Origin of the sequence: Leptolyngbya boryana PCC 6306, assembly GCF_000353285.1 — a bacterium.
In the GTDB taxonomy this organism is placed as follows: Bacteria; Cyanobacteriota; Cyanobacteriia; order Leptolyngbyales; family Leptolyngbyaceae; genus Leptolyngbya; species Leptolyngbya boryana.
Map to the genome: position 1 here is coordinate 4,249,763 of NZ_KB731324.1, position 115,343 is coordinate 4,365,105.

A 115,343-nucleotide genomic window follows, 5' to 3' on the forward strand; every position below is an offset into this window, starting at 1 on the left:
GCAATGCTAATAGGTGTGATCGTGTAAATTCAGAATTTTCCCTGACCGATGACGATCATGTGCGGTTATTAGAAATTAGGATCGAATTGTCTTCAGGTGGGGCAAGTCGAAACCAGTCAGGTTGACGGAGGGTGTCGAGTGAATCAGGAGTTCTACATTTCTGTTACGCCAGTTCGGGGCGATGAATATTTGGTGAGAACAGAGCGCGTCTCACCGGGCGTTCCTTTGGCGGAGGAACTCGTCACTTGGCAAGTCGAAGAGTGGCTCGAACAGGCACGTCAATTGATGCACGATCCGCTGTTGGGAATTCTGCGGGGCAGAATGGGATCGCTCAGTCCATCGGCAACGGGCAGTGATGCCCTTTCTCCAAATTTAGTGGAATTGGGGCAAAAACTCTACAATGCCCTATTTCAAGGAACGATTCGAGATAGCTGGGTAACGGCGCAGGGGATTGCACAAAATCGCCGCGAAGGCTTGAGATTGAGATTAGGACTGAAAGGCGATCGCTTGCCGCGTTTGCCCTGGGAAGTACTGCACGCGGGAGCACGTCCTTTAGCCACGGGAACCGATGTCGTGTTTTCACGCTATCAGGCGGCATTTGCGCCGATGGGGACGATTTTGCAGCCACATCGATCTGCGACGGTAATCGATGCCAATCAGCCGCTGAGAATTCTCATGGTTTTGGCGGCTCCGACGGATCAAGAAGTCTTGGAACTCCGCCGAGAAGCGAATCATTTGCGCGATGAATTGAAAGAAGAGGCAAATGGCAAAATTGACCTGACGATTTTGGATCAGCCTGGACGTGAGCAATTGACGCAAGCGTTGGAGCAAGGGCATTATCAGGTCTTGCATTATGCGGGTCACAGCAATTTAGGCTTGGCAGGCGGAGATTTATATCTCGTCAGCGATCGTACTGGACTGACTGAGGTTCTCAGCGGCGATGATCTGGCTGGATTGCTTGTGAATAATGGCATTCGTATGGCAGTGTTTAATTCTTGCCGAGGGGTTTATACGGCGACCGCTGATCCGACGAATGAAACGGAGTCGAGCAATTTAACCGATGCCTTGCTGAAGCGGGGAATTCCGGCGGTTTTGGCAATGGCAGAACGCATTCCAGACGATGTGGCATTGACGCTTAGCCGCTTGTTTTATCGCAATTTGAAACAGCGCTATCCGATCGATTTAAGTCTCAGCCGAGCGCGTCAAGGATTGCTGTCCTCTTATGGCTCGAATCAGTTGTATTGGGCATTGCCGATCCTTTATCTGCATCCTGATTTTGATGGCTATCTGCAACCGACTGCGCTGCCTTCAATGACGAATGCAGGACAAGAGCCGCAACCCGCAAATTTTGCATTTGATCCCCTCGCGATCGCAAATGATCCCGCTGATTTAGACGAGGCGGAAATGTTGTTTGACGATTTAGAATTTGCTGATCCTGAAGATAGCGATCGTCAAGCGGTGCTCGAATTACTGCAAGAGCTGCATGAGCCAACCGAGAATCCTTTTTCTCAAGCTAGAGCCGCAGAACCATTCTTTGAACCACTCTCAGTGACGACTGACGAATCAACGCTGCAAAATCCCGAGGATTGCCTCGCAGTCGGTCGAATGCGTGCCCAAGCTGAGAATTTGACGGGGGCGATCATTGCGTATGGTCGCGCGATCGAGCTTGATCCGCACTGTGCCGAAGCCTTCAGTGAAATGGGCGTCGTCTTAGAAAAATTAGGCAGTCCAACAGAAGCGATCGTGGCTTACAAGATGGCACTTCAGCATGAGCCGAGTTTGAGCGATGCCCGTCGCAACCTGCAACGACTGGAAACCGCGCACAATTTGGGCAGTGGGAGCAATGGCGGCGCAGTACAACCGTCACCTAATCCCGTTGTGCCTGAACTGCATGTCGAGGATGTGACCTTCGAGGAGCCAATGCCGAATCGGATTTTCGGGGAGATGAAAGCGCCCTCTGCTCCGCGTCCTCGTCGTCCTTGGATTGTGGCTGGTATTTTAGGAACGGCTGTGGCGGCTGTTTTGGGAGTTTGGGGCTTTTCGACTTGGCGCGCTTCGACGACCCCTTCTCCAAGTGAGTTGATTGACAATATCAGCCAGATCAACCAATCTCCAGGCGCAAATGTCAGTCGATCGAACAATCTGGTTGCGACTGCGACGACTGCACTGGCTCAGGGAAATCTGCGTCAGGGACAAGATGCGATCGAAGAGTTGCTGAATAATGGTGAATTAGTGGCTGCGGAGACGGCGATTCAAAATGTTCCTGCCGACAAACGACGCGATAATCCAACCGCGAATTTCCTATTGGGACGAATTGCTTGGCAATCGGTGCAGGCGAGGAAGAGCAATTACAAATTAGATGATGCTCAGCGATTTTTTGAAACCTCGCTGGCAGGGAATCGTACACCTCAGACGCTCAATGCTTTGGGGTTTGTTTACTACGCTCAAGGTAATTTTGGTCGTGCCGGAAGAACTTGGCTCAATGCTGAGAAGCTGGCAGCACAGGCAGGAGATGCAGGCAAACTGGATCGACGTACGGCGTTGGCTGGGTTAGCATTAGTTGCCAATAAAACAGCGCAGTCTCAGACGGGAAATCAGCGCAATCAGCTGAGACAGCAAGCAGTAGCAACCCGCGATCGTTTACTGCGAGAAGCAGGGCAGGACTTTCAAATCAGTGGCTTGAGTAAGAACTGGCTCTGGAGTGAAGCTGCGATCGCCGACTGGAAAGCATTGATTGCTGTGAAATAAAACAGCAAAACTCTCTGTTGTTCGGTTTTCTCAATCCAAACCGCATTACGCTTGCCGACGGATATCCAACATTTCTGCCAAGCTGGGATCTTGCATTTCCAATGCATTCTCTTGTTCAGAAAGATGGATAGGTGGAGGAGTCGATCGCTTGAACGTTGCTTTCGCAGTTGCTGCGGCTTGTCGAGTTGGAGGCGTTGGGAGATTCGCTTGCGGAATCGGCATTCGAGGTCGGCGTGAACTGGTCATTTCGCGCAATTTTACAGGTTTCGGTTGAATGACGACAGACCTTGCCGGGGTTTTAGGGCTTGATTTCACAGGTCGCAACTGCTTCGCCAGCACGACGGAAGTCAAGGCGCAACTGCCCGCGACGATCGCTAATAGTCCAAATGAGCTGGCAGGAGTCGGGATGTGCGAATTGGCTTGTGGAGCTTTGGCAGTGGCTTGAGGTTTGGGTGTTTCAAGCGGAGCGGAATTGGTGTAGGTCAGTCCCCGAGCAGCAAGCCAGCCAAAGTACAGAATTGCACCCCAAGTTGCAAATAAGCAGATGAAGGGATGGCGTTGGGCAAAGTGCAGCAAGAAGCGAGAAGTCGATCGTTTTGCAGTAGATGGCGGCTTCACAGCTTTTTGACGTGCAGATTGTCTCACAGGGTGTGGGCGGGTGACAGATTTCAGGGTGTTGGATGGATTGCCCATATTGAGTATCTTGCGTTCAACGTCAACAGTCGGTTTGAAATTGTACTACAGAAAATTTCTTTATTTGGCTAATAATGCCCGATTCAGCGATCTCGCGCAACCCATCTAAAGACATAAACTGTATAGTCTTATTCGATCAGAGATGATCCCGTCAGAATGATCTAGGAAACAATAATTAACTTCCACAATCCCGAACCAAGAATCACCAGTGCAAAATGTTGAGGCAGTAAGTTTTGAATGGGTTGTCGCGCAATCTTTTGGGTTAAAAATACGCTGCACCAAAATGATCCAATGAGTGTTACTGCTTGTAAAAATTCAATCACAGCAGGATGAGCAACTGCGATCGGTAATGTTGCAATCAGTTCTGCGTTTCCTCCAAAAGTTGCTGCGGTGACGGGTAAAATTTGTCCCGCTTCGGTTAAACCTAGATGTAAGTAATGCGCTAGACTCACGCCCAGAACCAGTGGCAGATAGCCATAAGCAAGTTCGAGAAAGGGACGAGATCGCCGATTTAACAATCGCAGAATTTGGTGAAAGAGCAGTGAAATTGCTGCGGGAAACATCAGAGCAAGCATTGAAACGATCGTATGAATCCCAAAGTGGTCTAAGTGTAGATTGATGCCGAAAAGTTGTTCAACTTGAGGCAGGCGATGTAAAAAAACGGCTCCAAAGAGAAGAAATAGTAAGCACACTTCCGAATAAGACGGATGATGTGTTGTCCATAGCTCGATTCCAGGTGGACGAAGGTTAAGTTCGACAGATCGATGCGGACAGGCTTTGAGGCAAGTCATACACAATACACAGTCTTTGTTGTCTTGCAGTTGGGCGGGGTGTGAATAGATCGGACAGCCTCCAGTTTCCATGCCTTCGCCTTTTTGAGGACCGCCTTTGTAGCATTGGTAAGTTGTGCAAGTTGCGGAACAGATGCCTTGTTGCGCTCTGAGTTCAATCATAGAAAGCTTTGCAAATAGACCATTCATGCCACCGATCGGGCAAAGATATCGACACCAAAATCGCCGCTCAAATAGCACTGAAAAGATCACGGCTCCGGCTGTGATCAAAAGTAATAGACATCCAGATAAGTAAGCTGTGTTTTCTAAGTTCCAGAGTTCTTCCCATAGCAAAATCAGGGTGAACAGTCCGAACAAAAACCATCCCCCCCACTTTTCGGCAGATTGTCTTGCCCAAGGTTGAAGCTTACGGGGAAAGAGCCAGAGCGAGATTTTTTGTGCGAGTTCTCCATAAATCATAAATGGACAGATTGCGCACCAAAGCCTGCCGACAAAGGGGAAGGAGATGAGAATCAGCATCCACCACCATGCCCAAAACAGATTTAAAGCAAAGTTGCGATCGCGCGTTTGCGGAGCAGCAAATAGCACAACAACTACGACTGCAAACAATCCCAAAGTAAACCCATAGTTAATCCGATCTGGCCACCAAGAACTTCTGAGAAACTGGCGGAGCTTTGGATAAGCGTTGAGTAGGTTGACTCGAAAGCGTCGATTTTTATCTCCGGCTGACCAGAAGACTTCTTCGGTAAGTTCTCTGCCTTCGGCTTGGGTAATGGCTCGGTTGAGTAAGTTTTCTAACTCTACATAATTGCCTGGAAAGTCATAACCTTGAAGTCGGCGCAATGCTTCTGGAGTAATTTTGGGTTTTGCAATGCCTCGCGATTTTGTTAGTAAACTCAGGTAGTAATCTGCTTGCAGTGCAATGTCTGATTTTCTGACGCGCAAGGGTGGGACTTTGATCACATGCGTAATCAGTTTGCATTTCTCAAGTTGCGGCAGGACTTTTTCTGAAGTCATGATCAACCGCGCTTCATACGATCGCGGTTCCGGTTCGGGTTCTCCTTCGCGCGCGATCGGGGTAAATTGCCCGGTTTTGAGCAGTTGTACGAGCTTTTCTTCAAATTCGGGTGAGATGTCTTCGAGATTGTTCAGCATGAGTGTGCCGCGCCCAATCCAATCGAGCAATCCAGGTTTGCCCACTCGTCCAAAAAGCTCAGCCCCATTCGGTTGCATGGTGTTGCAATTGATTTTGATCAAAGGTTCTTTACGATCGCTCGAACCAAAATGAATCAATGCGGCTGAATTATCTTTTTCCAGTCCCGGCTCTCCGAAAATCAGCACCGAACCGCGATCGCTGGATGCCTTTTTAATTTCCTGTCGCAGTCGGGTTGCATATCGGCTTGTGCCAACAATGCCGCGTTTTACTTTCGGCACAAGGTAAGGTCGCAATGCGATCTGTTTTTCTCGCTCGTATGCGAGTTCTGCTTCGGCTTGTTCGAGTTGGGTTGCCAATTGCCGCGAAATGGCTTGCCCTAGTTCGGGAAATTGTTGAGCGATCGCGATAAATTCCTCGCGTGGAATTGTCCAAATCGTGCAATCGTCCAGTGTAATGACGGTTTCTTCTGCGACTTCATCTAAGAGTAATTCTTTGAGATAGACGATCGCGCCTGGAAGCAGGCTAGTTGCTTTGGCAGCACTGGTTTTACTAGTGCGATAGCTCTCTAGATGCCCGTTGTAAAGAATGTAAAGGGCGGCGGGCTGAGTGTCTTCAAGTCCGATGCGGCGATTTTCTTGGATTTCTTGTTCTTGGATCGATTGTGCGATCGCTAAAAGTGCTTTTTCACTCAATCTTCCCAATTCCGTGCTGAGTTTTAGCCAGTTCACTCGCTCTGAAACGTCCATCTTTGCCTCTAGCGTGTGTTGATAGAGGATTGATCATAGAACGATCGCATTTCTTCTCACCCGGAGTATGTCTGTTCAGCCCGAAAATGAGAAATTTGTTTACAGCGGGTACAAGATTGAGTGTTGATCATAGAACGCTCTGTGTTTGAGATGGAAATTTGAATCTTTAGGATAAAACGTTCTATCTTTTACGCTCAATGTTGGGACTTTCTACAGAAACATTGATAATTTCTGGAACAACTTTCATTCTTGGAGTAGAAAAGATACAGCCCCTACACAGAATCATGAGCATGGAACCGATGACGTTTACAGCAGCAGCGATCGCGACTCTAGTTTTTAGCGAAACGTTCAAAGAAGTGGGTAAAACTTTGGGAAAAGGAACGTTAGATGCGGGAGGAAAATTGGCAAAATTGCTGTGGGAGAAGCGACCAGGGGCAGCGAAAGCATTGGCGGCAGGCGAGGAAGCGCCAGAATATAAAGACGCGATCGTTGAAGTGGAGACATTAGCGCAACAGGATACGGAAATTGCAGCAGCGATTCGTGCAGTGATTGAGGTAATGCAGGCTCAACCGCAATCGCAGCAGATTGTGAATTCGTTTGTGCAGAAAGCGGCGAATGTAGTTCACGGAACACAGATAATTGCGAAGCAAGAAAATATTTTTTGACTCCATTCGTCGGCTTCCGGCTCCGACAAAGTAACGCCGTTAGAAATTGACTGGTTTGAAATTACCCGAACCCAATTAGCAACGCAATTTAAGCTGACGACTAATTTTTTGATCAGAAATGAGGGGGTCGCTCATGATTTACGAGAAGTTTACATTCCTTTATCTTTAGTAGAGTATAAAAAGCCCTTCAGACGGCAACCGTCTACTGATGTACCAGAAAAAACAATCCAACCTCAAGCTTTTCAATATGAGCAGTTTTTAGAGCAAGTATTGCGAAAAAAACACAGTCCAGCCAGTAATGGTCGGCGAATTGCACTTATTGGAGAACCAGGCGCAGGCAAGACAACGTTGCTGCAACAGATCGCACAGTGGATCATTCAAGAAGTTCAGCAACCTGCCATCTGGGTTTCGCTTTCCGCACTAGAGGGACAAACTCTAGAAACATTTCTGTTGAAGAAATGGCTCAAGAACGGGTTACAGGTTGCAAACACTTCCTTAGAGCAAGAAAACGCCTTCGTCGAATGGGTTAAAAGCTCTAAACCCTGGTTGATGTTAGATGGCGTAGATGAAATGGCAGTTGGCTCGAATTCTCCGTTACAGGTGATCGCAGATCAAATTGGAGGTTGGATCGCTGAAACTCGAATTGTCTTAACTTGTCGGGTAAATGTTTGGGAAAGTTTGGTTCGCCGTTTGGATAGCTTCGATGTCTATAGTCCCCTAGAACTTTCTTACCCGCATCAAGTTGAAGACTTCATAGGTAAATGGTTTACAACCGTCGCTAACACAGATAAGATACGGAGCGAGCGCTTATGCAGTGCATTACGCGAACCAGGGCGGGAAAGAATTCAGGAATTAGTGCAAAATCCCTTGCTTCTTACGCTCTTGTGTATGGATTGGTATATTCGGGAGGGTGAACTTCCAGAAACGAGGGCTGATTTGTACGCACAACTTGTCGAAGACTTTTATACCTGGAAGCAGAGTGAGCTTCAAATACCTCTAGAAAAGTATCAACAACTCACTACCAAATTGAGTGATCTGGCGCTAGAAGCGATCACGACGAAATCGAGTAAATTCTGGTTATCCTATGACCTTGCCAATCAGCTTTTAGGCGATCCATCAGATAGTGAGTCATTATTTTATTTGGCATTAAAGCTAGGTTGGCTGAATAAAGCGGGTGTCGATGCCACTAATCCGAGAAAGCCTGTTCATGCTTTCTTACATCGCACGTTTGAGGAATATTTTGCAGCTTTGGGGATTGCAAAACAATTCAATCAAGGAACCTTATCGCTTGAACAGCTACAAAATGAGATATTTCAGCAACATTGGCAAGACGAAGCTTGGTATGAGGTTTTGTTGTTGATTTGCAGCTTGATTGATTCAAAGGCTGTAGGAGAATTTGTCAAGTATCTAACAGATTTGGCGGAAGCCCAAAGAGGCTCTTGTGATGAGCTTTGGGAGAAGGATGAAGAATACTGGGATGAAAACTTCACTGATATTGATGACTATTTGGTAAGAGTTGTTGGAATCGATAAATTATTGTTTGCAGCAGATTGTATTAGCGAGATGCGGAATCGTCATGAACTTCCTTCTGTTTTGGGTAATCTTCTCGATAGCCTTGACAGTATTACTAATGTTGTAGAACGTTTCGGGTCTGAGTCACTTCATGGACTTGTTCACACGGGTATCTCTTTGATCGACAGGATCGCTTACACATCGCGAGGAAACTTAGTGGGTTATGAATGGCTTAAAAGAGAAGCAATGTACGGCGATAGATTACAAGAGTACTGTGTAGCGGCAATTCTTGGACTGGAAAAATATTGGTTATATGCACCTACGTTTGTCGATGACCTTATTCAGATTGTCTATAGAAACGAATTTGATTCAATGACCGATCCAGATGACTTTTCAGACGAATCAATTGATTACACAGATAGCCCTCGTCAAGCTGCAATGAAAGTGTTGTCAAACCACTTTTCTGATCACCCTGAAGTAGTTGCTCTTCTTCGAGATCGGGCTACTAATGATACAGATGAGCAGATGCAACGGTGGGCAGCGAATCAACTTAACAAACAGCGGAAGATGAACGATAGAGAGGTATAGCAACGATTATAGTGAGAGAGCAGAGCGTACAAGAGATACTCTATCGTTTTGGCAAAAAGCGCCGTTCATCGTGCGAGGGCTGCGGAAAATTAGAGCCATAATTCGGAAAATTTTGAGGGCGTTGCCTGATCGTTAAAAGCTGAATTGATCGATTTCATGGTCGATCGTAGAAAGAATGGGAAAGGCTTGTACGATCGCTGAACTGTAAAATCTTTTCAATCGATAGCGCCAACTCCTTTCATCCAGAAAGTGATTCAAAGAATGCAATTGAGATTGCTGATCTATGATGAGCAAGAGGAGATTTGCCAATGGATAAACTAACCCAATATCGAGAAATCGTCCAAACAATTCTGACTGAATACAGCGATCGACGTTCCGATGCAGAAGTTGATTCTCAATGTATCTTTGACACTCAACGGGATCACTATCAAGTTGTGAATGTAGGTTGGTCAAATCGCGGCCGGATCTACGGGTGTGTGATGCATCTTGATCTCAAAGATGAAAAAGTTTGGATTCAATACAATGGAACTGAGATCGACCTTGGGCAAGAACTCGTTGATCGAGGTGTGCCGAAAACGGATATTGTTCTCGGGTTTCAATCGCCTTTTCGCCGTCAATTTACCGACTACGCTGTCAGCTAATCATCGCTTCAAAGTGTTGCTATGGATTCAGAGTTAAGCGATCGCTTAACGATGTGTTGGAGTCGTCGATTTGATTAAATGATCGAGATCCTTTTGCATTTGCAGACGCACCTGCTGATAACACGCTTCCACATAAGCGTGATCGTTTGCAGCATCTCGTCCATATCGTTCAAATCGAATCGGAGCGCAAACTTGAGTATGAATCTGTATTGGAAAAGGAATGTTCGGCAGTGGGCCGATCGCTAAACCCCAAGGCAATCCCAGATAAATCGGAAACACGATCGGATCAATCCCAAACAGCCAAGGCATTCCCCAACGATGCAGTTGTTTCACAAGCGCATAGTAATCTTCGAGAACAATTAGCGTATCGTGAGCACCCCAAGAAATCGCAGGAACGATCGCCACCTTCTCCCGCAAAGCAAGCTTAATAAATGCTCGGTTCTCCTCTAAACAAATACGATCGCGTAATCGATGTGGACGAAAAACATCATACGGGCCACCCGGATAGACCAGCACATTCGCACCACTCCGCAAAGCCGCGATCGCCATCTTAGGATGAGCCTGAACCGCACCCACTTCAGCCGCTAATTTTGTCAAAGGTGGCGGTAATACGTTCCACATCTGCGGGTGCATCAATCCATAAATTCGGCGATCGTAGCCAAATCGTTGAAACCAGTCATACATCATCATGATCATGTCTGGTGCTGCCATGCCGCCATTGTGCGAACCGACAATCAAAACAGGCTCTTCAGTGGGAATCAGTTCCCAACCGCTCGTCTGAACCCGAAAGTAATGCTCGTAAAACCATCCAAATATCGGGACGAGCGATTGAATGACTTGTGGATTACGGAGATCTAATGACCATCCGGGTTCCCTAGACGAATGGGACTGTAAAACCATGTTGCTGATTACGACGAGTTGAGAAGCAAATATAATCCTAGAGAGCAGGATAAACCATTAGGTCGCTTGTAAGAAATTGAAACCTCAATTGAGATGAAACTACTTTTGATTCATGGGCTGTCTCGCAGCCCGTTTTCTCTATTCACTTTAGAACGGCGGTTACAACAAGCGGGATGGACAACAGAACAGTTTGCTTACGCTGCTGTTCTAGAATCCTATGATCAAATCGTGGAACGTCTGCGATCGCGGTTAGAGACGATCGCAGATCGAGAACCTTACGGAATTGTCGCGCACTCGCTCGGTGGATTGTTAACGCGATCGGCATTGGGAAAAATCCGCTCAGCGTTGCCCAAACAGATTGTGATGCTCGGAACTCCCAATCGTCAGCCTCGGCTCGCAACCTTCGCGAATCAGATTCCTCTGTTTCAATGGTGGACAGGTCAGTGTGGCGCAAATCTCGCAGATCCAGCCTTTTTTGACAAATTGCCTCCGCTCACGTCGTCCTATACCATCATTGCCGGAACCAGCGGTCTTAGAGGAGCATGGAGTCCCTTTGGAACAGATGTGAACGATGGCATTGTGGCATTGAATGAAACTTATCTGTCGAGCCGCGATCGCGTGATTACTTTCCCGGTGTATCACACGTTTATGATGAACGATCAACGCATTCAAGAAACCGTGGTTCAAGCATTCGATGGGCGTGTATAACGATGCTTCACACCGGGAGGAAAATACTCTGGATCACCTGTTGTTTTTAGGGTGATTTGAGGAAGTTGATAGGCTTGAGGAACATAGTTCGCAAATTCACTATTCAGCCGTTGTAACTGCTGCAAAATTGCGATCGCGATCGCTTGCTGCTTCTCTTCACTTGCACTAACGTTGGGTGCTAGCTCTACGACGATCGAGAAAATAGAATTACGATCGTCATCCTCTTTTACTTGCATGACAAACTTACCAGTGACCCAGTCACAAATCGGAGATTGTTCGAGTCCGACACTGACATTTTCCGGATAGACATTTGCTCCAAAGTAAGACACAGTAAATGCCGATCGACCAAAGACATAGACAAATGGGAGAGGGTGCACGCCTCGATCGCCTTGAAGTTCCTGAATCGGATCAAATCCTTGTGCTGCGAGAAACTCGATCATTTGCTCGTATGTGAGCACTCCTCCATTATCTGCAATGTGGTAGCGAATCAGCGGCAGTCCACTATCGCCAGAAAACAACAATGTTCCATCTTGGACTTCAAAAAATCGGCTCAACGGATCATACTGAGCTAAAGTCGGTAAACGAGATTCCCCAAACAATTCGCGAGCAGCATCGGGATGGTCTGCTAGCCAGCGACGAATACAAATACTCAAAGGCGTTTCATTTCCTAGCACACCTGCATCCGCAGTTCCATACAAGCTCGCAGAATCATAGTTAATATTCGTCGAGCCAATCCGTTGCCCAACCAGCGATCGCCAAGCTTCACTAAACACTTCCCCCGCCGATACCCATTTGATGTGATAGTTCTGCCAAGGAATCCCCTGAGCAATACCACTATCAATCACATCTTTGAGAAAGGGCGGGTATCCGAGTAAAACAACTTGCTCAAATTCTGGTGCTAATGCTTCTAGCACTCGAAAAATCTCAGCCTTTTGATTGCCAGGAGTAATCACGGTGATTGGATAGCCTTTACTTGCAACATGCCGACAGCAGCTTGCAGTAAACATTCCTCCGACCCAAGTTCCTAGCGCAAAACATACGATCGCGAGTGTACGTTTCTGATCGGCTTGAAAGCTATCGTGAAAAATCTGTTCAAATCGAGTAGCAATTTGAAATTCATCTGAGAGCGATCGAGGAAAAAAGCTCGGCTGTCCAGTTGAGCCAGAAGAGATTGCAATCATATCACAAGCTTCTAACTTGCCATTGCGGCAAAGTTGAGCCAGTGAATAACGTTTGAGGTAAGAAGATTTAGTTGTGAGTGGAAGGGTCTGAAAATCAGCAAAAGTTTGAATCGATGCTGAATCGATGTTGTGTTCTTGCAAAAACGATCGATAAGCCGGGACATGAGCTGCAACCGTCTGAAACAGCCGAACAACCTCTGTTTCTGCTTCGCCTGGAGTCGAGCGAAGCCGATCGCTCAGCGGAGTTGTGAGAAAGGATTGAAGCGAGGAAAGCATTGATTGTGATGGTGAAGAGTCCATAGGTAAGATTGAATCGCTACTGTTGCTCAACATTGGAATGGGTCGATGAAAATAGACGCTCTGCCAAAAGATGAGCAATGAATTGGTGGAATGCAGCCGCTAGCTGAGGATGATTTTTCTGCATCGCTTGTAAGTTTTGTTTGGAAAGACAATATAGACTGCTTCCTTTATCTGCGATCGCGCTCACCAAGCGAACACTATCTTGATAAAACTCAACTTCTCCTAGCACCGTACCAGAACTCAAAGTCCGCACCCGTTTAGGTTCTCCAGAGGTAGACTGGCTCAAGAGGCTCATCTGACCATTCTCTAAAAAATACAGCGTGTCTGCTGCTGCTCCTGGGGTAAATAAGATGTGATTTTCTGGGATCTGAAGTGGCTCAAGATAGCTCATAAATTGCCGAGTCTCTTCCTTTGAAAGCATCAAAAGCTCTGGGATTTGCAGAGTCAGAGGCAGAAATCGCCTTCTTCTCAATTGAATTGCTTTGAGAATCTGTTCTTCGCACCACTCAATTCCTCGATCGAGGTCAGGAAATCGACGACAGATCGGATCATCTTCGACTTTCAAACAATCATTCTGAATGAATTGCCGCTCAAGTTCAGGCGGAAGATGCGTAAAGACTAAATGTAAATCTTGTTGCTGGGCAAAGCGGCGGAGTTTGACAAAGCTAGAAACAGCAGATGAATCCAATCCATTAATCAGGTGAAAATCAAAGACGAGATAACGAATGGGCGTTTTCGCGCGTGCCAAGACATCTCGCACATGGTTGAGGAATGTATTCGATGTGCCAAAAAAGATATATCCGCGAAGACATAAGATATAAATTTGCTGCCCTTGCTGACGCAGAATTCGCTGTTGTTGAAACGATCTCTCAAAATTACTAGGGCGATTGTTGCCAAACATCTCAGAATGGATTAAAGGCGTACGGCTATAGTTCACAGCAAAGATGAGACAGGCAATCACAAGTCCAGCCCCGACTCCTTGCAGAAAACCTGATCCAGCAATAATCACCAAAATCAAGATAATCAGCGTGTACTCGATCGTCGGTAATCTCTTCCGAGCGTTGTAGAGCCATTCAATCAAGGAGTTGAGACCAATATAGAACAGGAGTCCTCCCAACAGTGGCTTCGGAACAAAGGCAATCACCTCAGTTCCTAAAAACAGAAATGCAGCGCAAAACAGGCTAGCAACGATGCCTGATAATCGACCAGTCGCCCCGGCAGAACGATTCAAAACACTGCGATTAAAAGACAGAAAGCCGACCATTCCGCCTCCAATTCCGGCTGCTAAGTTCGCAACGCCACAGGTTTTCAGTTCTCGATTGATATCAATGTCTTGTTGGCTGATGAGTTCTAATCCTGTAGCATTCAGCAGTGTTGAAAGTGCCAGGACGCACATCATTGCGAGTAGGCTGGGAATCTCCTTCCACAAAACCCGCCAATCAATCTGCAACACACTCGGCAATCCAGTAAAAGACTCCTGCTGGTTGATGCTGGACGCTGAAAATAACCAATCTTCAGCTCTTGCTTGTTCTAAAGAAATTCCCATACTTCCCAGCACGAGATAGGTCAGCACAAATCCTGCAAGCAAAAATGCAGGAACGACAAGATAGTGGTTATACCGACTAAGAACGAGTTTGAGCAGCAGCGCAAATCCCGCAGCAGATAGCCAATGAAGCAAATGGCTCAAGTGAAATAAGGCGCTAAAATTTTCAAATTCTAAAGCTATCCCAGTCGTGACAACAAATCCACCGCGAATGATCAGCCAACCCGCTCCAGCGAGGAATCCGCCAATCACAGGGTAAGGAATAAAGCGAACAAATTGTCCTAGCTGTAAATAGTTCAGTCCGATTAAGAAAATACCAGACACAATAGAACTGATCACCAGCATTGTCCAGACAGTTGGTAAAAGACTGGGTGCATTGCTTAACTGAGATGCAATTGCGCTTGCCATCAGGGCGAGAATGGCAGAGGTATTAGAATCTGGCCCTGCGATCGCGCAGGTAAAAGAACTCTTCAGCGCAACCGCAATCCCAACGATCGTGGCACTAATCAGAGCACTATAAATGCCAGCAGACAGATGAGTGCTCAGACTACCAGAGAAAATCAGCGCTGCGAAGGATAGACTATACGTAACACACACTAACCCAGAAATTAGCCCTGCCAGAATGTTCGGAAAAACAGGCGACTGGACGGAGCGGTTAAAGTATTTAGAAATCATCAGAGAAGCTTTGTCTTGAAAGTTCACGACAAACTGAGAGAAGGATCTGAACTTGATAGGCTCGTCAAGCCTTCCTGACGAATAGACTGTTGAGCGTCACAATCTATAAGGGTTTGAGCCATGAATACTAGTCTTCAACTGCTCTCTACTCTACAATTTGGTTGTCGTGGAAGGATCATAACATCATTATTTCCTCCAATTTACTACGGAATCGATCGGCTAACTTGAACTTAGTCAGTTGTCAACTGCTCGATTTCTAGCCCAATGCGAAAGAGGTCAAACAATGCTTTCGTCTTCAAAACAGGAAGCCAAGGGTACACCTGTGATTGCAAGTCTCACTGCTGGGCTGATTCTCGGGATCATCAAACAGCAATGCTTTCGTACTATCTGTTGAATGAAGCCGGATTGCTGGTTCTGGAATTGCCGAAAGTGATCTGGCAAAAAGTCTAAGAGAATAGGCAAAACTCAATCACTACGCACGAAAGCCTGGCGACTAATGGATAAAGTCGAGCTTAGGAACTTAGTACAAGTATATTTTCCTTGAATATAAACCCTACTAAAGTAAATCTGCTTTTAAAGGGTTTAATTGTATCTCAGGGAACAATTTGAATTTGTTCGCTGATGTTGTGTTTTCGACTTCAAACGCTCCTGATGTCGTTATGATCAGGGTTTGCAACACTGAATCTTGAGAGAACCTGTGTTTGCATTGGTTAAAAAATGTAGTGAGGGCTTTGAACTCGTGAACTTATTTGATCAGCGTGATTCCGCCGCACCGCTTGCTGCAAGAATGCGTCCAAGAACGATCGATGAATTTGTTGGACAAACTGCGATCGTGGGTCAAGGACGCTTACTCCGTCGTGCAATTCAAGCTGATCAATTGTCATCGCTGATTTTTTACGGACCTCCTGGAACTGGAAAAACAACGCTTGCTCAAATTATTGCGAACACAACGCAAGCTCACTTTATTGCGATTAATGCTGTTCTTGCCGGGATTAAAGATATTCGCGATGCCATTGCAACTGCGCAAGAACGGCGCAAAACCTTCAATCAACGCACAATCTTATTCGTTGATGAAGTTCATCGATTCAACAAAGCTCAGCAAGATGCATTGCTGCCTTGGGTTGAAAATGGAACAGTTATCCTCATCGGTGCAACAACCGAAAATCCCTATTTTGAGGTGAATAAAGCTTTAGTTAGTCGATCGCGTCTTTTTCAACTAAAACCGTTGAATTCAGAAGATTTAAAGCAAGTCGTTGAACAGACCCTTCACGATTCGGAGCGAGGATATGGAAGCCTGAAGATTCAGATAGATGCCGATGCGATCGCTCATCTGGTTAACATTGCGAATGGCGATGCTCGATCATTGCTCAATGCTTTAGAGCTTGCAGTTGAAACTACCCCACCGAATCAGCAAGGTATCATTCACATCACGGTTGCCATTGCTGAAGAATCCATTCAGCAACGAGCCGTGCTTTACGACAAAGAAGGCGATGCCCATTTCGATACGATTAGTGCTTTCATTAAAAGCTTGCGCGGTTCTGATCCGGATGCTGCGCTGTATTGGTTAGCTCGAATGATTTATGCCGGAGAAGATCCGCGATTTATCTTGCGCCGTATGTTGATTTTAGCGAGTGAAGATGTGGGCTTAGCAGATCCGAATGCAGTTGTCACAGTCAATGCTTGTGCAGAGGCATTCGATCGAGTGGGAATGCCCGAAGGACGTTATCCCCTAGCTCAAGCAGCGCTCTATCTAGCAAACGCGCCAAAATCGAATAGCGTCATGGGTTTCTTTGATGCACTGTCAGCAGTAGAACGAGAACGCGAATCAGATGTCCCTCTGCATTTGAGAGATCCGAATCGAGATAAAGAAGGCTTTGGACATGGTGCGAACTATCTCTATCCACACTCATATCGCGAACATTGGGTCGCACAGCAATACTTACCCAGTAGCTTGCAAGGGCAAGTCTTTTATCAACCTTCAGATCAAGGCTTTGAAGCAACGATTCGAGATAAAGTCCAGCGCGATCGCGAAGCGCAACTCGCAGCTTTAGTTGAAGGAATCGGGGAAAGACTGACGACGAGTCCGAAGAATTCGAGCTTAGATCGATGGCTAGCTCGATCGCTGAGCCAAGTTGGAGAAAGATTGGGAACTGTACGCGATCGCATTTTTGCACTAGCACATCTTCAACGTCATCATCTCGTTCTCGATTTGAATGCAGGCAGTGGATTATTACTTTGGGAGGCAGTTCGCCAAGTTCCTGAAGGAGGAGTATATGGCCATGTAGGAACCGAAAAAGAGTTCGCAGCTCTTAATGAACAAATACAATCCTTACCCGAACTCTCTCGCCCGATTCTCGTTCAAGCGTTACCTCAACCTCTGAAGTTCGATCGCATCATCGGGCGCAATGCACTCTATGCGGAATCGGATAAAGTTAGCGCGATTGCAGCTTTGTCTGCATTACTTGAATCTCATGGTCAAATTGTTTTAGCAGAATCGATGCCAAGGGCTGCCCAACGGTTGTATCAACTTGCTGATCCACTCTGGTTGAAGCCGAAACTATACGATCGCTGGCAACAAGCCGAAGAAGCAATTTATCTGAATCCAGACGATCCAAAACTGAATTGGTCAATTGAAACGTTGCAAGCTAATTTTGAGCAAGCAGGGTTTGAGGTTGAAGTGCAGACTGAGCAGACCCAAACTGAAGTGTATTTATCGCGATCGCTTTTCGATCGCTGGTTCACATCCGGTTCTGATCAACTCACCTATGCTGAACACTTAGCGCAATCCTTGAAGCCTGCGGAAGTAGCGCAGATTCAACAGCTTTTCTCAACTCGCTTGCTCAATCAAACGGTGAAGTGGAAAAGCAGCACTTTATGGCTGCAAGCGAAAAAGCGCCCTTAATGTGAGTTTGATAGAATCAGAGCGAAAGTAAAAGCAATGGAATTCGCTATGCTCTCTACTCCTCAACCTTCCACCGTTTCACTAGCGGGCTGTCTGCGTGAAGTTCATCATCTCGCGTTGAACGTCAAAGATTTACAAGTCGCGCGGCATTTTTATGGCACGGTTTTAGGACTGCACGAACTGACCGGGGCAGAAGTGCCTGAGACGTTAAAGGCGGAAGTGGAAGCAGGAAAAATTGCCAATTTCAAAACCCCCGACGGAACGATTATCGATTTATTTTGGGAGCCAGAACTATCGCCACCCGATTCTGACCCGAAACAGCAATTTACTCGAATGAATCATTTTGCATTTGATATTGCGCCCGAATTATTCGATCGAGCCGTTGAAGTGCTCCATCATTACAACGTGCTCATCGATCACGGACCTGTTTCTCGCCCAACCGGACGCGGAATTTATTTTTACGATCCCGATGGATTTATGTTAGAAATTCGCTGCAATCGCCAACCGTAACTCGCTCAACTCAAATCCCCAACATTCTCTGGTAACTTCACCGTTACCCCGAACTTATCTGCTAAAAATCGTGCATCCTCAACAAAGGCATCAGCCCTTCCTGTTTGCTGAATCGCAGGCAATGCCGTCCCCAACAACGCTAAAAAATACGCCTTAATCCGCTGTGGCTTTCGACGGTATGCCACTTTCATCTCATTCTGCAAATCTTCTAGATACACACAAGCAATCTCGGCTCGATCGCTCGGCAACGCCTCCACAATCGGCTGAACTCGGTCTAACGCCTGAATAATCAACTCCATCTCATTCGATGCGGTCGGAGCTACGGTCTGCTCGATCGTCTGCACTACTGCATCTGGAGCCACCTTGACCAGTGCCGCCTTGCCTTTATCAGTCAAATACGCGCGTACCACCTGAAACTCGCGTGTCGCATTATCGTAAACCTTCGCCACCTTGAGATAGCCATCTTCAGCCAGCGTATCCAAGTAATAGCGAATCATCTGCATCGAAGACCCGATCTCATCTGCAATCCCCTCGCCTGTTGTATGTCCGGCATCAATAATCGACAAGATTCGCTGCTGCTTCTCGTTCAATAACATAGAGGGGTCTATTCTAAGAAAGGTTTACACTTTAGCAAATTTTAAGTCGCTCTCCTCCTTGTGTTTGCAAACTTTTAGAAGCTCGCGAAAAAGTGCGGAGATTCACTAAACTTAAATAGATTTGTCATCGACAGAGTTCAGGAGGACTTGTGCGCTTGTTCACGACCGTTGCGGGATTGCGGTGCTATCTAAAATCGGTACAGAAAAAACAGCCCGTGGCGACGGATTCAGCAGAATCGACGATCGGGTTCGTCCCCACAATGGGTGCACTCCACACCGGGCATCTGAGCTTAATTGAGCGCGCACGTCAAGAAAATCAAATCGTTGTTGTCAGCATTTTCGTCAATCCATTGCAGTTTGGCGTGAACGAAGACTTTGGACGGTATCCTCGAACTCTGGAGCGCGATCGCGCTTTGTGCGAACAAGCTGGAGTCGATGTCATCTTTGCTCCTACTGTCGCTGAAATGGCGACAGTTCCCCCGATTCAAACTCGGGTTCAACCCCCGGCTGAAATGATGTCCGGTTTATGTGGGGTCGTGCGTCCTGGGCACTTTGAAGGGGTGGCGACAATTGTGACAAAATTCTTTAATTTAGTTCAGCCCGATCGCGCTTATTTTGGTCAGAAAGATGCCCAACAGCTTGCCATTCTTCAACAAGTCGTTCGAGATTTGAATCTGCCCGTTACGATCGTGCCTTGCCCGATTGTCCGTGAACCAAGCGGTTTAGCGCTGAGTTCCCGGAACCAATATCTTAGTGATGAAGAAAGAATAAAGGCAAGTGCGCTTTATCGAGGATTGTCACAAGCTGAAAAACTATTTCGATCTGGGGAGCGTGTAAGTGCTACCTTAGTGCAGGCAGTTAAACAGGAACTCGAAAAAGTCCCGTCACTGCAACCGGAGTATATCGAACTTGTAGATCCGATGACGCTGAAATCTTTAGACACCGTAACTGATGAGGGCTTGCTTGCATTGGCGGCGCGCCTGGGTTCGACCCGCCTGATCGACAACACAATCTTGCGCGATCGTCGTCCTATTATTGCGATCGATGGACCAGCAGGTGCAGGCAAATCGACCGTAGCACGCAGCGTAGCGAAACAATTGGGACTGTTTTATCTCGATACAGGCGCAATGTATCGGGCGTTAACCTGGTTTGTACTCGAAGCTGGAGTCGATTTGCGCGATGAGCCAGCCGTTGCTGAGTTGGCGCATCAGTGTGAGATCGATTTTCAAACCGATACGGCAATTCCAGTTGTATTGGTGAATGGACAGGATGTAACCCAAGCAATTCGGACTCCGGAAGTGACGGCGCATGTTTCGACGATCGCGGCGCAGGCAGCCGTGCGTGAGGCATTGGTCAAACAGCAGCAAAGTTATGGTCGGCGCGGCGGCATCGTAGTAGATGGGCGTGACATCGGAACGCATGTTTTTCCAGATGCAGAAGTCAAAATTTATCTGACAGCTTCAATTCAGGAACGGGCGCGACGCAGACAGCTTGATCTCAAAAGTATGGGTCAACCTGCGGCGAATCTCGCAGATTTAGAGCAGGCGATTTTTGAGCGCGATCGCAAAGATAGCACTCGCACAATTTCACCTTTGAGAAAGGCATCAGATGCGATCGAGATTCAATCCGATGCAATGAGTGTAGCGGATGTGCTGAATACGATCGTCAGCCTGTATCAAGAGAAAACTGCTTCTCTCAGCTTAGACTCCTTAGAAATCTAATGTTAGAAATCTAATGGCATTCCCTCTACTTTCTCTGCCGCAGAATTTGCCAGACAAAGTAGAGGGAATTTTTTGCAGAATGATTCTGAATCTTCTATGCTCGAACAAACTACGGGCGCAAACCTGTTTTACACTTAGCGTCTCTTCGTCTCGTTAACTTTCAGCAATTTCGGGAACTTTCAGCGATTTCGGGATTCCCATCCTCCGGTGACTGCATTATTCCTCGTCTCACGCGCTACCATGAATAAACCGCCACTTTAGGCAATTGTTTCAGGCAAGCTGCTATGGAATCACCGATTAAGGCTGTTCAGTCCTCGACTTACTATGGCGATGCGTCTTATCGCACGCCCCCTCCAGACCTCGCATCTTTGATGCTGAAAGAGCGCATTGTATATCTCGGTGGACCTCTGCACTCGATCGATGAATATCGCAGAAACCCCAACCAAGACTACACTCGTCTGATCATCGCACAACTCTTATATCTGCAATTCGACGATCCCGAAAAACCGATCTTCTTCTATATCAATTCCACCGGAACCTCGTGGCAAGGAGAAACGATTGGGTTTGAAACCGAAGCGTTTGCAGTCTGTGACACGATTAATTACATCAAACCTCCCGTTCACACGATCTGCATCGGTCAAGCAGTCGGAACGGCGGCAATGATTCTCTCTGCCGGAACCAAAGGCTTCCGAGCTAGTCTTCCTCATGCCACGATCGTGCTCAATCAACCCAAATCGGGCACACGCGGACAAGCGACAGATATTCAAATTCGAGCAAAAGAAGTCCTCGACAACCGCGCGGCAATCCTGGACATTCTTTCTAAGAACACCGGACAGTCGATCGAGAAAATCATCAAAGACACCGATCGCACCTTCTATCTAACTCCGCAAGAAGCAAAAGAATATGGGCTAATCGATCGGGTTCTCGAAAGCACCAAGGAATTACCCAAACCTGTTGCTGCCTTGACATAATTCGAGGAATAGGGGAATGGGGAGAATTTAAACGGATTCCCCACTCCCCCCACTCCCCACTCCCACCTTCTACTTCTTTTGCCCTATGCAAGTTCCTTACCGCCTCCCCGGCAGTCAAATGGTGCAGTGGGTGGACATTTACACCCGCATGGCATTCGAGCGAATCATTTTCCTCGATGACGAAATCGACGACAACAACGCTAATGGGATCGTTGCACTCTTGCTGTATCTCAATTCAGAAGACGCAACCAAACCCATTTATCTCTACATCAACTCTCCTGGTGAAGCCTTTGGAGGAGTCTCGTCGCTCGCGGCGAGTATGGCAATTTACGACACGATGCAATACATCAAAGCACCCGTTCATACGATTTGTATGGGAATGGCAGCGAGTAGCGCCGTCTTGTTATTGTCGTCCGGTACAAAAGGCTCAAGGCTGAGTTTGCCGAACGCTGAAATTGTGCTGTCTCCGCAATACGGGCGATCGCGCGGTCAAGCCACAGACATTCAAGTGGATGCGAAAAAGGTACTTGCCGATCGCGCAACGTTCCTCGAAATTCTCTCGATGAATACGGGGCAATCAGTTGAGAAACTGACCAAAGATCTCGATCGCAGATTCTACCTCACTGCTCAAGAAGCAAAAGACTACGGACTCATCGATCGAGTCCTAGAAAGCCCCAAAGAGTTACCCAAGCAAATTCCCGCTTTAGTTTAATTAACAAAAGAGACTGTCCTATGCCAATTGGAACTCCCAAAGTCCCGTATCGTTTGCCAGGTAGCTCCTATGAGCAATGGATCGATATCTATCAGCGCTTAAGCTTAGAGCGCATCATTTTCTTGAGCCAAGACGTAGATGACAATATCGCTAACCAAATCGTGGCGATCATGCTCTACCTCGACTCTGAAGATCCGACGAAACCGATTCAGTTGTATATCAATTCCCCCGGTGGCTCTGTCACAGCAGGGATGGCGATCTACGACACCATGCAGCACATCAAATCTGAAGTGATCACCATTTGTGTGGGTCTAGCAGCCTCAATGGGTGCATTCTTACTTGCCGCTGGCAGCAAAGGCAAACGGGTTGCACTACCGCACACCCGGATCATGATTCACCAGCCGTTAGGGGGAACCGGTCGTCAGCAGGCAACCGACATCGAAATCGAAGCGAGAGAAATCATTCGGATGCGTCGGCAACTGAATGAAATGCTGGCTGAGCGTACAGGTCAACCGCTGGAGAAGATTGAGCGGGATACCGATCGCGATTATTTCATGTCTGCTGCTGAAGCAAAAGAATATGGATTAATCGATCGCGTGATCGAAACCGTTTAATGATGATTTGCAGTGTGCTCTAGCAAATTTTGTTCGCTAGAGTGAATGATTCAGCACGATTCGTCAAATCTGCGATACACCAAATACAAAAACAAGTGGCAGAATGCAAATAGTTCTGCCCTTTTTTGTATTCATGAACATTGCTGATTCTTATCGACTCTTAGGATTGAGGGCAGGAGCGACCTACGAAGACATCAAAACTGCTTATCGTCGGCTCGCCCGTCAACTGCATCCTGATCTGAATCCAAATGACGATCGCGCAAAAGAACGCTTCATCCGCATCACTGAGGCATATCAATTTTTGCTGAGCATTCTGCCTGCTGAAGTGTCACCCCAAGATCCCCCTGTTGCAGCAGAACCCGCAGAAATCAAAGTCAAAGTTCATAAAGTCGCACAGAATCCCGATGCGCCAGAACTCTCATTGGTCGATCGCCATCTTCTACAGTCATCCTATGAGCAACTGCAAGACTTATTCAAACAAAAGAAATTCCCGCGCGCAATTGCTTTAGCAGAAGGATTAGCGCAACGCTTTCCTGATCACCCCGATGTTCGACAATGGCAAGCGATCACTTATCACCGTTGGGGACAACATCTGATTCAAGATCGCGATTATGAAAAAGCCCGGAATTATTTGAAAAAGGCGCTCCGTACTGATCCCCACAATCGCAGACTTTGGGCAGAAATCGAACAAGACTTTCGTCGTCTTGAAGAAAAAATTTATCGACAGCGCTAGCTGCAATTCAGCCAAAAAACGTACTCCGAGGCGCGTATTTTGGTATAGGATGAATGTAGAAGGCTACATTGAGCAAGCTTGCTCTGCGTAGTTTCATATAAATTTTCGACTTTATATAACTCGTTGCCAAGACTTTCACATTTAACAGATTGGCAGTAAAGGTAGATAAAAACTTCACGGTTCTTCAATCATTTCTGACTCGGTTTTTAGAAGTAACCAAACGTTCCCAGGTGCGATTGCTGAATGATCGGTATGTTGATCCATTTGAAAGCAACGGGGTTTTCTGAGTGATTGCGATGTCTCCTCGTCCGGTTGGGCGCAATTGGAACACAGTCAGCTTCCCATCGACGCTGTATCTGATTCCGATTTTGGATCTTCTCCTCTCAAAAGTTCCTAGCCGCTGGCGGGCTGAGGTGCGGTTAGGACTCCAAGAAGCTCTTGTCAATGCCGCAAAACACGGGAATTGCCTTGATCCTGGCAAAAAAGTTCTAATTCAGTTTTCAATGGTCGCTGATGAGTATTGGTGGATCATTTCAGATCAGGGATGCGGTTTTGATGCTCCGGTCTGCTGTTGTGAAGAAGAAGTTGAAGGTCAACTCCCTTGCTACGAAGGTGAATCAGGGCGGGGATTGTATATCTTATATCAGGTTTTTGACCAAGTTGAATGGAACGAAGAAGGAACGGAATTGCGACTCTGTAAGCAAATTCGGAATTCTGCTCGCTTGCCTTTAGTAGTTTAGTACTAATGTTCTTTTACGTCAATTGAATTCTGTCAGAAATAACTCTTTAGGCCTTTTGATCTGGGTTCTTTAGCATTCCTAGAATTGTCTGTACGTTTCGACTTCTGCAATGTAGACGAGTCATTGCGGTATTTTTTTGCTATCTTGGCAGAGCAGATTGCCCGATCGCGGATTATTTAAGTGCAATGAAAACGAAACGGTTAGAGCTATTTTTGTTGGCAGGTTGTTCGTGTCTGATTACATTGTTGACCCAACCGATTGCGAGTGCGATCGCATCTCCTCCAACGTTGCCCCATCTTCAAGCACCGAGACCTGTAGCAGGAGCATTCTGCGGGATCAAGGAAAAAAAACTTCAGGCACAGACAACACTCAACTAGACGCTAAGTTTAGAGGCTAAGTTGATAGGATCCTAAAGGATGTAGGCATTTGCATCAATCTTAAGTAAGATCTTATCAAGGATGCCTACCCGATCATCCTTGCCTGAAAATTGATTGAGTGAGGTTTGAGATGTTAGAGAAGCTTCTCCAGGCGATCGCCATCACAGTACTCTTAGCACTGCTCGCTGGGATTGGTATGCCTAAACCTAAAGAAACATCTAGCCCACTCTTTCATGCTCTCTTCTCATTTCCGATGCGAGAATGGGGATCGATCAATTGATTTTGCACATTACGACTCGCGATCGCGCCGAAATTGCACAGCGAACCGGAGTTTATCGCGCTGATTCTTTGGATACGGAAGGGTTTATTCACTGTTCAACTCAGGATCAGGTGATTTGGGTTGCCAATCAGTTTTACGCAGGACAGCGTGACCTCGTTTTACTCTGCATTGATCCTCAAAAGGTGAATTCAGAGATTCGATATGAAGCAGTTGAAGGCGTTGGAACTTTTCCGCATATCTATGGTGAATTGAATGCAGATGCGATCGTCAAAATTCTCGACTTTCCACCCCATGCAGATGGGACATTTTTGCTTCCAAATAATCTGTAACTAAAAATCCGAAGTGGTTAGGTTTTGTTAAGATTTTAAAACTTGCCTAACCCTGGAGTTTTTTATGTTGCGCCTCGAACACGTTAGTAAGATCTATCCCACTGGCGAAGTCCTAAAAGACATTAACTGGGAAGTCAAACCGGGCGATCGCATTGGGCTAGTCGGTGTGAATGGCGCAGGCAAATCGACGCAGCTCAAAATCATTGCAGGCGAAATTGAACCCACCGATGGTGAAGTGATTCGTCCTGCGAGTCTGCATATAGCCTACTTGACGCAAGAATTTGAAGTCGATCCCACGCGCACTGTCCGGGAAGAATTTTGGCGTGCCTTCAAAGAGGCAAACGAGGTGCATGAAGCGCTATCTAAAGTGCATGTGGCGATGGAATCCGCAACGCCAGAAGAGTTAGACAAGTTGCTGAACAAAATGGATCGGCTGCAGCGGCAATTCGAGGCGATGGATGGGTATGGGCTAGAAACTCGGATTGAGAAAATTCTGCCTGAAATGGGATTTGATTCTGATGATGGCGATCGTTTGGTCAGCGCTTTCAGTGGCGGCTGGCAGATGCGGATGAGTTTGGGCAAGATTCTCCTTCAATCGCCTGATCTCTTACTCCTTGACGAGCCGACGAACCATTTGGACTTAGAAACGATCGAATGGTTAGAAAACTATCTCAAAGACCTTTCTACTCCAATGGTGATTGTGTCTCACGACCGAGAATTTCTTGATCGACTCTGCACCCAAATTGTGGAAACTGAGCGCGGTGTATCGACCACGTATCTCGGCAATTACTCCGCTTACTTGCAGCAGAAGCAGGAACAGCGAGACGCACAAATGAGCGCATTTGAGCGGCAGCAGAAAGAATTGGAGAAACAACAGGCATTTGTCGATCGCTTCCGTGCCAGTGCGACTCGAAGCACGCAGGCAAAGAGCCGCGAAAAACAACTCGATAAAATTGAGCGGATCGAAGCGCCCGATTCTGATGTGAGAACGCTGCATTTTCGATTCCCGCCCGCACCCCGAAGCGGACGCGAAGTGGTGATCATTGAAGATCTCACGCATATGTATGGCGACAAAATTCTGTTCTTAGGCGCAGAGTTGCTGATTGAACGTGGGGATCATATTGCCATTCTCGGACCCAACGGAGCTGGAAAATCAACCCTGCTGCACCTCATGACCGGAAGTGAACAGGCAGTCGAAGGCACCATTAAGTTAGGGGATCACAACGTGATTCCCAGTTATTTTGAGCAAAATCAGGCGGAAGCGCTGGATTTGAATAAAACCGTCGCCGATACAATTCACGATGAAGTCCCAGATTGGAAAAATGAGGAAGTTCGCACACATTTAGGGCGATTTCTGTTTAGTGGTGATACCGTTTTCAAGAAGGTAGAATCACTCAGCGGAGGAGAAAAAGCGCGGTTGGCATTAGCAAAAATGCTGCTTCAACCCGCTAATTTGCTGATTCTGGATGAGCCAACGAATCATTTAGATATTCCTGCCAAAGAAATGTTAGAAGAAGCGATTCAAAATTACGATGGCAGTGTCGTCATCGTGTCGCACGATCGCTACTTTATCTCTCGAACTGCCAACAAAATCGTCGAGATTCGAGACGGCGAACTCCGCTTGTACCGGGGAGATTACCACTACTACCTGGATAAAATCGCTGAGGAGAAAGAGAAAGCCAGATTAACCGCGATCGAGGCTGAAAAAGAAGCGAAAGCTGCCGAAAAACGCGCGAAGCAGAAAGAAAAAGAAAAAACGAAAAAAGCTCAAAGAAGCGCGTAATTTCCAGAAAAAACCGCTAAGATTCAAAGCATTAGAATTCGAGAAAACGATTTGTGAGCAATCTTTGACTTGATCGCAAATCGTTGATTCTTCTGAGTAGTTTTCCTAGCAAGATTTAAGAAGTAAATCAACTTGTTAAGAAATTGTTAACAAAAGAGCGAAGTTGATTTTTATATGCAGGGAAAACGCGAAGGATTACTGAGCAATGCTATGATTTGCGGAGAATATTTCAGTGAAAGGGCAGAAAAATATGGGGCAAGCGCCTGTTTCTCCTGTGGTGCTTATTATTCTGGATGGCTGGGGCTACCGCGATAGTCGCGATGGCAACGCGATCGCGCAGGCGAAGACTCCGGTGATGGATAGTCTGTGGGCAGCGTATCCGCACACGTTAATTCGGACTTCTGGTCGAGATGTCGGATTACCCGATGGGCAAATGGGCAATTCAGAAGTCGGACACCTGAACATCGGGGCAGGGCGCGTCGTCCCTCAAGAATTGGTGCGGATTTCTGATGCAGTCGAGACTGGAACGCTGTCACAGAATCCAAAGTTAGTCGAAGTTTGTCAAACTGTGCAGCATCGGAAGACGAAGTTGCATCTAGTTGGGTTATGTTCGACGGGTGGCGTTCATTCTCACATTTCTCACTTGGTTGGATTGCTCAACTTAGCGAAGTCACAAGGGCTGGAAGAAGTTTATATTCATGCGATCACGGACGGTCGCGATACGCCTCCAAAGGCTGCAATTCAAGAAATCCAGCACTTGCAAGCTGAAATCGACCGCGTCGGGATTGGCAAGATTGTCACCATTAGCGGTCGCTATTACGCGATGGATCGCGATCGCCGTTGGGATCGCGTTGAAAAGGCTTATCGGACGATGACCCAACCCGGAGAGGGCACGGGACAAAGTGCGATCGACGTGCTGAAACAGTCTTACGAAGCTGGCGTGACCGATGAGTTTGTTGAGCCGACTCGACTGGTTGCGGGAGCGATTGAACCTGGCGACGGCATTATTTTCTTTAACTTCCGTCCGGATCGCGCCCGGCAATTGACGCAGGTGTTTGTTGATCCTGCGTTTAACGGATTTGAGAGAACCCTGATCTCTCCGCTGGCATTTGTGACGTTTACCCAATACGATCCCTCGCTTTCGGTCAAGGTCGCCTTTGAGGCGCAAAACTTCAACAACATCTTAGGCGAGGTGATCTCTCGTCACGGATTGCGGCAACTGCGCACGGCTGAAACTGAGAAATATGCTCACGTGACTTACTTTTTCAACGGGGGGCTAGAGGAGCCTTTCCCAGGAGAAGATCGCGAGTTAGTTCCGAGTCCAATGGTACTGACTTACGACAAAAAGCCTGCGATGTCGGCGGAAAAAGTCACAGCAGGCGCGATCGCGGCTGTGGAAAAGCGCATCTATTCCATGATTGTGATTAACTATGCCAACCCGGATATGGTGGGGCATACGGGACAAATGGATGCGACGGTAGAAGCGCTAGAAACCGTCGATCGATGTTTAGGGCAATTGCTGGAATCGATTAATCGAGCAGGTGGAACAGCCCTAATCACAGCCGATCACGGCAATGCAGAGGTAATGTGGGATGAAAACCACAATCCTTGGACAGCGCATACGACGAATCCGGTTCCTTTCATTTTGGTGGAAGGAGAGGGCTTAAAGATTCCGGGGCATGGAACTGAAGTTTCTTTGCGAGATGACGGAAGGTTGGCGGATATTGCGCCGACAATTTTGGATATCTTGAAGTTACCGATCCCGGAAGAGATGACAGGTCGATCGCTGATCGAGAAGGCGGAGTTTGATGTGAGAGCAAATCGCACACCTGTTAAGATTGCGCGCTAGGTAATTTTCGAGAGTCATGTTTGAACTGTCCCCTAGGTGAAAATTTGCCTGGGGGATTTTTTGTGCAAGGGAAAAGAGTGTGGGTCGGTTTGTTGTGCAGCACAATCAATCTGATAGAGGAAGTGGGGAGTGGGGAGTGGGGAGAATCCAGACTCAGAGGACTGACTTTAAAAGAAAAAGATAGAAGCTGGTAAGGCTTCTATCTCCTCTCAAATCTGATGATCTCAATCAAACTGATATTTCTGCTGCAACTCCTCCAATTGACGTTAAGAAGGCTAAGAGTTTTGAGGTTGTGCCAGCGGCGAGCAAAGCTAACTTCACTTGAGCTTTTGCTAGTTCTGCACTTGCAAATAAAGTCGAGCCACCTTGATCAAACAAGCCCGCGACCCAGATAAACGAATCTGGTAACTGCCGTTCGCGAACATCATGATTGCTCGATCGACGTGCATCATCGATCACAATACTGTACGCGACCGTTTGCAAGAGGAAATGACTTGGATAGAGGACAGTTTCTAATCCAGCATTTGCCTTTTTGACTGTGCCTACGTCCCTTGCCCCTTTGACTTTTGCTAGAATTGCCGCTGAGGCTCCTTTCATTGCAATCCAACCTGAAATCGCAATCATTGACCACTGTAATGCTTCGACTGCTGTTCGCAACGCTGCTGGCAAGCTAGACACGTCCCGACGACCCATGATTTCTGCTGCAAGCCCAATTCCGCCAAAAGCAGAAGCGAGTCCAAGTGCGACTTCGGGTGGAAAAGCAGGTTCTTCTTCTGAAGCTGCTGAGGCACTTTGATAAAGCGAGATCGCTGATTTCGCAAATGCACCGACGAGTGTGCCAATCCAAGCATATCGCTTGATGTCTGCAACACCAGACTGTACGGTCATAGGAGTGTTAAAAGGCAGAATCAACTTCTCTCCTTTTTTGAGTGGAGCTTCTCGGAAAAACACTTTGTAGCTGAGTGTGCCGGGGATCGCGAATAGTAACATCAAGGCATCAATTAACCGGAATGAAGTATCGACTTTTACACCCGGAAGCACCAGATTGACCAACTTCTCAATGAAGGGAAATCGCACTTTGAGGAACAAAGTATCTCGAAGTACTCCGATGATGTCTTTCATCAATTCGAGCGATCGCATTAACAGATCTCGTAAGGTCTGTAGCAAGCCAGACAATGCTTCTGCACCGACTGCAATTAAGACATTCCGAATCAATTGAAAATTCAAGTCTTTGCCTGTTGGGATCTGATGGTTAAACAGTGCAGACAAGTCAGCTTCAATCTGCTGCCAGCACGCGAATAGATTGTCCGCTGTATCTGAAAATAGTCCTTTGATAAAAGATTCCGCAGCTTCGGTTGCTTCAGTTATAGGATTTGGACTTTCGATACTGATAATTTGCGAGCCAATATCTTTGATACGCTCATTGATCCAAGCAACTACACTGTTGCCAGTCGCTCGATCAATCAATGTTTGAATCGGAGCTGTGATCGATTGCAAGTCATCCAAAATACTTGCACCAGGAGCGATAGGTGCTAGCTTTTTCGGAGGCACTCCTGATTCTGTCCGCCAATCTTCGAGTTGATTCAATGCTACATCAAACCCTTTATCGACATGAGTTTTGAGAGTAGAAATCGAAGCTTGAAAATAGCGGAGGGCTTCATCTGTTGCCTCGACCATCGCATCGCGCACGTACAGAATATCATTCCAGTCAAAGAGAAGCTTCAGGTGTTCCCAAACCCACTCAGCTTTGATTTTCACTTGTTCCCAGAGCCATTTGAAGAAAGATCCGACTTCTTCGAGGGTCTTGATAGCAAATCGCTTAATTTTGTCTCCCAGTTGGCAAATAAACTCATAGGCTTCTCCAGCTTTTTGAATCACAAACACTGCGCCTTTGTAAATGAGGTCGCCCACTCCCTCAAAGAAATCTGCGATCGTATCTCCTAAGTTCGTAAAAAACTCGCCTGCACTCTTGGATTTGACAAGCCGATCGACATCACTCTGCAACGCTGCCTTTAAGCCTTTAGCTGTAGCGATGATCCCCCACTGATACCCTTGTGGTACGGTGTCCGATCGTAATTCAGAACTGTAAGCTGCATTGGGTTCGACGAGCCGCACTCCTGGAGCAACGGTGGTGGTTGAATCAGTGAGTTTTGCGACTTGATTTAATGCAGCCGAGATCGCATCGACTTGAGTCCGATTCGCTCCAGTACGGAAGCTTTCGGATAACAGTGAAAACGTGCCTTCTGGAGTTGTAAAGGTTGCCGATCGCAGATCATCCGCAGTCATCGTTTTGAATCGTTGATGCACACTTGCAGCAGGATTAACTTCGATCGCTTTATCAATCGATTCGACTGAGAAACGATAAATCGCAGGAGTCAGCGATCGCACTGCATCAAATATGCTCACAGCGCCATTGGCATCCGTTTCCGTCTCGATTGACACATTAGGACTGAGAAAGACGGTTTCATTGTTCATCACTACGCTACACAGTACGGATGCTGAAACAGTTACTTTGCGATTCGGTTGGGGTGTTCCTACTGCATCAAGCACTCGAAGTGAAGTGCCATAGCAGGGAATCCGAGTTAGCTCACCCGCATCTACAACGAGAATCGGAGTTTCTTGCCAAACGCCCGTTCCTGCATCTTGCCAAAGATAGCTAGCACGACTATTCGTGTAAACAATCAATAGCGAAGTTGTTGCATAGTCATCTCCTTGGATCGGTGCAATCTCTTGTACATCCGTGCGCAGGCGTAACGGCGCACTCCAGCCATTCGTCGATCGCTTTACAATGTTCAAGTCACCATTTTGTAGCAATGTCCAAACTGCGATCGTTCCGTCTGCATTATCTCCGATGACTAAATCTTCAACATTTGGTGCTAATTCTACGGGCACAATTGCTTCAACTTTTGCTTTCGCGGCTTGATCCTGCTCATCGGCTGAGATGAACTGAGTGCCTTGTCCTGCAATGTAGAGATCGCTAGCACCGTCGCGAGTCACAGTTGATTCGAGAACCGTTGCTCCTGCTGGACAAGGTAAAACAACTACAGGTGGAGTCGATACAATCTGTCCTGTCTTGTCATAGGTTGGGAATGGACGGAAAGAAAGCACACGCTTCCCTCCACTTGTTCCGAGGACATGCAAGCCACCTCCAAAGACAGGATGTACTCCAACTTCAAAGTCAAAGATTTCTTGCAAAGTCACGGCTGGATTGAAGACAAAAGCTTGATTAAACTTCTGTCCTGGTCTTAACAAGTAAACGGCTTCATTTGCACCTTGATTTCCTGCTAGGACAATTGTCCAGTGATTGCCATCATCCAAGACGCGAATTGCAGCGAGTCGCATCATGGCGCGAGTTCCACAATCAATCCAAGGAATGTTATCCCAATCGGTATGTTGGCTGCTGAGATCATAAGCAACAAAGACGCGGCTGAGCGAAGGTTGAACGGGATCGCTGACTGCAACGGAGATCGTAATGCGATCGTCATCTGTCCAGGCAGCACCCAAAGCATGAACTTGAGAATTTCCGAAAGCACGATTGAGATCAAATCGTTTCCAGCCTGAGCTATCTTGGCGAACGAGCGAGAGTTGGTTGCGATTGCCGATCGTTAGCACCATTGGCGTAAGGACAGTAGAACGTCGATCGGGAATCGCAATGACTCGACGTTGGAAGCGTCCTTGTTGTTGTGGATCAGCGAGATCTTCTCGTCCAAAGGTGCGAGCAGATGCCATGTAATCGATGATATCGGTTGAAACTGTGAAGCGGGTGGATTGTCCTTGCTGGTCGAGAGTGGAAAAGCTAGTAACGTTTGGAGTGTTCATGATTTTATGTTGAAGAGTTGAAGTGGTTTAGGGATCTGAGATCCAACAGATCCCGAATTGCAAGTAGAACTAAGGAGCTTGATAGATTACATCCATGAGCAGATCGCCCGTTTGATCGGAGAAGTGGAGATTCTGAAACGTAAATACACCGCCGCCCGGAGGAATGAATTGATGCTTCGAGAGATCAATATCAATTCGAGACAGCACGCCCTGGAGAACTTGGCTGATTTGATTGACTCGATCTTGTGCAGCATTCCCTAGTTCTGTTTCCATATCTTTGATCCCGAAAAGCTTTTGGAAAGCTTTCGTTACTTCTGCAAAACCATCGGTATCACCGGAAATCTGAATGGGTGAAAATTGAGGATCGTTGAGATCGGGATGAATACTAAACTCAGTTCCAATTCCTTCAGCAGTTAGTGTAATAGAAGCACTGAAAGTTCGAGTTCCTGAACCATTCACAGATAGGCTCGGCAATCCATCTTTATTAACTAGGGTAGGGAGAGTGCGCTCTCGATATGTCCGAGAGCTAGAAATTTGACCAGAGATACTCAGAGTATTCGTGCCTGGTACGAGCGTAATACTCACGGCATAACTATCACTGGAATCGAGAATCCGTTGGACGATGTCTTTGCGTCGATCGCTTCTAGAATCCGACTTGGAGTAAGTCCGAGTATTCCCGTTGACCATTGGAGAAAAGCCAAACTGTTGAGTAAACAGAGGAATTAAATATTCATCAAAAAACTTCTCTTTGCGAATCGCCATCACGCCGGAAATCGTCGAGGTTTGACCATTGATTTGATCAGGGCGAATCCAATCATCTTTGAGATTAATGCGTGCTCCATTACGATCGCTCGGCAGAGCACGATCCGAGAACATCCCTAAATAGCTCAAAGTACTTGCTTCCGGAGCGATCTCATTCGGATCGACATGGAAGATAAAGTCGGTCATCGCAAACGTTGGCGTTGCTTGTTCACGGTTTCGTCGCACCACGGTTCCGAGCATAAATTCGCCCATCTCGCCTTGCAGCAATAGATTCAGAGATTCAAGTGCTTTCGTTTTTGCAGCTTGTGGAACTTCCGCAGGGATCTGAATCTGTTGTCCGCCAGAAAGTAGGAGATCAACAGTTGTAAACTTCAGGAATAAATATTCGATCGAGAAAACGGATTCGGGTAGACCCGACTTTGAGATTGTTTCACTTGCAAGATTTTTAGCATCGGGATCAATCGCTGCTAAGGTTTTGAGATCGACAGGTTTCTTGTCGAGATCGACTACAACTCCAATGCTCCAATCTTCGATCGGATAGGTAGCTTTATCTTCCGCTTCTTCATCGTAGTAAGTTACTACTCCTGACTGTAGATGCAGAGTAACATTGACTTGCCCCAGTTTGCCGTTCGGAACATTAAAATCAATGGTAATGGGTGCCAGTTTTGTACGAATGCCGTAAGTTGCAGGAACTTGTTGACCATTTTTATTCAGTTTAAATTTAGGAAGAACAATTTCACTTTCAATGTTTTTGCGGCGTACCCATGCTTTCCAAGCGTATTGAAGCTGAGTGTTGATTGCTTGTTGCGTCAAGGCTAATGCCATATCAAAATCAGTGAGGGCATTTTTACTATCACCCCGTTTTGCTACGCTCCGAACTTCATTTGCGCGTAGAATAGCTCTGTTTTTTAGAAACATGTTGCGGTTCCTCGGATAGGTTTGTGGTGTCTTGTTGAAGACTCTTTTACGATATGGGAACTGCTTAGGTCAGTCGATAATGGAAAGTTATGGAAAGTTATGGAGTTGAAAATAGAGTGCTGAATGGTGGTTTTTAATAGGATGAGAGTGGTTTCAGAGAGGTGCTTATGCAATCATCGAATCTCATCAGTGTGGCTGTGATCGATACGGGTGCTGATCCTGAGCGAGTGAATGCTGCTCACTTGCTGCCCGGATTAAATTTGAGTGATGAAGGCGATCGCAATGAAACCATCGACTATGGAACGCACGGAACCGCAATTGCTCAAACGATTCTACAGATCGCGCCAGAAGTACGGATTGTTCCGATTAAAATCGTGAATCGGCAAGGGATTCTTCGCAATCTAGAAGCAATGTCGATCGCATTTGAATGGATTCTCGAACATCACGATCGACTGAATATCCGAGTCGTGTGTGCTGCGATCGCAGATATAACCTGTTCTGAATCCGATGAGTACTATGCTGAGCATCCTTTGCGTCCTTTGATTTCTCAGCTCCGAAATTCACAAGTTGCAACGGTTGCAGCAGCCGGAAATGGGTATGCACATCATCATCGGCAAGGCATGGCATTTCCAGCAATTTTGCGAGAAGTGATCAGTGTTGGAGCGATCGCACAAACGCCAGCCGGATTGCAACTCGCAAACCATTCACAACGGCTACATCCTAGTACTGGAACAGGTTGCCATACCACATTTTTTGTAGAACCGGGTGCGCCCGGAGACACGAGCGGAGCCGCCGCAACTGTTGCGGGTCGTCTGGCAAAATTAGCTCAGTCTCAAACAACGATCAATGAATGGATTGATCAGTTAGAACAGTCTTGTCAAATCGTGCGCGATGAGGATGGATTAGAGTGGGAAATCATTTAGCTTGCTGCAAACAATGCTGATGCAATGAGTGCTGCAATTGTCCGAATATGGTTCCAGAATGTCCAATTCGTCAAATATCTTGCCCAGAGATTCGCACCTTCCGTACTCTCTGGTTTGACAACTGCTAATGCATCATTTAGCGGAACATTGAATACGATTGTTACTCCAACTGCGCCAATGAGATAAAGTAATCCGCCTGCTAGAAGAAATGCCGTGCGCGATTGATTCCAGTTCAGCAATGCAGCGATCGCGAGCAGTAGACAAACTGCTGCTGTACCGAAGATCGCAAACATAAAGAACGGATTAATCGCTTTGATGTTGATGGATTGCATGGCTGCAATACCTTGAGCAGGTTGCAGGCTCTCCAGAGCAGGCATCACAAAGGTTGAAAACGCAAAGAAAACACCCCCAACTAATCCACAGCCAAGGGCAGCAAAAAGCTTGAATGAAAACAGCGACGAATTGAGCAATGTCATCATGTGCCTATGACAGCAGTTTTAGTATCGGGGAACTGAGCGATCGACTACGATCGAGTAAGCATCAATTCCACCTGAGATATTTTTTACATTGGTAAATCCTTGCTGGGTGAGCCAGTGGCACATCTGCGCTGATCTCACGCCATGATGACAAAGCACTAATGTTTCCGTTTCAGGATCAAGCTGGCTGTAGATTTGCTCAGCCCATTCCGAAAATTGGCTGAGTGGAAGATTTTGAAACGGCTTTAGAGAAGCCATTTCAACTTCCCAGGGTTCGCGCACATCGACAAATTGGATATTTGGATTGTCGAGGCATTGAGCCAAGTCTTCAACAGTGATTTGAGAAAAGGACATAGCGATCAAAAATCAGGGTTAGAGCTAGTTTACGCGATCGCTTCTGATCAATCACCCCCACTCTCTCCGGTTGTCGCCTTCTGCGCTGCATACCGTTCCTTAAAAACTCGTTGCTGCACCGCGTGATCAATGATCGGCTTTGGATATCCGGCTCGATCGCGCTCTGCTGCCGAAATCTTGCCCGAAATCAAATCTTGCGTCTCTACACTTCGCAATTCTGGCAACCATTCGCGAATATATTCGGCATCTGCGTCAAACTTCTTCGCCTGACTCGCTGGATTAAAAATTCGCAACGGCTTTGGATCCATTCCGCTCGAAGTACTCCACTGCCAGCCACCATTGTTTGCCGACAAATCGCCATCATACAATCGCTGCATAAAGTACTTCTCACCGAGCCGATAATCGACCAGCAAATCTTTCGTCAAAAAGCTTGCCACAATCATGCGACAGCGATTGTGCATCCAAGCGGTTGAATTCATCTGTCGCATCGCTGCATCAATGATCGGATAGCCCGTTTTGCCTTCGCACCAAGCCTGAAAATACTTCTCGTTATTCTCCCAAGGAAAATCCTTGAGAACTTTGCGGTAAGCGCCGTCTGCTAATTCAGGAAAATGATACATCGCATGTTGATAAAACTCGCGCCAAGCAAGCTCCTGCCGCCAAACTCGAATATCATCACTTTCTCCGCGATTCTCGGCTATCTCAACGGTCGCTGCCCAAACCTTCCGAACTCCAATCACGCCAAATTTCAATGCAGCACTGAGTAAAGACGTTCCAGACTGAGCCGGAAAATTCCGTTGTTCTTGATACGAGTAAATTGCACTAGCGCAAAATTCTTCGAGTCTTTCCTGGGCTGCTTTTTCACCCGGATCAAGTAGGAGAGGCTGATCCCAAACGTACCCAAGTTCCTTTTCGGTTGGTAGCTCGATCGTGCCTTCTGCTTGCTCTCGCTCTGAATCAGTCAATCCTTCTACACCTGCGAGATCCGGTGCGGGGTCTTTTTTCTTCTGGAGGCTCCAATTTTTCCAAAATGGAGAATACACCGTGTAAGGTGTGCCTGATCCTGATTTGATTTCTTCAGGTGAATGCAGCAATTGATCCCAGAATGTCTGTACTTCAATACCCAGATGATTCAGAGCAGCAACTACAGATTGATCGCGATCGCGTCCATACGGTTCCACATCTTGATTGAAAAACACAGCCGCAGCATTCAACGATCGTGCTAATTTCGGAATTCCCTCTTTCGGATCGGCTTGAATGATCAGCAATTCGCTGCCTGCCTCTGCATATCTTTTCTGCAAAGACTGCAAGCTTCCGATCAAATACTTCACTCGTGCAGGAGCCACATCATCGCGATCGAGAATCAAGGGGTCAAGACAAAATACACCAACAATTTTGCGCGATCGTGCCCGCGCCGCAGCCAAACCAAGATTGTCAGAAATCCGCAGATCCCGACGATGCCAAAACAAAATCAAATCAGACATAACTTAGGAATCGGACAACAAAGATCGGGCTAAAAAGAAGCTAGAAATCGACTTAGAATCTGCAAGATCTCCGGCGTGGATTGCCGCTTCTACCTCTTGCGCAGACATTAACACAGTTTCAATATCCTCATCGTCATCTTGAGGAGGAGGTTGATCCACAATCGTCACGTCTGTTGCGAGAAACGCATAAATCACCTCATCCGAATAGCCCGGAGCTAAGAAAAACTCTCCCAACTTCTTCCAATTCTCTGAGGTATATCCTGTCTCTTCCTGAATCTCACGTTGCACAGTTTCGAGCGGATCTTCTCCTTTCTCGACTGTCCCCGCTGGAAACTCATACAATCGACGCTGCACGGCAAATCGATATTGCTTCACCAGCACCAACTTTCCATCGGGCGTAACTGGAATCACTAAAGCACCGCCCGGATGCCGAATACATTCCCAGTCGCCCTCTGCCCGATTCGGCAGCCGCAAATGATTGACTTCAAAGTTAAACTTCCGCCCTTTGTACAAAAGGCGTTGTTTGAGGAGTTGAGGAGGTTCTGATCCCAGAGACATGACTCTTACAGGGTGAAGGTGAATTGAAGCTCAGAGCTTTCTGACACCAGAGCCATCGACGAATTGAGCCAGTTCAGCGATCGAACGATTCAATTGGGGATGTCTCCAATCGGGGGCGATTTCGGCTAATGGCACCAGCACAAAAGCGCGATCGCTCATCCGAGGATGTGGAATGCAGAGCGTCTTGGTTTGGAATACTACATCATCAAACAGCAAAATGTCCAAGTCAAGCGTGCGAGCATCCCATTTTTGGTGTCGAATTCGTCCAAACTCCGCTTCAATTTGCTGAAGTTTTGCCAAGAGGTCAAGGGGTTCTAATGAAGTTTCGAGAATGGCGCACCCGTTGAGATAGTCAGGCTGAGGGGGGCTATCGGGTAAGGTGACGGCTTTGGTCTGATACCAAGACGATCGCGCAATCACAGTTTCTAATCGACCGAGCGCAGATTCTAGAATGGCTTGAGAATCTCCTAAGTTACTGCCAAGTGCGATCGCGTATTTCATCAGATGAGGTTTATGGTTGGGCGATCAATTATAGTCAACGGAATCGGCGCACATTCAATCGACTTGAATGACGAGAGTTTGATCATCGTGAGAGATGTTTGAACGATCGAGCACGATACAAATTGATTCACGCGAGATGTTCTAGGGATTTGCATGAGATGCTCTGAGTGTCGTGCGTGAATGTTTGAGCATGGCGGGCGAATGTTGGATGAGCGATCGCGATGCTCTGATCTTGACGCTCGAAGTTTAAAGTCTGGTGAGCGGTGAGCGATCGTGCAATTTCAGACTCCATCAGATTAAGATTTATCCTATAGCTGTAGAGTGGCTCTTTCTGCCCTGTGTCGAATCTCACGCCGGAACCAATTGAGGTGTTCGTCTCGTATTCACATCGAGACGAGTTGTTGCGGGATGAATTGGCAAAGCATCTGAGTATTCTGAAGCGTCAGGGCGTGATTAAAGAGTGGCACGATCGAGAAATTAGCCCAGGATCAGAATGGAAAGGCGAGATCGATTCTCATCTGAATTCGGCGCAGATTATTTTGTTGCTGATTAGCGCAGATTTTTTGGCTTCAGATTATTGTTATGACATTGAATTGACAAAAGCGTTGGAGAGGCACGACCGCAAAGAAGCCTGCGTCATCCCGATTATTTTGCGCCCTGTCGATTGGAATGACGCTCCGTTTGGAAAACTCCAAGCGCTACCTGAGAATGCTGTACCTGTGACCAAATGGGAAAATCTTGACGATGCTTTTCTCAGCGTGACGCGGGGGATTCGTCAGACGATAGAACGATTGAAACAAGCACATCACGATAAGCTAGAACAACCAGAGAGAGAACGACAAAACTCACCAAAACTAGGTCAAATTAAAGAACATCAGGAAAGACAGCAGCAAGCTGTGCAACAGCCATCTGAGCAAGACACCCCTCAGCAAAATAATAAACAAGTCAGAAAGCATGATTGTCTAGTCAAAAGACTACCTTGGAGTCCGCTAATCTGCCTTGTATTAGGGTATGGTCTGTTAGGCTTTTTACTATCCGTATCTGCTGCTGAGATTCGAGTGTGGGCTTTGACTTTGGCTGGGGTTTTGATTGAGGCTGGAGCTTGGGTTTCGGTGAAGGCTTGGGCTTGGGCTTGGGTTCTCGTTGGAGCGTGGGCTTTGTCTGGAGCTTTATATGGAGCTTTAGGTAAGGTGTTAAATGGATCTGGTGCTAGTGTTGCAGTTGGAATATGGACTTTGGTTTTTGCTGGGGTTTGGGCTGGGAAACAGCTTTTGGAGTCGTTCAGTAGAATTGATACATGTTTTATTTTGGCTTTCACTTCAACGATCGGTTTAGCACTTGGAGCTTTAACCTACTGGATCACTCATCGCTGACCTCTCAACTCTAAGATTCAACCGATAGCTTCAGAAATCATTTGGGTTTTCGTCGATCGAGTTCCTAAATTTTTCCTGTTATAGTCGATAGTCGAACAATATCGCCGCATTCTAGACAAGCTAATGGTACATCCTGCGTTCACCGAGATTACCGATGAAGAACTAATGCAGATGAGTTCTAAGAATCCTGAACTGCGATTCGAGCGGAATGCAGACGGGAGTTTAGTCACCATGCCACCAGTTGGTGGCATTTCGAGCAATCGAGAAATTAAAGCAGGGGCTTATCTTCTGATTCATGTCGAACAAAATGATTTAGGCGAAGTCTTCAGCTCAAGTGGTGGCTTTCGATTGCCAAATACTGCTGTGCGATCGCCTGATGCAGCGTTTGTTGCGAAGGGTCGATTGTTTGAAGATTGGGATCAACAAGAAGATAAATTTATTTCGGTTGTGCCTGATTTCGTTATTGAAATTCGCTCCAAGTCTGATTCGCTTGAAGGCTTGTAAGAAAAGATGCAGGAATATATTGAAAATGGGGTGAAGTTGGGATGGTTAATCGATCGTCAAAATAAAACTGCTTACGTCTATCGTGCTGATGGATCAATTACTCAATATCCTGAATCAGCGACTTTAAGTGGAGAAGATGTCGTTCCAGGGTTTACTCTAGCGCTCAAAGTTCTGCTGTAGGGGGAATACGATCGATAAATCCAGCTCCAAATCCGATAACTGGGGCAGCTTCACTACCTCGTTTGGTAAAGCAATCCGCTTCACTCGATAACCAAATTCTGAATCTGACTTACCATACGGTTCGCTATACATTTCTAAAACGCGATCGAGGAGATTGAAAATCCAATAATTTTGAATTTTATCCTCCGCATACATCTCTAATTTCGTCTCTTGATCGTAGGTGAGAGACAAATCTGAAATTTCAATTACGAGTAAAATATCTTCCGGTCTAGGATGTCCTGAAAGATAATCATCCGGGCGATTCTGAACAATTGCAAGATCAGGTTCTGGTTCACTATTGTTCGCTAAAGTGATTGGAGATTGATTTTGTATCGTTGCTTGATCTTCTAACAGATCTATCAATTGCCGAGTCAGACGAGTATTACACGCTGAGTGCGCAGTGCTTTTCTGTATCTTGTGAATTAACTGCCCCCGAATCAATTCAATACGATCGTCTTCCTGGAAAAATCCCAACTTGATTAAGCGGTGATATTCCTCGATCGTGAACCGTTTTAGCGTTGGCACATTCATTGCACGACTGGATGTAATTGAGTTTGGTTGAGATATTCTAGCAACAGTAATCTTAGATAATCTTGCGCTTCTACATAGCGTTTGAGTTGCGTGTAGTCATTGTTTTCAGCGAAATACCAATCTGAAAAATAATCAATCTCAAACAGTTTGATTGATTTGAGATGTTGAATCGTTTCCTCGATCGTCGATCGCATGTTTTGGCTCAAAATCTGATGAGCATAGCCTTGAATTTGAGTTGTGAACATTTCAATTTCGCCCAAGATACTGAAGGTTTGATCCTCTTCCCATTCTGCGAGTTGATGCCGCTCGGATTTGAGCGCTTGGTAATCTATGTTGAGTTGTTCAATCCGTTTGCGAATGTGAACGAGTTCAAGGTCAGACGAACGAGATAGAAGTTGCTCACTCATAATTCGTTAATTCTCTCCATATGAGATGATTTCCCCGATCGCTCAATCAAAAATTCAAATCCTTTGTTCCATCTTATTGCGCCATCCGCTAAAGTCTTCTGTTTCGCGCTCTTCTTGTTGAAATTCTTAGCCTTGCGGAGATAGCGCAAATAATTGCCAGAATATCCATGTCGTTCAGCGTGGTCAACGATACTATGAGCAAGAGTCTCATAAGTCGCCTGATCCCAATCTGCTAGGAGTGCTTCAATCTCTAAAGCCTCCGCTTCTGTGTAGTTTGCAAATAAAATTTGTTCATACGGATCAAGCGGATTTACCATTTACCCCCTCATTCGCTCATGCGTCCCATTTATCTCGATAATCATTCAACCACACGAGTAGACGATCGCGTTTTAGCCGCAATGCTTCCCTACTTCACTGAGCATTACGGCAATCCTGCGAGTGTGACTCATGCGTACGGATGGGAAGCAGAAGCCGCTGTCAAACAAGCACGAGAAATCATCGCCGATAAGATAGGCGCAACTCCAGAAGAAATTATTTTTACTAGCGGTGCAACTGAAGCAAATAATTTAGCCATCAAAGGCGTTGCAGAAGCTTACTTTAGCCAAGGACGACATATTATCACGGTTCAAACTGAGCACAATGCAGTATTAGATCCTTGCCGGTATTTAGAATCGCTTGGATTTGAAGTGACTTACTTAGGAGTCGATCGCTTTGGCTTAATTGATCTAGAAGAACTCGAAAAAGCCATGCGAGAAGATACAATTCTAGTCTCGATTATGGCTGCAAATAATGAAATCGGAGTCATTCAACCGATTGATCAGATTGGCGAACTTTGTCATAGTCGCAATGTCCTGTTTCACACCGATGCAGCACAGGCCATTGGTAAAATTCCCCTGACTGTGAAAAATATTGATCTCATGTCGATTACAGGGCACAAGCTCTATGCACCTAAAGGCATTGGAGCTTTGTATGTTCGGCGCAAAAATCCGCGAGTTCAACTCTCTGCCCAGTTACATGGAGGCGGACATGAGCGAGGAATGCGATCGGGAACACTGTACACGCCTCAAATTGTCGGACTCGGTAAAGCGATCGAGCTTGCTGAACCAGAAGAAAAAATTCGAGTCCTGCGCGATCGCTTATGGCAGCAGTTGAACATTGAAGGCATCCATCTCAACGGACATCCCACTCAACGTCTTCCCGGAAACCTAAATATCAGCATTGAGAATGTCGATGGACAAGCTCTCATCCTCGGAGTGCAATCCACGATCGCGGTTTCATCCGGTTCTGCTTGTACCTCTGCAAAAATTGAACCTTCCCATGTTTTAACCGCGATCGGTGTCCCTGATGAATTAGCCTTTGCTTCGATCCGATTTGGCATTGGCAGATTCAATACAGAGGCAGACATTGATCAAGCAGCACAATGTGTTTTGCAGACTGTCAAAGCGTTACGAAGCTAGCACTCCTTCAAATTGATAATTGGCTCAAGCTGTAATCGAGTTTTTCCGCGATCGCACTCACCCAATTTTCATCTTGCTTGGTAAAGCTTCGAGGTGCATTCGCTCCTAAAATCAAAACGCCTTCTTTACCGATGGGCTGACAAATCACACCCTGCGTATTTTCGGGCAGATAGTCAAACTCAATCTTGCCAGGATAAACATTGAGTGCGACGAGATAAATCGGTTTTTGCTTCTCGAGAACTCGCGCTAAGATTGCGCCCGGTTTTACCTCTTTCACAGGGCTAAGAATGCCACGACGCAGCAGCACTTTGCCGCGATAGAAAACAATCAGCGATCGCGTTACCGTATTCGTCAGCAGAATATGAGAAGCCCATGCTAACTCAGTCTTTACAGCTTCCGGTAAGTCTGGATCGAGATCAAACCCTTCTTCACCGATTAATTCGACACTATCAGGTGTACGAGGCTGGATTTGCTGCCAGATTAAGCCCGTCAAAATCAGAATCGCGCTCAAAATCACACCCAAGGCATCCGATCGCGCTTGAGAATCAGTGAGAGCAGGGGTGAGAATTCGATTCGTAAACAACAAACTTCCACCCAAAACGCCAACTGCGATCGGTAAAAGGCGTAAAATTCGATTCGGATCAGACTTTGCCATAGGACTTAGTTGAGCAATATTCTTTAACCGTACAGGAGGATGTGATTTGCTGGATCTGTTGAGTGCAGGATTACTGTCAGGGTGGCTGAAAATGGCGGGATTACCCACCTCATTTGATCCGAGCGAAATGCTCGATCGCGTCACGGTTCAGACTCCATTCTGGCAGGCGAGCGATCCAGATGCAGAAAAAGTGGTCAAAGATTATCTGAAATTCCTCAACAGCCAAGGATTAAAGGCGAATGAGCAAGGAATTTGGCTGCAATCTGGCGCGAATCTGCTGCTTAGCAATCAAGGTACAACTCCTGTGCCAGCAGCTTCTCTGACCAAAGTTGCAACTTCGCTGGCAGCCTTACAGACTTGGGGAGTCGATCACCAATTTGAGACGCTGATCGGTACAACTGGAGCCATTGAAAATGGTGTGTTACAGGGGGATTTAGTCATTCAAGGTGGTGGTGATCCTCTGTTTGTCTGGGAAGATGCGATCGCGCTTGGCAATGCCTTAAATCAACTTGGAATTACTCGTGTGACAGGAGATTTAGTTATCACAGGTAGCTTTATGCTCAACTTTCGAGAGAGCACTCTGCAGTCCGGTGAACTGCTCAAACAAGCACTCAACTCAAAAACGTGGGATTCTGACATTCGTGATGAATTTGGGGAAGTTTCAGGAAAACGTCCAACCATTGAAATCAAAGGAAAAGTCAGAACTGGAGCGGCTAACCAACCGACTATTTTGTTAAAACATCGATCGCTACCTTTAGTGCATGTGCTCAAACATCTCAATGTTCATAGCCAAAATGAGATGGCGCAGATGCTAGCAAATAACTTAGGAGGCGTGAAGACTGTGATTGAAAAAGCATCTTCAGCCGCAAACGTTTCACCCAATGAACTCTTGCTAGCAAATGGGTCTGGACTCGGAGTTGAAAATCGCATCTCTCCTCATGCAGCTTGTGCCATGTTTGCAGCCCTCGATCGTACTCTGTATCCATTAAACTTGTCGATCGCTGATTTCTTCCCGGCTTCCGGTATCGATCGCAACGGAACCCTAGAAGATCGCTCAGTGCCAGAACACGCCGTCATTAAAACCGGAACTCTCAGAGAAGTGAGCGCTCTAGCAGGAGTGTTACCAACTCGCGATCGCGGTTTGATCTATTTCGCGGTGATCAATCGCGGCACTGACATTCTGGAACTGCGATATCAACAAGATTTACTCCTGCAAGCTTTGCAGAAAGTATGGGGTGCAAACATCGATGCAACTGTGGTTCAGCCGAGTCCGTGGTTAAAGAAAACGCCATCAGCACAACGCATTGAGGTCGTTCAGCGAGGGTAAACCCAACCGCTTCGACGGTTCACCGTACCTGTGAATTTTATCCGTGGCGGCAACCCCAACCTTTGGCTTCCGGTTTGCCCCAATGCGCCTAACCTTGATTCCTCCTAAATTAGAAACATCGAAACACAGAACGCTACTCTCTCTAAACAAGGTAACCGCCATGATGACTTCTACTCGTTTGCAAGAAATGGAAATGGCACGTCGTCAGTTTAATCAACTCTTCAGCGAACTGATGCCGACTCGCGAAACCACTTGGTCGCCTGCGATCGAATTCACTGCGACAGAAGCCGAATTCATCCTTCGTGCTCAACTTCCTGGTATCGCTGCCAAAGACGTTGATGTCCAAATCGGACAAGACACCGTTTCGATCTCAGGCGAGCACAAATTAGAAGCGACAGAAGCCAAAGGACTCCGTTCTGAATTCCGTTATGGCAAATTCCGCCGCGTGATTTCGCTGCCTGCACCTGTGCAAAACGATCAAGCCAAGGCTGAATTGAAAGACGGTATCTTGACCCTCACCCTACCTCGTCTACAAGCCGTGAAACCCACGATCGTCAAACTCAATCTCGTCGAATCAGAAGCGCAAGCTGAAGAAACGGCAGACGTTTGGAACTCCTAAAGGTGGGCTTGGGAGACAGGGAGATAGGGAGCAAGAAGCGCAATTTTGATTCTCCCCATCTCCCCACCCCCCACTCCCTACTCCCCCTCAACCGTCCCCGAAATGGTTCGGTAGGTACGGTAAATACCCCTTCATGGAACGCCAGAACCCGAACAGTATATTAGGTAGGGGATGGAATGCTTTGGTGGCACTGAACTGAAAATTACCCGTTTGAGTCCCGCCGCCCCGATATAAATTCTGGCACTTGCGCCAGTCCCCTACCCCGAACCGCATTGATTAAGTGATGGAGCCGAAGCACCCATATGGCAAAAGTTGTTGGAATTGACTTAGGAACGACAAACTCGTGTGTCGCTGTGATGGAAGGTGGTAAACCCACTGTAATCGCAAACGCGGAAGGATTTCGCACGACCCCCTCAGTCGTCGGTTACGCAAAAAATGGCGATCGCTTAGTTGGTCAAATTGCCAAGCGCCAAGCCGTCATGAACCCAGAGAATACGTTCTACTCGGTCAAACGGTTTATCGGTCGCAGATTTGACGAAGTGACCCATGAAGCAACAGAAGTTGCTTATAAAGTCCTGAACGTTGGCGGAAACGTTAAACTCGATTGCACCGCCCAAGGCAAGCAATTTGCACCGGAAGAAATCTCTGCTCAAGTCCTCCGGAAGCTGAAAGAAGACGCAAGTAAGTACCTCGGCGAAGATGTGACCCAAGCGGTGATCACAGTTCCCGCTTACTTTAACGACTCTCAGCGACAGGCAACCAAAGACGCAGGGAAAATTGCAGGTCTAGAAGTGCTCCGAATTATTAACGAGCCGACTGCTGCATCTCTCGCATACGGTCTTGACAAGAAGAGCAACGAAACAATCCTCGTGTTTGACTTAGGTGGTGGTACGTTTGACGTATCGATCCTCGAAGTGGGCGACGGTGTATTTGAAGTACTCGCAACTTCTGGAGACACTCACTTAGGTGGAGACGACTTCGATAAAAAGATCGTAGATTTCTTAGCTGATGGTTTTGCCCGTGCAGAAGGCATTGACCTCCGCAAAGATAAGCAAGCACTTCAGCGTTTGACTGAAGCGGCTGAGAAAGCAAAAATCGAACTGTCGAGCGTGACTCAAGCGGATATTAACCTCCCGTTTATCACTGCAACTCAAGATGGGCCGAAGCACCTCGATACCACGTTGACTCGTGCGAAGTTTGAGGAATTGTGTGCGGATCTCATCGATCGCTGCCGCATCCCGGTTGAAACTGCACTCCGCGACTCGAAGCTCGACAAGAGCAAGATCGATGAAGTCGTCCTCGTCGGAGGTTCGACCCGGATTCCCGCAGTCCAGGAAGTTGTAAAACGCGTCTTGGGCAAAGATCCGAACCAAACCGTGAACCCAGATGAAGTGGTTGCAATTGGTGCAGCAATTCAAGCAGGTGTCTTGGCAGGTGAAGTTAAAGACATTCTCTTGCTCGACGTATCGCCGTTGTCCTTGGGTGTTGAAACCTTGGGCGGTGTGATGACCAAAATCATTCCTCGCAACACCACGATTCCGACCAAGAAATCGGAAGTATTCTCAACCGCAGTCGATGGACAAAGCAATGTAGAAATCCATGTGCTGCAAGGTGAGCGCGAAATGTCGAACGACAACAAGAGCCTTGGAACCTTCCGTCTGGATGGAATTCCTCCCGCTCCCCGTGGCGTTCCTCAAATCGAAGTCACCTTCGACATTGATGCGAACGGTATCTTGACTGTCTCTGCGAAAGATAAGGGCACAGGTAAAGAACAATCGATCAGCATTACCGGAGCTTCAACCTTACCGAAAGATGATGTTGAACGGATGGTACGCGATGCTGAGCAAAATGCTTCGACCGATAAAGAACGTCGTGAGCGGATTGATCTCAAGAACCAAGCAGATTCCTTGGCATACCAAGCTGAGAAGCAAATCAGCGAGCTAGGCGATAAAGTCCCTGCCGATGATAAGACTAAAGTTGAAGGATTGGTCAAGGATCTCAGAGATGCGATCGCTGCTGAAGACTTCGACAGAATTAAGTCTCTCCAGACCGACCTGCAACAGTCCTTATACGGCATTAGCCAAAACCTCTATCAGCAAGCAGGCGGCGAAGCTCCTGGCGCTGATCCAGGTGCAAGTGCTGGCGGTGGTTCGACCTCGGGTGGCGATGATGTCATCGATGCTGACTTCACCGAGTCGAAGTAAGTTCTCGAGTTGATTGAGAAATGAGGCTGGTAGTTCCCTTTGCTGGAGCTACCAGCTTTTTTATAGCTTGAGCTGACCTCTTGTATAATGCAGATAACATTGACATAAGCTTATGCAAGATTCTCCTCGTCGATCAATGCCAGTTGTAAAGACAAGCATGAGAGCGCCAAACCAAGATATTGCTTATTGGCAAACTCAATCTTTTCAGGCGAGAATCAATGCATTAGAAGAGATTCGTCGAGAGTACCATCTCTGGAAATACGGTGATGCTGAACCAAGACTTCAGAGAGTTTATACAATCATTAAACGATAATCAGGTTCGATATCTAGTTGTGGGCGGCTATGCAGTTGCAATTTACGGGCATCCTCGCTACACAAAGGATTTGGATGTCTGGATTGAGATGACCCAGGAGAATGCAACTAATATCATGCAGGCATTGCAACAGTTCGGTTTTGGTTCCCTGAATTTAACCGTTGAAGATTTTCTAACTTCGGATCAAGTGATTCAACTCGGATATCCACCCAATCGGATTGATATGATTACAACGCCAGATGGTGTGGATTTTGCGACTTGTTTTCGTACAAGGTCTGAAATCGAAGTTGATGGAGTCATAGTCAATTTTATCGACTTGGAGAATCTGAAGCGGAATAAGAAAGCATCAGGACGGTTACAGGATTTAGCTGATTTGGAAAAGCTTGAAAGTGGAGACTGATTGAAGAACATTTATGATTTCTACGAATCAGGCAAGCCTTCAGAAAATTCTTACTAGGGCATCGCTGCTGAAGACTTCGATAGAATCAAGTCTCTCCAGACCGACCTGCAACAGTCCTTATACGGCATTAGCCAAAACCTCTATCAGCAAGCAGGCGGCGAAGCTCCTGGCGCTGATCCAGGTGCAAGTGCTGGTGGCGGTGGTTCGACCTCGGGTGACGATGATGTCATCGATGCTGACTTCACCGAGTCGAAGTAAGTTCTCTAGTTGATTGAGAAATGAAGCTGGTAGCTCCACTCATAGGAGACTACCAGCTTTTTTAAGCATCTAAAGAATATGTTCAGTTAGCAACATCTAAGCCTGTCAAATCTCTGAATGTATAACGTACCTTCGTGCTCGTCGCTCCTAAAGTGACTCTGGTTTAAGATAGACCTTCGCCCATTTGTAGCGGTCTGGATCTTTATTGAGAAGATACTCGACAACTTCTCGGCGTTTTTCCTTCTGTTTCGTCATCCTGACAATTTTTTCAATTTCATTGTCTGTATCAGTCGCTCCACGCTCTACTGCCATTTCAAACCAATCATCGCCCTGAGTATAGTTACCTCGATCGTAGGACAAAGCGCCCATTAAGGTGAAAGGCTGATGACTCTCCGGTTGGTATTCCATAGCTTTTGTTGCACACTGTTCTGCCTCATCTAGCTGTTCCAAATCGCGGAAAGCTGCTCCTCTTGTAACGAGCAAAGCTGCTTTCAAGTCTAGTTCTTTTACTTTGTCCCAATTCAGAGTTTCTGTCACCTGTAACGCTTTTTCAGGTTTACCTGCTTTGCGCCAATTACTACTTGCACTTGCTAGATTCCATCGATTTCCAGTACGTCGGTATTCTTTCTCATAGAAAATAGCTTCTAATCGATAGTGAGCGATCGCAATGTTGCCAGTTCGAGAAAGACGACCTTCTTCAATAAGTTGCACAACTTGTTTTGGGTCAAGTCGTTCTCCTCGCTCCAATCTGAGCATGATTTCGTAGAATGGCTCGATCGCTAATGCTCCGAAAATTCGATATTTTGTTTTTAACATCCTGAAATGCGTCTGTATCAGTATCTGTGCTGTTCCAGCCAATCCTTGATCTGATAGCCATTGAATGTCTCCTGCAATAACTTGGGAATCCCAGTTCCGCATAGAGGTTTCTGAATTGAGTGCCTCAAGACGTTTCAAAATCAGGAACAAAGGATTAGTAGGCTCTGAACTCTCGCACTGAGTTGCTTGATACTTCGATTTCAGTGATGCAAAAAGAATTTTATCTTTATGATGCTGTGCAAGAGTGACGAGCGTGTTCAGATTTTGCTTGCTTAGCCATTTGCATTCCCGATTGACTAGCGCCTCTTCTGCGTCCAACTTCTTGAGAATGGTATAGAGCGGACTAGAAATAGAAGTATCCGGATGCGCCTCAACTTGGTATTTTGCCTTAAGCACTGAAAACTCGCGTTCAGCTTTTCTCTCGTTTTCCTGCTGCCAATAAATGTCTAATGTTTCATAGAAATCATGAGCTAAAAGCCAATCTGCTTCAGCATCAGTTAACTGTTCACGAACATCCAGTTTTTTCAGAATTGAGAAGAGAGGCTCCTCTGGGAGACGATCAAGATATTTTGCCGCTTTGTAGGTCACTTTGAGTTGCGAAAACTGCAAAACTTCCTGAATCACTTTCTTTGTATCTACAAGAGCATCATGATTGAGAAGTTCTAACTCCGAAGCTGAAATGACACCTCCGGATTCTACTTTCCAAAGCAGTGAACTGATGGGATTTGCGATCGTAAGCTCTGCATCTTCTGGAATACAATAGCGAACTCGGAGCCGCAAAAGTTCAGCTTCTAGTCTTTGTAGCTCTTCGGTTTTGTATTGCTGCAAATCAATGATGCCAGCGGTTTTAGTGAAGCGATTCTCAATGAGCCATTGAAACTCTATCTCTGTAATCTGAATCCCTAACTCAGCTTTCCTAAGAATGAAATATAGAAAAATGTCCGGTTCAGCAGATTGGTTATGCTCAACTTGATACTTCTCCTTGAGAGCAGTAAAGTGCTGATTCTGAAGCTTACGATGATCCATATGGCGTGAAATACTCGTTAACGATCGCTCGTCTAGATTACCCACGCTAGAAAATCTTACAAACGAGGCAGCGAGATTGAACTTACATTCGTCCAATCTCGCTGCTCGCAAGTTTTAGACAGACTTCAGAGCGTTTATCAGCAGACTATTCCTCATCTTTTGCAGCCGTGCGTTCGATCTTGTGGCTGAACGTAATTAACGCCTTGCCCAAGGTGTGCAGAGGCCCTTTCACACCGCGAGCCGCTTCATCTCCGATCGCATTCGTTTGCTCGCCAAGCGTCTCTAGCACCTCCGCAATTTCACTTCCATCAGACTTTTTGCCCCTCAAGAGTTTTTTCAGTTCCTTCAAAGATGCAGACAACTCTTTGATATTGTCCTCCTTGTGACCTTTGAGAAAATCCACCCATTCATCGATCGAATCGATCGCTTCATTGGATTCGATCTCCGTAGGATCTCCGTGTAGAATCTCTGTCAAAGATTCGACATCGGGAGCATTATCGAGATCTGATCCTCCGCTTGTTTGTTGAGCCGAATTTTGCTCTTTTTCTAACTTAGAAGAATCCATTTCTTTTTGTGATTTTTTGTCTTTTTGGGTTGCCATAATTGTTATTCCTGCTATGTTTCAGCCGAGTTATGACATTCAAAATAAAGTTATTAAAAATGTATTTCCTCATCTAAAAGAAGAGATATAAATCACACTTTTGGATGAGTACAATCACATCCGAAATATGACACAGATCACAGCCCTAAATTAGTCGAAATGCCCTCTATACAAAGGATTGAGATCTTGCGTATTTCTGCCGAATTCATACCAGAAGAAACTCGATCAGTACCGTATATCGACGATGGCTTGAAACCATTTCTATACAGAAAATAAGCTCAACGCTGATGTGAACTTTGACCTTGTGGTAGATGATGGCAACTCAATCTTCTTTACGCTCCCGTGGAATGGAACTGTTAGTTTCGTATCACCAAAACCCCTCGGTAAGACTGCGAAACCAGTTGGTGCAGATGAATGCAGGTTTAGTGCGGAAAATCGCTCATCGGGTGAGTCATCAATGTGCAGAACCCTATGAAGACCTCGAACAGATTGGATATTTAGGGCTGATTCGAGCGATCGAACGGTTTAATCCCAATCAAGGATGCGCGTTCAGTTCGTTCGCCGTACCGTATATTCGAGGCGAAATGCTTCACTTCTTACGCGATCGTGCTGGAACCGTCAAAATTCCCCGTCGCTGGCAGCAATTGAATAAAGAAGGGCAACGAGTCCGCGAACAATTAATGGAAGCCTTCGGACGGCAACCCAGTGACGAAGAGATTGCAGATGTATTAAAAGTGTCGGTGAACGAATGGCGCGAGAGCAAACTGGCTGCAAAGAACCGATTACCGCTGAGTTTAGACGCAACCGTGTGTCAGCAGTTAGATTCTCCGATGACATTGGGCGACACCTTACCCGATGTCAGATATCAAGCCCTCCAAGTGCTCGAAGAAGACCGCCAGCAATTACAACGCGCCTTAAATCAGCTTGAAGATAAGACCCGCCAAGCGATCGAATATGTGTTCTTACATGATTTATCGCGTAAAGAAGTCGCAGAACAGATTGGAGTCAGCCCGATGACGGTGACTCGCCGGATTCATCGCGGAATTCAACAAATGGTCGGATTGCTGCATCCTCAAGTGATGCAGAGCGATCCCTAAGAAATTGACAGCCAAATTTTTCATCTATCGAGTCGCCGGATTGAATCAATCCGGCGTTTCTTGTCTTGCAAGATTTCAATAAAAGTAAGCTCTCTGATTTTCAATAAATCAGAGAGCTTAGACGATCGCTCAATTAAAAAATCTAGCCAACCTTGAGCAATTCCACATCAAAAAATAGCGTCGAATTTGGTGGAATCGGGCCAATGCCTCGACTTCCATACCCCAAATCGGGTGGAATTTCTAAAGTGCGACGACCGCCCACTTTCATTGAGCCAACGCCTTCATCCCAGCCTTTGATCACCTGCCCTACGCCAATTTTGAATTTGAAAGGCTGACCGCGATCGCGAGAACTATCAAACTTCGTGCCGTCTTTTAACGTTCCCGTGTAATGAACCGTCACGAGTTGACCCACTTCAGGAGTCTCGCCTGTTCCTTCAACCACATCAACATATTTCAGACCAGACGCAGTTTCGGTCGGTTCTTTCGATTCAGCAGGATTCGGAGTTGTCATCGGTTTTAAATCAGCAGCTTGTGCTACTTGAACTACAGGAGCAGCTTCGGTCTTAGGCATTTCAGCAGCGATCGCGCTATCACGAGAACCTCCCGTAATCTGTGCCACGACCAGCACCGCAATACAAGCCACCATGACGCCGAAGCTGATCAAAATCTCTCTCATGATCAGTTTTCTTGAATGTGCTTTTCAATTTTCACACTGATTCTCATTTCCAGAGCTTATTTTCTAAATCTCGCACCTGTCGCTCTAAGCGATCGAGTCTGCCGCGCAATTCATCCATTTCGTTCTGGCGAGGCACACCCAAATCCATCAGCATGTTGCGAAGCTGCCGCTGAAACTGGGCTTCAAATCCGCCCTGCTCGGTTTTCAGTTGATTCATCAGATCATCGACGAAGCCTTTTGCCTGATCGGGATTGAGTTTGCCCTCTTTCACCCACTGATCCCCAACTTCTTTGAGTTTTTCAGCGACCAAAGACGTTGTGCCCACACCGAGCATCAGCAGTTGCGTGATCCAATTGTTGTTATCCATATTTTTAGTCGTTCGTCGATCGTGGCTGCATTCATTCTGGCAAATCCTTGTTAATCCGCAACAGGACGGTTTCCCGTCTGCGTCCATCCAGTGCGACACTAGAAATACACGCTTGCTGTGATTTTCGCGAATTTTATGTCAGATTCTCAAACCATTAGTGCTGCAGTTGCCGCACTTTATAACACCTACCCTTTTCCACCAGAGCCTTTATTAGATGAGCCACCACCCGGCTACAACTGGCGCTGGAATTGGCTGGCTGCGTATAGTTTTTGTACCGGACAGAAACCGAAACGCCAAGATGTCCGGATTTTAGATGCGGGATGTGGAACAGGCGTTGGCACAGAATATCTTGTGCATTTGAATCCTCACGCTCAGGTGACGGGGATTGATTTGAGTGCAGGGGCGTTAACCGTTGCGCGAGAGCGCTGTCAGAGATCGGGAGCCGATCGTGTTGAGTTTCATCACCTCAGTCTCTACGATGCCAATCAACTTTCCGGTCAGTTCGATTTAATTAATTGCGTGGGCGTATTGCACCATTTACCCGATCCAAACCGAGGGATTCAATCCTTGGCAACCAAACTTGCGCCGGGTGGATTGATGCACATTTTTGTGTATTCAGAATTGGGACGATATGAAATTCAACTGATGCAAGAAGCGATTAAGCTTTTGCAATCGGATCGATCCGACTATCGCGAAGGCGTAGCGATCGGGCGGCAGATTTTTGCGTCCTTGCCTCCAAACAATCGTCTGGTGCGCCGAGAACAAGAGCGCTGGTCGATGGAGAATACGCGCGATGAGTGTTTTGCCGACATGTATGTCCATCCGCGTGAAGTCGATTACAACATTCACACGCTGTTTGAGTTGATTGATGCGTCTGGATTGAATTTTTTAGGCTTCTCAAATCCGCGTCAGTGGGAGGCATCGCGACTGTTCAATCAGCCGGACTTGCTGGAACGGGCGGATCAGTTGAGCGATCAAGAAAGATATCGCTTAATTGAACTCCTTGATCCAGAGTCGGTGACGCATTACGAATTCTTCTTGAGTCGAGGGGAATTACCAAAATCAGATTGGAGTTCGGATGAAGCCCTTTTACAGGCGATTCCTGAACGCAGTCCTTGTATGGACGGATGGGAAAGCCGCTGCTTGTTTAATTACGATTACCAAATCATCAATCTGGCTGAAGATGAGTTTGAATTTTTGAAGGCTTGCGATGGTAATCAGACACAATCGGTGCAAGAGATTCTCTCGACGGTTTCGATTTCGATCGATAAAGTGCGATCGCTGCAAGAACAGCAGCTTATCTTACTGACTCCGTAGGATTTGTTGCCGTTTGTGAAGGAATTCATGGCTGCCGATTCAAGCAAGCGGTCATGAATCCCTTCAACCGGAATGCGATTTTCTCGGCTGATGTCCGTTCTCACAGCATCACTCAGGCGCTTTTGACAACCCTCAGAGTAGAAATTCTTTGATCGGCAATTGACAAAATCCCCGTGTCAAAAGTCATTAAGTATTATTACCTCCACATGATATGATTGCTTCTGGTTCAGATTGTTGGGGATCGCTCGGACATCAATGATATTCGATCGTTATCATGACAATGTGAATCTAACTTTGGAGCCGCGCCTGCTATGGAAGAAACGATCCAAACTGGTACAGAAAAACCAGAGTCAAGTCAGTCCATGGATGACTTTTATCGACTCCAAAATGAGTTGCTAATCGTAACCGTGATCTTGACTGGGCTAATATTCTTCCCTGTCTGGTATTTCTATTCGCTCAACACTGCTCTGAATTATTTAATTGGAGCGTGTACAGGTGTGGTTTACTTAAAGTTATTGGCGCGAAATGTAGAGCGACTCGGTACGGAAAAGCAAAAAATCAGCAAAACACATTTAGCTGTTTTTATTGGGGTAATGGTTCTCGTTACTCAAGTGAAAGATCTTCATGTGCTGCCTGTATTTCTAGGCTTTTTAACGTATAAAGGAACCCTACTCGTCCATACCTTGCGGATTCTGTTTAAGCCTGAACAAACTCAGACCTAACTTAATAGAAATTCGCGAAAAAAATATTGCTCCTTGAATCTGGGGAAAGCCGCCTGAACTGAAATGCTTAATTTCCTCGACGCTCCCAACGTTTTACCGATCGCCAGCTTAGAAGTGGGTCATCACCTCTACTGGCAAATTGGCAATCTGAAGATTCATGGGCAGGTATTTATTGTCTCTTGGATCGTCATCGGGCTATTGGTTGGAGCTTCATTGCTCGCAACCCGTAACGCTCAACGCGTTCCAAAAGGCATTCAGAACCTGATGGAGTACGCGCTGGAGTTTGTGCGTGAGTTGGCAAAAAACCAGCTAGGCGAGAAAGAGTACCGTCCTTGGGTTCCGTTTATTGGCACTCTGTTTCTGTTCATCTTTGTCTCTAACTGGTCGGGCGCACTCGTTCCCTGGAAGCTGATTAAGCTACCAGAAGGCGAACTCGCTGCCCCCACGAATGACATCAACACCACAGTTGCTTTAGCACTCTTGGTGTCGCTGGCATATTTTTACGCAGGCTTCAGTAAGAAAGGATTGGGCTACTTTGCGAAGTACGTTCAACCTACTCCGGTTCTTCTGCCCATCGCGATTCTAGAAGACTTCACGAAGCCGCTTTCACTCAGCTTCCGACTTTTTGGTAACATCTTGGCGGATGAATTGGTGGTCGGTGTATTGGTGCTTCTAGTGCCGCTGTTCGTCCCACTTCCTGTGATGCTGCTGGGTTTATTTACCAGTGCAATTCAGGCTTTGGTGTTTGCGACTCTGGCAGGTGCTTACATTCACGAAGCACTTGAAGGTCACGGCGACGAACATCACGATTAGCCGCATTTTCTTGTCCGAATCTGTTCACCGTATTCAATCGAAGGAAAATCACTATGAATCCTACCGTTGCTGCTGCTTCTGTCATCGCTGCTGCACTCGCGATCGGTCTTGCTGCAATTGGACCTGGTATTGGTCAAGGTAATGCTTCTGGAGAAGCTGTTGCAGGAATTGCACGTCAGCCTGAAGCAGAAGGCAAAATTCGCGGTACGTTGCTGTTGACCCTCGCGTTTATGGAATCTCTGACCATCTACGGTCTGGTAATCGCGTTGGTTCTCTTGTTTGCGAACCCATTTGCATAAGTTCGAGTTCAAAACTCGGAATACAGAATCGACTCTGTGTTCCGAGTTTTGAGTGTGTCCTTCTAGCTCTTACTTCCTACAATGTTTGATTTTGATGCAACGCTGCCGTTGATGGCGGTGCAATTTTTACTGTTGGTTGCAGTGTTGAACATTGTGTTCTTCAAGCCTTTGACCAAGGTTGTTGAAGATCGTAATGATTTTATTCGCGGCACTGAAGCTGATGCGAAGGAGCGGTTGGCAAAAGCAGAAGCATTAGCGAAACAGTACGAAACTGAACTCGCTGAATCGCGTCGGGCTTATCAAAGCGCGATCGCAAAAGCTCAAGCTGACGCAAACCAAATCGCGGCACAGAAAATTGCAGCGGCACAGCAAGAAGCACAACAACAGCGGGAACAAACTCAGAAGGAGTTAGACCAGCAAAAAGCAGCTGCGATGCAAACGCTAGAGCAGCAAGTGGAAGCCTTAAGTCGTGAAATTCTAGACAAATTATTAGTTGGAATTTAACGAGGCTGCTGGTTGATCAAGGCTCCCGATGAGAACAATTCCCCGTCCGGTTTGGGATAGACAACGCGCAGTTTTGGAAAAGTGTCATGGAAATGTATTTGCGACTTGCCAGCGGAGTGATTCATCCGATTTTGGCAGAAGCAGAGGGGGGCGGTTTCGGATTAAACTTCGATATCCTCGAAACCAACCTGATTAACCTCAGCATCGTTATTGCGATAGTGGTATATTTTGGACGCGGTTTTCTCAGTAAAGCACTGGGCGAACGGCGTGCCGCGATCGAGCAGGCAATCTCTGAAGCGGAAAGCCGGAAAAAGACTGCTGCTGCAGCATTGGCAGAGCAGCAACAGAAATTGGCTCAAGCTCAACAAGAGGCAGCAAAGATTCGATCCGATGCTGAAGTTGCCGCGAAGAAGTCGGCAGACGAAATTCTTGCAAAGGCTGAACAAGACATCGTTCGGATGCGGGAAACGGCTGCGGCGGATATTTCTTCCGAGCAAGAACGCATCATCAACGAATTGCGTCAACGAGTGGCAGCGATGGCACTGGAACGCGCATCTGGCGAATTGCCAAATCGGTTGAATGATGAATCGCAGCAGAGATTAGTCGATCGCAGTATTGCGTTATTGAGCGAGGGTTAATCAATGGCAGAAAGTATTTTGACCTCTGAGGTTTTAGAACCTTACGCTCAGGCGTTGATGTCTTTAGGACAGTCGAATGATTTAGTCGATCGCTTTGGCGAAGATGTGACGAACATTCTCGACACGCTGAATGCTTCTGAAGACTTAAAAGCTTTTATCACGAATCCTTTGGCAAAAGGTGATCTCAAGAAAGCAGTGCTCGCCCAGGTTTTTGGGGAAGCTGTGCATCCGTTTACTCGGAACTTCTTGATGTTACTGGTCGATCGACGACGAGTGATGTTCCTCGAAGGCATCTGTCAGCAATATCAGAAACTCTTGCGGAAATTGAAGCAAGCAGTTTTGGCAGAAGTCACTTCGACGGTTGAACTGAACGACGATCAGAAGAATGCGGTTCGCGACAAAGTGAAAGCTCTGACCAACGCGAGTTCAGTGGATATCGAAACCAAAATCGATCCTGATCTTATTGGTGGCGTAATTATCAAGGTTGGTTCACAGGTGATTGATGCGAGTCTACGTGGTCAACTGCGTCGGATTACGCTACGCCTGACCAGTGCGACCTAAGGAGATCGGGGAATAGGGACTGTGAATTTGGTTTCCCTACTCCCCACTCCCTACCCTCCTCCTATTCCCCTTTTTTCATTTCTCATCCTTTAACAGAGGTTTCCAATGGCAGCAATCAGACCAGACGAAATTAGCAACATTATTCGCCAGCAGATCGAAACGTACGATCAAGGCGTGAAAGTCCAAAATGTCGGAACCGTCTTGCAGGTCGGTGACGGGATTGCTCGGATCTATGGCTTGGAAAAGTGCATGGCGGGTGAACTCGTGCAATTTGAAGATGGTTCTGTCGGTATGGCGCTGAACCTTGAAGAAGATAACGTCGGTGCGGTATTGATGTCCGACGGTCGTTCGATTCAAGAAGGAAGCTCTGTTACGGCGACCGGAAAAATTGCGCAAATCCCAGTCGGGGAAGCTATGGTTGGTCGTGTGGTTGACGCTTTGGCGCGTCCTCTTGATGGAAAGGGCGATATCCAAACGACCGAGACTCGCTTAATCGAATCTCCTGCACCCGGTATCATCGCGCGGAAATCCGTGTGTGAGCCGATGCAAACCGGAATTACCGCGATCGACTCGATGATTCCAATCGGTCGGGGACAGCGTGAGTTGATCATTGGTGACCGTCAAACCGGAAAAACTTCCGTTGCGGTTGACACGATTCTGAACCAAGCTGGCGAAGACGTAATTTGCGTTTACGTTGCAGTGGGTCAAAAAGCTTCCACCGTGGCAAACATTGTCCAAGTGTTGCAAGACCGTGGCGCGATGGAATACACGATCGTTGTTGCAGCAAACGCAAACGATCCGGCAACTCTGCAATACTTCGCACCTTACACGGGTGCAGCTTTGGCTGAGTACTTCATGTACAAAGGCAAAGCAACCTTGGTTATCTATGATGACTTGTCGAAGCAAGCTCAGGCTTATCGCCAAATGTCGCTGTTGCTGCGTCGTCCGCCGGGTCGTGAAGCTTATCCTGGAGACGTATTCTACGTTCACTCTCGCTTGCTTGAGCGTGCAGCGAAGCTCAGCGATGAGTTGGGTGGCGGTAGCATGACCGCATTGCCGATCATTGAAACCCAAGCGGGTGACGTATCGGCATACATTCCGACCAACGTGATTTCGATTACCGATGGTCAAATCTTCTTGTCGTCTGACTTGTTTAACGCAGGTCTGCGTCCGGCAGTAAACGCGGGTATTTCGGTATCTCGTGTTGGATCGGCAGCGCAAACCAAGGCGATGAAGAAAGTGGCAGGTAAGGTGAAACTTGAGCTTGCACAGTTCGCTGAATTGGAAGCATTTGCACAATTTGCGTCTGACTTGGATAAAGCGACTCAGAACCAATTGGCTCGCGGTGTCCGTCTACGTGAAATCCTGAAACAGCCTCAGTACTCGCCGCTGTCTGTCGCTGAGCAAGTTGCTGTGATCTACTCTGGAATTAACGGCTACTTGGATGACATCCCAGTTGATAAGGTGACGACGTTTGTTAAGAACTTGCGTGACTACCTGAAGACGGGTAAGCCGAAGTATGTGGAAATCGTTCAAGGTCAGAAGGCATTGACCGATGAAGCGGAAGCGCTATTGAAAGAAGCGATTACCGAAACGAAGCAAACCTTGTTGGCTGCTGCGTAAGACGATTCTGAAATTGAGAGGCTTGATCGAGTCTCTCAATTTCAATCTTTCAATCAAGGCGTTGTGCTTTGCCTTGGCGAATAGAATTCGCTTGGTGCAAACGATTGACCCCGTCTTAAACCTCTAAAATCGTTTCAAATCATGCCTAACCTAAAAGCGATTCGCGACCGGATTCAGTCGGTTAAGAACACAAAAAAAATTACAGAAGCAATGCGGCTTGTGGCAGCCGCGAAAGTGCGTCGAGCACAAGAGCAAGTCACGGCGACTCGTCCTTTTGCCGATCGCTTAGCGCAAGTGCTTTACGGCTTGCAAGCTCGATTGAAGTTTGAAGAAGCTGACTTACCGCTGTTGAGAAAGCGGGATGTTGGTACTGTTGGTTTATTAGTCATTTCGGGCGATCGCGGATTGTGCGGTGGCTACAACGCTAACGTTATCCGTCGGGCTGAAATTCGTGCGAAGGAACTGAAAGCCGAAGGCATTGACTACAAAATGGTCATTGTCGGTCGTAAAGCAACTCAATATTTCCAACGTCGGGATTATCCGATCGTGGAAAGCTATGCTGGACTCGAACAGATTCCGACCGCAGCAGAAGCAGCTCAGATCGCCGATGTGGTCTTATCTCAGTTCTTGTCGGAAAGTGTCGATCGAGTTGAGCTAATCTACACGAAATTCGTTTCCTTGATTGCGTCTCGTCCGGTCGTTCAAACGCTGCTACCGCTTGATCCGCAAGGATTGGAAGTTGCAGATGACGAGATCTTCCGCTTGACGACTCGTGGCGGTCAGTTCCAAGTCGAACGTGAGAGAGTGTCCGCTCCTGAAGTTCAGTCTTTCCCACAAGACATGATCTTCGAGCAAGATCCAGTACAAATTCTCGACGCATTGCTGCCGTTGTATCTGAATAACCAATTGCTGCGGGCGCTGCAAGAAGCGGCGGCTAGTGAGTTGGCGGCTCGAATGACGGCGATGAATAACGCGAGTGATAACGCGAAGAATTTGATTGGTTCGTTGACATTGTCTTACAACAAGGCACGTCAAGCAGCAATTACTCAAGAACTGCTTGAAGTCGTTGCGGGTGCAGATGCACTGAACTAGAACTGTTTTAAATACTTTGAGAGCGTCTAGGTTTTCCTAGACGCTTTTTATGTTCGTGCTAACATACAGCACCCTTTGATCGCTTCGCTACGCAGGGGCAGGTTTGTAATATTTCAGTCCTCTCAAAAAAGTTGAACTTACAACATCGCTAATGTGTTTCGCCAATGAGCATGAATGCTGCCCAATTTAAGGGAGCAGGATATTGCTTCATGGTCGTCAACATTGCTTGGCGTAAGGCTTGAGCTTTATTCGGTTGTTGCTGCAAATTTCGATAAAACTCCGTCATGAGTAATGCAGTTGCTTCATCGGGGACTGCCCACAGCGAAACGACAACACTTGGGACTTGGGCAGCAATCAAGGCACGAGATAATCCGACGACTCCATCTCCGGTGATTCTACCTCGTCCGGTGTTGCATGCACTGAGAACAACGAGTTCAGCATTCAGCTTGAGATCAAAAATTTCATTTGCAGTCAGCAATCCGTTTTCTTCTAAAGAAGGCTTTCCGGTGGCGATCGTATCTGGTGCAAGCGCGATCGCACCTGGTACTCCTAATCCAACAAAATCACCCATCAAGCCGTGAGTCGCAAGATGAATCAAACGAGCGCGATTCATGCGTTGCAGGACGTTCGATTTTGTTGCAGCTTCGCCAACTAATGCCGAAGACTTGAGCATTTGAGAGATCGCTTTTGCTTCTTGCTCTGATCCGGGTAAAGGCGGTAGTTGTTCAGGGGGTTCTCCTACCTCAGTCACGACTTTTGGCATGACCGGATTGCCAATAATCAGAGCTTCGCTTAATTGTTTCTCTGTTTGTTTCTGACTAACGGTGTCTAGTTTTTTTCTTAATTGATCCGTTAGATCGAGAACTTGAATCGAAGGTGAGATCGAAATAGTGTGCTGCTCAATCAAGAATTTGCCTTTTGCATCTTGCAAGGCAGTAAACGGCACGAGCAGGAGCGATCGATGCGGCACAAAGACAACTTGGGCATTCGGATCTTGGGGAAGCAGATCTGAGATCGGTTGAATCAAGAGTTCATGCAGCCGTCGTAAGGGATGTGCAGCATCTTGAGTAGCTTGACTGTCCTCATTTAGCGTTGCTCGACCTAGCGAAACGATATCAGAGAGTTCTTCAGGAGCACAAGGCTGAGCATCCTGACATTGCCAAAGCGGTTTGAGATCAACGCGACGTAAAGTGACAGTTCCGGTCGGTTGAATCACCCAGATCAATAGCTCTGACTCGCGTGTTTCTAGTTTGCCATTCACGTTGAACTGTGCAGGAATGATCGAGTATTCAACTAGAGTCGCGCGGCGCTTTTGAGCAATTTGTTTGATTTGCGCGATCGTCAAAGAGGCAAGGGGAGATCGCGGCGTTTCTTTTCGGGAAGAAAGTCCAGAAAGACGGCGATCGAGGAGTTCGGCAAAGGCGCGGGCACGTCCTCGCTCAGAAATTTCGAGGGCAGCTTCGGGTTGATTTTGAGCGACGAGAACACTTTGGAGATTGCTATAAGGTGCATTCTGAGTTTCAAAGATAGAGACTTTGAAGCTATCATTGTTGCCGAGTCGCGATCGCAGTGATTCCCAAGTCTCAATCGCCGCTTGAAGATTTTTCGCGGCAGCGTCTAAGTTCCCAGATTGAAACCGAACTGCGGCAGCATTAATCCTGGCAATTCCTTCCTCTCGTCGATTGCTCCGGGAAGCAGCGTAACGAAGATATTGTCCGTAGAACTCTAATGCTTTATCAGAGTTGCCCATTTGTGCGTAGATCAGCCCTTGATTGCCGCGAATTCGATAGATCAGATCGGCATCGCGCAGTTTGTTCCAAGCAATGTTCCAGGCTTGCTCATATTGAGCGATCGCTTCTTGATAATTTCCCTGAAAATAAGCAATTCCGCCCAAATTTCCTAACGCTTCTGCTTCTCCTCGTAGGTCTTGAGACTGACGGGTAAGGGTGAGGCGTTTCTGCTGGTATTCAGTTGATTTGGCATAGTTGCGTTGTGATTGGTAAATCACGCCTAAATTTCCCAACGCCAGTGATTCTATCGATTGATTTTTGATGTTCTGCGCTAAGGTTAGCGCTTGTTCTTGATACTGAATTGCTTTGGCACGTTCTCCGAGTGCTTGATAGACCATGCCCAGATCGCTGAATGTTTTAGCTTCGCTGACTTGATCCTTGAATTTTCGAGATAAGGTAAGACGTTTTTGGTGAAGCTCGATCGCTTTTACATATAAGTCTGTTCCAAAATAGGCGTTTGCTAGATTGCCGAAGGCTTGGAGTTTTTTACGATCTTGAGCAGCAGTTAAATACTGGGCTAAATAATCCACAGCCTCAGCATAGTAATTTCCAGACTGTACATGCGCGAGTCCTAAATTACCTAGTAATGTTGTTTCTAAGGTTGAATCTAGGTTGCGGGCAATGTTTAAGGCTTGCTGATAGTAGTCGATCGCTTTGTCATATTCACCCTGAAGATGATGTGATAATCCCAAAGCAGCTAATGTTTTAGCCACTAGCTTCGGGTCTTGCGATCGACGAGCGATGTCTAGATCAGCTTCAGAAACAGAGATGTCTGGCAATCCCTCAATGGGAAAGTAAGCAATTCCAGTTTTGCTCGTTTCTCCTTCCCATTGCAAGCGCTGGAGGGGTTGATAAAGTGTGAGAGGCTGCGCGCTCGTCTGTGTAATTTGTTTGGATTGAGCGATTTTTTCAGATTGGCGCTCTGCACTGATTGCTGCGAACTGTTGACAAGATAAAGGTTGCCAGATGAAGAGAAGCGTAAAACAGATCGAGAAGCTAATTTTCTTGAGTAACATTGTTACCTCTCAGGATGGATTTAGGTCGATCGCATGACTAAAGACGAATCACCCTGCAATTGCAGCAATCTTGGCATCGTTCAATGTTCTATCGGTTGCTTTTTTTGCGCTCCTGTTCCGTAATCTTTGCAAATCCTCCTTGATCGAGCAGTGATAAGAGTTTGTCAGGAGCCGTTCGATCTTTGGGATTCGCCGCAATCGCTTTCGAGAACATCGTGACTGCGTCGTACCACAGACCTTGGGCTGCGTAGATTTGACCGCGATTCTGATCGGATTTCGCGATCGCCAATTGCTGTTTTACCTCTGGAGTCGGTGCAACCCGTCGGATCAATGTCATCTTCAAAGCATCCTTTGTGCCATCTTCGCAAACAATAGCGATCGACCAGCGATAAACTTTTTCAGGAACTAGCTCAGGCGCAGTTTTCGGTAATTCAAATGGGACAATACCAGGCTTATCTACTTGTACTGTGGTCACATATACAGGCTTTTGCACTCCTGGCTCCATGAGCTTAAGTTCCACAGTTTGGCGACTGGATAGATACCAGAATAAGGTTGGACGGGATGAGATAGTTTCTCCGATATGATTAGTTGGTGCAAGAGTAGTAAAAGAAGCTGTTTTACGCTGACCACAGAGGCGTAATGCGTCTTCTCGCGTTCCCGTGCCTTCGCTACTTCTGAAGCCCGAACGTTTAGGGGGCTTGTATTGAGCATTCGCGGGGGCAGGTTGCAATGAATTGAGAGGACTAGGTAGGGGGAGATCTAGCGGCAATAAACTTTGTAGGATAGTGAAAGAAAGTGTCCCAATTCCAAACAAGAATATCGGGTTAACTCGTTTGAGTTTAGAGAAATCAGAAGCCATCGTCTTGTGAATCAATAGAGGGTGATGATCGATGATCTAGCTCGGTTGCAAGGGTGGGAAAACTTTGGAGCAATTCTCTCCTGTCGAACAGACGCTAAACTCTTCCACGCCCACTCTTCGAGGGTTCCCATAAAACTTGATAAACGTTCGTCGGTTGCTCCCGCCCTTTTAGTTGAACTGTCCCAACGGCTTGCACTGGAAATTGACCTTCAACCAGCGTAAAGGTCTCTTCACTGATTAAAATTCGGCAGAGTCCACCCTCGATCGATTTATCAAAACTTTCAAGCCGTGCTGCTACGTTAACACTATCGCCGATCGCGGTATAGTCCATGCGCTGCTGACCACCTAAGCTGCCTGTAACGACTGTGCCTGTCGAGATACCTACCCGCATTTGAATCGTGGGATGTCCTTGCTGTGCCCAGCGTTGATTCAGTGCAGCTAGTGCAGCGGACATTTCGATCGCGCATTGCACAGCACTGTACGCATCATGAGCAATATCTTTACTAGTTTTACGAGCGATCGGCACACCAAAGACTGCCATAATCGCATCTCCAATAAATTTATCGACCACTGCCCCATGCTTCAACACCACTTCCGTCATCGCTTCCATGTATTCATTGAGCCAGATCATCAGCGTTTCAGGGTCGAACCGTTCGGCAATCGTGCTGAAGTTTTTAATATCGGTAAATAGTACCGTTGCAGTGAGTTTTTGTCCCCGCAGGCGACCTTGGGAAAGCAGTTGATCGCGATCGCGCCAAATCGTCTCAGCAATCGTTGGAGTCACATATCGCCCAAAGAGATTCATCACAGTTTGGCGATCGCGCCGCTCGGAGTGGGCAATGTGAACCGTGACGACCATCGCAGACGTGAGCAGCGCTAAGGCAGGTGGGACAACCGGAATCCACCAGGAAAACACGAATGCTGCAAAGCTTCCGAGTCCTAGCCCTCCGACAGAAATGACTGTGCCTGCTACTGCCCAACGCGGCGATCGCACCATCCAGCCTAAGCCTGTTCCAACCCCCGACCACAGCAGAATCCAAACTGCCTCCATTGCATCTGTCCAAACTTGGAAGCCAGATCGTCCGTCGATCGCAGCACTGATAATTTGACTCGCTAAATTTGCCTGTACCTCAACCCCCGCCATTCTCTCTGGAGTCGTGATCGAGTCGCCGCTATAGGGAGTGTAAAAGACATCTTTAAGACTTCGAGCTGTCACTCCAATCAAAACAATTTTGCCTCGGAAGGGCTGTCCTTGCGAATCACGCATGAGATCAGCAGGCAGTCGGTCTTGAAGCACGTCCATCAGTGACACCGTGCGGAACTTGCCAGAAGCGCCTCGATAGTTCAGCAAGATTTGATAGCCGCCTGCATCCGCCGAGACATAGCTCCCATCGCTTGGCTCAAAAATAGGAAAGATCCCATGCCCAAGCTGGAGATACTGTGAATTGGTTTTCGCTGGTTGAGATGTAATTCCTTGAGCTTCTAAATAGAGCATTGCAAGGCGTAATCCCAAACTTTCTAAAGATTCTTCTCCATTGGGACTTGTCCAATACAGTAGACCTCGGCGCAGTTTCCCATCGCCATCAAGGACTACATCGTTTGAAGCAGTTTGATTGCGCTGTTTCAGAATGGGGGGAGGTGCAACCTCGACTTCTGTACTTCCGCCTCGTTTTTCAATGCCTATCAGGTTAGGGGTTGTCTGGAATACTTTAGCTAGCTCTGAATGTCCTGGCTCTACTGGCAGATCCCGATAGATATCTAAACCGATCGCTCGCGGCTGTTGCTGCTTAATTTTCATCAACAGTTTGGCAAAGGTAGCATCATCAAACGGATAACGTTTAAGTTGCCGGATATCATTTTCGTTTACGCCTACAATAATGACGCGATCGTCAGTTGCTTCTTGGGGACGCAGCCGAACATATTGATCAAATGCCATCCATTCTAAAGATTGTAATGCCCCAGCAACCCGCAGAAGCACGATTAATCCTGCCACGCTAGGAATTGTGATCCAAAGCACATGAAATTTTCGGATGATTTTAGCAAGTGGTAGAGGCATAAGGGAGCCAGAAGAAGATTACCATTCTGATAATTCTTCCCCAGCAAAGCTTATTCTTCCGGAAAATAAAGTCACTTTAAATACAAGCAATACTGTTGATATTACTTAGGTACAGGTGTGGAGTGATTGTGGAAACTGTGGCAGTCGGCTTTGATCGGATCGCTCTACTACGGTTACTACATTTACTACAATTACTACAAATGGATTATCCAAGAAGAGCTACGGAACTATAACAGCAAAAGCTGGTCAGGTGCGCTGTGTTTACTACCCGTTTGTACTGGGTATATCATTATCGCAACTGTTAGCAACTTATGATCCTGATGTTCCTGAATCGTTTCGATGGTTCTCCATTCTTGGAATCATTTGGATTTACATTGTGCAGTTCCGACTCGATCGCGATTCAATCTCATTGTTGAACTCCGCCAGATTCATTTACTGAGCCAATATTAGGCGCAGCAACAAGGTGAAACAGTTAAAGATCAGATCGCTGTGAAGGTTAAGATTGAGGAGTGAGGAGATAGAGAGACAAGCAAAAAAATTCTTGCTCCCTATCTCCCCATCACAACTAAATCGCCTGAATCCACTCCTTCACGTCATACTCCGTCCAGATCTGATTCTGCCAATACGGATCAGACTCGATCAGATTCCGAACGATCGCTTCATTCTCCGCTTCATAGATGCCAAACACTTTCGTTACATCTTTCGTCGGTCCGATCGTCACTAAAATCCCATTTTCTTTTTGCTTCGCTAACCCATCTAAATGAGCCTGACGATAGGGCGTTCTTTTCTCCAGAACATCGTCACAGTAGCTTCCCCAAACAACATATTTCGGCACAATTTCACCTCTAGCTTCTCAACTCAACCCGGAACTTCTCAACCAGTGCTTCGCGCACTTTCTGATGCACCGGGTCTACATCTTCATCTTTCAACGTGCGATCGTCAGCCCGATAGACTAATCGGAACGCTAAACTGCGCTGACCTTCTGGAACGCGATCGCCCTTGTATTCATCAAACAGTTCCACCGATTCTAGTAACTTACCGCCTGCTTTGACGATCGTGCGTTCCAAATCGCTCACGCCTACCTCACGCGACGCATAGAAAGCAATATCGCGATCGGAAGCGGGATAAGTAGAGAACGATTTGAAAACTGGAACCATTGCTTCATCTGTTTCCAAATGGCGAATGATCACTTCGAGATCCAATTGGAAAACATAAACTTCATCCGGTAAGCCGCGCTCTTGACGCAGTTGAGGATGTAACTGTCCAAACGTTCCTAAACGATCGCCTCTGACCCACAGCGAAGCCGTTCGTCCTGGATGCAAGCGCGGATCGCGTCGATCAGGCTGAAATTCTACAGGTAACCCGACTCGATCGAAGACACTTTCTAAAATGCCTTTCGCCTCAAACCAGGTCATCGGCTGATCTTTGCCGCCCCGAACCCACTTACCTTGACTTTGATCTCCACCTAAAATGCCAGCGATCGCTTCAGCTTCAATCAGATCTTCTTCCTGAGTAAAGACATGCCCAATCTCAAAGCCATTCAAAGCTCCATTGCCTTGCTCAAGGTTGTACTGGAATGCCTCAATTAAGCCATTGATTAGATCAGTTCTCAGCGCAGAATACTCGGTAAATAAAGGATTCGCGAGAACGATTTGCCGTTCTTCTCCAGGTTTGCCGAGTGAATAATGAATCAATTCGGTCAGCCCCATACCTCGGAAGGCTTCGCGAACTTTGCGAGAAATCAATTGCTCGATCGACAAATATCCCGGCTCAGTTTTCGCAGGCAATGTATCTGAGAAATTGTTATAGCCATACAGCCGCGCAATTTCTTCAATCAGATCAATCTCACGTTCCAAATCTCGATAGCGGTAAGGCGGAACCGTAACATTCCAAGTTTCTGAACCCGTTGATTTCAACTCACAGCCTAGTGCTGTCAGAGTGTGTTCCACATCCTTCGCTTGCAATTCCCCAACATCGTCACCGAGTTCAACCATGCCGAGCACTTCTCGAACTCGTTCAAGTCGTAGCGAGATCGATCTCGTCAACGAACCTTGTCGGGTGTCAACCGTTTCTTGAGCCGTAATCGTTCCACCTGCAAGCTCAAGGATCAGTTGCACTGCTCGACGAGCCGCGGTTTCCAAACCTGCCCAGTTCACACCCCGTTCGTAACGAGCAGAGGCTTCGGTTCTCAACCCTTGCGATCGCCCAGATTTACGAATTGCAGCCGAGTCAAAAATTGCGGCTTCAAGGAAAACATGCTGAGTGCTATCACTCACTTCTGTTTCTTCACCACCAAACACACCTGCTAGCATTGTCGGCTTGTCATTGACGGTGATTAATAAAGCCTGCTCTTGCAGCGTGCGATCTTGACCATCAAGCGTTTTCACCAATTCGCCTGATCGCGCAAATCTCACGCCCATCTCGATTTGATCGGTTCCCGCCACTTTCACCAAACTATCGAAATCAAAAGCATGGAGCGGTTGTCCCCATTCCAGCATGATGTAGTTGGTGATATCGACAATATTATTAATCGATCGCACACCCGACGCGAGTAATCGACGCTGCAACCACAACGGCGAAGGCGCGATTTTCACATTCTCGATCAGCGTGCCAATATACGCCGGACAAGCTTGAGCATCTGAAATTTTAATCGACACCGATTTGGTCTTCTGAGACTCAGGCACACTCGGTTCCGGCAAGCGCAACGTTGCACCTGTTAATGCTGCCACTTCTCGCGCAATACCCACCATGCTCAAAGCGTCTGCTCGATTCGCGGTCGAAGTCAGATCCAAAATCGCGTCATCCAATCCCAACAAGGGACGCACATCCATACCAGGCGTTAACGCTCCTGTCACAGTTTCATCAAAAATATGGATGCCTTCCGATTCTTTCGTCAAGCCTAACTCTGACAAAGAGCAAATCATGCCCTTCGATTCCACGCCTCTGAGTTTTGCAGGCTTAATCTTCAAATCGACATTCGGCAAGTATGTGCCTAACGTCGCCACTGCAACAAAAATATCAGCGCGCACATTTGCCGCACCGCAAACAATCTGAGACGGACTTTCAGCCCCAATATCCACTGTACAGAGACTTAAGCGATCGGCATTGGGATGTTGTTCGCGCGTCAGCACTTTTCCGACGACCACGCCATCTGCCCAAGTGCGCCGATCCTCAATGTCTTCCACCTCAAACCCCGCCATCGTCAGCTTTTCCGCCAACGCCTCTGGAGTCATTGAAATATCTACCAATTCCCGCAACCAGTTCAGAGAGATACGCATCCGTCGCCTTCAAAAATCACGCCAAGACAGACCTTATTCTATCGCTGTTGCGCCTCTCTCAGCGTTCCTGTTCCCTGCTCTCCCACTTCTGGGTAACCTCTCAATACAAGCTGCGTCTTGCAAACTCACACTTTGCTTCCCCCCAAAGCTTTGCCATTTTTTGGAATCCACCCTTACAGATTGCTGCCCTCATGAGCTACTGTTTGAACCCAGTCTGCCCAAGCCCAGAAAACCTCGCCAATACAGAGCGCTGTCAAGCCTGTGGCGCTAGTTTGCTGTTGCGCGATCGTTATCGTGTCTTGCATGCATTAGGACAAGGTGGATTTGGTGCAACGTTTCTCGCAAAAGATGAATCTCTGCCGGGTCAACCTTACTGTGTGATTAAACAGCTCCGTCCGACCACAACTGCACCTCATGTGATGCAGATGGCGCGAGACTTGTTTGAACGGGAAGCCCAAACCTTGGGGCGCATCGGCAATCATCCCCAAATTCCCCGCTTACTCGATTATTTCGAGGCAAATCAAGAATTTTATCTGGTTCAGGAATATATCAGCGGTTCCACCCTTCAGCAGGAAATCAAACGCTCAGGAGCTTTTAGCGAAGCAGGGGTCAAGCAGTTTCTCAGCGAGATTCTGCCGATTATGCAGTATGTTCACAGTCATCAAGTGATTCACCGAGATCTTAAACCTGCAAACTTGATTCGGCGATCGCAAGACTGCAAACTTGTGCTGATTGACTTTGGAGCCGTCAAAAACCAAGTGAACTCTGTATCTGCCGCGAGTTTATCGGATCAGACTGCACTCACCGCTTATGCGATCGGGACTCCCGGATTTGCGCCACCCGAACAAATGGCAATGCGTCCGGTTTATGCAAGCGATCTCTATGCATTGGGTGTGACTTGCATTTACTTATTGACCGCAAAATCTCCAAAAGATCTCGATTACGATCCTGCCACAGGTGAATTGTTGTGGCAAAAACAGGTGCATCTGAGTGAGCACTTTGCAGGCGTTTTGAAGAAAATGCTGGAAGTCTCCGTGCGGCATCGGTTTCAGTCAGCCAATGAGATTTTACGCGCGTTGGATTTGGAGCCGTATCTCGACAGTTTGGCAAATAGTATGAATAGCGTTTCAACCCGATCAACGCTGACAAAACGTGACCCTGATTCTCAACCGAGTTCTCCGGCAGCACGGGCAGCCATGGCAATTCGGGCGCGCAATCAGCGATCGGAATCGACGAATTTACAGACCGGAGTGGCTCGGAATCGCGTGATGGCAGCTCGCCCAACGACTCGTGATTCAGGCGGACGAACCGGGAGCAATAGCAACACATCCGGCAACAAGACTCAGGCGGCTCCAAAACTTGATTCTGCAACTCTCGTGTCTCTGTACGGTAAGGGTAAACGAGATTTTGCGTCGCATGATCTGTCGCTACTCGCCATTCCGAAAATTAATTTGTCAGGCGCTGTGTTTCATCAATCGAATTTGAAACAGATTAATTTACAAGGCGCAAATTTATTCAATGCTGATTTTGGCAAGGCGAGTTTGCAGCGAGCCAACTTGCGCGATACTAACTTGGCACAAGCTTATTTGAGTAATGCCGATTTAGAAGGGGCAGATTTACGAGGTGCAAATCTTACGCAAGCGTATTTACTCAATGCGAATTTGCGGAATGCAAATTTGTGTGGCGCAAACCTCACAGGCGCAAAACTCACCGCAGAGCAGTTAGCAATGGCAAAGACTAACTGGCTCACCGTCCGCCCAAATGGCAAAAGAGGCATTTTGTAATGACAAAGACTCGCTATTATTAGAAAAACAATCGGTCGAGATATGTTGATAGCGGTTATTGTCTTAAATCTTGCGCTGGCTTTGTATGGGTTTTATCTCACCTGGCAAATGTGGCAGTTGCGGCAAGCTTTTTCTAGAGCCGCAGATGCACTGGTTGTCGCAGAACGGCAAACGCATCAAGTTTTGTATGGTGCACCGATCGCGCTCGAGCGTCAACAGCTCGGCGTACAAAGAATAAGACATACGTATCGCCAGCTTGAACCGAAAGTTCGGCAGGCACAGCAGGCATTTGCCCTGTTGGGAATGGGGATGGGAATGGGACGATCGCTATTCCTCACCCCTCTCCTAAACCAACGCGCGAAAAAATTTGCTACAAAATCAGCTAAAGGACGAATCAATCGCTAGATTGCGGTTCAGTCTGGCAGAATGAGGAAAGGTCTGGTGTTACAGAGTTGGTTTAGTGAGTCGCAAGGGGTAGAGCCAAGATATGTCTGACAATCGATCGGGATCATTTTTAGGCGGCATGATCATCGGAGCAGCAATGGGGACGATCGCAGGATTATTAATTGCACCCCGTCCAGGACGAGAAACTCGACAGTTGATCAAAAAGTCGGCAGATGCTCTGCCTGAACTTGCGGAAGATTTATCCACCAGTGTCCAACTTCAGGCAGATCGCTTTTCTGAGTCTGCGCTGCGAAACTGGGATGACACACTGGGACGATTAAAAGAAGCGATCGCCGCTGGATTGGAAGCAACCCAGCGTGAGCATCAAATTCTCAGTCGAGAGTCTGAATCGGGGAGCGATCCTAAACCTCCAGTTCGCGATCGTTTGCGCTAAGCGAGATGAGATGAAGTGTGACTGATCCTATTTTTTGGCTAGGCTTATCGATTTTACTCGTGGCGATCAGTTTGACCGCCCTCTTAACTGTGGCAATTCCTGCATTTAACGAGATGGGACGGGCAGCCCGCAGTGCCGAAAAATTATTCGAGACGTTGAATCGGGAGTTGCCACCGACGTTAGAGGCGCTCCGGATTACCGGAAATGAGGTGACTGATCTCACCGATGATGTGACTCAAGGCGTTCAGAGCGCCAGTCAAGTGGTGAAGCAGGTAGATGAGACTCTGACCGGTGTGAAGCAACAAGCACAGAAAGCCCAAACAACTGGGCGCAGTGTTTTTGCAGGCGTGAAAGCGGCATGGCGGACTCTGAACCAACCTCAGAATAAATCGCGGCGAGCGAATCGGATGGCGGCGAGTGGAGATCCGCGATCGCTACCCCACGAACAGAATGGAAATCATCATTTTGAAGAAGTGACTTCTGATCTGGAACTAAATTATGAGTGGGAAGATCAGGACGAATCGCAGACGAACAAGCCGTCTGAACCTTCGCGATCGCCAGTGCGCCACGACCCAGAATAAGCAAAATTATTGATCCTGTTCCAGCGAGATGAATCGCTGACAGCATTCCTATATTAGAATTAGTTAAACAAATGTAAACAAAAATGAGCGTTTATTCTAAATGCATCATTTACGATTACTTTTAATGTTCTTTAGTGACCCATTCGTGAGATCGTGCTATGCCTAATCTTCGAGTCCGCCGTCTATTTCAAGGTTTGATGGCACTGATGGTCGTCATTTCTGTCTGGACGATCGCACCAGCGGCACAGGCATATGACAATCCTGATTTATTGCCGGATCATCCGACCAACGTGATTGATTTGGCAAATGAGTTTACGAACACTCAGGAAGAAGCACTTTCTGCTGACTTGTCAAAGTTTGAAGCTGAGACGGGCTGGAAATTACGGGTTCTGACACAAAGCGATCGTACACCTGGAACCGCCGTCAAAGGCTTTTGGGGACTAGATAACAAAAGCGTTTTGTTAGTTGCCGATACACGAGGCGGAAATCTGCTGAATTTTAGTGTGGGTGATGATTTTTATCCCTTGCTGTCTCGGACGTTTTGGATCGAGTTACAAACTCGATTCGGGAATCAATTTTTCGTGCGAGATAACGGCGGGGATCAAGCCATCTTAGAAGCGTTGGAATCCGTAAAAGGATGTTTACGCCAGGGTGGATGTAAGGTTGTCCCTGGGTTGCCGCGTGAACAGTGGTTGTTAACCCTGATTACTTCAACGGTTGGAGGGTTAGTGTTTGGATTTGCAGCACAACCTCGTAAAGAAGGACAGGTCTTCGCTTGGCAGTGGGCGCTGATTTTCTCGCCGCTGTGGGGGATCTTATTTTTGGCGTTTGGAATTGGGCCAGTCATCACTCGTACCACCGATTGGTTGCCGCTGTTTCGGAATGTGGCAGGATTTGCGATCGGGGCTTTAGTGGCATTTTTAGCACCCACTTTGGGTCGATCGTCTACGTCTGAAACTTAAACCCTAGTAGGAAGATGGAGAGATGGGGAGACGAGGGAACTTCAAATGCTCCCTATCTCCCCATTTTGCTGATCATTTTGACTCGATTCGTGACGAGGTGGTGTGTCAATGCAATTTTTGGGATATTGTTTCCAAGAATTGAGCATGTCCGCTTAGACACAGCCGAGTTCAAGAGATTCAATCATGACAGCATCGAATTCTAATGGATGGGTGCAAACGGTTTCTGAATTGATCAAAACGTGGATTCAACCGATCTTTGAGATCGGGATCTACTTAAGAGTTCCGGTGACGATCGCGATCGTCGCGTCCTTAATTTTTACAAAAGTTGATCAGACTATAGAGGTCTATCGCGCGATCGCTTCGGATAGTAACAAATTTTATGAAGCAACCGTGACGGTTAGTTCTGTCTCATTGCTCACAGTCTTCGTTTGGTATGTCTCCCGTTTTCTAATTCTGGAGCAAGGGAGTAGATTTCAGAGTGGCTTAGCAAATTGGACGCCCAGGATTTTAGGGATAATTCCACTTCTTAGCTTAGTACTCGGAATTCTGAAGGCTTGGAACGAATCGATCAATGATCAGGCTCGATCTTTTTTAATGATTTGGATGATTTCAAGCCTCAGCATTGGGATTATCATTTTCTTCCTACTGTGGAAACGCACAGACTTATTTCATCGATGCTTTTTGGGATCTAAGTCTCAAGGGGAAGGGCTGTTTGCTCCACAGGTTGAAATTGGGCTTGCGAATGTTGCGTACACGATCTTTAGTACATTTTCTTTGCCTTTGATTGCAGCAGCAGCAGATTCGAGAGCGGCTTTGGGAGTCATTATCGTTTTTGGTCTGTCTGTCCTGCTTAACCTCATTCTGTATTCTTGGCATTCCCATCTAGCAGCGAGGATCGTTTTGTGGTGGATTGCATCGATTTCCGCTTCTGCTATTTTCGTCATTGCTCTGCCATCTACGGTGATTCCTAATGCGGTTGGAGCGGTGAGTGTGATTGCGATCGCATTGACTACGCTCGTTGTTGTCTTTTCAACTATCTATTACTGGGCATTTAGAAATAATGTTCCAGCTCTCACGATTTTACTAGGATTAGTTGCGATTTCAAGTCTGCTGAACCTGAATGACAATCATCGGTTTCGGCAAATTGCAACCTCTGATAATTCTCCATTGCCATCTTTAGAAGCAAGTTTTCAAACCTGGCTAGCAAGCCGTCCCGATCGCGATCAATATTCAGGAAAACCTTATCCAGTGTATATTGCATCAGCCCAAGGGGGCGGGATTTTTGCGGCGTATCATGCAGCGACTACTTTTGCACACTTGACTGAATCGATTCCAAGCTTTCCTCAGCATCTTTTTACGATTAGTAGCGTTTCTGGTGGGAGTTTGGGATCAGCAGCGTATGCGAGCTTGCTCAAGACCGGAGAGGCGCAAAATCTCAGTGAAAAAGCTAGCCAGCTTTTTGAGCAAGAGTTACTTTCTCCGTTACTGACACTGGGCTTTTTTCCAGATCTGATTCAGAGATTTATTCCCTTTCCAATCTATGACTGGGACAGAGCGACTGGGTTAGAACTTGCCTTTGAAAATAGCTGGAATCAGCTTGGTAATAATCGTGAAAATCCTTTGAAGCAGTCTTTTTACAAACATTGGCAACCTCAAGGAATTGCTCCTGCGCTGGTATTCAATTCAACCATCGTTGAGAACGGAAAACGTTTGGTGATAAGTCCTTTTGAGATTGTATTACCGACTCAAGAAAGGATTGCTCTAAACGAGAGTCAGTTAGATTTAAGGTTGAGTACGGCGGCTGTATTGAGTGCTAGGTTTCCTTTTGTAACTCCGGTGGGTTGGTTTCAACGCAAGAGTGACGGAAGTAAGTTACGGCTTGCGGATGGTGGGTATTTTGATAATTCGGGGATTCCTACTGCTCTTGATATTGGTCGAGCTTTGCAGAAAGTAAAAGGGTATGGGAAAAGCTTTGAATTGATTTATTTAGCGATCGTAGATCAACCACAAGTTGATTCAGGAAAACCGCTCAAGTCGGCAGGAATGAATGAGATCTTGTCGCCGATTCGCGCTCTATTCAGTGCGCGTGAAGCTCGGAGTGCCAGCGCGATCGAGCTATCTACCTATACTCTCAATGATGGAATTACTGACCCATTTAAGCTAAGGTTCAGAACTCTAATGCTAGAAAAAGTAAACTTAGACCAACAGATCAGGCTTCCGCTCGGTTGGCAACTTTCTACTGCTTCAAAAGAGTTTATTTTCAATCAGATTCCTGCACCTAGCCAATGTAATGCAACGCAGTTCAGACAAATCTTGAGCCGCAATACTTCTAATATTGACGTAAAAAATCACAATAGCTGTGTTGCAAAGTCGATCGAGAGTGATTTGAGCTAGCTAAAACACACCTTACTCAACGTCTTTCTGAACTCGATTCAAAGCAGCAACTAAGCGATCGAGATGCGCTTTCTCATGAGTTGCCATTATCGTCATCCGAATCCGGCTCGTCGGCACAGTCGGCGGGCGGATTGCAGGGGCGAAGATTCCTTCAGCTTGTAGAGATTTTGCAGCTTCTAATGCAGTTTGCACATTCGGCAATTGCCAGCAGAGAATCGGAGACTCTGAAGGGAGAAGTGCGAAATTTGGAAGCTGTGATTTGAGATAAGCAACATTCTGCCAAAGGATATTTCGGCGATCGCGTTCTTGTTGCACAATTTGAATTGCTGCTAATGCCGCCGCAGTATCAGCCGGAGACAGCCCAGTTGTATAGATCCAACTGGGTGCGCGGTTTCTTAAGAAATCAATCAATTGCGCTGAGCCAGCAATGTAACCGCCTAGACTTCCTAATGCCTTGCTGAGCGTTCCCATCTGAACGATCGCGCGACCTGTACAGCCTAAATGTTCAACACATCCTGCACCTGTTGCACCCATTACACCCGTTGCATGAGCTTCGTCTACTAGCACCATGCATTCAAATTCATCTGCTAGGTCAAGAATCTCTGGAAGCGGGCAGAGATCGCCATCCATACTAAACACTGTGTCTGTAATGATCAAACAATGCTGAAAATGTTGGCGTTGTTGTTCTAGCTTAGTTCGTAAGTCTTGAATATCACAATGAGCATAGTCGAGCGTTGTTGCCCCGCTAACAATCGCACCATTTCGTAAGCTCGAATGATTGTATTGATCAGACAGAATTAAGTCGCGCTTTCCGACTAAAGCAGCGATCGCGCCTAAATTTGCTAAATAGCCTGAACTAAATACGATCGCATCTTCAGCTTGTTTGAGTTGTGCGATCGCAGTTTCTAACTCTCGATGTAAAGCCCGATGCCCAGTAAGCAAGCGCGATCCAGTACTGCCAGTTCCATAGTTCTGAATCGCTTGAATCGCGGCATTGATTAACCGATCGTCGGTGGCAAGTCCTAAATAATCATTGCTGGCAAAATTGAGAAATTGACGATTGTCAATTTGAATCACTGCACCCGGACGATCAATGGTTTGAGTCGATCTCTGCCAACCCGCACGCTCGATCGACTTTAAGGACTGCTCAAGCCAAGCATAAGGATCATTCTTCATCCGGTTTTTCTGTGATTTCAGCACTCTTACCGCGAACGGGCGGCAATTTATCGACTAAACCCATTTCAAATGCCACATCGGGCAATTCTCCAGCCAGATAACGACCCGGCTGAAAGACTTTGCCCGGAGTAAAACACATTTGACGCAATTGTACTGTTTCGGCAGGGAGAAACATTGTTCGAGATAAGCGGCGTTCGATTCCCATGATTTCATCCTCTAAAGGCTAATGTCATGCTGCTGCATGTAGCTTAACAACCAGTTCGCCATTGTGGCACGACGAGTTTTTCGGGGCACCAGTTCATCGACTTTGTAGCCGCCAAATCCCAGTTGTTCTTTCAGAAGTTGCTTATTTTCAGAGGGAATCGATCGGGTTAATTTCACGACGGCTGGACGGCTTTCGATAAAATTCGGCGGTTCAGGATAGGCTTCTAACCAATCTGGTGAAACCGTGGCATCGTCATAGCCTAGGTAATGACAGACTAAACAATTGGCAGTTTCATCATCGATTTCATCTTTGAGAATTGCCCAGATCGTATCGGAATTTAGGGGTGGGAGATTAGACATCATCTGTATCACGGATTGCGGCAAGACTATTCAGAGGGTAATTGTGCAGGTGATGTTGTTTCTTCAGATTGCACAATCTGTTGCATTCCCTCGGTCACATAAACTTCAACATCGCGCTGAATAATCGATTCGACTTGTTCACTAAAAATTGGTAAAGCTTGGCGATGATTTTCGTAAGTTCGATATGCACCGCTAAGCTGAAAGAATTGCCAACCTTGGGTTTTGAGCAGTTCTGAAGCTCTGCGATAACTATACCAACGCTTGCCGTACTGATGAAATTCTTCTAAGGCAGTTCCGATCGCAATTGCTGAGCTAATCGCTACGGTAGCGACTTTGATCCCTCGCTCAAATATCTTATCTTCATTGAAGTTGAGTAATACGATGATCGGCAAAATTGCACTCAAGACAATCGTCCATTTTCTGCCGCTTTGATGTCGATCGCGCATCTTATTTGATTTGCCTTCCATCCAAAGCACTTGTTCGAGCCAACGGAGCTTCAGATAGTCTTTGCCAGATTGCTCTAGATCGAGCCGCTCAATCATCCCTTCAAAATCAGATTGAAGCTTGTTGTTGTAGTCAACTTTGGGTTTATTCATTGAATTTGATCAACAAATTTGCGAATCGTCTCTAAGTGTTCAATTGTAAATTCAGCGTCGTTATGTTTTGCACCTGGAATAAATAATAATTGTTTCTCTGTCGGAGTTGCGTTATACAAAGCTTGGCTCATCGCAGGTGGAACAAGCTCATCAGCATCGCCATGAATGAAAAAGGCAGGGATTTTCAGCGATCGTACTTTGTCGATCGAGTTAAATCGTTGCGTCAAGATGATCTCTAAGGGAAAAACGCGAAAGTAAGGATTTCTTTCTGCCATATCCTGCAGAGAAGTGAATGTGCTTTGGGTGACTAATGCTCTGGCTTCGGGATGTTTTGTGGCGAGATCAATGGCGACTGCACCGCCGATCGAGTATCCATAAATTGTGATTTGCTTGGGTGGAATATTGCGCGTCTGAGTTAAATAATTCCAAGCGGCTTCTGCATCGGCATACACTTGTGATTCTGAGGGAAATCCGCCTTCGCTTTTGCCGTAGCCGCGATAGCTAATCACAAGTACTGAGAATCCAAGCTGATGAATGCGATCCATTTGGTCAATGCCGCCTAACGTGCCGCCGTTGCCGTGAAAATACAGCACGGTTCCTAAGTTCGGCTTGCTGCCTTGTACCCACCAAGCATGAATTCGCTCCGGTTTTCCAAACCAGTTTTTCACAGGAATCCAGACTTCTTCGGCAGATAAGCCTAAATCGGCAGGAGTTTGGTAAATGGTACGGGTTGGAAAGAAGATGAATCGAGATTGAATCAGAAACAAGACGAAACAGACGATCGCGTAAACTCGCAATGCGATCGCTAAAATCTTCCACAATAGTTTTGGATGGAATTCCATTGACATCTAGCCTTGAGAGTTCACCGCTCAACGATTCTAGAGTTTATTTTTGCGATTGGTTAAATCTCGATCGGATTTCAAGTTTTGTTCCAATATGTGAGCAAGCTAGATATGTCGTTGGAATTTGGTGATGGTAAGTTGTCTGTTCAGAGATCTGGGTTAGCGGGTTCATTAAAGCGATCGATGATTTCTCGAATCTCGCTGGCTGCAAGGTTAGTTTCATCCGATTTGGAATACAGAGTAACCAGCAGAATGCAAACTTTGTCTCTGCGTTGGTAAATGACTCGATAGCCTGCACTTTTGCCTTTCTGAATGTCGCTATTTCTGACACGGACTTTGAAGACGGTGTAAGTTGTGCCAGGAATTTGATCGCCGGGGCAGTTGCCGCTTGCGAGATCGTCAAATAGAGATTGGAGATCCGATCGAATGCTGCGATATCGTTTTGCTAGTTTGCGAAGTTGTGACTGAAAGTCGAGTGAAACTAAGATTTCAATGGCAGAAGACTCAGGCATCAATGTCGTCCCACAGCTCAGAAATGGGCTTTACTCTGCCCGCTTGGATGTCTTGCAAGGAAAGCCGCAAATGGGCCAGGATGAGTTCGTTTGGGTCGTCGTCAGGATCGCTTGGAGCAGTTAGGATTTTGCGATCTACAAGAAGCTGGTAAAAGTCATCAACATCCATCTCAATAACTTGGGCAGCTTGCTCGATGAGCAGGATTTTTTGTTGGAAGAGTGCGATCGCGAGTTCGGTGAGGAGTTCGGCTTCGCTGAGGTGAAGAGAGTCGGGAAGGTCGATCGTGATTTGCATAAGTTGAGCGATGAGAAGAGATAGTTTGATTTTAACTTGAGGTTTTCTTTTGCCGGATCTCTTCAGCGGCTTTGCGGTTGCCTTTGGCGATCGTGATGGTTTTACTCTTTGCTATTCTTCGCCTGCCATTTGTAGCACTTATTGATAAAACGCAGGGCTTATCCAGGTTCCCTGGTCGATTAATCCGTTGAGCAAGGGAGAGACGTTACTGATGATTCGTTGCTCTCTGGCAAGAAGCAGAATTCCAATCGTTCCAATGATGGGTAAGCCTAGAGTTTGAGCAAGGTTGCGCCCTGCTCTTTCATCCATCAGCAATCGATCGGCTTGCACTTCTTCTGCGAGTGCAATTGCAGCACATTCCCCTCGATCGAGTCCAGGAGTTTTTAGAAGTTGTTCAATTCTTTCGGTTTGCTGGAGGGGTCGTATTTCAATCCAAGTTGCCTTCGGAATCAACAGGCTAGCGGGATGATTTCCGGTCGTGAGTTCTGCGTGAACCGTTGGTGGGATGAGAATTTTGGTAAAGAGGGAAGATAACAAATCGAGGCGATCGATTTTGGCAAGTTCGCTGAGGGGTGTAGTGTTGGAAACAATGATCACGATTAGAGCAGATTGCGAGTTTCAGCAATTTCTTGAGCGAGTTCTTCTGGAGTTTGTTCTGGAAAGGGTGAGATTTTGTACTGTGCCATTAAATCCAAAATTTCTAAACGGCTGAGGTTGAGACTCTGCGCTGCGTAACCTGTGCTAATGCTGCCGTGGCGTAGGAGTTCCATAATGTAGGACTCACGCGCTTTGGATTCGGCTTGCTGACGAATGGCATCGTCTAATTGAATGTCTGGTGAGAGGTCGATCGTGATTCGCATGAATCGAGTAGAGAAAGAGGATAGTTTGATTTTAACTTGAGGTTTTCTTTTGCCGGATCTCTTCGGCAGCTTTGCGGATGCCTTTGGCGATCGCTAAAAATGCTTCATCTTGATTGTTCCAAGTTGTGACGGCTTTTGCGCCTGCTCCGTGAGCAATCGGGAGCGATTGGAGTTTGCCGAAGGGGGCAGATTCCCAGTCGCAGGGTTTGAGAATGATGGGGATGATGCGGGCTTCGCCTTTTGTGTGACGATCGAGGGCGCGAGTGAGTTCTGTGTCGTAGCAGTAGTCGGAGGCGAGAAAGTTGGAACTGATCAGGAGCAGGATGATGTCGGCGGTGTTGAGGTTTTGATCGATCGCGGTTGCCCATTCGGTTCCAGCGGTGATGTCGCGATCGTGCCAAGCCGTGATAATTCCTTGACGTTGAAGGAGTTTGAGATGTTTATCGAGTTCGTCGCGGAGGGTTTCGTCTGCGTGGGCGTAGGAGTAGAAGAGAGTGAGCGGAGTATCTGAAGACGTGGATAATTGTTCTGGATTTGCAGCAGATGAGGTTTTACTTTCAGAAATTGAGGGATTGTTGTTTTCGATGTAGGTATCGACTCGCTCGAAGATTTGGACTTTCTGAGCATTGGGGAAGTTGTACTTGGATGGATTGCTCATTCTGGAAGTTCTTGTAAGGTACTCAATCTAATTTGAACTGGTAGATTAATCAATATCTATGTTTTCCCAAAGCTGAGAGACAGGTTTAGTGCTGCCAGCTAGGACATTTTGCCAGCCTTGATAAAGTCCTTCTCGTATTTCTTCGATCGAGGTGTCTTCGAGGTCTTCTTCGGGTTCAGCAACGAGGATAATTACGCGAACTCGACAGATTTGAGCAAGATTGAGCGGCTCATCCAGGATGAGTTGTCCGGTCTCAGTAAGAGTTGCAGTGGTTTCGATCGCTTTCATCATTGCGTTTCCTTTGCTTGCAGTAGAATTTGCGTGTAAAGCGCTGAACTGACTCTAAAGGAGGCTTGTTGGATTAGGGCATCTAGGATAGGTTGAACTTTTGGAATCAGTTGACGTTGCTTCGCAATCAATAGAATGCCAAGGATTCCGATGATTGGAATGCCTAGTTTTGCGGCTTCTTGTCTGCCTCTGCGCTCATCCATTAGGAGTTCATCGGCTTGTTGTTCCAATGCAAGCACGATCGCATAAGATTCGCCTGGATCAAGGTTTTGATCTTGCTGTAGAGTGTTTGCCATGGCGAGATCGACGATCGCTTTTGTTTCAATCCAATCAAGGGATAAGACGGCTTTAATTTCAGGGCGTGAGGCATTGCTGAGTTCTTGTGCAACGACATCGGGAATCAGAACTTTGCCATAGATGCTCTGAAGTAACCAAAGATGATTGACGATCGCTAAGTTTCCAATCGCGGAGGTGTCGCTAACGATGATCATAGCCAGCCGCGTTCTTGAAGATGTTGCACGTCTTGTTGGAATTCTTCAACATCGTAATGGATGCAGATGCCGCGATCGCCGATTAGCTTTTGGAAGTCCATGATGTGCATTCCTGCGATTTTGCTGGCGCTGCCGAGGCTGACGCGATCTTGCTGGAAAAGCGCAATTGCGAGTTCGCTGCGGAGTTCCGCTTCGCTGAGATGGAGAGAGTCGGGGATGTCGATCGTGATTTGCATGATTTAGGCTCCTTGGTCAGGGGTTTCACTCATTTTATCGAGATAGGTAATTGCTGCTTTTGACCAGACGCTTTCTTCGAGGTAGTGTTTGGCGATTTCTGCGAGGGTGGCTTTGATGGCTTGGAGATGACGCTCTGGATTGAGCAGTTGTTGGCGGAGGGTGACGAGGGGATGAGTTGTGGAGTGTTGAATCTTGGTAAATTCTGCATCGAGAATGGTGAGGGCTTGAGATTCGGTCTTGACTTGGGGATGTTGCGTTTGGAGTTGAGTGAGGAGAAGTGTGAGGTCAGCGATCGCTTTTTTGATTTCGGGATCTGTGGGATGGGTGTTTTCGATGTAGGTGTTCACTTGCTCAAAGATTTGAACTTTCTGAGCGTTGGAGAAGTTGTATTTAGATGAGTTGCTCATGATAGTTTGTTTAACCTCGGTAACGTTGGGATAGTTATTGATGATTGTGTGTGTGAGATCGCTGTTTTGTGGAATTTGTCGATCGATTTTCTGTGGTTCCAAATAGGCTTGATAAACTTCATAGTTGTAGAATTTACATCGTTCCTGAATCTCCAGAATGGAATCTAGAGGGTTAAATAGACCATTGTCTCGAAAATCAGTTTGTAAGAGATTTGATAAGTATTTCAGTTGTTCTGGCTTCCCCAAATCGCTCATAAGTTTCGCAGCTCTCCAACTGATCGTCAAATCTTGACTTGATAGGGCATCAAGAAGATATGGAAGTGTAATGTCGAAGCTAGAGCTTCCCAAAGCAATGGCAGCGGCATGACGAACTGTAGTATCTCTACTGTTTAAAGCCTCCAGAAGCATAGAAGATTTGATTTCAAAATCAGTCCTGGAGAGTGCTTCTAAAGCACTTGATTGAACTTCTTCATTAGAATTTGCTAAAGCTTCAACTAAAATATAAATTGCTTGTGGAGTACCGATCTTTTGTAATCCGAAAGTGATTGAGGATGCAATACTGACTCTATTGTTCAGTATTGTTTTGTCGTTTAACAATTCCTGCAATGCACAAATAGCTTTGTCTCCTCCTATTTTTGCAATTGCATCAATTGTCTCGCCTATAGAAAGAAGACCAGGAAGTAAGCTCTTGCTACCCAAGTTCTTTACTAAATTGACTAAATGGGGAATATCAGTTTCATCACTTATATCTCCCAGAATCTTTATTAATTGAGAGTAAGAAAAATCTTTGAATGTAAACATATCCGAATCTGCATTCCTGAAAGCTTCCTCAAACAATATAGATTTTGCAGTTTTGCTACCTATTTCTCCAAGTGCTTGAATTACTCTAAAATCTGTGAAGGGATTGTTAGTCGATAGTTGCTCTCGTAAAAATGGAATTGCATGGTCAGATTTTGTAAAACCTAGAAGTCTGATTCTCAGCGTTTGAGAAGGTGTTTTGCTGTTAAGTAAGGCAATATTGATGTTTTGTAGTTCTGGTTTGGTATGCTTAATGAGTTTTGCTCCAAACACTAAATCAATTGATACCGCTAGTTCAATCAGTCTTAAGACTTGTACTTCATCCTCTGCTAAGGATAATGCCATTGCTGTAGGTTCTGTCCACTTTAGATAGTTGAGATACTCTTTCTTCAGCGTCTCATCGTTTAGCCTTGGCAACTGCTCTAACAATGCCTCCGCTGCGTAATATTCCTGAATCAGTTGATGGCGAAATTCTAGTTCTTCCTGATTCGTTCCTGCTTGGATCAGATGATGCTTTTGCAAATCTCGCAAACACTTTCGCGTAAAGTCTTCAGCATAGGGTACTTTCTCCTCCAGAAATTGGGCGATCGCCCTAACCGCCGCCTCCCTGGAAATCGCCACCCGAAACTCCGTCGGCTTCTCCCCCTGCATCATCACCCAAGCTAACTGCTGAAGCACAGGCTTCCACCAAGCCTTATCGCTCTCAATTCGCACATCCTCTTTCAGATACTGCTCATACCCCTGCGTAAACCCCCGAAACACCAACCCCAAATTCTCAGGAATCGTCCCAGTTCGCTGAAACAAGCTACACAGCATCCACAGCAACAAAGGCGTTTGTCCCAACTCACGCAATCGAGCTTTTAACTGCCACAACATCTGTTCAGCTTGCTCTGGCACATAAGCCCGAACAAACTCCCGCATCTGAACTTCAGAAAGCGGCTGCATTTCTAGCTTCTTCTCAATTCCCAGATCGCCCCCGATGCTCAAATCTCGCGTGGTGAAGATCATCGGGAGTTTCGGATGATTGCGTCGAAAAGCGGAAAGCTGCGATCGAGCTTCTTCAGACGGCAACTCATTCACCCCATCAAACAGAATCAGCGCATTCTTCAGTGCTGTCTCAACCTGTTCAGCAGGCATCTCATGCCGAATCAATGAATCATGGATCAACTGCTCGATCGACCCTTGCCAGTAGCGCAATTCTACTAAGACAGGAATCCTTGCTTGCTGATTCGTCGCCTCTTCTAGCATGAGTCGCGCCAAAGCTGTAGACTTCCCCGATCCCGGTCGCCCGACTAATAAAACCTGCTGATCCGCATACTTCCGAAGCCCATCCAGCACGGAGAATCGCTCGACCTTCTCTTCTGTCTGTCGATCGCGCTCCTCCCGTTTCACCGTCTGCACCATCAAACCAAAGTCGAAAAACGGTGACGCTTCTCGCGACTGTCGTTGTTTTCCGGTCGCATCCGTTAGGGTATAGTACTCCCACCACTTGGCGTAAGTCGTGCGAATTGATGCGAAATAAGACTGGAAATCAAAAGTCATACAGAAGCGCGATCGCAAAACGCCATGTCTTTTATTCTACATCGCGCTTTTTTTCTGTTGCTCGATCGACCCTTCAAACAGGAGAACGGAGCAAGAAGAGTGGGGAGTAGGGAGGTACAAACAGAACCACTCCCCACTAAACTTAGAACAGCGATAGTAGCCGCAAATTCCATTCACCCAGGCAACCGCAATGCGACGCTCTGCCGAACTGATTAGATCTTAGATTTGACAAACGCAGCTAAGCGATCGAGTCCGCGCTCGATCGTATTCATATCCGTCGCGTAAGAGAAGCGAATATGATCGTCTGCGTCAAATGCAATTCCAGGAATTCCAGCAACTTTCTGTTCTGTCAGCAAACCATCACAAAACTCAAGCGAAGTCATGCCGAGCTGACTAATGTTGATAAACAGATAGAAAGCTCCATCCGGTTTTACACAAGTTAATTTGGGAATCGCAGTTACCCCGTCAAACATCACTTGTCGCCGCTCGGCAAAAGCTTGGCGCATCTTCTCGACACAATCTTGTGAACCTTCATACGCCGCGATCGCGCCATATTGAGCAAACGTACAGACATTCGAGGTGCTATGCCCTTGAATCTTCGTCACCGCTTTGATTAAATCCAGATTCCCCGCGAGATAGCCGACTCGCCAGCCCGTCATCGAATAAGCTTTGGCAAATCCATGACTGATAATTGTGCGCTCAAACGCTTCTGGACTGACAGCCCCAATGCTCAAATGCTCTGCACCGTCATAGAGCAAGCGCTCATAGATTTCGTCTGAAACCACGTAGATATTTTTCTCAACGATCACTTGAGCGATCGCGCGAATCTCATCTGGGGTGTAAACCATGCCCGTAGGATTTGAGGGCGAGTTGAGAATGAAAAGCTGCGTCTTATCTGTGATCGCTTGGCGCAACTGCTCTGGCGTAATTTTGTAGCCTGTTTCAGCCGTCGTTTTGACGATCACAGGCACACCCCCCGCGAGTTTGACCATTTCGGGATAACTCACCCAATAGGGAGCGGGAATAATCACTTCATCGCCCGGATCAATCATTGCCATCATCAAGTTGTAGAGCGAATGTTTACCGCCATTCGTCACGATGATATTTTCGGGAGCATAGGAGAGTTGATTCTCGGTTTGCAGTTTGTGCGCGATCGCTTCTCTTAAGAGCGGTTCTCCAGCAGCAGGGCCGTATCGAGTTTTACCTTGTTTCAACGCATCAACCGCCGCTTGCTTGATATGGTCTGGTGTATCGAAATCGGGTTCGCCTGCGCTAAAGCTACAGACATCAATACCGTCACGCTTCATCGCCTTGGCTTTTGCGTCGATCGCGAGGGTGAGCGATGGAGTCACCTGACTTACTCTTCCTGCCAGTTTCATATCAGTTCCAGAACGCGGAGGTTAAATTAGGATTTAGATCTTAACGTGATCCCCTGATCTTAAATGCTAATTTTTTTGGGAATTCAGGTTTGAGAGCAGCCTAAATTTCTTGTTATCCTGATTAAACTTCATTGAGCTAAACGCTTATGAGTGATGATCACGCTCAGATTCTCAATCGCTATCGCAAATTAGACAAAATCAAGCGCCAAATCGTACAGGTGTTCTCGGTTATGTATGAACCGATATACCGTGCAGCTTGTTTGAAATGTCTCCAGCATGCGGGGATCAGAGAGGGTGGGAAAGTCTTGAGCGATGCGATGCTGAAGACGAGACTCGATCGCTTAATTAATGATGAAATTTTAGTGCAAGTTTCAAACGGGTTTCAGTGCAATCCAGCGATCGTTGAAATTGCAACTCGGGACGCGATCGCAGACAACAAGTTTGAAACCCTGGTCGCCGCGATTGAGGCAGTGAATCCCATTCAAGTGCTCTCAGGCAGCGCTAAATATTTCAAGAATGAGCAACAGTTCTTGCGCGAATTTCGCATCGGCATCTATCGAAACGATCTCACCTACGCCAGTAAACAGTTTGAGCACTATTCTCGCTACAGCTTTAATCGAACAAAAATCACGATCGATGAAGCGATCTTTCAAGTCTGTAATCATCCATTCGATGCCAAATGGGTGCGCTCATTGCCACCACCCTTATATGAAACAGTCCTCCTCGGAATTTTGAATCATTCGGTGCAGCAATTCGTCCCCGCGAATGAGGCGTTTACGCTGCTTCAGGAAGATTGTCAGCAAAACAAGACTAAATTTAGTTGGCAACCGCTGCTTTTAGTCGAGCAACTGTTATTGAGAGGACAACTGGCTGAAGCACAATCTATTTTAGAACGCTTACCCGCAGAGCCAAGTGCCGCATTATCAGGATGGCTAAAAACGTTAAGTGGGGATTTCGAGACTGCGATCGCACAATATACGATCGGGCTTGCTGCCTTTCGCAAAGCTATCGGCAAACGCAAAGCCTATTTCAGCGGGCTACTTGGCATCTTTTTCATCTTGGCATTGCTAAAAGCGGGATCGACCGCTCAATTGAGTGAAGCTAAAACCTATGCAGGGATTGGAAAACAGGCAAAGAATTGGCTGAGTCCAACCTATGAAACGCTAGAGAAAATCATTCAGCTTCAGCAAGGAGACATTGGTCAGAAAGATTGGATTCTCGATTTAGCTCCTTATCGACATCAGCATGGCATCGAAACAATTGTGAATGCACTCGTCGTGTACTGGACAGACACATCGACTGCGAGATCCAGACTTTCAAGTGGACTCAGCGCTTTCTATGCTCAAGCTCAAGCCTCAGGCTATTACTGGGTCGCGCTAGAAGTTGCTATGTTACTCTCGCGATTCAAACCCAAGAGCGAATTTGTTGAAATTGCAGAACAACTTCAGCGATCGACCGAAATTGTTCCTTTAGTTGATTTAGTCAAGTCACTCGAACCTTGGGAGCTTTGCCTAAATGCATTGACAAACCTCAATCAAGCTCCCGTTGTTTCTGAACCTTCCGAAACAAAACAGCGCTTAGCTTGGTTTATCACAATGTATGCTAGCTCTTGGACAATTCAACCCAAAGAGCAATCTTTGAATGCAAAAGGCGAATGGGGAAAAGGTCGAAATGTTGCCTTGAAGCGTTTAGTGCGATCAAGTGAGGATTTTCCTTACTTAACCGAGCAAGATCAGAAAATTTGTGCTGGACTCAAAGCTTATTCATCAGGCGGATATTATGGACAGGTCGATTATCGATTTGACGAGAAAGCAATTCTAGGTTTAATCGGTCATCCCTATGTCTTTTGGGACGATGCACCAGGCACAAGGATTGAGGTAGTCCGAGGTGAGCCAGAATTGATTGTGAAAAAGGGAAAGCACGATCGCTTAACCTTAGAACTATCTCCAGCTCTCAAAGACAATCAAAGCATTTTATTAATCAAAGAAAGTCCAACTCGGCTGAAAATTATTGAACTGACGGCTGAGCATCGACGAATTGGAGAAATTCTAGGATCGCGCAACAAATTAGAAGTCCCTGAACAAGCGAAAGATCGAGTGCTCAATGCGATTCACGCAATCTCTGGACTGGTGACCGTTCATTCAGATATCGGTGGTGGTGTGAGTGCTGAAGAAGTACCTGCTGACCCAACTCCTAATTTTCATCTTCTGCCTGCACGATCCGGGCTGAGAGTTGCCGTATTAGTTCGTCCCTTTGCAACGGGTGGATCATACTATCGTCCTGGAATGGGCGGAGAAACTGTCATTGCAGAAGTCGAAGGTCAGCGATTACAGACTACACGAGACCTGAAGCTAGAACGAAAATTGGCAAATGATGCCATGCTCGACTGCGATATTTTAATGGAACATGAGCAAGAAGATGGCGAATGGCTCATTGAAGATCCAGAGGATTGTTTGGAGCTATTGCTAGAGCTTCAGGAATTGGGCGATCGCATTATTATTTCTCATCCCGAAGGTGAAAAGTTCCGCATTCGCCGCGAAGTTGGAATCGGCAATTTTCAGATGAAGATTCAACGCCAGCGAGATTGGTTTGAAGCCAGCGGTGAACTGAGAATTGACGAAGACTCAGTGCTGGAAATGCAACGGCTGTTAGAACTATTAGGACAATCGAACAGTCGATTTATTCGTCTAGAAGATGGTCAGTTTCTCGCACTCACCAAAGAGTTTCGCAAACGACTCGATGAATTTCGAGCGATCGCAGAACAGCAAGGCAAGAAAACCCGATTTCATCCACTTGCCGCAGTTGCGATCGAGGATTGGATCGATGAAATTGGCGAACTAGAAGCCGATCGATATTGGCAAAAACACATTCAAAAACTCAAAGAAGTAGAATCTCTCGATCCGGTTCTTCCTTCAACCTTACAAGCCGAACTTCGCGACTATCAAATCGAAGGATTTCGCTGGATGGCAAAGCTTGCTCACTGGGGCGTAGGAGCCTGTTTAGCCGATGGAATGGGATTAGGTAAAACGTTGCAATCGATCGCCTTAATCCTCACTCGTGCTGCGAATGGAGCAACGTTAGTCATCGCTCCAACTTCGGTGTGCTTGAACTGGATTAGTGAAGTTGAGCGTTTTGCTCCAACGTTGAATGTTGTGCAATTTGGAAGTGGCGATCGCCAAAAAGTTCTCGATCGTCTACAACCGTTTGACATTTTGATTTGCAGCTATGGCTTACTTCAGCAAGATGACGTTGCCCAAAAGCTAGCTCAAATCGAATGGCAAACCATTGTGCTCGATGAAGCTCAATCGATTAAGAACTTTGCAACTAAGCGATCGCAAGCTGCAATGAACCTCAGAGGCGGTTTCAAACTGATTACAACCGGAACCCCGATCGAGAATCACTTAGGCGAATTGTGGAATCTATTCCGATTTATCAATCCTGGCTTACTCGGTTCACTGGAGCAATTTAACGAACGTTTTGCGACTCCAATCGAACGATTTGAAGATAAACAAGCCCGAACTCGCTTAAGAAAACTGATTCAACCGTTCATCCTGCGCCGGACTAAAACCCAAGTCTTACAAGAACTACCTTCTCGAACTGAGATTGTCCTGCATGTCGAGTTAAGTCCTGACGAACGGCTTTTCTATGAAGCGCTGAGAAAAAGTGCAATGCAGCGTCTTGCAGAATCCGACGCAACTGCGGGACAAAAGCACTTGCAAGTCTTAGCTGAGATTATGAAGCTTCGTCGATCGTGCTGTAATACTCGATTAGTAACTCCCGACTCTCCACTTCCTAGTGCGAAGCTGCAACTGTTTAGCGAAGTGCTAGAAGAATTGCTTGATAACAAACATAAAGTTCTCGTCTTTAGTCAATTCGTCGATCATCTCAAGATTTTGCAAGAACTATTGAAAGAAAAAGCGATCGCTTATCAATACCTCGATGGCTCCACTTCAACCCCTGAACGCAAGAAGCGGATTAATGCCTTCCAAGCAGGTGAAGGCGATGTGTTCTTAATTAGCCTGAAAGCAGGAGGAACAGGACTCAATCTGACAGCCGCAGACTATGTGATTCATATGGATCCGTGGTGGAATCCAGCCGTTGAAGATCAAGCTAGCGATCGTGCACACCGAATTGGTCAGCAGCGTCCTGTGACAATCTATCGACTCGTGGCAAAAGACACGATCGAAGATAAGATTGTCGATCTCCATCAACACAAACGCGAGCTAGCAGATAGCTTACTAGAAGGCACAGAAGTCAGCGGCAAAATCTCGACCGATGAACTGCTTCACTTGATTCAAGAAGGTTAAATCAGTTCAAGCTTTGCCAGTACCAATCAAGCTTCTGAAGAGAATGCGATCGCAAAGCACTTTGACTTTAAGAGTAGCAATCGTTAGATTCTCGTTCAATTTCTGATGGCTCCGAATCACTCTGATGACTCCGAACAAGTCTCTGAGCAATATGGGCAAGAAATTCCTTCTTGATACAGAGGAGAGGCTTTTTCATCGGGAGAGATTGGATGTCCGCAGGCATAGCACATATCATACGAGCCATCTTTGACTCCTTGCGTCACTGCCACCCGTTGGTCAAACACAAAACATTCGCCCCGCCACAAGCTCTCCTCTAAAGGCACTTCTTCCAAATACTTGAGAATCCCGCCTTCCAAGTGATAGACCTGCTTAAATCCTTGAGACAGCAGATACGCCGAAGCTTTTTCGCAGCGAATTCCGCCTGTGCAGAACATTGCAACTTTCTGATGCTGAGTTGGGTCAAGCTGCGATCGCACATAGTCTGGAAACTGTCGAAACGAAGCAGTTTCAGGATCGATCGCCCCTTCAAAACTGCCGACACTGACCTCAAATCGATTGCGCACGTCAATCACGATCGTCTCAGGATCAGAAATCACCGCATTCCACTCTTGCGGTTTCACATAGGTTCCAACTTGCTGAGTCGGATCGACTTCAGGAATGCCTAAGGTGACGATTTCTTTTTTGAGTTTGACCTTCAAGCGATCGAACATCCGCGATTCGGTTTCAGATTCTTTCACGTTCAGGTCAGCAAATCTTGAATCGCTGCGGAGATAGTCGAGAACTTGAGCGATCGCAGGTCTTGATCCCGCGATCGTGCCATTAATTCCTTCCTGCGCCAGCAGAATCGTGCCACGAATTTCTTGCTCTTGACACAGAGCCAGTAAAGGAGCGCGCAACTCCACATAATCTGGGAGAGAAACGAACTTGTAAAAAGCAGCAACCAACATGAGAGATGAAGAATCAGGGATTCTAGTTTAGCGTTTTCCGTCTAAAGTTTGATCCAGAAAAACGGGCGAAAGAGAATACTGAGCGATCGAGATAAAATAGGAATACTTTCAGGAGGTGAATCCTGTGACCGCCTCAATTACGTTACAACTTCCAGAACGACTCTATCAACGTTTGGTCAGCACTGCTCAAGCAACTCAGCAGCCATTGGAAGCTGTCATTCTCCATGCGCTAGAAGTCGGAAGCCCTCCAGATTGGGATGACGTTCCCGAAGAATTTCAGGTGGACTTAGCTGCTCTCGATCGATTAGACGACAATGCACTCTGGTCGATCGCCCGGAGCCATCAACATTCACCTGACACAGCCCGGTATGATGAATTGCTCGAACTCAATCGAGAAAGCAGCTTGAGTGATACTGAAAAACTTGAACTTGCTCAACTCAGACAAACAGCCGATGCTTTCATGCTTCGTAAAGCCCATGCAGCAACGCTCTTGCGCTGGCGCGGACACCTGATCCCAACGCCTTAAAAATTTGTGTCAAACTACATTCCAGTTGAGCTACGAAATCAGATTGAAATCAGCGATCGCGGTCGGTGCTGCTACTGTTTGACTCAAGCAGTCAACAGTGGAATTGATCTATCCTTTGATCACATTCTTCCACGCTCAAAGGGAGGAAAAACAGTCTTTGAAAATGTCTGCCTTGCTTGTCGAGCCTGCAACGAATTCAAATCAGATACGACAGAATCTACTGACCCACTCACTGCAACCACCGTTCCCTTGTTCAATCCACGCTGTCAAAACTGGAATGATCACTTTACCTGGAGTGAGGATGGTACAACTGTCGAAGGGCTAACTGTAGTTGGGCGATCGACGATTTTGGCATTGCAGATGAATCGAGCAATTATTCGAGTCGCTCGAAAACGTTGGGTATCGAGTGGATGGCATCCACCTAAAGATTGAGGCAGACAAATACCCAGCAGAGACTCGATCACTTAATGCGACGTGGTTTTAAGCAGTTGAAGAACTTTCGGCATCGGGAGAATGTGCAAAGAGTTTGTTCAGAATAGGCGAATTGATGAAGTCTTGGGCAAATTACTGACGTTACTGAGTCGGGGGGAATACTGTATCAGTATGTGCTGAGATCCCCCTAGGCAACATGAGTAAAAAAGAACTAAGTGAAGCTGATATTTGCGATCGCTACATTACCCCATCAATCCACAATGCAGGCTGGAAAAAGAGCCAGATTCGACGCGAGTATTACTTCACAGACGGTCAGATGCTCGTTCGGGGTCAGATGACCGGACGGGGAAAACGGAAGTTTGCAGACTATCTGTTGTTTTATCAAACGAATCAGCCGATCGCGATTATTGAGGCGAAGGACAATAACCATAGCGTTCGAGCGGGGATGCAGCAGGCACTTGCCTATGCCGAGGTGTTGGAGGTTCCCTTTGTGTTTTCTTCTAATGGGGACGGGTTTGTGCTGCACGATCGCAGTGGGACTTATGCTCAAGTCGAACAAGATATTAGCCTGGATGCGTTTCCGTCACCAGATGAGCTATGGGAGCGCTATAAGCAGTGGAAGCAGCTTCAGGATGCGAATGAAGCGTTGCTGAGTTCGTCGTATTTTGTGGAGATTGGTGGGAAAGAGCCTCGGTATTATCAGCAGCTTGCGGTGAATCGGACGATCGAAGCGATCGCACGGGGTCAAAAGCGGTGTTTGCTAGTGATGGCGACTGGAGCCGGAAAGACTTATACCGTTTTCAATATCATCTGGCGACTCTGGAAAACGAAGGTGGCAAAGCGGATTTTATTTCTTGCCGATCGCAATGCGCTGGTAGACCAGACGATCGTGAATGATTTTCGTCCCTTTGGTGAGGTGATGACGAAGCTCGATCGCAGGCTCGTCGATGAAACGGGACGGATGAATACGTCTTACGAGATTTATCTGGGTTTGTATCAGGCGATTATTGGTCATGAGGAGCGCGACAACCTTTACGAAAAGTTCGATCGTGATTTCTTCGATTTGGTGGTGATTGATGAGTGTCATCGAGGCAGCGCGGCAGAAGATTCCAATTGGCGGCAGGTGCTGGATTATTTTTCAGATGCAATTCAGGTCGGGCTGACTGCAACACCCAAGGAAACGAAGTACGTCTCGAATATTGATTATTTTGGGGAGCCGATTTTCCAATACTCGTTGAAACAGGGGATCGAGGATGGGTTTCTGGCTCCGTTTCGAGTGGTGCGAGTCAATTTGGATAAAGATCTGGACGGATGGACACCTGAAGCTGGAGAATCCGACGATTTGGGGCAGTTGATTGAGGAACGGGAATATAACCTGCGGGACTACGATCGCACGATTTTCTTCAAACAGCGGACTGAGTTGGTGGCGGAATATGTGAGCCAATTTCTGCATGAGGGTGATCCGATGCGGAAGACGATCGTGTTTTGTGAAAATATTTTCCATGCGGAACAGATGCGAAGCGCGATCGCGAACGTGGATTTGAACCGGGAATTGGTTCAGAAAGATCATCGCTACGTTATGCAGATTACGGGCGATGAGAAGGAAGGGAAGGCGCAATTGGATAACTTTATCAATCCGAAAGAAGCTTATCCAGTGATTGCGACGACCTCGAAGTTGATGACGACTGGGGTGGATGCTCAGACGTGTCAGGTGATTGTGCTCGATCGACGGATTCAATCGATGACGGAGTTTAAGCAGATCATTGGGCGGGGCACTCGGTTGCGTCCTGATTATGGCAAGAATTACTTCACGATTATTGATTTTCGCGGGGCGACTCAGCTTTTTGAAGACAAGGATTGGGATGGGCCACCGATTCAAGATCAGGAATTTGGTCAGGGGGGACGATCGACGGATTCTCAATCCGAGGGTGAAGAAAATGGCGGAAATGAGACAGAGACGAGAGAGCAACTGAAGTATCAGGTGAGTCGCCAAGAGTTTCAAGTTGCGAGGGAGCGGGTGAGCTACTACGGCAAAAATGGTGAACTGACCACGGAATCGCTGAAAGACTATACTCGCCGTACTGTGAGTGAGACTTATCAGTCGCTCGATCGCTTTTTGACCAAGTGGCATGAAGTCGATCGTAAGCAAGCGATTCTCGATGAGTTGAGAGAGCATGGCGTGATTGTGGAAGCCCTAGAAGAGATGGTGGGCAAGGATTATGACTTGTTTGATTTGGTTTGCTATGTGGCGTTCGATCGTCCACCTTTAACCCGGAAGGAACGGGCGGAGAAGGTTCGCAAGCGGGATGTGTTTGCCAAGTACAGTGGAGCGGCGCGATCGGTGTTGGATGCGTTGCTGGATAAGTATGCAGATCAGGGCGTGATCTCGATCGAGGATGGAACGGTTTTACAGCTTGATCCGTTTACCCAGATGGGGACGACGGTGGAATTGGTCAGAAGCTTTGGAGGGAAGCAACAATACAAAGCTGCTGTTCGGGAATTGGCGCAACTGCTGTACGAAGATCAGGGCGCTTGAGCTTTTTGACCGATTTGGGGTACAACTGTCTCTTAGTCTGCAAGGGAGAACAGTTGTATGTCGCTAAGTGCCACCATCAAATCGATTCAAGACATCATGCGAAAAGATGTGGGGGTGGATGGCGATGCTCAACGGATCGGGCAGTTGGGCTGGATGCTGTTTTACAAGATTTTTAGCGATCAGGATGCGGAGTTAGAAATCAATGAAGAGGATTATGAGTCTCCGATTCCGTTAAATTTGCGCTGGCATGAGTGGGCAGACAGCGATCGATTGGGAAAGAATGCGCTGACTGGGAAGGATTTGCTGGAGTTGATTGATGGGCAATTGTTTCCCAAGCTTAAAACCTTGGAGGTGGATGAGCTAGAGGGTGTTGCTAGAGAGCGAGCGTTATTGCTGCGGAGTGTGTTTGAGGATGCCTACAACTACATGAAGTCGGGGACGCTGCTGCGGCAGGTCGTGGATAAGATTAACGAAAGCATCGATTTTAATCAGTCTAAGACGCGGCATTTGTTTGGGGATCTGTATGAGCAGATTTTGAAGGATCTCCAGAGTGCGGGGAATGCGGGTGAGTTTTATACGCCGCGTGCGGTGACTCAGTTTGCGATCGATATGGTCGATCCGAAGTTAGGGGAAAAGGTGCTTGATCCGGCGTGTGGGACGGGTGGTTTTTTGACTTATGCGTATGAGCATTTGAAGCAGCAGGCGAAGTCTACGAAGGATTTGGAGTTGGCGAAACGTAGCATTCTGGGGGTCGAGAAGAAGCAATTGCCTCATCTGCTTTGTGTGACAAATATGATGGTGCATGGGATTGAGGTTCCGACGAATGTGCGTCACGACAATACGCTGCGTAAACCGCTGCGAGATTATGGGCGTGAGGATCAGGTGGATGTGGTGGTGACGAATCCTCCGTTTGGTGGGATGGAGGAGGATGGGATTGAGCGGGGCTTTCCGAGTGAGTTTCAGACGCGGGAGACGGCGGATCTGTTTTTGGTGCTGGTGATGGAGTTGTTGAAGCCGGGAGGGAGAGCGGCGATCGTGCTTCCGGATGGGACGTTGTTTGGGGAGGGGATTAAGACTCGGATTAAGGAGAAGCTGCTGCGCGATTGTAATTTGCATACGATCGTGCGGTTGCCGAATGGGGTGTTTAGTCCTTACACCAGTATTCGCACGAATGTTTTGTTTTTTACGAAGGGGGAGCCGACGACTGAGGTTTGGTATTATGAGCATCCTTATCCGCCAGGAGCAAAGTCGTACTCGAAGACGAAGCCGATGAAGATTCAGGAGTTTGATGCTGAGAAGGCTTGGTGGAACGATCGGCAGGAGTCGGAGTTGGCTTGGAAGGTGTCGATCGAGACGATTGCGGCGAATGGTTACAACTTGGACATCAAGAACCCGAATGCGATCGCAGACAGTCATGAAGATCCATTGGTGCTGCTAAAGCAATATCAGGAGGCGGCGGCAATGGCAGATCAGGCGAGACTTGACCTCAAGACCGCACTAGAATTGTGTTTAGAGTCGTCAACGGAGTCAAGATGATTTGACTTCAGAAACAAGTTTTTGTTATCGCAAAATGTCATGAGTTATTTGATAGCACTTAGTGAGAGCCAAACGCATGAATGCAATTGAATTTCAAACCACGATTAAGGACGGAAGAATCGAAATTCCTGAGCGGTATAAGCAGGAATTTGGACAGCAAAGTAATGTAAAAGTCGTTGTTATTAAGCAAATTGAGAAGGGGGAGCCAAGAAATATTTTGGAAAAGTTGCTTGAAAATCCAATTCGTATTGAAGGTTTTGCTCCGCTAACACGAGATGAGATCTATGAGCGGTAGTCAAAATTCGCCAACTTGTTTTGTAGATTCAAACATTTGGCTATATGCTTTGATTCAAAATCAGGATGTTAAAAAGCATGAGATCGCGAATCAGCTTGTTCAATCAGGAGCCATCGTTATTAGTACGCAAGTTATTAACGAGGTTTGCATCAACTTAATTAGGAAAGCTGCTTTTTCTGAGCAGCAGATTTACGAAGTGGTAAATGCTTTCTATCAGATGTATACAGTGATAGAGCCAGGAATAGAGATTTTATTGAACGCTTCTAATCTCAGAAATAATTACCGATTGTCTTTTTGGGATAGTTTAGTTGTTGCATCGGCACTTCACGCGGAAGTCGGCATTCTGATTTCTGAAGATATGCAAAGTGGATTGGTGATTGAAGAAAAACTTGAAATCATGAATCCTTTTTTGTAAAGCGATTTTCTTAAAATTTAAGAATGGAAGTGAAGGTATATGGAAGGATTAAATGGGATGGACATGATGTTAGGAGGGTTAGCGATCGCTATTTTGGCAGGAGGGCTATTTATGCTGGTTTCGGGTGTTTGGTCTGCACGGGATAAATAAGCACAATGGATTTCAAAACTTTTCTAGAACACTTTGACACGATCGCTCAAGCACCCAACGGAATTGCAAAACTACGATCGCTCATTCTCAATTTAGCAGTGCGGGGAAAATTAGTCCCACAAAGTCCAGAAGATGAACCTGCAACCGAGCTACTAAAGCAAGTTCAAGAAATTAGAAAAGCTAAAAAGATAGCTTCAAAAAAATCAGAAAAACTAGAAATACCCGAAAACTGGAGCCTACCTGCGGGATGGGTTTGGACTTGTTTACAGGAATTAGGCGAGATTAATCCCAAAAATGATTTACCTGATGAGATGGAAGTTGGCTTTGTACCAATGACCTTAATTCCAACTGATTATAGGCAGCCTGTTGACTATGAAAAACGGCAATGGAGCGGGATTAAGAAGGGGTTCACACATTTTGCCAATGGTGATGTAGGCGTAGCAAAAATTACTCCTTGCTTTCAAAATAAAAAGTCTACCGTTTTCTCAAATCTTCCTAATCATTATGGAGCAGGAACAACTGAGCTTTTGATATTTCGTTCCTTGTTAGGAGCAATAGATCCTAGATATGTCTTGATATTTCTAAAAACTCCATCGTTTATTGACGAGGGTGTTCTTAGAATGACAGGAACAGCAGGTCAGCAACGAGTTCCTCGTGATTATTTTGCTGGCTGTGCTTTTCCACTTCCTCCTCTAGCTGAACAGAAACGGATTGTTGAGAAGGTGGATGAGTTGATGGCGTTGTGCGATCGCTACCAACAATCCCAAGAAACGCAAGACAAGCTGCGGCAAAAACTGAGGGGAAGTGCGATCGCTTCTCTCATGAATGCCGAAACCGATGAGGAATTGCAGAAAAGTTGGTCGATCGTTCGTGATAATTGGCGATCGCTCAGCCAAAAGCCGGAAGATGTGGGAGATTTACGTCGATCGATTTTGGAGTTGGCAGTAAGAGGTAAACTAACTGCTCAAGATACTACAGATCAATCTGCTTTTCTTGTAGCTAATCAAATAAAGCACAAAAAGAACCATACTACTAAATCAAAACAAGCTGAGAAAGCTGTAAACTTTCCATTTGAAATTCCGTCTAACTGGATTTGGTTGAAAATAAATGATTTTTATGATGTTTCAGGCGGAATTCAGAAAACACCTAAAAGAGCGCCTATATCCAATTATTTTCCCTATCTCCGAGTAGCTAATGTTCAAAGAGGCTACTTAGACTTAGACGAGATTGAATACTTTGAACTTCTAGATGGTGAACTTGAAAGGTGGCATCTAGAATCAGGCGATTTGCTGATTGTTGAAGGAAATGGGAGCGAAAAAGAAATTGGTAGATGTGCAATTTGGAATGATCAAATAAAGCAATGTGTCCACCAGAATCATATTATTCGAGCAAGACCAATTGCTCATGATAGTCAATCTTTTACACTCATGTTTCTTAATTCCCCTAGCGGAATGGCTGAGATGAGAAGCTTAGCAATTACGACGAGTGGGCTTTATAGCTTGAGTGTTGGCAAAATTCGCGAAATTTTTGTTCCATTTCCTCCTCTAGCAGAACAGAAACGGATTGTTGCCAAAGTAGATGAATTGATGCAGATGTGCGATCTACTTGAAGAAAACCTTTGCCAGACCCAACAACGGGTAGAAGCTCTCGCTGCTTCCGCGATCAACCACCTGACAGTCTAAGAGAGTATTTGAAACATATCAACAGTTTCCTCGCTCCGTTCTATCTCGCCCTGGAATAGAATTCCGGGCTAACCATGCGAAGTCCTTTGAAAAGGACTAAAGACCCCATTCTGATTGGCTGTTAGTCCCTTCAGGGACTTCGTTCAACTAGCCCTGGAATTTCATTCCGGGGGCGGGTGAATGCGATGAACGATCTGACTCGATCGCCCTGCTCATCCAATTTGTTGCTGTCTAGCTTTCTGTCTAAATAATAAAAACCGACAGTCTTCCTGAGAAATCTGTCGGCCAGTCGTGTGTTCCCTGTTGATGACTCGGCTAAAGTTGAGTCTTCTACAGTATGTCTGTGGTTAATGATACTGTGAGTGATCGAGATCACACAAGTGGATGATTCTAATCATCGATAGATTAATGTCCGCTCATCGCTGCATCGAATCGACGGTTAATCTCTTCCCAATTCAAGACATTCCACCAAGCATTGAGATATTCCGGTCGTCGGTTCTGATACTTCAAATAGTAAGCATGTTCCCAAACGTCATTTCCCATAATCGGCGTATGACCCTCTATCAATGGGCTATCTTGATTTGGCGTTGAAAGAATTTGCAAATCGCCCTGCTGCGATCGCACGAGCCAAACCCAACCGCTACCAAAACGTTTTGTGCCTGCGTCGTTAAACTGCTGCTTAAAGGCATCAAAACTACCGAAGGAATTATTAATCGCTTCAGAAATTGCTCCAGTCGGTGCGCCGCTACCATTTGCACCCATAATTTCCCAGAACATCGTATGGTTCACATGCCCACCCGCATTATTGCGAACAGTAGTACGAACATCTTCCGGGACTCGATCGAGGTGAGTCACGAGATCCTCAACAGACATACTTTGCAAGTCGCTGTATTTCTCGATCGCTGCGTTCAAGTTATTCACATAAGCGGCATGGTGCTTATCGTGATGGAGTTGCATCGTCGTTGCATCAATGTAAGGCTCCAACGCATCGTAAGCATAAGGTAACGGTTTCAGTTCAAAAGCCATGATTTGAATCTCTCCAATGAATTGTCCGAAAACTTGTTGGCTGAAGTGACAAGTCAGCTTTAATATCTAAATCATAGTCATTCTGATTTTGAGTTGCATTAGTAAATCCGAAATTCTAGGGCGGGTTAACCGTACAATTAGGGGCAAAAAGCCTTTTGAATCCGAAGATTTTAGAAAATGCTGACGACATCTATCTTGATACTGATTCTCATTAAAAAAAGGGGCGTTTGCCCCTAACATGGATAATTCTTGATTTCTACAAACTTCGCTCAGTCGTTTCAGCGAAACGTCTCAACAATGCGGACAAAGAACTCGACACCCATCCCCAATACCGTTTCATCAAAATCGAATCGAGGATGGTGGTGTGGAAAATCTAATCCTTTCTCTGAATTAGCCGATCCTAAGAAGAAATAGCAGCCTGGAACTTCTTGCAGAAAGAACGCCATATCTTCGCCCCCCATCGTTTGGCAATCCGGCACAACTCCTAAGGGCGATTCGATCACCGTTTCCGCGATCGACCGAACTAAATCTGCGATCGCGCCATCATTAATCACAGGCGGATACAGTACGTCATAGTTGAATTCATACGTTGCGCCATGTGCCTGACAAATTCCGGCGACAATCTGTTCAATTCGTTGCGCAAAATATCCCGCATATTTGGGGTTAAAGTAGCGGACTGTGCCTCTGAGCCGCGCTGAAGCCGCAATCACATTACAAGCTGTCCCAGAATGGAATTCACCGACCGTCACGACTGCTGAATCGATCGGATCAACGTTCCGCGCCACGATCGTTTGCAGCGTATTCACGATTTGAGCACCGACCAAAACAGAATCGATCGTTTGTTGTGGAATTGCACCATGTCCGCCTTTCCCAACGATCGTGAAGTCAAACGTTTCCACGGCTGCCATCAATGCCCCAGTCCGCACACCCACCATTCCCAAGGGCAAATTATTCCAAATATGCAATCCGACGATCGCATCGACATCTGGTTTTTTGAGAACCCCGGCTTCAATCATCGGTTTTGCACCCCCTGGTCCTTCTTCAGCGGGTTGGAAAATGATTTTTACCGTGCCTGAAAAATCACGATGTTGCGACAGATAATAAGCCGTTCCAAGCGCGATCGTCACATGTCCATCATGTCCGCAAGCGTGCATCAGTCCATCATGCTGCGACTTATAGGGCACATCATTTTGCTCTTGAATTGGCAACGCATCCATATCGGCTCGAATTGCCAAGACTCGACCCGGACGATTTCCTGCGATCGTGGCGACAATTCCGGTTTTTGCAATTCCGGTTTCGTGTGGAATCTGCCATTCCTGAAGTTTTTGGGTGATAAATTCAGCCGTTAATTGTTCGCGAAAGCCGAGTTCAGGACGTTGATGAAGTTGTCTGCGCCAGGTGACGAGTTGAGCTTGCAGCGATCGAATTTCCAGTCGAATTTGTGAAACATCGACTGAAGGTGAACTTAGGAAAGTAGAAACCATGATAGGAAAAACCTTTTTCGTGATAGAAAAACTCTAAGCTTAGACTTCCACTATCGCAAACTTCACTCCTGATGGGATCGTGCCCTAAAAATAGAAGCCGGATTTTTCTGAAAAATCCGGCTTCTAGCAGCTCTAGTAGTTCATCACAAAATCTGTAGAGGATAAGGAGCAAGCTAAGCCTGGTTTCTCCCCACTCCCCATCTCCCCACTCCGCTTACACTTTCTCAGCCAAGCGATAAGCACTCGTCAATTTCTCAAGTTGCTGCACCAACAAACTCAAGAACAAGCCTACATCGGTCACAACGCCAACCGATTCAACCGAACCGCGATCGCTGAGTTTCGTCACAACTGCTGGATTGATATCAACACACACCATCTTCACGCCCGATGGGGTCATATTGCCTACCCCGATCGAATGCAACATCGAAGACAACATCAAAATCATGTCTGCGCCTTCAATCAAACGCGCATAATCTTGCTGTGCTTCGATCAGATCCATCTTCGTATCGGGCAATGGACCGTCATCACGAATCGATCCAGCAAGCGAGAATGGAATATCATTCCGAACGCATTCGTACAAGATGCCACTCTTGAGCACACCTGCTTCCACAGTTTTGGCAATGCTACCGTAGCGCCGGACTGTGTTGATCACTTTCAAGTGATGGCGATGCCCACCTCGGACAGAAACCCCTCGTTTCATATCCACACCGAGCGATGTCCCGAGCAATGATTGCTCCATGTCGTGAACTGCGATCGCATTGCCACCGAGCAATGCCTGCACATAGCCTTCTCGAATCAATTTCGCCAAGTGTTCGCCGCCGCCTGTATGAATCACAACAGGGCCTGCTGTCACCACAACTCGACCACCTTGATCGCGAATTTGCCGCAATTCCCAAGCAATCTGCTCAACGACTAATTCGACGCGCCGCTCACTCGAAACGCCTGCACCCATAAAGCTAAATTCTTGAGTGTTGCGCTGATCGCGAGTGCTCGTCTTCCGAATCGTGCGAATGCCTTCAACTCCGACGACAACGCGATCGTCGGTCGTCAAATCTCGCAGTAATTTACACTGAGCACTTTTACCATCGGCGGAAACTGCGATCGCACCATCCATTCTCTGACGATCAACTCTCACCCATTCGCAATTCACCCGAACCTCAGTCGGATAAATCGTCGTCACATAGAAATCATCCGGTGCAACGCCATCTTGAACCACTGCCTCAAGTTCAGCATCACAGACTTCGGTTGGACGCGGCAAGGCTCCTAAATCGATCAACTGTGACATGATCGTTTCCATCAGATCATGCGACGGAGCCGATACCTTCACTTCCGCAGAAGACGTACTTTGACGCTGTGTTCCCAAGCTGAAATTCAAGACCTGGAAGCTTCCCCCCGCTTCAACAATCACATCCAATGCTCGGTTGATCAGACCCGAATCGAGCAAGTGACCTTCAAGCTGCACCACTCGGCTCTCGATCGTTGCCACCGCATGAAGTTCCACCCGGACAGGTTCAGTCACCCGTAAGGTCAAACATTTTGCGGCTCCTCCAGCTTTGAGAAATTCTGTCAGCGGCGTTTCTAGCACTGTAAATCCGGCATCTGCTAAGCGCTGTTTTAGTTCAGCACTCGCTTTATTCATAATCACAATATGATCGAGATTCACCGCATTACACGCGAAATTCACCGCATCAGGTTCTGCAATCGCGATGCGTTTCTCAGCGGGAACTCGCATCTCAATCAAGCGATTAGAATACGCATCAAACGCAGGCGGATAGTAAAGCAAATAGCCATTGCTCAACGGACAGAAGCAAGTATCTAAGTGATAAAAGCGCTCATCCATTAAGCGCAGGGATAACACTTCGACATCCAGCCATTTTGCCAAGTAAGGATGTGAATCCAATTCAGACCGGAAGCCATACCCCGCCCAAAGCCAGCGTCCTTCACGATCGAACAAAGCATCGCCCGCGCCTTCAAACGGCAGTTCTGGCGGAAGCTCGTACACGGTGAACCCATTGTTCTCGAACCATTCTTTGAAAAAGGGTTCTTCTCCCTGCCGTTCCTTGTGATAAAAACGACTCAAGACAGCCGTATCTCCTAGTACTAAACCCGCATTAGCGGTAAAGACCATATCGGGGACACCTTTTTGTGGCGTGACCAGATCCACGATCGCATGTTGCTTGATCAAGTCATGCAAACCGTGCCATTGTTCTACTGCGCGATCGCGCGACGACTTGTGAATATTCCCTTCCATCCACGGATTAATCACATAATCCACATCGTAATGGTCAGGAGCACACATCAAAATCCGAATCGAAGATGTCATAGAGAAAAATCTGGGTAAATGTGTATTCTGGGGTGTCCCTCAATGAATGAGAGTGTGCACCCCAAGGTTGTCTCGATGTTGTATCGATGACTACAGGACATCCTGGGCTAACGTCGAACTTGTAGCGGCAGACATTCGATCCATTCTAGGAACAAAGGGAACGCTTAATTCCTAAAATGTGTCAGCAAACGATGAACTCATGAAGAGAGGCTTAATGCGATCGTAGCGCTCACAAACTGCATTAGCCAACCTTCTCGTGCTCAACGACGGCAAGATATTCCGAAAATAATTTAAATTAAAAAGAGCATTCCGAATCTCAGAACGCTCGCAAACCAGAAACGAAGTTAACGCTTTGAGATGAAATGCACCCAGAACTGATGATCTGTACAGCAAGTTTGATAGATCAGATTGTAAGAATAAGTCAGTCCTGCACCTGTGGTGTAGATATCGTAGTGGCTGAGTTCAGGATTTGGATCAAACATTAATTCACCATACGGATCATTGACGATAAAGCCTTTTTCGTTGTAGCCAATGATGCAAATGATATGTCCGGATGGAGTAAAGTAACCATGCACGATCGCTGGATTGCCCTGAGCTAACCATTCCTTAACTTGCTCAAAGCTTGCAGTTTGCGTGAAGCGATCGTGGCAGCCATAATCTTCAGCGACTTGAGCGATCGTTGCGGGTTCATGGCGATCTAAATTCTTTTCAGTGCAATAGCGATCGAGTTCATCAGGAAAGCGGATACTTGGATTACGCGGAGGAACTCGGAAGTAAGACAGCACCATTGCAAGACTTGTAACATTGCAAGTTCCGTACGGATTATCGGAGTTATCTAACTGATCGAGATAAGGTACGGCTAAACGAGTGGCTTGCGGAAAGTTCACCTTTCCATCTTTGAGAATGACCGCATGACGTTGGAAGATCATCCAGGTTTTTTGACCTTGAAACGATCGATCAGCAAACGTAACTTTGAGATGGTCTGCAACAACAGTAAACGAGCTAATCTCTAAAACCGTTTCGGCTGCGATCGACTGTTTCTGATCAGCAGGAAGCTTGCTAGAGTCGATGGGCTGCTGCTTGAGCACTGAATTGACTAAGACTTTGAGTTGTAGCATCTGACGCTCCTGACAAATGGTTGCCTGTGACAACAGGGAGACGCGATCGGTTTGCGGATGAAACAAAAAAAAAGATAGAGAAAATTTTCCTCAAGGGGTGACAACGAAGCTAGAGAGCAGACTGGATCAAGGAAATGGCATTGAGACCTCGCTGAAAAAAGGGACGTTTTTGCGGCTTGAGTGCCATCAACTTGGTCGCCAGAGTTGACCACAATTGCAAGGGTTCAATCCACAACCTGCCATACAAGCCAATCCAGAAATTGCTATGTCGGTTTCGGGTTCGCTTCGGCTCCTTGACTCGACCGACGTAGCATTGCACTTGCTTTTGGGCGAATGCGTCGTCCCTGAAGCGTTGAGAGCGAATAAGCAATGGCAATCAGAACCAGTAGTGCATTGAATCGGCGTGAATCGGGCATGGCAATCTTCGAGATGATAGCCACCGGATTTGTAGTCTTTGAACAGCGGCTCAATGGAGAAGCGATTAGAGTAAGCTTTCAGAGTTTGTTCGGCACCGACGAGATTGGTCAGCAGATACCAAGCATCAGAATTCGATTGACGGTAGGCGCGTTTTTGGCGCAAGACTAAATTATGCTTGCCGAACCCGCGATTTTGCGTGACTTGAATGTGCAGATATTGCTCAGTGATTCCGGGCGTTTGTGGCAAATCGTCGAGGCGAGTAAACGCATCGCTGTCATTCGGTTTGATGGTCGTACTTTTCGGTAAACGGAACACGAATTTGACTTGTTTTTCCACACACCAAGCAGCAAGCTCGATACTGTGAAACTCACGGTCTCCGAGCAAAATGAAGCGATACTTTTTCAACAGATGAAATACCGGACATAACACTTTTCGTTGTTCAGCCAGCGAACTCTGTCCTTGCTTGTTCAGCCACATCCAGTGCAATGGGATTGCCCGCTTCTGGTATACAAGACTCACCATGATCAAGTTATGGTTTTGCCATTGCGTCCGGTCAACCACCAGGTGAAGCGGAGTTCTACCTGAGTAATGTCGTTTGATCCACTGCTTGACAATCGGAAACCAGATCGCTTGTGGAGTCAGTTGCGGCAGACTCAAGAATCGCTGAATATTCCGCCGTCTGCTCTCAAATAGAATCGGTTGCGGAAACAGGGTCGCTATCCGTTCAATCGTAATTCTTCGCTCTTTTTGCAACAGTTCGACCAAGATTTCTAGCGTCACAAATTGCGCTTCCGTTAATTGCGATTGTAAACAGGTTTGATAGAATGAGGGCAACATCTTTTAGATTGATGGGGTGAAACAAGTGGAATCACCTCATTTTTTCTGTCTCTCAATGCTGCTATCCGGCATCCTTTCTACCGTTCAGTCGTGTCGTCACCCCTTAAGAAAATTTTCTCTATCTTTTCTAAAAGATTGGGAGCGATGACAAGTTCCAACTAGGATTCTTAAGATTGCGTCGCCGAATTGCTACGCAGTATGAGTAACCTTGCTATACAAGAATTCTAATGCTCGGTTCCGTAGATCAGAGGATCGCGCCACAATCATCGATTACATCTGTTGAGTAAACAGATGTAATCTCGTAAAACCGTTACTTGCTAGCTGTTTCCACAGCCGGGGTAGATTCTGGGATGGGATTTGTGGATGAACCAAAGGCAACCCGTAAAAAGGGTGGAGCCAGAAAAGTTGTCAGAATGACCATGATAATAATCGATACCTCCAACGGCTTATCCAAAATGCCGCTAGCTGAGCCGATGCCAGCAAACACTAGACCTACCTCACCTCGAGGGATCATCCCAACCCCGATCGCCACTCGATTGATGCCGGGTTGTCCGAACACTGCCCAACCTGTGATCAGCTTGCCGATAATCGCTACCACCATCAAAAAGATAGCAATCAAGAGACCCGCCCGATTCTCCGGTACTGTCGGGTTCAACACACCGAGGTCGGCACGCGCTCCCACTGTCACAAAGAAGATGGGTACCAGTAAATCGGCGATCGGTTTGATTAATTCATCTAACTCGTTCCGGGCATCGGTTTCATCGAGCACCAAACCCGCTGCAAACGCGCCCAAAATCGCTTCGAGATGAATGGCATTCCCTAAAAATGCCATAAAGAACGCAAAGATGAATGCCGGAATAACAATATTTCCACGGGTTTTGAGCTTATCTACGATCGCTACAAAAGTTTTGTTAAAGATACCCCCCAACAAAATTGAACCCATCAAAAATGCCGTCGCGCTGACAATCAAGTAAATGACATTGGCAACATCAATCTCACCCGTTTTAGCTAAGCTAGCGACGACAGCTAGAACAATAATGCCGAGGACATCATCAATCACTGCTGCGCCAACAATGATTTGCCCTTCTTTGGATTTGAGTTGACCTAGCTCTGACAACACTTTAGAGGTAATGCCGATACTCGTTGCCGTTAATGCGGCTCCCGCAAAAATTGCTGGAATTGCTGCGACATGAAAGAGCATCATTAACCCTGCCGTACCCGCTGCAAAAGGTGCTGCGACTCCGACGCAGGCGACCACCGTGGCTTGAATTCCCACTTCCTTTAGCTGTCGCAGATCGGATTCCAGTCCAATTTCAAACAGCAGAATAATCACGCCGATTTCAGCCAGAACCGAAATCACTTCACTTTGCGACTCAAAGATCCGAGTCATCGCATCCGGTGCTAACTGATTTAATCCTTGCAGCGCTGACATAATCACCGAGTCAGAGGCAGATAGCCCCCCTTCGGGAAAGATCACCAGATGCAATGCCGAAACGCCGACAATCACACCCGCGACCAGTTCCCCCAAAACGGGCGGAAAATCTAATCGCCTAGCGACTTCTGCGCCGAGCTTGCTGGCTAGGTAAATCACCACCAGCGTCAGCAATACGCCAGACAGAATTAGGGGTGAATCTTCAGCAACAGCGGTCGCCAGGAATGGTATTGGAGTCATGAGAGCGGCTATCCCCCCACTAAAAGGATGCAGAATGTTGGACAAAATCATGAATTTAGAACAACGAAGGTTAAGGGTTTGAAAGATTCATCAAACTGCGGACAGTTATGAAAAAAGCAACCGATCGAATCAAAGACTCTCATGCTTTGGATGCGGTTGCCTGGATCGAGACAAGCCTATTAAACCGACAATGAAAGCTATCAAAGAAAATCTAGAATTTTCAAGGGTTCCAGCCTCAAAAATGCACTCTCAATCATTGCCGGAGTCATAGCTTTCAATGAGTAACGGGGGCAAATGAGTGTTGAGATGATCTCAACAGCCCTCTGGTCCACAGAAACTTCTCCCGTACAGTACCTCTGCTTCACAGAGATAGGCAATGCCGGCATAATCGGTGAAAAACGTCAATGCAACTTGATCTGCAATTTTCTCAGCCATCTCCCGAGTTTCGGTGAGGATCTCGAACTTCACATTCGAGTCGGTGTCGGCAGTGTTGGGTTTACCTGTAGAGCGCACGTTGCGACTGCCTTTACCGCCAGTGTCCACCACTGTGTAACCGGTTGCCCCGCATTCCTCAATGATCTTGGCGACCTTTTTCAGCAGAACCTTTTCCGTAACGATGACAAGCTTGTTGGCTTTCTTAGACATATTGGCTGTTTCCTTAAACGATGTACATTAACATGCTGGGTCTGTCGAGCTAAGGGAACACCGACAGACCACGGCCCGTCATTATAGTCCGCCGATCGCTTGGGCGAGACCGACGAAGAACGGGATACATAAGCCGATCGCAATGGGTGTACCGATGGCTGTGGACGCGCCGATATAGGCAGAGGGGTTAGCCGATGGGATACCCGCTCTCAACGTGGGTGGACCTGAGATGTCTGAACTAGAGGAAGCAATGACAGCCAGGATCACGACACCGCCCATGCTGAATCCTGCAACGTAGTGGGCAATCATGCCGAGACCAAAGGCGATTAGCCCATGCACAAACGGTGCTGCCACGCTATACACGACATACCATTGAGCCACCTTGCGCAGTTCGCCAAGTCTTGACCATGCTTCCATGCCCATGACCAACATCAAGATCGAAAGCAAGCCGCGAAAGGCAGGGTCGTAGAAACCTTTATAGACACTCTCTGGTCGGGTGAATATGCCAAGCGCAAGACCTAACAACATTGCTGATAAGGCAGGACCCCGAAGGCTTTCCTCAATGATCGGCCATATCTTGACCCGATTATTCGCAGCCCCTTGATTGCTGAGATACTCCTGCTTGCTGAGATACTCCTCCTCGGTGAGATGCGCCTGTGCAGCCTTCAGCTTCTTCTTGTTGAGATAAATGTTGGCGACCACAATCGCAGTCACGAGGGCGGGGATATCCATGAAGGGATAGAGTGCGCCTGCCCATGCCTCGAATGGCACTTTTTGTTCTTCCAGTACTGTCAGTCCAGCAGCCATCGTGGAGCCACTCACGGCTCCAAACAATCCTCCAGTCGCGATCGCATCGACGACTTTGACCTTTGGCAGCTTCGCCAATGTATAGCGCGCGATGAAGACAACCAGAATCCCTACGACTACTGCACAGATCATGGGTAACACCATGTCCGCCAGGTTGGAGTTACGGATAGCAATGCCACCGGTCAGACCGATTTTGGTGAGCAGCATGAAGACGATGATTGTACAAATCGACTCGGGAATTACCAATTCACTCCCGAGAGCAGCAATGATCATCCCACCAATCAAAAAAGCGAGTGTTGGGGACTGCAACTGCTGCACGAAGTCCATGACAAACAAGGACCAAAAATCCATAAATACCTCCTTCTCCTCTGTTGAGGAGTGTTGCAGTGAATGAACTGAATGAACTTTCAAGAGTTAATCGAGAGTAAGAGTGAGGCGCTTCACTCTTGAAACACCTGTGGCGCACGAAAACCTGTAGTCAGGGCGCTCACAAGGGTCACTCTCCAAAATGAGTCTAAAAATTGAGCCATGTTCCTCTCCAAAAAAGGGACTGAACTGCACGCCGTTGCTCAAGAAAATTGGGCGCAAAAATCCCTAGATCAATCTCATGAATTAATCTCAACAGCGTCTGATTTTGAAGTAGTTGATCAATGTCAGTGGGAAAATCATTGATTTCAATCAATCGATATGATTGACCCCACGAACGATTTGATTAACTATATTCAGTTCAAGTAAATGATTGAAATAACCTTATCGTTATTTCTTGTATTCCGTCTAGTCTTAAATAGATGAAAATCCAAGAAAAACCAAATGGAGCGAATAAGAAAAACCTCTTAATTCGCTCTAGACTTTTGAACAGTATTGATATTTGTTGATAGATTGCCGCTATTTCATGGGCATCTACGAACAGTATTGAATTCGCCCAATCTTGAGTCCTAAGAATATCTATAATTAAGCTTCTTCTTCTATTTTGTAAATCAAGCGAATTGGACAGAATCCAGAGAGACGTTTTGGCGATGAGAGAGAAAAAATAGATGCGCTTCTTATAAATCGATTCAAAGTAGCGCATCTGTTCAACTACTTGGGACAGGCTTCGGTGCAAGCAAACTTTTGAGAGCGTTGGGCATTGCATTCGTTCGGTAATGAAGGGGATTCAATACTAATTTTTAGTATTAGATTTCAATTGAATGCCCTTCACTGGCTCCTGAAGATTAGTTACGTTATTCGTCGTCGTGAGCGAAGCGATTATAGAGGAAATCCAATGCATAGTTTCGCAGTTTGTAATACTCTGGTGTTTCCATCATCCGCCCACGATTTCGAGGACGGCGGAATGGAATCTCCATCACTTCTCCAATGTTTGCCGCAGGTCCGTTAGTCATCATCACTAATTTATCTGCAAGAAATAACGCTTCATCAATGTCGTGCGTAATCATCAACACCGTGCATTTGTGAGTGTTCCAGATCTTCAAAAGTTCTTCTTGCAATTCTTCTTTGGTGATGGCATCTAATGCACCAAATGGCTCATCTAAGATCAAAACTTCTGGACAAATTGCAAGCGCACGGGCGATTGCAACTCGCTGTTTCATCCCGCCTGAGATTTGGGTGGGCTTTTTCTCCATCGCGTCGGCTAGTCCAACCAGTGCCAAAAAGTCTTTGACAATCTGAGTTTTCTCAGATTTGGGCTTGTCAGGATAAACCACGTTGACCCCGAGATAGACGTTTTCAAACACGGTGAGCCAAGGCAGCAGGGCATATCCCTGGAACACAACCATGCGATCGGGACCAGGTTTCTCGATCGGTTTACCTTGTAGCAGAACAGAACCTGTGGTGGGCTTGGAAAATCCGCTCACCATGTTGAGCAAGGTAGATTTTCCACAACCCGAGTGACCGATAACGCAGATGAATTCACCCTGATTAACAGTGAGGTTGACATCTTTCAAAACCGTGTAGTCGCCATTTTTAGTGGGATACACTTTGGAGACTTGATCGATGACGAGAAAGGGATTGGCTGCTCTGGACGCAGAGCTTTGTGCAGATTGTGCCGAAGTCACCATTGTTCTAGATGATTGAGTGGTTTGCATGGTTAGGAGAGGGTTGATGTGCGGAATGAGGTAGCACGGCGGTGTTGCTGCGCGATCGACGGATCGGTGTTCTCTTAATCCTCCAAATCTGGAGGATTAAGAGAATGTGTGGATTCTCGATCGCGCACACCTTAAGCTGCCAGAATGCCTGGAGCTTTTAGCGGAATGTCTGCCATGTAGACATCGTGCTTAATCTTGAGGTGGTTGAGATAGCCGATTGGATCTTCTGCGGTAAAGGTTGTGCCATCAAACAGTTGAATTGGTCCGCGACTGTAGGAAACATCCTCTAGTTCAAGTTCACGAGACGCGATACTAAAGACACTCACCTTACAAATCCGCTCTAGAATTTCCACCCAGTTCCGCGGGAAGGGAATATCGCCCCACCGAGCCAACTGCGTCAGAATCCAAAGATGCTCTGTCCGGCTGGGACGGTTGACCCCTGCTCCAAAGAACTGAGGGTGTGAGTTCTCGCGCGGCGATCCTTTAATGTCACAAGTACTATGGCTGCCATCGCCAAGCCCAATGTAATCCATCTCACAATCGAGATATTGCGGTTGAGACAGAATCGCTTGAACTTCTGGATGATTTTCTGGATTTGCACAATAAGCACAAGCTTCGAGCAGTGCTTTGACGAGGGCAACGTGCGTGTTGGGATAGGTATTTGCCCAATCTTCTCGAACGCCTAGAACCTTACCAGGATGACCATCCCAGATTTCTAAGTCAGTTGCGATCGTATAGCCAATCTTGTCGAGCGAAGCCCGAATGTTCCAAGGTTCACCAATACAGTAACCATCAATGTTTCCAGCTTCTAGCTGAGCAACCATCTGCGCTGGCGGAATGGTTGAAATGGTTAAGTCTTTATCTGGATCGACTCCACCTGCCGCGAGCCAGTAGCGCAAGAGGAGGTTGTGCATCGAAGCCGGGTGAACGACTCCAAAGGTATGACGTTCATCTACACTCTCAAGCAGCATCCGCTTTAGCTCAGCCAAGGTGGTAATGCCTTTGTCAAAGAATCGCTTGTCGAGTGTAATTGCATTCCCATTTCGGGTCATAGTCAAAGCACTGACGACAGGGAGGGGTTCTCCTAATCCCCCGACGGTTAACCAAACAGGCATCCCAGAAGGCATTTGTGCGGCATCTAAATATTTACCAGCAATGCCATCTTGAATGCCGCGCCAGCTTGATTCACGAACTAAGTTGACTTCATCTAAGCCATGATGGGTGAAGAAGCCTTTCTCTTTGGCAATGATCAGGGGAGCCGCAGCTGTGAGCGGGACAAATCCGATTTCAAGATTGATCTTCTCTAAGCCATGACGAGCGATCGCGGTTGTTTTTCTCGCTCTCAGTTTCTTGATTTGCTTTTGCTGATTCAAGAAGTAAATGATTTCACTGCGATAGCTGTAGTAGTTGGGATGATTGACGACTTCCATGCGCTTGCGAGGGCGAGGAATGTCTACTTCCATGATTTGCCCGATTTTTGATTCGGGTCCATTCGTGAGCATGACAATGCGATCGCTCAACAGCAAAGCTTCATCGACATCGTGCGTGACCATGACAGCAGTCACATGACTCTCTTCGCAGATTTTCATCAATTGTTCTTGCAAGTTCCCGCGAGTCAGCGCATCTAACGCACCGAAAGGCTCATCTAGCAGTAAGAGCTTCGGACGAGTTGCCAGCGCCCGTGCGATCGCGACTCGCTGCTTCATTCCGCCAGAAAGCTGATCCGGTGGCTTATCCACGGCATGTCGAAGACCAACTAAATCAATGTGTTCTTCAACAATTTGGTTCCGCTCGACTGCTGAAAGATCTTTCATCACATTGTTAACCGCCAGCGCAATGTTTTGGCGCACGGTCATCCAAGGCAAGAGCGAGTAGTTTTGAAAAACCACCATTTTATCGGGACCAGGGCGCAGGATTTGTTCGCCTTGCAGCATCACGACACCATCTGTCGGTAAATCTAAACCTGCCACCATGTTCAGTAAGGTGGATTTACCACAACCCGAGTGACCAATCAGCGAGATAAATTCGCCCTGCTTAATTTCTAAATCAATTCCCTTCAGTGCAACGTAGTTGCCACCACCTTGAAGGGAAAAGGTCTTTTCAAGACTTTCGACAGTAACAAAGGAAGTCATAACTAAAACCTGGAACGACAGTGGTTAAGTGTTTCAGAACGGGATAGAGAACGATCGCTGGGATAAAAAGTGAAGGATGCAGAGGCGCAAACGTCGGAGAACAAATCCAGTCCTCATCATCCTTCACCTCTTGCTACCGCAGTGGAGCAAGCGCGCTAGTTCTTGGATTACCGTTGGCTTTGCGGCAAGATCTTATTCTGAAGCCATGCCATCAGGTTATCGAGCAACCAACCGACTAAGCCAATGTAAACCAAGGCTAAGATGATTTCACTCACCTGACTGTTCTGATAAGCGTTCCAGATAAAGAAGCCAATCCCCACAATCCCGGACATCACAATCTCTGCTGCAATAATCGCCAACCAAGCCAGACCAATTGCAATTCTCAGTCCAGTAAAGATGTAAGGCAGTGCAGAGGGAATCAAAATCTTGAAGAAGTACTCCGACTTGGGCAATTGCAGCACTTGAGCAACGTTGTTATAGTCCTGCGGAATCTGTCGGACTCCCACTGCGGTGTTGATTAAGATTGGCCAAATCGCAGTAATGAAGATCACGAACAGTGCAGCAGGCTGGTTTTGCTTCAATGCAGCAAGTGCG

105 protein-coding genes and 1 pseudogene (1 of these 106 cut by a window edge) are annotated in these 115,343 nt (G+C 46.8%); 52 read left to right on the plus strand and 54 right to left on the minus strand.

Going from position 1 to position 115,343, the window contains the following annotated elements; translation table 11 throughout:
* Positions 1–138: 138 nt before the first annotated feature.
* The gene (locus tag LEPBO_RS43395; protein ID WP_026148804.1) at positions 139–2,748 is read left to right on the plus strand and encodes a CHAT domain-containing protein; all 2,610 of its coding nucleotides are present in this window, start codon (positions 139–141) and stop codon (positions 2,746–2,748) included.
* 45 nt (positions 2,749–2,793) lie between these two features.
* On the opposite strand, the gene LEPBO_RS0121215 is transcribed toward LEPBO_RS43395, so the two are convergent.
* Positions 2,794–3,441: a hypothetical protein gene (locus LEPBO_RS0121215; RefSeq protein WP_017289585.1), complete on the minus strand. Its 648-nt coding sequence runs from the start codon at positions 3,439–3,441 to the stop codon at positions 2,794–2,796.
* Positions 3,442–3,602: 161 nt separating this feature from the next.
* Positions 3,603–6,134 carry a sigma 54-interacting transcriptional regulator gene (locus LEPBO_RS0121220; protein WP_017289586.1) on the minus strand — a complete coding sequence of 844 codons (2,532 nt, stop codon included), beginning with the start codon at positions 6,132–6,134 and terminating at the stop codon, positions 3,603–3,605.
* Between the two features lie 284 nt (positions 6,135–6,418).
* On the opposite strand from LEPBO_RS0121220, the gene LEPBO_RS0121225 reads away from it, so the two are divergent.
* From LEPBO_RS0121225 to LEPBO_RS0121240, 3 genes are all read left to right on the plus strand, one after another.
* Complete coding sequence (locus LEPBO_RS0121225) at positions 6,419–6,799, plus strand: cytochrome c-type biogenesis protein (RefSeq protein ID WP_144056245.1); 381 nt, start codon at positions 6,419–6,421, stop codon at positions 6,797–6,799.
* A gap of 108 nt (positions 6,800–6,907) precedes the next feature.
* On the plus strand, positions 6,908–8,899 hold the full coding sequence (locus LEPBO_RS40235) for an NACHT domain-containing protein (protein ID WP_017289588.1): 1,992 nt from the start codon (positions 6,908–6,910) through the stop codon (positions 8,897–8,899).
* A gap of 308 nt (positions 8,900–9,207) precedes the next feature.
* Positions 9,208–9,540: a XisI protein gene (locus tag LEPBO_RS0121240; protein WP_017289590.1), complete on the plus strand. Its 333-nt coding sequence runs from the start codon at positions 9,208–9,210 to the stop codon at positions 9,538–9,540.
* Between the two features lie 45 nt (positions 9,541–9,585).
* Here the strand turns inward: LEPBO_RS0121240 and LEPBO_RS0121245 are convergent, their stop codons facing one another.
* Entirely contained in the window at positions 9,586–10,440 is an 855-nt protein-coding gene (locus tag LEPBO_RS0121245; protein WP_017289591.1) for a lysophospholipid acyltransferase family protein, read from the minus strand.
* 93 nt (positions 10,441–10,533) lie between these two features.
* Between LEPBO_RS0121245 and LEPBO_RS0121250 the strand changes: the two genes are divergently transcribed.
* Positions 10,534–11,148, plus strand: a complete 615-nt coding sequence (locus tag LEPBO_RS0121250) for an esterase/lipase family protein (protein WP_017289592.1) — start codon at positions 10,534–10,536, stop codon at positions 11,146–11,148.
* Here LEPBO_RS0121250 and LEPBO_RS0121255 read toward each other — a convergent pair.
* Both LEPBO_RS0121255 and LEPBO_RS0121260 read right to left on the minus strand, forming a co-directional pair.
* On the minus strand, positions 11,124–12,605 hold the full coding sequence (locus LEPBO_RS0121255) for a phenylacetate--CoA ligase family protein (RefSeq protein ID WP_017289593.1): 1,482 nt from the start codon (positions 12,603–12,605) through the stop codon (positions 11,124–11,126). The two genes, LEPBO_RS0121250 and LEPBO_RS0121255, sit on opposite strands and share 25 nt — an antisense overlap.
* A 40-nt stretch (positions 12,606–12,645) precedes the next feature.
* Positions 12,646–14,874, minus strand: a complete 2,229-nt coding sequence (locus tag LEPBO_RS0121260) for a SulP family inorganic anion transporter (protein ID WP_017289594.1) — start codon at positions 14,872–14,874, stop codon at positions 12,646–12,648.
* Positions 14,875–15,586: 712 nt separating this feature from the next.
* Between LEPBO_RS0121260 and LEPBO_RS0121270 the strand changes: the two genes are divergently transcribed.
* Positions 15,587–17,749, plus strand: coding sequence for an AAA family ATPase (locus tag LEPBO_RS0121270; RefSeq protein WP_026148805.1), 2,163 nt, complete (start codon positions 15,587–15,589; stop codon positions 17,747–17,749).
* 36 nt (positions 17,750–17,785) lie between these two features.
* Positions 17,786–18,259 (plus strand): VOC family protein, encoded by a 474-nt coding sequence (locus LEPBO_RS0121275; RefSeq protein ID WP_225903965.1) that lies wholly within the window; start codon positions 17,786–17,788, stop codon positions 18,257–18,259.
* Between the two features lie 5 nt (positions 18,260–18,264).
* Here LEPBO_RS0121275 and LEPBO_RS0121280 read toward each other — a convergent pair whose 3' ends face one another.
* A complete protein-coding gene (locus LEPBO_RS0121280; protein WP_017289598.1) occupies positions 18,265–18,855 on the minus strand; it encodes a transcriptional regulator in 591 nt (196 codons plus the stop codon).
* Between the two features lie 149 nt (positions 18,856–19,004).
* Here LEPBO_RS0121280 and LEPBO_RS0121285 point away from each other — a divergent pair, with 149 nt between their 5' ends.
* The 11 genes from LEPBO_RS0121285 (at position 19,005) to gpmI (ending at position 28,964) form a co-directional block, all read left to right on the plus strand.
* Complete coding sequence (locus tag LEPBO_RS0121285) at positions 19,005–20,576, plus strand: bifunctional pantoate--beta-alanine ligase/(d)CMP kinase (RefSeq protein ID WP_017289599.1); 1,572 nt, start codon at positions 19,005–19,007, stop codon at positions 20,574–20,576.
* A gap of 284 nt (positions 20,577–20,860) precedes the next feature.
* Positions 20,861–21,547, plus strand: coding sequence for an ATP-dependent Clp protease proteolytic subunit (locus LEPBO_RS0121290; RefSeq protein WP_017289600.1), 687 nt, complete (start codon positions 20,861–20,863; stop codon positions 21,545–21,547).
* An 85-nt stretch (positions 21,548–21,632) separates the two neighbouring features.
* A complete protein-coding gene (locus LEPBO_RS37805; protein ID WP_036044782.1) occupies positions 21,633–22,259 on the plus strand; it encodes an ATP-dependent Clp protease proteolytic subunit in 627 nt (208 codons plus the stop codon).
* Positions 22,260–22,279: 20 nt separating this feature from the next.
* Complete coding sequence (locus tag LEPBO_RS0121300) at positions 22,280–22,873, plus strand: ATP-dependent Clp protease proteolytic subunit (protein ID WP_017289602.1); 594 nt, start codon at positions 22,280–22,282, stop codon at positions 22,871–22,873.
* 133 nt (positions 22,874–23,006) lie between these two features.
* Positions 23,007–23,606 carry a J domain-containing protein gene (locus LEPBO_RS0121305; RefSeq protein WP_017289603.1) on the plus strand — a complete coding sequence of 200 codons (600 nt, stop codon included), beginning with the start codon at positions 23,007–23,009 and terminating at the stop codon, positions 23,604–23,606.
* 296 nt (positions 23,607–23,902) lie between these two features.
* Positions 23,903–24,346 (plus strand): ATP-binding protein, encoded by a 444-nt coding sequence (locus LEPBO_RS0121315; protein WP_017289605.1) that lies wholly within the window; start codon positions 23,903–23,905, stop codon positions 24,344–24,346.
* A gap of 185 nt (positions 24,347–24,531) precedes the next feature.
* Complete coding sequence (locus LEPBO_RS0121320; protein ID WP_017289606.1) at positions 24,532–24,723, plus strand: hypothetical protein; 192 nt, start codon at positions 24,532–24,534, stop codon at positions 24,721–24,723.
* 130 nt (positions 24,724–24,853) lie between these two features.
* On the plus strand, positions 24,854–25,003 hold the full coding sequence (locus LEPBO_RS42985) for a hypothetical protein (protein WP_017289607.1): 150 nt from the start codon (positions 24,854–24,856) through the stop codon (positions 25,001–25,003).
* Positions 24,985–25,332, plus strand: coding sequence for a DUF952 domain-containing protein (locus LEPBO_RS0121330; protein WP_017289608.1), 348 nt, complete (start codon positions 24,985–24,987; stop codon positions 25,330–25,332). The genes LEPBO_RS42985 and LEPBO_RS0121330 overlap by 19 nt, the downstream gene beginning before the upstream one ends.
* Positions 25,333–25,396: 64 nt before the next feature.
* A complete protein-coding gene (locus LEPBO_RS0121335; RefSeq protein WP_017289609.1) occupies positions 25,397–27,115 on the plus strand; it encodes an ABC-F family ATP-binding cassette domain-containing protein in 1,719 nt (572 codons plus the stop codon).
* Between the two features lie 232 nt (positions 27,116–27,347).
* Positions 27,348–28,964 (plus strand): 2,3-bisphosphoglycerate-independent phosphoglycerate mutase, encoded by a 1,617-nt coding sequence (gene gpmI, locus LEPBO_RS0121340; protein ID WP_316428113.1) that lies wholly within the window; start codon positions 27,348–27,350, stop codon positions 28,962–28,964.
* Positions 28,965–29,192: 228 nt separating this feature from the next.
* Here the strand turns inward: gpmI and LEPBO_RS0121345 are convergent, their stop codons facing one another.
* On the minus strand, positions 29,193–32,783 hold the full coding sequence (locus tag LEPBO_RS0121345; RefSeq protein WP_017289611.1) for a hypothetical protein: 3,591 nt from the start codon (positions 32,781–32,783) through the stop codon (positions 29,193–29,195).
* A gap of 69 nt (positions 32,784–32,852) precedes the next feature.
* Entirely contained in the window at positions 32,853–34,463 is a 1,611-nt protein-coding gene (locus LEPBO_RS0121350) for a hypothetical protein (protein ID WP_017289612.1), read from the minus strand.
* A 167-nt stretch (positions 34,464–34,630) separates the two neighbouring features.
* On the opposite strand from LEPBO_RS0121350, the gene LEPBO_RS37810 reads away from it, so the two are divergent.
* Positions 34,631–35,386 (plus strand): S8 family serine peptidase, encoded by a 756-nt coding sequence (locus LEPBO_RS37810; protein ID WP_017289613.1) that lies wholly within the window; start codon positions 34,631–34,633, stop codon positions 35,384–35,386.
* Here LEPBO_RS37810 and LEPBO_RS0121360 read toward each other — a convergent pair.
* The 6 genes from LEPBO_RS0121360 to LEPBO_RS42990 all read right to left on the minus strand — a co-directional run bounded on the left by LEPBO_RS0121360 (position 35,383) and on the right by LEPBO_RS42990 (position 39,051).
* Positions 35,383–35,865: an anthrone oxygenase family protein gene (locus LEPBO_RS0121360; protein WP_239741200.1), complete on the minus strand. Its 483-nt coding sequence runs from the start codon at positions 35,863–35,865 to the stop codon at positions 35,383–35,385. The genes LEPBO_RS37810 and LEPBO_RS0121360 overlap by 4 nt on opposite strands.
* An 18-nt stretch (positions 35,866–35,883) precedes the next feature.
* Positions 35,884–36,216, minus strand: a complete 333-nt coding sequence (locus LEPBO_RS0121365; protein WP_017289615.1) for a rhodanese-like domain-containing protein — start codon at positions 36,214–36,216, stop codon at positions 35,884–35,886.
* Between the two features lie 47 nt (positions 36,217–36,263).
* Positions 36,264–37,700 (minus strand): FAD-binding domain-containing protein, encoded by a 1,437-nt coding sequence (locus tag LEPBO_RS0121370; RefSeq protein WP_017289616.1) that lies wholly within the window; start codon positions 37,698–37,700, stop codon positions 36,264–36,266.
* A 3-nt stretch (positions 37,701–37,703) separates the two neighbouring features.
* The gene (locus LEPBO_RS0121375) at positions 37,704–38,258 is read right to left on the minus strand and encodes an NUDIX hydrolase (protein WP_017289617.1); all 555 of its coding nucleotides are present in this window, start codon (positions 38,256–38,258) and stop codon (positions 37,704–37,706) included.
* A 30-nt stretch (positions 38,259–38,288) separates the two neighbouring features.
* Positions 38,289–38,759: a 2-amino-4-hydroxy-6-hydroxymethyldihydropteridine diphosphokinase gene (gene folK / locus LEPBO_RS0121380; protein WP_017289618.1), complete on the minus strand. Its 471-nt coding sequence runs from the start codon at positions 38,757–38,759 to the stop codon at positions 38,289–38,291.
* Positions 38,760–38,886: 127 nt separating this feature from the next.
* The gene (locus LEPBO_RS42990) at positions 38,887–39,051 is read right to left on the minus strand and encodes a hypothetical protein (RefSeq protein WP_017289619.1); all 165 of its coding nucleotides are present in this window, start codon (positions 39,049–39,051) and stop codon (positions 38,887–38,889) included.
* A 76-nt stretch (positions 39,052–39,127) separates the two neighbouring features.
* Here LEPBO_RS42990 and LEPBO_RS40240 point away from each other — a divergent pair, with 76 nt between their 5' ends.
* Positions 39,128–40,132, plus strand: coding sequence for a toll/interleukin-1 receptor domain-containing protein (locus LEPBO_RS40240; protein WP_225903966.1), 1,005 nt, complete (start codon positions 39,128–39,130; stop codon positions 40,130–40,132).
* 171 nt (positions 40,133–40,303) lie between these two features.
* Positions 40,304–40,816: pseudogene (locus tag LEPBO_RS37820) on the plus strand (Uma2 family endonuclease).
* Here the strand turns inward: LEPBO_RS37820 and LEPBO_RS0121400 are convergent.
* From LEPBO_RS0121400 to LEPBO_RS37825, 3 genes are read right to left on the minus strand one after another with little or no spacing between them, the layout of a single operon-like run.
* Positions 40,793–41,386, minus strand: a complete 594-nt coding sequence (locus tag LEPBO_RS0121400) for a Uma2 family endonuclease (protein WP_017289623.1) — start codon at positions 41,384–41,386, stop codon at positions 40,793–40,795. The pseudogene LEPBO_RS37820 and the gene LEPBO_RS0121400 sit on opposite strands and share 24 nt — an antisense overlap.
* Complete coding sequence (locus LEPBO_RS0121405) at positions 41,383–41,793, minus strand: hypothetical protein (RefSeq protein WP_017289624.1); 411 nt, start codon at positions 41,791–41,793, stop codon at positions 41,383–41,385. The genes LEPBO_RS0121400 and LEPBO_RS0121405 overlap by 4 nt, the downstream gene beginning before the upstream one ends.
* Positions 41,790–42,110 carry a hypothetical protein gene (locus LEPBO_RS37825; protein ID WP_017289625.1) on the minus strand — a complete coding sequence of 107 codons (321 nt, stop codon included), beginning with the start codon at positions 42,108–42,110 and terminating at the stop codon, positions 41,790–41,792. The genes LEPBO_RS0121405 and LEPBO_RS37825 overlap by 4 nt, the downstream gene beginning before the upstream one ends.
* A gap of 18 nt (positions 42,111–42,128) precedes the next feature.
* Between LEPBO_RS37825 and LEPBO_RS0121415 the strand changes: the two genes are divergently transcribed.
* Positions 42,129–43,250, plus strand: a complete 1,122-nt coding sequence (locus tag LEPBO_RS0121415) for a cysteine desulfurase family protein (RefSeq protein ID WP_017289626.1) — start codon at positions 42,129–42,131, stop codon at positions 43,248–43,250.
* 7 nt (positions 43,251–43,257) lie between these two features.
* On the opposite strand, the gene LEPBO_RS0121420 is transcribed toward LEPBO_RS0121415, so the two are convergent.
* On the minus strand, positions 43,258–43,905 hold the full coding sequence (locus LEPBO_RS0121420; RefSeq protein ID WP_017289627.1) for a cofactor assembly of complex C subunit B: 648 nt from the start codon (positions 43,903–43,905) through the stop codon (positions 43,258–43,260).
* 46 nt (positions 43,906–43,951) lie between these two features.
* Between LEPBO_RS0121420 and LEPBO_RS0121425 the strand changes: the two genes are divergently transcribed.
* From LEPBO_RS0121425 to LEPBO_RS0121450, 6 genes are all read left to right on the plus strand, one after another.
* Positions 43,952–45,232, plus strand: coding sequence for a D-alanyl-D-alanine carboxypeptidase (locus LEPBO_RS0121425; protein ID WP_026148809.1), 1,281 nt, complete (start codon positions 43,952–43,954; stop codon positions 45,230–45,232).
* Between the two features lie 160 nt (positions 45,233–45,392).
* On the plus strand, positions 45,393–45,851 hold the full coding sequence (locus LEPBO_RS37830) for an Hsp20/alpha crystallin family protein (RefSeq protein ID WP_051077883.1): 459 nt from the start codon (positions 45,393–45,395) through the stop codon (positions 45,849–45,851).
* Between the two features lie 302 nt (positions 45,852–46,153).
* On the plus strand, positions 46,154–48,055 hold the full coding sequence (gene dnaK / locus LEPBO_RS0121435) for a molecular chaperone DnaK (RefSeq protein ID WP_017289630.1): 1,902 nt from the start codon (positions 46,154–46,156) through the stop codon (positions 48,053–48,055).
* A 112-nt stretch (positions 48,056–48,167) separates the two neighbouring features.
* Entirely contained in the window at positions 48,168–48,368 is a 201-nt protein-coding gene (locus tag LEPBO_RS44025) for a hypothetical protein (protein WP_197693430.1), read from the plus strand.
* Positions 48,322–48,768, plus strand: a complete 447-nt coding sequence (locus LEPBO_RS0121445; protein WP_036044786.1) for a nucleotidyltransferase domain-containing protein — start codon at positions 48,322–48,324, stop codon at positions 48,766–48,768. Before LEPBO_RS44025 ends, LEPBO_RS0121445 begins: the two co-directional genes overlap by 47 nt.
* A gap of 13 nt (positions 48,769–48,781) precedes the next feature.
* Positions 48,782–49,039 (plus strand): hypothetical protein, encoded by a 258-nt coding sequence (locus tag LEPBO_RS0121450; protein WP_026148811.1) that lies wholly within the window; start codon positions 48,782–48,784, stop codon positions 49,037–49,039.
* Positions 49,040–49,173: 134 nt separating this feature from the next.
* Here the strand turns inward: LEPBO_RS0121450 and LEPBO_RS0121455 are convergent, their stop codons facing one another.
* Together LEPBO_RS0121455 and LEPBO_RS0121460 are read right to left on the minus strand one after the other, a co-directional pair.
* Positions 49,174–50,913: a hypothetical protein gene (locus LEPBO_RS0121455; protein WP_225885686.1), complete on the minus strand. Its 1,740-nt coding sequence runs from the start codon at positions 50,911–50,913 to the stop codon at positions 49,174–49,176.
* Positions 50,914–51,013: 100 nt separating this feature from the next.
* Positions 51,014–51,469: a hypothetical protein gene (locus LEPBO_RS0121460; protein WP_017289634.1), complete on the minus strand. Its 456-nt coding sequence runs from the start codon at positions 51,467–51,469 to the stop codon at positions 51,014–51,016.
* Positions 51,470–51,783: 314 nt separating this feature from the next.
* Between LEPBO_RS0121460 and LEPBO_RS0121465 the strand changes: the two genes are divergently transcribed.
* Positions 51,784–52,566 (plus strand): RNA polymerase sigma factor SigF, encoded by a 783-nt coding sequence (locus LEPBO_RS0121465; protein WP_026148812.1) that lies wholly within the window; start codon positions 51,784–51,786, stop codon positions 52,564–52,566.
* 142 nt (positions 52,567–52,708) lie between these two features.
* On the opposite strand, the gene LEPBO_RS0121470 is transcribed toward LEPBO_RS0121465, so the two are convergent.
* Positions 52,709–53,242, minus strand: a complete 534-nt coding sequence (locus LEPBO_RS0121470; protein ID WP_017289636.1) for an FKBP-type peptidyl-prolyl cis-trans isomerase — start codon at positions 53,240–53,242, stop codon at positions 52,709–52,711.
* A 43-nt stretch (positions 53,243–53,285) separates the two neighbouring features.
* Complete coding sequence (locus tag LEPBO_RS0121475; protein ID WP_017289637.1) at positions 53,286–53,609, minus strand: phasin family protein; 324 nt, start codon at positions 53,607–53,609, stop codon at positions 53,286–53,288.
* Positions 53,610–53,744: 135 nt separating this feature from the next.
* Here LEPBO_RS0121475 and LEPBO_RS0121480 point away from each other — a divergent pair, with 135 nt between their 5' ends.
* The 9 genes from LEPBO_RS0121480 to LEPBO_RS0121520 all read left to right on the plus strand — a co-directional run bounded on the left by LEPBO_RS0121480 (position 53,745) and on the right by LEPBO_RS0121520 (position 61,178).
* Positions 53,745–54,926, plus strand: a complete 1,182-nt coding sequence (locus tag LEPBO_RS0121480) for a class I SAM-dependent methyltransferase (protein WP_017289638.1) — start codon at positions 53,745–53,747, stop codon at positions 54,924–54,926.
* A gap of 311 nt (positions 54,927–55,237) precedes the next feature.
* On the plus strand, positions 55,238–55,648 hold the full coding sequence (locus LEPBO_RS37835; RefSeq protein WP_017289639.1) for an ATP synthase subunit I: 411 nt from the start codon (positions 55,238–55,240) through the stop codon (positions 55,646–55,648).
* Positions 55,649–55,711: 63 nt separating this feature from the next.
* Entirely contained in the window at positions 55,712–56,461 is a 750-nt protein-coding gene (atpB, locus tag LEPBO_RS0121490) for a F0F1 ATP synthase subunit A (protein WP_017289640.1), read from the plus strand.
* Positions 56,462–56,514: 53 nt separating this feature from the next.
* Positions 56,515–56,760 carry an ATP synthase F0 subunit C gene (gene atpE / locus LEPBO_RS0121495; RefSeq protein ID WP_017289641.1) on the plus strand — a complete coding sequence of 82 codons (246 nt, stop codon included), beginning with the start codon at positions 56,515–56,517 and terminating at the stop codon, positions 56,758–56,760.
* Between the two features lie 81 nt (positions 56,761–56,841).
* A complete protein-coding gene (locus LEPBO_RS0121500; protein ID WP_017289642.1) occupies positions 56,842–57,264 on the plus strand; it encodes a F0F1 ATP synthase subunit B' in 423 nt (140 codons plus the stop codon).
* Positions 57,265–57,350: 86 nt separating this feature from the next.
* The gene (locus LEPBO_RS0121505; protein WP_017289643.1) at positions 57,351–57,902 is read left to right on the plus strand and encodes a F0F1 ATP synthase subunit B; all 552 of its coding nucleotides are present in this window, start codon (positions 57,351–57,353) and stop codon (positions 57,900–57,902) included.
* 3 nt (positions 57,903–57,905) lie between these two features.
* Complete coding sequence (atpH, locus tag LEPBO_RS0121510) at positions 57,906–58,463, plus strand: ATP synthase F1 subunit delta (protein ID WP_017289644.1); 558 nt, start codon at positions 57,906–57,908, stop codon at positions 58,461–58,463.
* A 105-nt stretch (positions 58,464–58,568) separates the two neighbouring features.
* On the plus strand, positions 58,569–60,086 hold the full coding sequence (gene atpA, locus LEPBO_RS0121515; RefSeq protein WP_017289645.1) for a F0F1 ATP synthase subunit alpha: 1,518 nt from the start codon (positions 58,569–58,571) through the stop codon (positions 60,084–60,086).
* A gap of 141 nt (positions 60,087–60,227) precedes the next feature.
* Positions 60,228–61,178, plus strand: coding sequence for a F0F1 ATP synthase subunit gamma (locus LEPBO_RS0121520; protein WP_017289646.1), 951 nt, complete (start codon positions 60,228–60,230; stop codon positions 61,176–61,178).
* A 148-nt stretch (positions 61,179–61,326) separates the two neighbouring features.
* Here the strand turns inward: LEPBO_RS0121520 and LEPBO_RS0121525 are convergent, their stop codons facing one another.
* The 5 genes from LEPBO_RS0121525 to pheT all read right to left on the minus strand — a co-directional run bounded on the left by LEPBO_RS0121525 (position 61,327) and on the right by pheT (position 70,177).
* Entirely contained in the window at positions 61,327–63,984 is a 2,658-nt protein-coding gene (locus LEPBO_RS0121525; protein WP_017289647.1) for a CHAT domain-containing tetratricopeptide repeat protein, read from the minus strand.
* Between the two features lie 88 nt (positions 63,985–64,072).
* Positions 64,073–64,843: a DUF928 domain-containing protein gene (locus LEPBO_RS41140; RefSeq protein ID WP_071596181.1), complete on the minus strand. Its 771-nt coding sequence runs from the start codon at positions 64,841–64,843 to the stop codon at positions 64,073–64,075.
* Positions 64,844–64,937: 94 nt separating this feature from the next.
* Positions 64,938–66,899, minus strand: a complete 1,962-nt coding sequence (locus LEPBO_RS0121535) for a CHASE2 domain-containing protein (protein WP_017289649.1) — start codon at positions 66,897–66,899, stop codon at positions 64,938–64,940.
* A gap of 565 nt (positions 66,900–67,464) precedes the next feature.
* Complete coding sequence (locus LEPBO_RS0121545) at positions 67,465–67,734, minus strand: YciI family protein (protein WP_017289651.1); 270 nt, start codon at positions 67,732–67,734, stop codon at positions 67,465–67,467.
* A gap of 10 nt (positions 67,735–67,744) precedes the next feature.
* Positions 67,745–70,177 carry a phenylalanine--tRNA ligase subunit beta gene (gene pheT, locus LEPBO_RS0121550; protein ID WP_026148813.1) on the minus strand — a complete coding sequence of 811 codons (2,433 nt, stop codon included), beginning with the start codon at positions 70,175–70,177 and terminating at the stop codon, positions 67,745–67,747.
* A 191-nt stretch (positions 70,178–70,368) separates the two neighbouring features.
* On the opposite strand from pheT, the gene LEPBO_RS0121555 reads away from it, so the two are divergent.
* From LEPBO_RS0121555 to LEPBO_RS0121585, 6 genes are all read left to right on the plus strand, one after another.
* Positions 70,369–71,961, plus strand: coding sequence for a serine/threonine-protein kinase (locus LEPBO_RS0121555; protein ID WP_017289653.1), 1,593 nt, complete (start codon positions 70,369–70,371; stop codon positions 71,959–71,961).
* Between the two features lie 42 nt (positions 71,962–72,003).
* On the plus strand, positions 72,004–72,366 hold the full coding sequence (locus LEPBO_RS37845; protein WP_017289654.1) for a hypothetical protein: 363 nt from the start codon (positions 72,004–72,006) through the stop codon (positions 72,364–72,366).
* Between the two features lie 82 nt (positions 72,367–72,448).
* Positions 72,449–72,799, plus strand: a complete 351-nt coding sequence (locus LEPBO_RS0121565; RefSeq protein ID WP_017289655.1) for a YtxH domain-containing protein — start codon at positions 72,449–72,451, stop codon at positions 72,797–72,799.
* Between the two features lie 17 nt (positions 72,800–72,816).
* The gene (locus LEPBO_RS0121570; RefSeq protein ID WP_017289656.1) at positions 72,817–73,380 is read left to right on the plus strand and encodes a DUF948 domain-containing protein; all 564 of its coding nucleotides are present in this window, start codon (positions 72,817–72,819) and stop codon (positions 73,378–73,380) included.
* Positions 73,381–73,538: 158 nt separating this feature from the next.
* Positions 73,539–74,342 carry a TPM domain-containing protein gene (locus tag LEPBO_RS0121575; protein WP_026148814.1) on the plus strand — a complete coding sequence of 268 codons (804 nt, stop codon included), beginning with the start codon at positions 73,539–73,541 and terminating at the stop codon, positions 74,340–74,342.
* A 183-nt stretch (positions 74,343–74,525) separates the two neighbouring features.
* Positions 74,526–76,736, plus strand: coding sequence for a patatin-like phospholipase family protein (locus tag LEPBO_RS0121585; RefSeq protein WP_017289659.1), 2,211 nt, complete (start codon positions 74,526–74,528; stop codon positions 76,734–76,736).
* Between the two features lie 12 nt (positions 76,737–76,748).
* Here the strand turns inward: LEPBO_RS0121585 and bioF are convergent, their stop codons facing one another.
* From bioF to LEPBO_RS0121660, 15 genes are all read right to left on the minus strand, one after another.
* On the minus strand, positions 76,749–77,912 hold the full coding sequence (gene bioF, locus LEPBO_RS0121590) for an 8-amino-7-oxononanoate synthase (RefSeq protein WP_017289660.1): 1,164 nt from the start codon (positions 77,910–77,912) through the stop codon (positions 76,749–76,751).
* Positions 77,902–78,117, minus strand: coding sequence for a hypothetical protein (locus LEPBO_RS0121595; protein ID WP_017289661.1), 216 nt, complete (start codon positions 78,115–78,117; stop codon positions 77,902–77,904). The genes bioF and LEPBO_RS0121595 overlap by 11 nt, the downstream gene beginning before the upstream one ends.
* 11 nt (positions 78,118–78,128) lie before the next feature.
* Complete coding sequence (locus tag LEPBO_RS0121600) at positions 78,129–78,479, minus strand: DUF1823 family protein (RefSeq protein ID WP_317135190.1); 351 nt, start codon at positions 78,477–78,479, stop codon at positions 78,129–78,131.
* A 23-nt stretch (positions 78,480–78,502) separates the two neighbouring features.
* A complete protein-coding gene (locus LEPBO_RS37850; RefSeq protein ID WP_017289663.1) occupies positions 78,503–79,072 on the minus strand; it encodes a DUF4231 domain-containing protein in 570 nt (189 codons plus the stop codon).
* Positions 79,069–79,914, minus strand: a complete 846-nt coding sequence (locus LEPBO_RS0121610) for an alpha/beta hydrolase (protein WP_017289664.1) — start codon at positions 79,912–79,914, stop codon at positions 79,069–79,071. The genes LEPBO_RS37850 and LEPBO_RS0121610 overlap by 4 nt, the downstream gene beginning before the upstream one ends.
* 146 nt (positions 79,915–80,060) lie before the next feature.
* Complete coding sequence (locus LEPBO_RS0121615; RefSeq protein ID WP_017289665.1) at positions 80,061–80,426, minus strand: type II toxin-antitoxin system RelE/ParE family toxin; 366 nt, start codon at positions 80,424–80,426, stop codon at positions 80,061–80,063.
* Positions 80,419–80,721, minus strand: coding sequence for a UPF0175 family protein (locus tag LEPBO_RS0121620; protein WP_017289666.1), 303 nt, complete (start codon positions 80,719–80,721; stop codon positions 80,419–80,421). Before LEPBO_RS0121620 ends, LEPBO_RS0121615 begins: the two co-directional genes overlap by 8 nt.
* A gap of 138 nt (positions 80,722–80,859) precedes the next feature.
* Positions 80,860–81,318 (minus strand): DUF3368 domain-containing protein, encoded by a 459-nt coding sequence (locus LEPBO_RS0121625; protein ID WP_017289667.1) that lies wholly within the window; start codon positions 81,316–81,318, stop codon positions 80,860–80,862.
* A gap of 2 nt (positions 81,319–81,320) precedes the next feature.
* Positions 81,321–81,581, minus strand: coding sequence for a UPF0175 family protein (locus LEPBO_RS0121630; RefSeq protein WP_017289668.1), 261 nt, complete (start codon positions 81,579–81,581; stop codon positions 81,321–81,323).
* A gap of 31 nt (positions 81,582–81,612) precedes the next feature.
* Positions 81,613–82,239, minus strand: a complete 627-nt coding sequence (locus LEPBO_RS37855) for a toll/interleukin-1 receptor domain-containing protein (protein ID WP_017289669.1) — start codon at positions 82,237–82,239, stop codon at positions 81,613–81,615.
* 45 nt (positions 82,240–82,284) lie between these two features.
* Positions 82,285–82,530 carry a type II toxin-antitoxin system RelN family antitoxin gene (locus tag LEPBO_RS0121640; RefSeq protein ID WP_225885685.1) on the minus strand — a complete coding sequence of 82 codons (246 nt, stop codon included), beginning with the start codon at positions 82,528–82,530 and terminating at the stop codon, positions 82,285–82,287.
* Entirely contained in the window at positions 82,527–83,018 is a 492-nt protein-coding gene (locus LEPBO_RS0121645; protein ID WP_017289671.1) for a DUF3368 domain-containing protein, read from the minus strand. Before LEPBO_RS0121645 ends, LEPBO_RS0121640 begins: the two co-directional genes overlap by 4 nt.
* A complete protein-coding gene (locus LEPBO_RS0121650) occupies positions 83,015–83,254 on the minus strand; it encodes a UPF0175 family protein (protein ID WP_017289672.1) in 240 nt (79 codons plus the stop codon). The genes LEPBO_RS0121645 and LEPBO_RS0121650 overlap by 4 nt, the downstream gene beginning before the upstream one ends.
* Before the next feature lie 3 nt (positions 83,255–83,257).
* Positions 83,258–86,002 carry an NACHT domain-containing protein gene (locus LEPBO_RS37860; RefSeq protein ID WP_017289673.1) on the minus strand — a complete coding sequence of 915 codons (2,745 nt, stop codon included), beginning with the start codon at positions 86,000–86,002 and terminating at the stop codon, positions 83,258–83,260.
* A 212-nt stretch (positions 86,003–86,214) separates the two neighbouring features.
* On the minus strand, positions 86,215–87,381 hold the full coding sequence (locus LEPBO_RS0121660) for a pyridoxal phosphate-dependent aminotransferase (RefSeq protein ID WP_017289674.1): 1,167 nt from the start codon (positions 87,379–87,381) through the stop codon (positions 86,215–86,217).
* 146 nt (positions 87,382–87,527) lie between these two features.
* Here LEPBO_RS0121660 and LEPBO_RS0121665 point away from each other — a divergent pair, with 146 nt between their 5' ends.
* Positions 87,528–91,688 (plus strand): DEAD/DEAH box helicase, encoded by a 4,161-nt coding sequence (locus LEPBO_RS0121665; protein WP_017289675.1) that lies wholly within the window; start codon positions 87,528–87,530, stop codon positions 91,686–91,688.
* 116 nt (positions 91,689–91,804) lie between these two features.
* On the opposite strand, the gene trhO is transcribed toward LEPBO_RS0121665, so the two are convergent.
* Positions 91,805–92,635, minus strand: coding sequence for an oxygen-dependent tRNA uridine(34) hydroxylase TrhO (gene trhO / locus LEPBO_RS37865; protein ID WP_017289677.1), 831 nt, complete (start codon positions 92,633–92,635; stop codon positions 91,805–91,807).
* 124 nt (positions 92,636–92,759) lie between these two features.
* Here trhO and LEPBO_RS0121680 point away from each other — a divergent pair, with 124 nt between their 5' ends.
* The 7 genes from LEPBO_RS0121680 (at position 92,760) to LEPBO_RS0121715 (ending at position 100,207) form a co-directional block, all read left to right on the plus strand.
* Complete coding sequence (locus LEPBO_RS0121680) at positions 92,760–93,161, plus strand: hypothetical protein (protein WP_036046383.1); 402 nt, start codon at positions 92,760–92,762, stop codon at positions 93,159–93,161.
* Between the two features lie 6 nt (positions 93,162–93,167).
* A complete protein-coding gene (locus LEPBO_RS0121685) occupies positions 93,168–93,593 on the plus strand; it encodes an HNH endonuclease (RefSeq protein WP_017289679.1) in 426 nt (141 codons plus the stop codon).
* 196 nt (positions 93,594–93,789) lie between these two features.
* On the plus strand, positions 93,790–96,129 hold the full coding sequence (hsdR, locus tag LEPBO_RS0121690) for an EcoAI/FtnUII family type I restriction enzme subunit R (RefSeq protein ID WP_017289680.1): 2,340 nt from the start codon (positions 93,790–93,792) through the stop codon (positions 96,127–96,129).
* Between the two features lie 57 nt (positions 96,130–96,186).
* Complete coding sequence (locus tag LEPBO_RS0121695) at positions 96,187–97,665, plus strand: type I restriction-modification system subunit M (protein WP_017289681.1); 1,479 nt, start codon at positions 96,187–96,189, stop codon at positions 97,663–97,665.
* Between the two features lie 76 nt (positions 97,666–97,741).
* A complete protein-coding gene (locus LEPBO_RS0121700) occupies positions 97,742–97,960 on the plus strand; it encodes a hypothetical protein (RefSeq protein ID WP_017289682.1) in 219 nt (72 codons plus the stop codon).
* On the plus strand, positions 97,950–98,375 hold the full coding sequence (locus tag LEPBO_RS0121705) for a PIN domain-containing protein (protein WP_017289683.1): 426 nt from the start codon (positions 97,950–97,952) through the stop codon (positions 98,373–98,375). Before LEPBO_RS0121700 ends, LEPBO_RS0121705 begins: the two co-directional genes overlap by 11 nt.
* A 248-nt stretch (positions 98,376–98,623) precedes the next feature.
* Positions 98,624–100,207: a restriction endonuclease subunit S gene (locus LEPBO_RS0121715; protein ID WP_172410455.1), complete on the plus strand. Its 1,584-nt coding sequence runs from the start codon at positions 98,624–98,626 to the stop codon at positions 100,205–100,207.
* A 405-nt stretch (positions 100,208–100,612) separates the two neighbouring features.
* Here LEPBO_RS0121715 and LEPBO_RS0121720 read toward each other — a convergent pair whose 3' ends face one another.
* The 11 genes from LEPBO_RS0121720 to ntrB all read right to left on the minus strand — a co-directional run.
* On the minus strand, positions 100,613–101,233 hold the full coding sequence (locus tag LEPBO_RS0121720; protein WP_017289686.1) for a superoxide dismutase: 621 nt from the start codon (positions 101,231–101,233) through the stop codon (positions 100,613–100,615).
* 278 nt (positions 101,234–101,511) lie between these two features.
* Positions 101,512–102,717: a M20 metallopeptidase family protein gene (locus LEPBO_RS0121725; protein ID WP_017289687.1), complete on the minus strand. Its 1,206-nt coding sequence runs from the start codon at positions 102,715–102,717 to the stop codon at positions 101,512–101,514.
* Positions 102,718–102,931: 214 nt separating this feature from the next.
* Entirely contained in the window at positions 102,932–105,040 is a 2,109-nt protein-coding gene (gene argZ, locus LEPBO_RS0121730; RefSeq protein ID WP_017289688.1) for a bifunctional arginine dihydrolase/ornithine cyclodeaminase, read from the minus strand.
* A gap of 344 nt (positions 105,041–105,384) precedes the next feature.
* The gene (locus LEPBO_RS0121735) at positions 105,385–106,224 is read right to left on the minus strand and encodes a C39 family peptidase (RefSeq protein ID WP_197693248.1); all 840 of its coding nucleotides are present in this window, start codon (positions 106,222–106,224) and stop codon (positions 105,385–105,387) included.
* A gap of 120 nt (positions 106,225–106,344) precedes the next feature.
* Entirely contained in the window at positions 106,345–107,412 is a 1,068-nt protein-coding gene (locus LEPBO_RS37870; protein ID WP_051077813.1) for an IS4 family transposase, read from the minus strand.
* 310 nt (positions 107,413–107,722) lie between these two features.
* On the minus strand, positions 107,723–109,084 hold the full coding sequence (locus LEPBO_RS0121745; RefSeq protein WP_239741203.1) for a cation:proton antiporter: 1,362 nt from the start codon (positions 109,082–109,084) through the stop codon (positions 107,723–107,725).
* 312 nt (positions 109,085–109,396) lie between these two features.
* Positions 109,397–109,729 carry a P-II family nitrogen regulator gene (locus LEPBO_RS0121755; RefSeq protein ID WP_017289691.1) on the minus strand — a complete coding sequence of 111 codons (333 nt, stop codon included), beginning with the start codon at positions 109,727–109,729 and terminating at the stop codon, positions 109,397–109,399.
* Between the two features lie 81 nt (positions 109,730–109,810).
* Positions 109,811–110,887 carry a sodium-dependent bicarbonate transport family permease gene (locus tag LEPBO_RS0121760; protein ID WP_026148815.1) on the minus strand — a complete coding sequence of 359 codons (1,077 nt, stop codon included), beginning with the start codon at positions 110,885–110,887 and terminating at the stop codon, positions 109,811–109,813.
* Positions 110,888–111,756: 869 nt separating this feature from the next.
* Entirely contained in the window at positions 111,757–112,590 is an 834-nt protein-coding gene (locus tag LEPBO_RS0121775; RefSeq protein ID WP_017289695.1) for a nitrate ABC transporter ATP-binding protein, read from the minus strand.
* Positions 112,591–112,748: 158 nt separating this feature from the next.
* Positions 112,749–114,749, minus strand: a complete 2,001-nt coding sequence (locus tag LEPBO_RS0121780) for an ABC transporter ATP-binding/substrate-binding protein (RefSeq protein ID WP_017289696.1) — start codon at positions 114,747–114,749, stop codon at positions 112,749–112,751.
* 167 nt (positions 114,750–114,916) lie between these two features.
* Positions 114,917–115,343, minus strand: partial view of a nitrate ABC transporter permease gene (ntrB, locus tag LEPBO_RS0121785; RefSeq protein WP_017289697.1) — the 3' portion only. It continues 410 nt past the right edge of the window; 427 of the gene's 837 nt are visible here — the last part of the coding sequence; its start codon lies off the right edge, out of view; it ends in the stop codon at positions 114,917–114,919.

What these genes read in the sequence shown, in the direction of transcription:
- LEPBO_RS0121525 (WP_017289647.1), bottom strand. Translation starts at nt 63,984, where the DNA reads ATGTTACTCAAGAAAATTAGCTTCTCGATCTGTTTTACGCTTCTCTTC.
- LEPBO_RS0121620 (WP_017289666.1), bottom strand. Translation starts at nt 80,721, where the DNA reads ATGCAAATCACGATCGACCTTCCCGACTCTCTTCACCTCAGCGAAGCC.
- LEPBO_RS0121290 (WP_017289600.1), top strand. Translation starts at nt 20,861, where the DNA reads ATGGAATCACCGATTAAGGCTGTTCAGTCCTCGACTTACTATGGCGAT.
- LEPBO_RS0121240 (WP_017289590.1), top strand. Translation starts at nt 9,208, where the DNA reads ATGGATAAACTAACCCAATATCGAGAAATCGTCCAAACAATTCTGACT.
- LEPBO_RS0121640 (WP_225885685.1), bottom strand. Translation starts at nt 82,530, where the DNA reads ATGATGAAAGCGATCGAAACCACTGCAACTCTTACTGAGACCGGACAA.
- LEPBO_RS0121245 (WP_017289591.1), bottom strand. Translation starts at nt 10,440, where the DNA reads ATGGTTTTACAGTCCCATTCGTCTAGGGAACCCGGATGGTCATTAGAT.
- LEPBO_RS0121725 (WP_017289687.1), bottom strand. Translation starts at nt 102,717, where the DNA reads ATGGTTTCTACTTTCCTAAGTTCACCTTCAGTCGATGTTTCACAAATT.
- LEPBO_RS37810 (WP_017289613.1), top strand. Translation starts at nt 34,631, where the DNA reads ATGCAATCATCGAATCTCATCAGTGTGGCTGTGATCGATACGGGTGCT.
- LEPBO_RS0121450 (WP_026148811.1), top strand. Translation starts at nt 48,782, where the DNA reads ATGATTTCTACGAATCAGGCAAGCCTTCAGAAAATTCTTACTAGGGCA.
- LEPBO_RS0121360 (WP_239741200.1), bottom strand. Translation starts at nt 35,865, where the DNA reads ATGATGACATTGCTCAATTCGTCGCTGTTTTCATTCAAGCTTTTTGCT.
- LEPBO_RS42985 (WP_017289607.1), top strand. Translation starts at nt 24,854, where the DNA reads ATGTTAGAGAAGCTTCTCCAGGCGATCGCCATCACAGTACTCTTAGCA.
- argZ (WP_017289688.1), bottom strand. Translation starts at nt 105,040, where the DNA reads ATGACATCTTCGATTCGGATTTTGATGTGTGCTCCTGACCATTACGAT.
- LEPBO_RS0121775 (WP_017289695.1), bottom strand. Translation starts at nt 112,590, where the DNA reads ATGGTGACTTCGGCACAATCTGCACAAAGCTCTGCGTCCAGAGCAGCC.
- atpA (WP_017289645.1), top strand. Translation starts at nt 58,569, where the DNA reads ATGGCAGCAATCAGACCAGACGAAATTAGCAACATTATTCGCCAGCAG.
- LEPBO_RS0121585 (WP_017289659.1), top strand. Translation starts at nt 74,526, where the DNA reads ATGACAGCATCGAATTCTAATGGATGGGTGCAAACGGTTTCTGAATTG.
- LEPBO_RS0121335 (WP_017289609.1), top strand. Translation starts at nt 25,397, where the DNA reads ATGTTGCGCCTCGAACACGTTAGTAAGATCTATCCCACTGGCGAAGTC.
- LEPBO_RS37860 (WP_017289673.1), bottom strand. Translation starts at nt 86,002, where the DNA reads ATGACTTTTGATTTCCAGTCTTATTTCGCATCAATTCGCACGACTTAC.
- LEPBO_RS0121470 (WP_017289636.1), bottom strand. Translation starts at nt 53,242, where the DNA reads ATGAGAGAGATTTTGATCAGCTTCGGCGTCATGGTGGCTTGTATTGCG.
- LEPBO_RS0121315 (WP_017289605.1), top strand. Translation starts at nt 23,903, where the DNA reads ATGTCTCCTCGTCCGGTTGGGCGCAATTGGAACACAGTCAGCTTCCCA.
- LEPBO_RS37870 (WP_051077813.1), bottom strand. Translation starts at nt 107,412, where the DNA reads ATGTTGCCCTCATTCTATCAAACCTGTTTACAATCGCAATTAACGGAA.
- LEPBO_RS0121225 (WP_144056245.1), top strand. Translation starts at nt 6,419, where the DNA reads ATGAGCATGGAACCGATGACGTTTACAGCAGCAGCGATCGCGACTCTA.
- LEPBO_RS0121365 (WP_017289615.1), bottom strand. Translation starts at nt 36,216, where the DNA reads ATGTCCTTTTCTCAAATCACTGTTGAAGACTTGGCTCAATGCCTCGAC.
- LEPBO_RS41140 (WP_071596181.1), bottom strand. Translation starts at nt 64,843, where the DNA reads ATGGCTTCTGATTTCTCTAAACTCAAACGAGTTAACCCGATATTCTTG.
- LEPBO_RS0121480 (WP_017289638.1), top strand. Translation starts at nt 53,745, where the DNA reads ATGTCAGATTCTCAAACCATTAGTGCTGCAGTTGCCGCACTTTATAAC.
- LEPBO_RS0121400 (WP_017289623.1), bottom strand. Translation starts at nt 41,386, where the DNA reads ATGAATGTGCCAACGCTAAAACGGTTCACGATCGAGGAATATCACCGC.
- LEPBO_RS0121370 (WP_017289616.1), bottom strand. Translation starts at nt 37,700, where the DNA reads ATGTCTGATTTGATTTTGTTTTGGCATCGTCGGGATCTGCGGATTTCT.
- LEPBO_RS0121405 (WP_017289624.1), bottom strand. Translation starts at nt 41,793, where the DNA reads ATGAGTGAGCAACTTCTATCTCGTTCGTCTGACCTTGAACTCGTTCAC.
- atpH (WP_017289644.1), top strand. Translation starts at nt 57,906, where the DNA reads ATGGCAGAAAGTATTTTGACCTCTGAGGTTTTAGAACCTTACGCTCAG.
- LEPBO_RS0121555 (WP_017289653.1), top strand. Translation starts at nt 70,369, where the DNA reads ATGAGCTACTGTTTGAACCCAGTCTGCCCAAGCCCAGAAAACCTCGCC.
- LEPBO_RS37825 (WP_017289625.1), bottom strand. Translation starts at nt 42,110, where the DNA reads ATGGTAAATCCGCTTGATCCGTATGAACAAATTTTATTTGCAAACTAC.
- LEPBO_RS0121650 (WP_017289672.1), bottom strand. Translation starts at nt 83,254, where the DNA reads ATGCAAATCACGATCGACATCCCCGACTCTCTCCATCTCAGCGAAGCG.
- atpE (WP_017289641.1), top strand. Translation starts at nt 56,515, where the DNA reads ATGAATCCTACCGTTGCTGCTGCTTCTGTCATCGCTGCTGCACTCGCG.
- LEPBO_RS0121415 (WP_017289626.1), top strand. Translation starts at nt 42,129, where the DNA reads ATGCGTCCCATTTATCTCGATAATCATTCAACCACACGAGTAGACGAT.
- LEPBO_RS0121760 (WP_026148815.1), bottom strand. Translation starts at nt 110,887, where the DNA reads ATGGATTTTTGGTCCTTGTTTGTCATGGACTTCGTGCAGCAGTTGCAG.
- LEPBO_RS0121755 (WP_017289691.1), bottom strand. Translation starts at nt 109,729, where the DNA reads ATGTCTAAGAAAGCCAACAAGCTTGTCATCGTTACGGAAAAGGTTCTG.
- LEPBO_RS0121275 (WP_225903965.1), top strand. Translation starts at nt 17,786, where the DNA reads ATGGAATTCGCTATGCTCTCTACTCCTCAACCTTCCACCGTTTCACTA.
- LEPBO_RS0121255 (WP_017289593.1), bottom strand. Translation starts at nt 12,605, where the DNA reads ATGCTTTCCTCGCTTCAATCCTTTCTCACAACTCCGCTGAGCGATCGG.
- LEPBO_RS0121250 (WP_017289592.1), top strand. Translation starts at nt 10,534, where the DNA reads ATGAAACTACTTTTGATTCATGGGCTGTCTCGCAGCCCGTTTTCTCTA.
- dnaK (WP_017289630.1), top strand. Translation starts at nt 46,154, where the DNA reads ATGGCAAAAGTTGTTGGAATTGACTTAGGAACGACAAACTCGTGTGTC.
- LEPBO_RS0121330 (WP_017289608.1), top strand. Translation starts at nt 24,985, where the DNA reads ATGGGGATCGATCAATTGATTTTGCACATTACGACTCGCGATCGCGCC.
- pheT (WP_026148813.1), bottom strand. Translation starts at nt 70,177, where the DNA reads ATGCGTATCTCTCTGAACTGGTTGCGGGAATTGGTAGATATTTCAATG.
- LEPBO_RS37830 (WP_051077883.1), top strand. Translation starts at nt 45,393, where the DNA reads ATGATGACTTCTACTCGTTTGCAAGAAATGGAAATGGCACGTCGTCAG.
- LEPBO_RS37850 (WP_017289663.1), bottom strand. Translation starts at nt 79,072, where the DNA reads ATGAATAAACCCAAAGTTGACTACAACAACAAGCTTCAATCTGATTTT.
- atpB (WP_017289640.1), top strand. Translation starts at nt 55,712, where the DNA reads ATGCTTAATTTCCTCGACGCTCCCAACGTTTTACCGATCGCCAGCTTA.
- LEPBO_RS0121665 (WP_017289675.1), top strand. Translation starts at nt 87,528, where the DNA reads ATGAGTGATGATCACGCTCAGATTCTCAATCGCTATCGCAAATTAGAC.
- LEPBO_RS0121280 (WP_017289598.1), bottom strand. Translation starts at nt 18,855, where the DNA reads ATGTTATTGAACGAGAAGCAGCAGCGAATCTTGTCGATTATTGATGCC.
- LEPBO_RS0121350 (WP_017289612.1), bottom strand. Translation starts at nt 34,463, where the DNA reads ATGTTTCTAAAAAACAGAGCTATTCTACGCGCAAATGAAGTTCGGAGC.
- LEPBO_RS0121630 (WP_017289668.1), bottom strand. Translation starts at nt 81,581, where the DNA reads ATGCGAATCACGATCGACCTCTCACCAGACATTCAATTAGACGATGCC.
- LEPBO_RS0121565 (WP_017289655.1), top strand. Translation starts at nt 72,449, where the DNA reads ATGTCTGACAATCGATCGGGATCATTTTTAGGCGGCATGATCATCGGA.
- hsdR (WP_017289680.1), top strand. Translation starts at nt 93,790, where the DNA reads ATGAGTAAAAAAGAACTAAGTGAAGCTGATATTTGCGATCGCTACATT.
- LEPBO_RS0121520 (WP_017289646.1), top strand. Translation starts at nt 60,228, where the DNA reads ATGCCTAACCTAAAAGCGATTCGCGACCGGATTCAGTCGGTTAAGAAC.
- LEPBO_RS0121460 (WP_017289634.1), bottom strand. Translation starts at nt 51,469, where the DNA reads ATGGCAACCCAAAAAGACAAAAAATCACAAAAAGAAATGGATTCTTCT.
- LEPBO_RS0121375 (WP_017289617.1), bottom strand. Translation starts at nt 38,258, where the DNA reads ATGTCTCTGGGATCAGAACCTCCTCAACTCCTCAAACAACGCCTTTTG.
- LEPBO_RS0121600 (WP_317135190.1), bottom strand. Translation starts at nt 78,479, where the DNA reads ATGATGTCTAATCTCCCACCCCTAAATTCCGATACGATCTGGGCAATT.
- LEPBO_RS0121300 (WP_017289602.1), top strand. Translation starts at nt 22,280, where the DNA reads ATGCCAATTGGAACTCCCAAAGTCCCGTATCGTTTGCCAGGTAGCTCC.
- LEPBO_RS37855 (WP_017289669.1), bottom strand. Translation starts at nt 82,239, where the DNA reads ATGAGCAATCCATCCAAGTACAACTTCCCCAATGCTCAGAAAGTCCAA.
- LEPBO_RS0121505 (WP_017289643.1), top strand. Translation starts at nt 57,351, where the DNA reads ATGGAAATGTATTTGCGACTTGCCAGCGGAGTGATTCATCCGATTTTG.
- LEPBO_RS42990 (WP_017289619.1), bottom strand. Translation starts at nt 39,051, where the DNA reads ATGGAGTCTGAAATTGCACGATCGCTCACCGCTCACCAGACTTTAAAC.
- LEPBO_RS37835 (WP_017289639.1), top strand. Translation starts at nt 55,238, where the DNA reads ATGGAAGAAACGATCCAAACTGGTACAGAAAAACCAGAGTCAAGTCAG.
- bioF (WP_017289660.1), bottom strand. Translation starts at nt 77,912, where the DNA reads ATGAAGAATGATCCTTATGCTTGGCTTGAGCAGTCCTTAAAGTCGATC.
- LEPBO_RS0121720 (WP_017289686.1), bottom strand. Translation starts at nt 101,233, where the DNA reads ATGGCTTTTGAACTGAAACCGTTACCTTATGCTTACGATGCGTTGGAG.
- LEPBO_RS0121575 (WP_026148814.1), top strand. Translation starts at nt 73,539, where the DNA reads ATGCCTAATCTTCGAGTCCGCCGTCTATTTCAAGGTTTGATGGCACTG.
- LEPBO_RS0121220 (WP_017289586.1), bottom strand. Translation starts at nt 6,134, where the DNA reads ATGGACGTTTCAGAGCGAGTGAACTGGCTAAAACTCAGCACGGAATTG.
- LEPBO_RS0121610 (WP_017289664.1), bottom strand. Translation starts at nt 79,914, where the DNA reads ATGGAATTCCATCCAAAACTATTGTGGAAGATTTTAGCGATCGCATTG.
- LEPBO_RS0121745 (WP_239741203.1), bottom strand. Translation starts at nt 109,084, where the DNA reads ATGACTCCAATACCATTCCTGGCGACCGCTGTTGCTGAAGATTCACCC.
- LEPBO_RS0121535 (WP_017289649.1), bottom strand. Translation starts at nt 66,899, where the DNA reads ATGCCTCTACCACTTGCTAAAATCATCCGAAAATTTCATGTGCTTTGG.
- folK (WP_017289618.1), bottom strand. Translation starts at nt 38,759, where the DNA reads ATGAAATACGCGATCGCACTTGGCAGTAACTTAGGAGATTCTCAAGCC.
- LEPBO_RS0121345 (WP_017289611.1), bottom strand. Translation starts at nt 32,783, where the DNA reads ATGAACACTCCAAACGTTACTAGCTTTTCCACTCTCGACCAGCAAGGA.
- LEPBO_RS0121465 (WP_026148812.1), top strand. Translation starts at nt 51,784, where the DNA reads ATGGCAACTCAATCTTCTTTACGCTCCCGTGGAATGGAACTGTTAGTT.
- LEPBO_RS37845 (WP_017289654.1), top strand. Translation starts at nt 72,004, where the DNA reads ATGTTGATAGCGGTTATTGTCTTAAATCTTGCGCTGGCTTTGTATGGG.
- LEPBO_RS0121595 (WP_017289661.1), bottom strand. Translation starts at nt 78,117, where the DNA reads ATGGGAATCGAACGCCGCTTATCTCGAACAATGTTTCTCCCTGCCGAA.
- LEPBO_RS0121445 (WP_036044786.1), top strand. Translation starts at nt 48,322, where the DNA reads ATGCTGAACCAAGACTTCAGAGAGTTTATACAATCATTAAACGATAAT.
- LEPBO_RS0121615 (WP_017289665.1), bottom strand. Translation starts at nt 80,426, where the DNA reads ATGCCTGAGTCTTCTGCCATTGAAATCTTAGTTTCACTCGACTTTCAG.
- LEPBO_RS0121305 (WP_017289603.1), top strand. Translation starts at nt 23,007, where the DNA reads ATGAACATTGCTGATTCTTATCGACTCTTAGGATTGAGGGCAGGAGCG.
- LEPBO_RS0121645 (WP_017289671.1), bottom strand. Translation starts at nt 83,018, where the DNA reads ATGATCATCGTTAGCGACACCTCCGCGATTGGAAACTTAGCGATCGTC.
- LEPBO_RS0121500 (WP_017289642.1), top strand. Translation starts at nt 56,842, where the DNA reads ATGTTTGATTTTGATGCAACGCTGCCGTTGATGGCGGTGCAATTTTTA.
- LEPBO_RS44025 (WP_197693430.1), top strand. Translation starts at nt 48,168, where the DNA reads ATGCAAGATTCTCCTCGTCGATCAATGCCAGTTGTAAAGACAAGCATG.
- trhO (WP_017289677.1), bottom strand. Translation starts at nt 92,635, where the DNA reads ATGTTGGTTGCTGCTTTTTACAAGTTCGTTTCTCTCCCAGATTATGTG.
- LEPBO_RS0121700 (WP_017289682.1), top strand. Translation starts at nt 97,742, where the DNA reads ATGAATGCAATTGAATTTCAAACCACGATTAAGGACGGAAGAATCGAA.
- LEPBO_RS0121695 (WP_017289681.1), top strand. Translation starts at nt 96,187, where the DNA reads ATGTCGCTAAGTGCCACCATCAAATCGATTCAAGACATCATGCGAAAA.
- LEPBO_RS37805 (WP_036044782.1), top strand. Translation starts at nt 21,633, where the DNA reads ATGCAAGTTCCTTACCGCCTCCCCGGCAGTCAAATGGTGCAGTGGGTG.
- LEPBO_RS0121420 (WP_017289627.1), bottom strand. Translation starts at nt 43,905, where the DNA reads ATGGCAAAGTCTGATCCGAATCGAATTTTACGCCTTTTACCGATCGCA.
- LEPBO_RS0121320 (WP_017289606.1), top strand. Translation starts at nt 24,532, where the DNA reads ATGAAAACGAAACGGTTAGAGCTATTTTTGTTGGCAGGTTGTTCGTGT.
- LEPBO_RS0121215 (WP_017289585.1), bottom strand. Translation starts at nt 3,441, where the DNA reads ATGGGCAATCCATCCAACACCCTGAAATCTGTCACCCGCCCACACCCT.
- LEPBO_RS0121780 (WP_017289696.1), bottom strand. Translation starts at nt 114,749, where the DNA reads ATGACTTCCTTTGTTACTGTCGAAAGTCTTGAAAAGACCTTTTCCCTT.
- LEPBO_RS0121660 (WP_017289674.1), bottom strand. Translation starts at nt 87,381, where the DNA reads ATGAAACTGGCAGGAAGAGTAAGTCAGGTGACTCCATCGCTCACCCTC.
- LEPBO_RS0121705 (WP_017289683.1), top strand. Translation starts at nt 97,950, where the DNA reads ATGAGCGGTAGTCAAAATTCGCCAACTTGTTTTGTAGATTCAAACATT.
- LEPBO_RS0121475 (WP_017289637.1), bottom strand. Translation starts at nt 53,609, where the DNA reads ATGGATAACAACAATTGGATCACGCAACTGCTGATGCTCGGTGTGGGC.